Annotated in this window: 112 protein-coding genes, 2 tRNA genes, 1 pseudogene and 1 riboswitch (1 of these 116 cut by a window edge); of the genes and pseudogenes, 63 read left to right on the top strand and 52 right to left on the bottom strand. The window is 65.1% G+C overall.

Annotated elements, in window-relative coordinates:
* On the bottom strand, positions 1-281 hold the 5' portion of the coding sequence (locus VVR41_RS05290; RefSeq protein WP_321102061.1) for a DNA repair helicase XPB. Its footprint begins 1,354 nt before the window's first position; only the first 281 of its 1,635 coding nucleotides appear in the window; its start codon is at positions 279-281; its stop codon lies beyond the left edge, outside the window.
* Between the two features lie 20 nt (positions 282-301).
* On the bottom strand, positions 302-2,374 hold the full coding sequence (locus tag VVR41_RS05285) for a helicase-associated domain-containing protein (protein WP_368523888.1): 2,073 nt from the start codon (positions 2,372-2,374) through the stop codon (positions 302-304).
* 52 nt (positions 2,375-2,426) lie between these two features.
* Here VVR41_RS05285 and VVR41_RS05280 point away from each other — a divergent pair, with 52 nt between their 5' ends.
* The gene (locus VVR41_RS05280) at positions 2,427-2,621 is read left to right on the top strand and encodes a hypothetical protein (RefSeq protein WP_321102065.1); all 195 of its coding nucleotides are present in this window, start codon (positions 2,427-2,429) and stop codon (positions 2,619-2,621) included.
* 64 nt (positions 2,622-2,685) lie between these two features.
* Here VVR41_RS05280 and VVR41_RS05275 read toward each other — a convergent pair whose 3' ends face one another.
* Positions 2,686-3,318, bottom strand: a complete 633-nt coding sequence (locus VVR41_RS05275; RefSeq protein WP_368523887.1) for a resuscitation-promoting factor Rpf1 domain-containing protein — start codon at positions 3,316-3,318, stop codon at positions 2,686-2,688.
* 11 nt (positions 3,319-3,329) lie between these two features.
* A riboswitch (cyclic di-AMP (ydaO/yuaA leader) is annotated at positions 3,330-3,461 on the bottom strand.
* A 241-nt stretch (positions 3,462-3,702) separates the two neighbouring features.
* Here VVR41_RS05275 and VVR41_RS05270 point away from each other — a divergent pair.
* A complete protein-coding gene (locus tag VVR41_RS05270; RefSeq protein WP_321102067.1) occupies positions 3,703-4,086 on the top strand; it encodes a cold-shock protein in 384 nt (127 codons plus the stop codon).
* Between the two features lie 6 nt (positions 4,087-4,092).
* On the opposite strand, the gene VVR41_RS05265 is transcribed toward VVR41_RS05270, so the two are convergent.
* Positions 4,093-4,593 carry a DUF2771 family protein gene (locus tag VVR41_RS05265; protein WP_368523886.1) on the bottom strand — a complete coding sequence of 167 codons (501 nt, stop codon included), beginning with the start codon at positions 4,591-4,593 and terminating at the stop codon, positions 4,093-4,095.
* Positions 4,594-4,603: 10 nt separating this feature from the next.
* On the bottom strand, positions 4,604-5,407 hold the full coding sequence (locus VVR41_RS05260; protein WP_368523885.1) for a glutaminyl-peptide cyclotransferase: 804 nt from the start codon (positions 5,405-5,407) through the stop codon (positions 4,604-4,606).
* A gap of 10 nt (positions 5,408-5,417) precedes the next feature.
* Between VVR41_RS05260 and VVR41_RS05255 the strand changes: the two genes are divergently transcribed.
* Complete coding sequence (locus VVR41_RS05255) at positions 5,418-6,164, top strand: DUF3027 domain-containing protein (RefSeq protein WP_368523884.1); 747 nt, start codon at positions 5,418-5,420, stop codon at positions 6,162-6,164.
* Here VVR41_RS05255 and VVR41_RS05250 read toward each other — a convergent pair.
* Positions 6,161-6,856: a hypothetical protein gene (locus VVR41_RS05250; RefSeq protein ID WP_368523883.1), complete on the bottom strand. Its 696-nt coding sequence runs from the start codon at positions 6,854-6,856 to the stop codon at positions 6,161-6,163. The genes VVR41_RS05255 and VVR41_RS05250 overlap by 4 nt on opposite strands.
* 91 nt (positions 6,857-6,947) lie before the next feature.
* Between VVR41_RS05250 and VVR41_RS05245 the strand changes: the two genes are divergently transcribed.
* On the top strand, positions 6,948-8,405 hold the full coding sequence (locus VVR41_RS05245) for an NCS2 family permease (RefSeq protein ID WP_368523882.1): 1,458 nt from the start codon (positions 6,948-6,950) through the stop codon (positions 8,403-8,405).
* Between the two features lies 1 nt (position 8,406).
* Positions 8,407-9,201, top strand: a complete 795-nt coding sequence (locus VVR41_RS05240; RefSeq protein ID WP_368523881.1) for a TrmH family RNA methyltransferase — start codon at positions 8,407-8,409, stop codon at positions 9,199-9,201.
* On the opposite strand, the gene VVR41_RS05235 is transcribed toward VVR41_RS05240, so the two are convergent.
* The 3 genes from VVR41_RS05235 to serC are packed head-to-tail and all read right to left on the bottom strand — an operon-like array spanning position 9,202 to position 12,032.
* Positions 9,202-10,047, bottom strand: coding sequence for a DUF6928 family protein (locus tag VVR41_RS05235; RefSeq protein ID WP_368523880.1), 846 nt, complete (start codon positions 10,045-10,047; stop codon positions 9,202-9,204).
* Between the two features lie 5 nt (positions 10,048-10,052).
* Positions 10,053-10,868 (bottom strand): septation protein SepH, encoded by an 816-nt coding sequence (gene sepH / locus VVR41_RS05230; RefSeq protein ID WP_368523879.1) that lies wholly within the window; start codon positions 10,866-10,868, stop codon positions 10,053-10,055.
* A 39-nt stretch (positions 10,869-10,907) separates the two neighbouring features.
* Positions 10,908-12,032, bottom strand: a complete 1,125-nt coding sequence (gene serC / locus VVR41_RS05225; protein WP_368523878.1) for a phosphoserine transaminase — start codon at positions 12,030-12,032, stop codon at positions 10,908-10,910.
* A gap of 144 nt (positions 12,033-12,176) precedes the next feature.
* Here serC and VVR41_RS05220 point away from each other — a divergent pair, with 144 nt between their 5' ends.
* From VVR41_RS05220 to VVR41_RS05200, 5 genes are all read left to right on the top strand, one after another.
* Positions 12,177-13,472 carry a citrate synthase gene (locus VVR41_RS05220; protein WP_368523877.1) on the top strand — a complete coding sequence of 432 codons (1,296 nt, stop codon included), beginning with the start codon at positions 12,177-12,179 and terminating at the stop codon, positions 13,470-13,472.
* Between the two features lie 77 nt (positions 13,473-13,549).
* Positions 13,550-13,909, top strand: a complete 360-nt coding sequence (locus VVR41_RS05215) for an FKBP-type peptidyl-prolyl cis-trans isomerase (protein WP_321102081.1) — start codon at positions 13,550-13,552, stop codon at positions 13,907-13,909.
* A 19-nt stretch (positions 13,910-13,928) separates the two neighbouring features.
* Positions 13,929-14,768 (top strand): aldo/keto reductase, encoded by an 840-nt coding sequence (locus tag VVR41_RS05210; protein WP_368523876.1) that lies wholly within the window; start codon positions 13,929-13,931, stop codon positions 14,766-14,768.
* Between the two features lie 227 nt (positions 14,769-14,995).
* Complete coding sequence (locus VVR41_RS05205) at positions 14,996-15,274, top strand: DUF485 domain-containing protein (protein ID WP_368523895.1); 279 nt, start codon at positions 14,996-14,998, stop codon at positions 15,272-15,274.
* A 3-nt stretch (positions 15,275-15,277) separates the two neighbouring features.
* The gene (locus VVR41_RS05200; RefSeq protein WP_321102085.1) at positions 15,278-16,933 is read left to right on the top strand and encodes a sodium:solute symporter family transporter; all 1,656 of its coding nucleotides are present in this window, start codon (positions 15,278-15,280) and stop codon (positions 16,931-16,933) included.
* Between the two features lie 60 nt (positions 16,934-16,993).
* Here VVR41_RS05200 and VVR41_RS05195 read toward each other — a convergent pair whose 3' ends face one another.
* Positions 16,994-17,869, bottom strand: a complete 876-nt coding sequence (locus tag VVR41_RS05195; protein ID WP_368523875.1) for a DUF1906 domain-containing protein — start codon at positions 17,867-17,869, stop codon at positions 16,994-16,996.
* A gap of 490 nt (positions 17,870-18,359) precedes the next feature.
* Positions 18,360-18,432 (bottom strand) — tRNA-Arg (locus VVR41_RS05190).
* A 101-nt stretch (positions 18,433-18,533) separates the two neighbouring features.
* Between VVR41_RS05190 and VVR41_RS05185 the strand changes: the two genes are divergently transcribed.
* Together VVR41_RS05185 and VVR41_RS05180 are read left to right on the top strand one after the other, a co-directional pair.
* Complete coding sequence (locus tag VVR41_RS05185; protein WP_368523874.1) at positions 18,534-18,764, top strand: hypothetical protein; 231 nt, start codon at positions 18,534-18,536, stop codon at positions 18,762-18,764.
* A 5-nt stretch (positions 18,765-18,769) separates the two neighbouring features.
* Positions 18,770-19,285, top strand: a complete 516-nt coding sequence (locus tag VVR41_RS05180; RefSeq protein WP_368523873.1) for a hypothetical protein — start codon at positions 18,770-18,772, stop codon at positions 19,283-19,285.
* Here VVR41_RS05180 and VVR41_RS05175 read toward each other — a convergent pair.
* From VVR41_RS05175 to VVR41_RS05160, 4 genes are read right to left on the bottom strand one after another with little or no spacing between them, the layout of a single operon-like run.
* Complete coding sequence (locus VVR41_RS05175) at positions 19,282-19,539, bottom strand: mycoredoxin (RefSeq protein WP_321101340.1); 258 nt, start codon at positions 19,537-19,539, stop codon at positions 19,282-19,284. The two genes, VVR41_RS05180 and VVR41_RS05175, sit on opposite strands and share 4 nt — an antisense overlap.
* Position 19,540: 1 nt before the next feature.
* Positions 19,541-20,011, bottom strand: coding sequence for a dihydrofolate reductase (locus tag VVR41_RS05170; protein ID WP_368523872.1), 471 nt, complete (start codon positions 20,009-20,011; stop codon positions 19,541-19,543).
* Positions 20,008-20,808 (bottom strand): thymidylate synthase, encoded by an 801-nt coding sequence (locus VVR41_RS05165; protein WP_368523871.1) that lies wholly within the window; start codon positions 20,806-20,808, stop codon positions 20,008-20,010. The genes VVR41_RS05170 and VVR41_RS05165 overlap by 4 nt, the downstream gene beginning before the upstream one ends.
* A 30-nt stretch (positions 20,809-20,838) precedes the next feature.
* Entirely contained in the window at positions 20,839-21,609 is a 771-nt protein-coding gene (locus VVR41_RS05160; protein WP_368523870.1) for a 3'(2'),5'-bisphosphate nucleotidase CysQ, read from the bottom strand.
* Between the two features lie 29 nt (positions 21,610-21,638).
* On the opposite strand from VVR41_RS05160, the gene VVR41_RS05155 reads away from it, so the two are divergent.
* Entirely contained in the window at positions 21,639-26,240 is a 4,602-nt protein-coding gene (locus VVR41_RS05155; RefSeq protein WP_368523869.1) for an ATP-dependent helicase, read from the top strand.
* Here the strand turns inward: VVR41_RS05155 and VVR41_RS05150 are convergent.
* Positions 26,237-27,667, bottom strand: a complete 1,431-nt coding sequence (locus VVR41_RS05150) for an HNH endonuclease signature motif containing protein (RefSeq protein WP_368523868.1) — start codon at positions 27,665-27,667, stop codon at positions 26,237-26,239. The two genes, VVR41_RS05155 and VVR41_RS05150, sit on opposite strands and share 4 nt — an antisense overlap.
* Positions 27,668-27,795: 128 nt before the next feature.
* Between VVR41_RS05150 and VVR41_RS05145 the strand changes: the two genes are divergently transcribed.
* Positions 27,796-28,602, top strand: coding sequence for a DNA-formamidopyrimidine glycosylase family protein (locus VVR41_RS05145; RefSeq protein WP_368523867.1), 807 nt, complete (start codon positions 27,796-27,798; stop codon positions 28,600-28,602).
* Here VVR41_RS05145 and VVR41_RS05140 read toward each other — a convergent pair.
* The 4 genes from VVR41_RS05140 to VVR41_RS05125 are packed head-to-tail and all read right to left on the bottom strand — an operon-like array spanning position 28,550 to position 32,664.
* Positions 28,550-29,185: a DedA family protein gene (locus VVR41_RS05140; RefSeq protein ID WP_321101754.1), complete on the bottom strand. Its 636-nt coding sequence runs from the start codon at positions 29,183-29,185 to the stop codon at positions 28,550-28,552. The genes VVR41_RS05145 and VVR41_RS05140 overlap by 53 nt on opposite strands.
* Positions 29,186-29,227: 42 nt before the next feature.
* Positions 29,228-30,715 carry a glutamate-cysteine ligase family protein gene (locus VVR41_RS05135; protein ID WP_368523866.1) on the bottom strand — a complete coding sequence of 496 codons (1,488 nt, stop codon included), beginning with the start codon at positions 30,713-30,715 and terminating at the stop codon, positions 29,228-29,230.
* Positions 30,716-32,353, bottom strand: coding sequence for a glucose-6-phosphate isomerase (gene pgi / locus VVR41_RS05130; protein ID WP_368523865.1), 1,638 nt, complete (start codon positions 32,351-32,353; stop codon positions 30,716-30,718).
* Between the two features lie 17 nt (positions 32,354-32,370).
* On the bottom strand, positions 32,371-32,664 hold the full coding sequence (locus VVR41_RS05125; protein ID WP_368523864.1) for a chorismate mutase: 294 nt from the start codon (positions 32,662-32,664) through the stop codon (positions 32,371-32,373).
* Between the two features lie 31 nt (positions 32,665-32,695).
* Here VVR41_RS05125 and pcrA point away from each other — a divergent pair, with 31 nt between their 5' ends.
* Positions 32,696-34,957 (top strand): DNA helicase PcrA, encoded by a 2,262-nt coding sequence (pcrA, locus tag VVR41_RS05120; RefSeq protein ID WP_368523863.1) that lies wholly within the window; start codon positions 32,696-32,698, stop codon positions 34,955-34,957.
* 4 nt (positions 34,958-34,961) lie between these two features.
* Here the strand turns inward: pcrA and VVR41_RS05115 are convergent, their stop codons facing one another.
* Together VVR41_RS05115 and VVR41_RS05110 are read right to left on the bottom strand one after the other, a co-directional pair.
* Entirely contained in the window at positions 34,962-35,642 is a 681-nt protein-coding gene (locus VVR41_RS05115; RefSeq protein WP_321100664.1) for a M23 family metallopeptidase, read from the bottom strand.
* Positions 35,643-35,798: 156 nt separating this feature from the next.
* Positions 35,799-36,521: a M23 family metallopeptidase gene (locus VVR41_RS05110; RefSeq protein WP_368523862.1), complete on the bottom strand. Its 723-nt coding sequence runs from the start codon at positions 36,519-36,521 to the stop codon at positions 35,799-35,801.
* A 197-nt stretch (positions 36,522-36,718) separates the two neighbouring features.
* Here VVR41_RS05110 and VVR41_RS05105 point away from each other — a divergent pair, with 197 nt between their 5' ends.
* The 5 genes from VVR41_RS05105 (at position 36,719) to VVR41_RS05085 (ending at position 41,474) form a co-directional block, all read left to right on the top strand.
* Complete coding sequence (locus VVR41_RS05105; RefSeq protein ID WP_368523861.1) at positions 36,719-37,924, top strand: DUF6350 family protein; 1,206 nt, start codon at positions 36,719-36,721, stop codon at positions 37,922-37,924.
* The gene (purN, locus tag VVR41_RS05100) at positions 37,917-38,504 is read left to right on the top strand and encodes a phosphoribosylglycinamide formyltransferase (RefSeq protein WP_321100667.1); all 588 of its coding nucleotides are present in this window, start codon (positions 37,917-37,919) and stop codon (positions 38,502-38,504) included. The genes VVR41_RS05105 and purN overlap by 8 nt, the downstream gene beginning before the upstream one ends.
* On the top strand, positions 38,501-40,027 hold the full coding sequence (purH, locus tag VVR41_RS05095) for a bifunctional phosphoribosylaminoimidazolecarboxamide formyltransferase/IMP cyclohydrolase (protein WP_368523860.1): 1,527 nt from the start codon (positions 38,501-38,503) through the stop codon (positions 40,025-40,027). Before purN ends, purH begins: the two co-directional genes overlap by 4 nt.
* A 77-nt stretch (positions 40,028-40,104) precedes the next feature.
* Positions 40,105-40,614 carry a hypothetical protein gene (locus tag VVR41_RS05090; protein WP_368523859.1) on the top strand — a complete coding sequence of 170 codons (510 nt, stop codon included), beginning with the start codon at positions 40,105-40,107 and terminating at the stop codon, positions 40,612-40,614.
* Entirely contained in the window at positions 40,614-41,474 is an 861-nt protein-coding gene (locus VVR41_RS05085) for a hypothetical protein (protein WP_368523858.1), read from the top strand. The genes VVR41_RS05090 and VVR41_RS05085 overlap by 1 nt, the downstream gene beginning before the upstream one ends.
* A 4-nt stretch (positions 41,475-41,478) precedes the next feature.
* Here VVR41_RS05085 and VVR41_RS05080 read toward each other — a convergent pair whose 3' ends face one another.
* From VVR41_RS05080 to rpmB, 5 genes are all read right to left on the bottom strand, one after another.
* Positions 41,479-42,156 carry a TetR/AcrR family transcriptional regulator gene (locus VVR41_RS05080; RefSeq protein WP_321100671.1) on the bottom strand — a complete coding sequence of 226 codons (678 nt, stop codon included), beginning with the start codon at positions 42,154-42,156 and terminating at the stop codon, positions 41,479-41,481.
* 109 nt (positions 42,157-42,265) lie between these two features.
* Positions 42,266-42,517, bottom strand: a complete 252-nt coding sequence (rpsR, locus tag VVR41_RS05075) for a 30S ribosomal protein S18 (RefSeq protein WP_115685054.1) — start codon at positions 42,515-42,517, stop codon at positions 42,266-42,268.
* A 16-nt stretch (positions 42,518-42,533) separates the two neighbouring features.
* Positions 42,534-42,839 (bottom strand): 30S ribosomal protein S14, encoded by a 306-nt coding sequence (rpsN, locus tag VVR41_RS05070; protein ID WP_321100672.1) that lies wholly within the window; start codon positions 42,837-42,839, stop codon positions 42,534-42,536.
* Between the two features lie 3 nt (positions 42,840-42,842).
* The gene (gene rpmG, locus VVR41_RS05065; protein ID WP_321100673.1) at positions 42,843-43,007 is read right to left on the bottom strand and encodes a 50S ribosomal protein L33; all 165 of its coding nucleotides are present in this window, start codon (positions 43,005-43,007) and stop codon (positions 42,843-42,845) included.
* Positions 43,007-43,243, bottom strand: coding sequence for a 50S ribosomal protein L28 (gene rpmB / locus VVR41_RS05060; RefSeq protein WP_321100674.1), 237 nt, complete (start codon positions 43,241-43,243; stop codon positions 43,007-43,009). Before rpmB ends, rpmG begins: the two co-directional genes overlap by 1 nt.
* Positions 43,244-43,440: 197 nt before the next feature.
* Between rpmB and VVR41_RS05055 the strand changes: the two genes are divergently transcribed.
* From VVR41_RS05055 to VVR41_RS05030, 6 genes are all read left to right on the top strand, one after another.
* Entirely contained in the window at positions 43,441-44,613 is a 1,173-nt protein-coding gene (locus tag VVR41_RS05055) for a DUF418 domain-containing protein (protein WP_368523857.1), read from the top strand.
* Between the two features lie 155 nt (positions 44,614-44,768).
* On the top strand, positions 44,769-45,041 hold the full coding sequence (locus VVR41_RS05050; RefSeq protein WP_321100676.1) for a type B 50S ribosomal protein L31: 273 nt from the start codon (positions 44,769-44,771) through the stop codon (positions 45,039-45,041).
* A 33-nt stretch (positions 45,042-45,074) separates the two neighbouring features.
* Positions 45,075-45,248, top strand: a complete 174-nt coding sequence (rpmF, locus tag VVR41_RS05045; RefSeq protein WP_321100677.1) for a 50S ribosomal protein L32 — start codon at positions 45,075-45,077, stop codon at positions 45,246-45,248.
* Between the two features lie 138 nt (positions 45,249-45,386).
* Entirely contained in the window at positions 45,387-46,505 is a 1,119-nt protein-coding gene (locus VVR41_RS05040; RefSeq protein WP_368523856.1) for a S1C family serine protease, read from the top strand.
* A gap of 40 nt (positions 46,506-46,545) precedes the next feature.
* Entirely contained in the window at positions 46,546-47,106 is a 561-nt protein-coding gene (locus VVR41_RS05035; RefSeq protein WP_321100680.1) for a MogA/MoaB family molybdenum cofactor biosynthesis protein, read from the top strand.
* Positions 47,103-47,309: a hypothetical protein gene (locus VVR41_RS05030; RefSeq protein WP_368523855.1), complete on the top strand. Its 207-nt coding sequence runs from the start codon at positions 47,103-47,105 to the stop codon at positions 47,307-47,309. Before VVR41_RS05035 ends, VVR41_RS05030 begins: the two co-directional genes overlap by 4 nt.
* 9 nt (positions 47,310-47,318) lie before the next feature.
* On the opposite strand, the gene mscL is transcribed toward VVR41_RS05030, so the two are convergent.
* From mscL to VVR41_RS05015, 3 genes are read right to left on the bottom strand one after another with little or no spacing between them, the layout of a single operon-like run.
* A complete protein-coding gene (gene mscL / locus VVR41_RS05025; protein ID WP_321100684.1) occupies positions 47,319-47,753 on the bottom strand; it encodes a large conductance mechanosensitive channel protein MscL in 435 nt (144 codons plus the stop codon).
* A 39-nt stretch (positions 47,754-47,792) separates the two neighbouring features.
* Positions 47,793-48,410, bottom strand: a complete 618-nt coding sequence (locus VVR41_RS05020; protein WP_368523854.1) for an SAF domain-containing protein — start codon at positions 48,408-48,410, stop codon at positions 47,793-47,795.
* A gap of 16 nt (positions 48,411-48,426) precedes the next feature.
* A complete protein-coding gene (locus VVR41_RS05015; protein ID WP_368523853.1) occupies positions 48,427-48,993 on the bottom strand; it encodes a 5-formyltetrahydrofolate cyclo-ligase in 567 nt (188 codons plus the stop codon).
* Positions 48,994-49,059: 66 nt separating this feature from the next.
* On the opposite strand from VVR41_RS05015, the gene VVR41_RS05010 reads away from it, so the two are divergent.
* The 6 genes from VVR41_RS05010 to VVR41_RS04985 all read left to right on the top strand — a co-directional run bounded on the left by VVR41_RS05010 (position 49,060) and on the right by VVR41_RS04985 (position 53,418).
* Positions 49,060-49,992 carry a UTP--glucose-1-phosphate uridylyltransferase gene (locus VVR41_RS05010; protein ID WP_321100690.1) on the top strand — a complete coding sequence of 311 codons (933 nt, stop codon included), beginning with the start codon at positions 49,060-49,062 and terminating at the stop codon, positions 49,990-49,992.
* Positions 49,993-50,004: 12 nt separating this feature from the next.
* Positions 50,005-51,261, top strand: coding sequence for a gephyrin-like molybdotransferase Glp (gene glp / locus VVR41_RS05005; protein WP_368523852.1), 1,257 nt, complete (start codon positions 50,005-50,007; stop codon positions 51,259-51,261).
* Between the two features lie 6 nt (positions 51,262-51,267).
* Positions 51,268-51,936: a GNAT family N-acetyltransferase gene (locus tag VVR41_RS05000; RefSeq protein ID WP_368523851.1), complete on the top strand. Its 669-nt coding sequence runs from the start codon at positions 51,268-51,270 to the stop codon at positions 51,934-51,936.
* Positions 51,937-52,012: 76 nt separating this feature from the next.
* Entirely contained in the window at positions 52,013-53,035 is a 1,023-nt protein-coding gene (gene glpR / locus VVR41_RS04995) for a gephyrin-like molybdotransferase receptor GlpR (protein ID WP_368523850.1), read from the top strand.
* 71 nt (positions 53,036-53,106) lie between these two features.
* Positions 53,107-53,179: transfer RNA gene (locus VVR41_RS04990), tRNA-Ala, on the top strand.
* 65 nt (positions 53,180-53,244) lie between these two features.
* The gene (locus VVR41_RS04985) at positions 53,245-53,418 is read left to right on the top strand and encodes a hypothetical protein (protein ID WP_368523849.1); all 174 of its coding nucleotides are present in this window, start codon (positions 53,245-53,247) and stop codon (positions 53,416-53,418) included.
* Positions 53,419-53,583: 165 nt separating this feature from the next.
* Here the strand turns inward: VVR41_RS04985 and VVR41_RS04980 are convergent, their stop codons facing one another.
* A complete protein-coding gene (locus tag VVR41_RS04980; RefSeq protein WP_368523848.1) occupies positions 53,584-54,366 on the bottom strand; it encodes a (S)-acetoin forming diacetyl reductase in 783 nt (260 codons plus the stop codon).
* Positions 54,367-54,689: 323 nt separating this feature from the next.
* On the opposite strand from VVR41_RS04980, the gene VVR41_RS04975 reads away from it, so the two are divergent.
* Complete coding sequence (locus tag VVR41_RS04975; protein WP_368523847.1) at positions 54,690-55,289, top strand: cation transporter; 600 nt, start codon at positions 54,690-54,692, stop codon at positions 55,287-55,289.
* Here the strand turns inward: VVR41_RS04975 and VVR41_RS04970 are convergent.
* Positions 55,286-55,891, bottom strand: a complete 606-nt coding sequence (locus VVR41_RS04970) for a DNA-3-methyladenine glycosylase I (protein ID WP_368523846.1) — start codon at positions 55,889-55,891, stop codon at positions 55,286-55,288. The two genes, VVR41_RS04975 and VVR41_RS04970, sit on opposite strands and share 4 nt — an antisense overlap.
* Before the next feature lie 66 nt (positions 55,892-55,957).
* On the opposite strand from VVR41_RS04970, the gene VVR41_RS04965 reads away from it, so the two are divergent.
* Positions 55,958-56,365, top strand: coding sequence for a DoxX family protein (locus VVR41_RS04965; protein ID WP_368523845.1), 408 nt, complete (start codon positions 55,958-55,960; stop codon positions 56,363-56,365).
* A complete protein-coding gene (locus tag VVR41_RS04960; protein ID WP_321103269.1) occupies positions 56,358-56,996 on the top strand; it encodes a zf-HC2 domain-containing protein in 639 nt (212 codons plus the stop codon). The genes VVR41_RS04965 and VVR41_RS04960 overlap by 8 nt, the downstream gene beginning before the upstream one ends.
* Here VVR41_RS04960 and VVR41_RS04955 read toward each other — a convergent pair.
* Positions 56,983-58,569, bottom strand: coding sequence for a dolichyl-phosphate-mannose--protein mannosyltransferase (locus VVR41_RS04955; RefSeq protein WP_409338276.1), 1,587 nt, complete (start codon positions 58,567-58,569; stop codon positions 56,983-56,985). The genes VVR41_RS04960 and VVR41_RS04955 overlap by 14 nt on opposite strands.
* 45 nt (positions 58,570-58,614) lie before the next feature.
* Here VVR41_RS04955 and rsmI point away from each other — a divergent pair, with 45 nt between their 5' ends.
* From rsmI to VVR41_RS04895, 12 genes and pseudogenes are all read left to right on the top strand, one after another.
* Entirely contained in the window at positions 58,615-59,454 is an 840-nt protein-coding gene (gene rsmI / locus VVR41_RS04950; RefSeq protein WP_368523844.1) for a 16S rRNA (cytidine(1402)-2'-O)-methyltransferase, read from the top strand.
* 117 nt (positions 59,455-59,571) lie between these two features.
* Positions 59,572-61,273: pseudogene (locus tag VVR41_RS04945) on the top strand (BCCT family transporter).
* Positions 61,274-61,301: 28 nt separating this feature from the next.
* Complete coding sequence (metG, locus tag VVR41_RS04940) at positions 61,302-63,155, top strand: methionine--tRNA ligase (RefSeq protein ID WP_368523843.1); 1,854 nt, start codon at positions 61,302-61,304, stop codon at positions 63,153-63,155.
* Complete coding sequence (locus tag VVR41_RS04935; RefSeq protein WP_368523842.1) at positions 63,156-64,325, top strand: MFS transporter; 1,170 nt, start codon at positions 63,156-63,158, stop codon at positions 64,323-64,325.
* 25 nt (positions 64,326-64,350) lie between these two features.
* On the top strand, positions 64,351-65,196 hold the full coding sequence (locus tag VVR41_RS04930; RefSeq protein ID WP_368523841.1) for a TatD family hydrolase: 846 nt from the start codon (positions 64,351-64,353) through the stop codon (positions 65,194-65,196).
* Positions 65,197-65,362: 166 nt separating this feature from the next.
* Positions 65,363-66,493, top strand: a complete 1,131-nt coding sequence (locus tag VVR41_RS04925) for a transglycosylase family protein (RefSeq protein ID WP_368523840.1) — start codon at positions 65,363-65,365, stop codon at positions 66,491-66,493.
* A gap of 22 nt (positions 66,494-66,515) precedes the next feature.
* Complete coding sequence (gene rsmA / locus VVR41_RS04920) at positions 66,516-67,370, top strand: 16S rRNA (adenine(1518)-N(6)/adenine(1519)-N(6))-dimethyltransferase RsmA (RefSeq protein WP_368523839.1); 855 nt, start codon at positions 66,516-66,518, stop codon at positions 67,368-67,370.
* Entirely contained in the window at positions 67,360-68,331 is a 972-nt protein-coding gene (locus VVR41_RS04915; protein ID WP_368523838.1) for a 4-(cytidine 5'-diphospho)-2-C-methyl-D-erythritol kinase, read from the top strand. The genes rsmA and VVR41_RS04915 overlap by 11 nt, the downstream gene beginning before the upstream one ends.
* A 50-nt stretch (positions 68,332-68,381) precedes the next feature.
* Positions 68,382-69,044: a 3'-5' exonuclease gene (locus tag VVR41_RS04910; RefSeq protein WP_368523837.1), complete on the top strand. Its 663-nt coding sequence runs from the start codon at positions 68,382-68,384 to the stop codon at positions 69,042-69,044.
* Positions 69,045-69,072: 28 nt separating this feature from the next.
* Positions 69,073-70,878, top strand: coding sequence for an ABC-F family ATP-binding cassette domain-containing protein (locus VVR41_RS04905; protein ID WP_368523836.1), 1,806 nt, complete (start codon positions 69,073-69,075; stop codon positions 70,876-70,878).
* Between the two features lie 349 nt (positions 70,879-71,227).
* Positions 71,228-72,370: an NRAMP family divalent metal transporter gene (locus VVR41_RS04900; RefSeq protein ID WP_321102134.1), complete on the top strand. Its 1,143-nt coding sequence runs from the start codon at positions 71,228-71,230 to the stop codon at positions 72,368-72,370.
* Between the two features lie 10 nt (positions 72,371-72,380).
* Positions 72,381-73,175 (top strand): putative hydro-lyase, encoded by a 795-nt coding sequence (locus VVR41_RS04895; protein ID WP_368523835.1) that lies wholly within the window; start codon positions 72,381-72,383, stop codon positions 73,173-73,175.
* Here VVR41_RS04895 and VVR41_RS04890 read toward each other — a convergent pair.
* Genes VVR41_RS04890 through VVR41_RS04875 form a run of 4 tightly spaced genes read right to left on the bottom strand, consistent with a single transcriptional unit; the run spans position 73,172 to position 77,874 of the window.
* Positions 73,172-73,813, bottom strand: coding sequence for a GntR family transcriptional regulator (locus VVR41_RS04890; RefSeq protein ID WP_368523834.1), 642 nt, complete (start codon positions 73,811-73,813; stop codon positions 73,172-73,174). The genes VVR41_RS04895 and VVR41_RS04890 overlap by 4 nt on opposite strands.
* A 10-nt stretch (positions 73,814-73,823) precedes the next feature.
* Positions 73,824-75,548: a biotin carboxylase N-terminal domain-containing protein gene (locus VVR41_RS04885; RefSeq protein WP_368523833.1), complete on the bottom strand. Its 1,725-nt coding sequence runs from the start codon at positions 75,546-75,548 to the stop codon at positions 73,824-73,826.
* A gap of 10 nt (positions 75,549-75,558) precedes the next feature.
* Positions 75,559-77,115, bottom strand: a complete 1,557-nt coding sequence (locus tag VVR41_RS04880; RefSeq protein ID WP_368523832.1) for a carboxyltransferase domain-containing protein — start codon at positions 77,113-77,115, stop codon at positions 75,559-75,561.
* Positions 77,116-77,874, bottom strand: a complete 759-nt coding sequence (locus VVR41_RS04875) for a LamB/YcsF family protein (protein WP_368523831.1) — start codon at positions 77,872-77,874, stop codon at positions 77,116-77,118.
* A gap of 108 nt (positions 77,875-77,982) precedes the next feature.
* Here VVR41_RS04875 and VVR41_RS04870 point away from each other — a divergent pair, with 108 nt between their 5' ends.
* Both VVR41_RS04870 and ppk2 read left to right on the top strand, forming a co-directional pair.
* Positions 77,983-78,306, top strand: a complete 324-nt coding sequence (locus tag VVR41_RS04870) for a putative quinol monooxygenase (RefSeq protein WP_368523830.1) — start codon at positions 77,983-77,985, stop codon at positions 78,304-78,306.
* A gap of 4 nt (positions 78,307-78,310) precedes the next feature.
* A complete protein-coding gene (ppk2, locus tag VVR41_RS04865) occupies positions 78,311-79,147 on the top strand; it encodes a polyphosphate kinase 2 (RefSeq protein WP_321102924.1) in 837 nt (278 codons plus the stop codon).
* Here ppk2 and VVR41_RS04860 read toward each other — a convergent pair.
* A complete protein-coding gene (locus tag VVR41_RS04860; RefSeq protein ID WP_368523829.1) occupies positions 79,144-79,710 on the bottom strand; it encodes a DNA-3-methyladenine glycosylase in 567 nt (188 codons plus the stop codon). The genes ppk2 and VVR41_RS04860 overlap by 4 nt on opposite strands.
* Before the next feature lie 46 nt (positions 79,711-79,756).
* On the opposite strand from VVR41_RS04860, the gene VVR41_RS04855 reads away from it, so the two are divergent.
* Positions 79,757-80,764 carry a 3-hydroxyisobutyryl-CoA hydrolase gene (locus tag VVR41_RS04855; RefSeq protein ID WP_368523828.1) on the top strand — a complete coding sequence of 336 codons (1,008 nt, stop codon included), beginning with the start codon at positions 79,757-79,759 and terminating at the stop codon, positions 80,762-80,764.
* A gap of 146 nt (positions 80,765-80,910) precedes the next feature.
* Entirely contained in the window at positions 80,911-82,311 is a 1,401-nt protein-coding gene (locus VVR41_RS04850; RefSeq protein ID WP_409338277.1) for a glyceraldehyde-3-phosphate dehydrogenase, read from the top strand.
* Positions 82,312-82,392: 81 nt separating this feature from the next.
* Here the strand turns inward: VVR41_RS04850 and VVR41_RS04845 are convergent, their stop codons facing one another.
* Positions 82,393-83,529: a glycosyltransferase family 4 protein gene (locus tag VVR41_RS04845; protein ID WP_368523826.1), complete on the bottom strand. Its 1,137-nt coding sequence runs from the start codon at positions 83,527-83,529 to the stop codon at positions 82,393-82,395.
* Positions 83,530-84,726, bottom strand: a complete 1,197-nt coding sequence (locus VVR41_RS04840; RefSeq protein ID WP_368523825.1) for an NAD-dependent epimerase/dehydratase family protein — start codon at positions 84,724-84,726, stop codon at positions 83,530-83,532.
* 123 nt (positions 84,727-84,849) lie between these two features.
* On the opposite strand from VVR41_RS04840, the gene VVR41_RS04835 reads away from it, so the two are divergent.
* The 3 genes from VVR41_RS04835 (at position 84,850) to VVR41_RS04825 (ending at position 88,511) form a co-directional block, all read left to right on the top strand.
* Positions 84,850-86,523, top strand: coding sequence for an FAD-binding dehydrogenase (locus tag VVR41_RS04835; RefSeq protein WP_368523824.1), 1,674 nt, complete (start codon positions 84,850-84,852; stop codon positions 86,521-86,523).
* A gap of 95 nt (positions 86,524-86,618) precedes the next feature.
* The gene (locus VVR41_RS04830) at positions 86,619-88,130 is read left to right on the top strand and encodes a DASS family sodium-coupled anion symporter (protein ID WP_368523823.1); all 1,512 of its coding nucleotides are present in this window, start codon (positions 86,619-86,621) and stop codon (positions 88,128-88,130) included.
* A 21-nt stretch (positions 88,131-88,151) separates the two neighbouring features.
* A complete protein-coding gene (locus VVR41_RS04825) occupies positions 88,152-88,511 on the top strand; it encodes a DUF2200 domain-containing protein (protein ID WP_368523822.1) in 360 nt (119 codons plus the stop codon).
* Positions 88,512-88,515: 4 nt separating this feature from the next.
* Here VVR41_RS04825 and VVR41_RS04820 read toward each other — a convergent pair whose 3' ends face one another.
* Complete coding sequence (locus VVR41_RS04820; protein WP_368523821.1) at positions 88,516-88,914, bottom strand: hypothetical protein; 399 nt, start codon at positions 88,912-88,914, stop codon at positions 88,516-88,518.
* A gap of 50 nt (positions 88,915-88,964) precedes the next feature.
* Here VVR41_RS04820 and VVR41_RS04815 point away from each other — a divergent pair, with 50 nt between their 5' ends.
* On the top strand, positions 88,965-90,095 hold the full coding sequence (locus VVR41_RS04815) for a YihY/virulence factor BrkB family protein (RefSeq protein ID WP_368523820.1): 1,131 nt from the start codon (positions 88,965-88,967) through the stop codon (positions 90,093-90,095).
* 55 nt (positions 90,096-90,150) lie between these two features.
* Entirely contained in the window at positions 90,151-91,038 is an 888-nt protein-coding gene (locus VVR41_RS04810; protein WP_368523819.1) for an SDR family oxidoreductase, read from the top strand.
* 553 nt (positions 91,039-91,591) lie between these two features.
* Here VVR41_RS04810 and VVR41_RS04805 read toward each other — a convergent pair.
* A complete protein-coding gene (locus VVR41_RS04805) occupies positions 91,592-91,867 on the bottom strand; it encodes a hypothetical protein (protein WP_368523818.1) in 276 nt (91 codons plus the stop codon).
* Between VVR41_RS04805 and VVR41_RS04800 the strand changes: the two genes are divergently transcribed.
* Positions 91,866-92,732 carry a patatin family protein gene (locus VVR41_RS04800; protein WP_368523817.1) on the top strand — a complete coding sequence of 289 codons (867 nt, stop codon included), beginning with the start codon at positions 91,866-91,868 and terminating at the stop codon, positions 92,730-92,732. The two genes, VVR41_RS04805 and VVR41_RS04800, sit on opposite strands and share 2 nt — an antisense overlap.
* Here VVR41_RS04800 and VVR41_RS04795 read toward each other — a convergent pair.
* Complete coding sequence (locus VVR41_RS04795) at positions 92,729-94,363, bottom strand: peptide chain release factor 3 (RefSeq protein ID WP_321102425.1); 1,635 nt, start codon at positions 94,361-94,363, stop codon at positions 92,729-92,731. The two genes, VVR41_RS04800 and VVR41_RS04795, sit on opposite strands and share 4 nt — an antisense overlap.
* Before the next feature lie 95 nt (positions 94,364-94,458).
* On the opposite strand from VVR41_RS04795, the gene VVR41_RS04790 reads away from it, so the two are divergent.
* Positions 94,459-95,004 (top strand): NADPH-dependent FMN reductase, encoded by a 546-nt coding sequence (locus VVR41_RS04790; protein WP_368523816.1) that lies wholly within the window; start codon positions 94,459-94,461, stop codon positions 95,002-95,004.
* Here the strand turns inward: VVR41_RS04790 and pth (VVR41_RS04785) are convergent.
* Positions 95,001-95,603, bottom strand: coding sequence for an aminoacyl-tRNA hydrolase (gene pth, locus VVR41_RS04785; RefSeq protein WP_368523815.1), 603 nt, complete (start codon positions 95,601-95,603; stop codon positions 95,001-95,003). The two genes, VVR41_RS04790 and pth (VVR41_RS04785), sit on opposite strands and share 4 nt — an antisense overlap.
* Before the next feature lie 18 nt (positions 95,604-95,621).
* Here pth (VVR41_RS04785) and VVR41_RS04780 point away from each other — a divergent pair, with 18 nt between their 5' ends.
* Entirely contained in the window at positions 95,622-96,524 is a 903-nt protein-coding gene (locus tag VVR41_RS04780) for a nitronate monooxygenase (RefSeq protein WP_368523814.1), read from the top strand.
* Here VVR41_RS04780 and VVR41_RS04775 read toward each other — a convergent pair.
* The 3 genes from VVR41_RS04775 to VVR41_RS04765 form a co-directional block, all read right to left on the bottom strand.
* Positions 96,521-97,348, bottom strand: coding sequence for a fumarylacetoacetate hydrolase family protein (locus tag VVR41_RS04775; RefSeq protein WP_368523813.1), 828 nt, complete (start codon positions 97,346-97,348; stop codon positions 96,521-96,523). The genes VVR41_RS04780 and VVR41_RS04775 overlap by 4 nt on opposite strands.
* 18 nt (positions 97,349-97,366) lie before the next feature.
* Positions 97,367-97,942 (bottom strand): aminoacyl-tRNA hydrolase, encoded by a 576-nt coding sequence (gene pth, locus VVR41_RS04770; protein WP_368523812.1) that lies wholly within the window; start codon positions 97,940-97,942, stop codon positions 97,367-97,369.
* Positions 97,943-98,010: 68 nt separating this feature from the next.
* A complete protein-coding gene (locus tag VVR41_RS04765; protein WP_321101764.1) occupies positions 98,011-98,664 on the bottom strand; it encodes a 50S ribosomal protein L25/general stress protein Ctc in 654 nt (217 codons plus the stop codon).
* 258 nt (positions 98,665-98,922) lie between these two features.
* On the opposite strand from VVR41_RS04765, the gene VVR41_RS04760 reads away from it, so the two are divergent.
* Both VVR41_RS04760 and VVR41_RS04755 read left to right on the top strand, forming a co-directional pair.
* Positions 98,923-100,395, top strand: coding sequence for an NAD-dependent succinate-semialdehyde dehydrogenase (locus VVR41_RS04760; RefSeq protein WP_368523811.1), 1,473 nt, complete (start codon positions 98,923-98,925; stop codon positions 100,393-100,395).
* Positions 100,396-100,462: 67 nt separating this feature from the next.
* Entirely contained in the window at positions 100,463-101,884 is a 1,422-nt protein-coding gene (locus VVR41_RS04755) for an aldehyde dehydrogenase family protein (RefSeq protein WP_368523810.1), read from the top strand.
* Between the two features lie 5 nt (positions 101,885-101,889).
* On the opposite strand, the gene hisC is transcribed toward VVR41_RS04755, so the two are convergent.
* From hisC to VVR41_RS04730, 5 genes are all read right to left on the bottom strand, one after another.
* Positions 101,890-102,936, bottom strand: coding sequence for a histidinol-phosphate transaminase (hisC, locus tag VVR41_RS04750; RefSeq protein WP_368523809.1), 1,047 nt, complete (start codon positions 102,934-102,936; stop codon positions 101,890-101,892).
* 24 nt (positions 102,937-102,960) lie between these two features.
* Positions 102,961-104,634, bottom strand: a complete 1,674-nt coding sequence (locus tag VVR41_RS04745; protein ID WP_368523808.1) for an alpha-keto acid decarboxylase family protein — start codon at positions 104,632-104,634, stop codon at positions 102,961-102,963.
* 78 nt (positions 104,635-104,712) lie between these two features.
* Positions 104,713-105,690: a ribose-phosphate diphosphokinase gene (locus VVR41_RS04740; RefSeq protein ID WP_321102986.1), complete on the bottom strand. Its 978-nt coding sequence runs from the start codon at positions 105,688-105,690 to the stop codon at positions 104,713-104,715.
* Between the two features lie 8 nt (positions 105,691-105,698).
* On the bottom strand, positions 105,699-107,138 hold the full coding sequence (glmU, locus tag VVR41_RS04735) for a bifunctional UDP-N-acetylglucosamine diphosphorylase/glucosamine-1-phosphate N-acetyltransferase GlmU (protein ID WP_368523807.1): 1,440 nt from the start codon (positions 107,136-107,138) through the stop codon (positions 105,699-105,701).
* 65 nt (positions 107,139-107,203) lie between these two features.
* Entirely contained in the window at positions 107,204-108,451 is a 1,248-nt protein-coding gene (locus VVR41_RS04730; protein WP_368523806.1) for an MFS transporter, read from the bottom strand.
* A gap of 77 nt (positions 108,452-108,528) precedes the next feature.
* On the opposite strand from VVR41_RS04730, the gene VVR41_RS04725 reads away from it, so the two are divergent.
* Both VVR41_RS04725 and VVR41_RS04720 read left to right on the top strand, forming a co-directional pair.
* On the top strand, positions 108,529-110,022 hold the full coding sequence (locus VVR41_RS04725; protein WP_368523893.1) for a multicopper oxidase family protein: 1,494 nt from the start codon (positions 108,529-108,531) through the stop codon (positions 110,020-110,022).
* Between the two features lie 101 nt (positions 110,023-110,123).
* On the top strand, positions 110,124-110,825 hold the full coding sequence (locus VVR41_RS04720; RefSeq protein WP_368523805.1) for a DUF3800 domain-containing protein: 702 nt from the start codon (positions 110,124-110,126) through the stop codon (positions 110,823-110,825).
* The last annotated feature ends 287 nt before the right edge of the window (positions 110,826-111,112 follow it).

The raw sequence follows: 111,112 nt of genomic DNA, 5'->3' as shown, positions 1-111,112 counted from the left end.
CCGTAGCGCGCCATGGTCTCGGCGATGTCGATGAGCAGGGCCTGGGGGACGGGAAACCGCGAGTATCGCTCGAGCACGTCCACGGCGGTTTCCGCGTCGAATCCCGCGGCGCGTGCGTTCCACAGTGCGAGCGGGGTGATCCGGTAGGTGTGCACGTGTTCCGGGGCGCGCTCGAGCTCCGCAAACGGGGCGAGTGCCGCGCGGGCAAGACCCGCCTGCGGGTGCGCCGTCTCCAACAACACGGTCTTGTCTGATTGGACAATCAGCGGTCCGTCGAGCATGGGTTCCTTTCCCGAAACGGTTACGTGGCCGGCACGGCCTTGGTCACGCGCGGCAGCGCGATGCGCACCACTTTTCCGGTGGCCTCATCAACCACGTCAGCTTGGCCCGCGGTGACAGTCAGGGGCAGTACGGTCAGGGTACTGCCGCGTCCGTTCTTATCCACATAGCCCACTCTCACGCGGCGGCGGGCTCGTGCGGCGGCGCGCAGCGTGGAGGGGATGGAGGACTGCTCGGCAGCGCCTGCTCCCGCCTCTGTGTCGCCGCCCGAGCGCAATGCCGCGAGCACGGAATCGGCGTGCTCGGGTGGGACACTGCGCTCGCGCGGCAGCGTAGACGGCGTCGGCGGGGCGAGCACCGGCTCCGGGGCAGCACTGAGCAGTGCGCCGGAGGCATCCTCGGCACTCGGCTGCAGTCCCGCCGCGCGCAGCTGCGCGAGCAGCTGGTTCAGGGGCAGCTCGCTGACCGCGACGGTCGGGGCCACGACGCGTAGCTCAGACACGCGAAGCGCGGCCTCGGTCACGAGGGCGGGATCGGAACTGCGCACGAAGCTACCGACGGCGCCTGCGCGCAGCGCGCCGTGGTTCCGGGCGGCGTCCTCGATGACGAAGCTGAGCGCCTGGGGCACCTCGCCGAGGGCGTGCTCACGCAGCCAGGTCACGAGTTCCTCGGCGGTGCGCCCGGCATCGAGCGCGCGGCGCACCGACTGCTCACTCACGCGGTACACGCTGGCCAGACCCGGGGACTCCAGGTCGGCGAAGGACTCCACAACCGCTGCCATGGCAGGAGAGAGCGGGCCCGGTGCCAGGATGGTCATGTCGGCCTGCGCAATGACAGTGCTGACCTCGGCGGGGACGAGCTGTGCTGTCTCGGCGGCGACGTCCCCGCCCTCGAGCAAGACCTGGACCGGCGTGGCGAGGAACCCCAGTGCGCTCGCCCCGAGGAGGGCGGCTTCGGATCCGACAGCGTCGATGAGCCGGAGCGACATGCCGGAGGCGACAAGCGGCGACTCGAAGTGCAGGTTCGCCACGACATCGCCGCCGGTGGCGCGCAGAATGGCCGCGCGCGCCGTGCGCACATCCGGGGCATGCGTCTCGTCGGAGAGGAGACGCTGTTCCTCAGTCAGATCGGTGCGCCACGGGGACGCCGCCCAACCCGCGAGCAGGATCGCCCACTGGTCGGACTGGGACAGATCGAGCCAGTGCAGGCCGTCGCGGGTGGCGGCGAGAACGTCGCCGTCGTCTGTGACCCCGCGCCCGATCAGCCCGGCAGACTCGCCGACGGTCACGGCTAAGGCGGGGTCGAAACCGAGGGCTTTCTCCAGGCTCGCCCGCGCGCGTACGCCGACGCTGCCGTCGCGGTTCAGTGCGAGCGGGGAGGCGACAAGCAGTGTAAGCAGCTGGCGCTGCATCCTCACCGCGTCGAGTCCCTGAGCTGTCGCCGCGGTGTCCACGGCGACCTGGTCGGCCTCCCCGCGCTCGGGCGGGCGCAGCGGGTAGACCCGCGGGGACTGCCCGCGCAGCACCTCGCGCACCGGCCGCGGAAGGCGAACAGTCGACTCGTCAGCCCGCACGAGCAGGCCGAGGTCGACGAGATCCACGACGGGCCCGCTTCGTGCCGAGGTCACCCCGACGCCACCGGAGGCAGCGAGGGTGTCGAGGACCTTGCGCTGCGCGGGGGAGAGCGCGGCGATGGTCTCCTCGACACCGTCCGGGGCGTGGTCGAGGATGCGCCACCCCGGCGGCAGCGCGGCGGTCGCGCCCGGGGCGAGCCGCAGTGCCTCGTCGGGCCCGTACGCAAGACCGGCCGCGCGCAGCCGGGCTACGCTGCCAGCGACATCCAGTGGCAACTCGGCCAATTGTGTCAGTGGAACTGGGGAGAACTCCGCTCCCGCGTTGCCGGCCGTCTCGAGCACCGCGATATCGGCCGCGTTGAGGCGGCGCACCGCGCGGGCGAGGGACGCTGGCAGGGTCAGGCGCGTGGCGAAGGACGCCAGCGACGGGGGAGTGGGGAAGGTTGCGTCTGGGCGGGCGTCGATAAGCGTGCGAAGCTCATCGTCCGACATGGCGCCGAGCGCAGCAGAAAAGTCAGACATACGGGGGTAAGTTTACGTGCGTTTTCGCCACCGGCATGAAACAATGACGACTATGGCTAAAGACGTTGAGAACATCGGTCGCGCGAACCCGGCGTGGCCCACGCACACCCCCGCCCACGTGCACCCGGTAACCGAGGTCACCTCGACCCTCGCCGGAGCTTCGAGCCCCTTCGGTGACGAGCTCGTGCTCCCGCGTCCGGCCGAGGAGATCGGCTACGTGCACCCGACCACGCGCATCAACCGCTAAGGCGCTTCAACGACTTAAACCCCCGCTGGTGATCCAGCGGGGGTTTCGTCTGTGCGGCGGCTTCTTAGCGCACAGCGGTGAGAAGGGCGCCGACGTTGCCGGAGAGGGCGGCGTCGATAATCGCCTTGTTGGCCTGGTAGAACGTGTTGTAGCTGTGGCGGTTCGCGGCGTAAGAGTCGCGCACGGCGGCCGGGACCGGGATGTTGTAGGCCGCGAGCGTGGAGCTGAGCTGGTTGTAGGTGGCGTCAACTTCCGGGGAAGCCTGGACTGCCTGGACTGCAGGGGCTGCGTGAGCCGCAGGGGCCGGAGCAGCGGCGGGAACGTCGCGGTTGGTCGGCGCGGAGTTCAGACCGAGGCGGGCGGAGCAGGAGGGCCATGCGCCCCAACCCTGCTGGGCGAGGGTGCGCTCGGCGACGGCGATCTGCTGCTCGCGGGTGGCCAGGTTGGCGGTCGGGGCGTACTGGGTGCCGCCGAACGCGCGCCAGGTGGAGGCAGAGAACTGCAGTCCGCCGTGGTAGCCGTTGCCGGTGTTGATGGCCCAGTTGCCGCCGGATTCGCACTGTGCGAGTCGGTCCCAGTCGGAGTCCGGGGCGGCGGAGGCGGTCGGGGCGACAATGCCGGTGAGGGCTGCGGCCGCAGCGGTGCCGGCGAGTGCCTTGGTGGCAAAAGATGCGGTCTTCTTGGAGTGGCGTCCCATAGTGATTGTGTTCCTCTCTTCTTCAACGCCTGCGAGGTTAGCTGTCGGGTTCTGGCTGAGGCGCCAGGCCACGTGAGGTGGCTTCACCCCGTGGGGAGTGGGTCCCCCGCTTCTGTCGGTGCAGAATTCGGCGTTGCCCGGTTGGGCATGGGCGCAACTCTAGCGTTTTATAACGATTGAGTCACGCGACGGGAAAGCAGAGTTAACGGAGAGGGTGAACTGCCGCGTAGATGCGCAGCTCAGGGCGTTACGCGGCAATTGGGTGATCTGCATCACGGTGGCCTCATGGTGTCTCCGGCCGGCGCTAGGAATCCGCACCGGCGCGGAGTACCATTGTTGTTTTTGACAGACCCTATGAAAGCCCTATGAAAGCGAGGTTCACCGATGCCGATCGGAAAGGTGAAGTGGTTCGACGCGGACAAGGGGTTCGGTTTCGCCTCCAACCCCGGTGATGAGGACGTCTTTATCAGCAAGTCCGTTCTGCCCGACGGTGTTGACGAACTCGTGGCGGGCCAGCGCATCGAGTTCGATTTCGCAGCCGGACGCCGCGGCCCGCAGGCGCTGCGCGTGGCCGTCCTTGACACGCCGAAGCGCCGCGCCGTGCACCGCCGCGACCCGGAGCAGCTCGGCAGCATGCTTGCCGACGTCATGACGCTCATCGAAACCCAGGTCCAGCCCGCCCTGACGGCAGGGCGCTACCCGGAGCGCAAGGAGGCCCGCCAGGTCGCCGAGATTCTGCGCGCTGTGGCCAAGGAACTCGACGTTTAAGTCGTCTTACTCGAAGGCCACCGACCAGGTGGCAATGACGGGGATTTCCTCCCCGTCATTTTTTGTGTCGATCGCGAGCGCGGACACCTCCGCCACCACGAGGCGCGCGTCGCCGACGACGGCGTCGACCTCAGCGGTGGTGGACTCGCCAGACTGGAACACCTGCTCTGCGTTCGCCGCTGGGTCGTCGTAGACCGCGAGCAGCTTCCAGCTCGACGAGGAGATCTCGCGCGGCACGGTCACCGTGACCGCCGCGGTGTCATCGCGGGGCATCGACGGGGGCTGGCCGCCGTCGCACTGTGCGTCGAGCTCGCACACGGTGTAGACGGGGATGTCGCTTTCCGCAGCGCCGTTGACCACCTGCACGCTGACCTCGCGCACCGGGGCGACGGGTCGGTTTTTCTGCCACTCCAGGAAGAAGTACAGCACGGTGACGAGCACCGCGACTGCCGCGACTAACGCGGCGAGCAGCTTCCAGGCGGGGGTCTTCTGTGCGGGTGAACTCATGCGCGCGAGTCTATCCGGTGGGCTCGAACGTGACCCGGTAGAGGTCGGGCCAGCGCTTGCCGCTGAGATAGAACTCGTCGGTGCCCGGGATGTGGGCGATGCCGTTAAGCACGTGGTTCGGATCCGGCGTGGCGTTGTTGGGCAGCCCGGAGGCATCGATGACCGCGGTGACCTCGCCGGTGGCGGCGTCGATGCGGTAGATGTCCGTGGTGAGGAAGACGTTGGCGTAGACGTCGTCGCCGACGCACTCGAGTTCGTTCAGGCCCGTGACGGGCGAGCCGTCCAGGGTGACCTCGAAACGCTCGCGTTCGGCCAGGGTGTCGGGGTCCATCCGGCGCAGCTTGCTGGTGCCGTCGGAGAAGATGATTTCGTCCTGGCGCGAACACACGCCCCAGCCCTCGCCGTCGACGGTCACGCGGTCGAGCTCAGCCAGCGTCTCGGCGTCGCGCTTGATGGCCACACCGTCCTTCCATGTCAGCTGCCACAGGTGGTCGCCGGCGCGGGTGACACCCTCGCCGAAGAACGCCGGGTCGAGCGGTGCGTTCGCCAGTTCCTCCCCTGCGACGGTGCGGCGGTAAAGGCGCGATTCGCCGACCATCCCCGTCGCCACGTACATGCTGCCGTCGTCGGCGACTTCCAGGCCTTGGGTGAAGCTGGTCGGATCGAAGTCGAGGCGTTGCTGCACCACGGCCGTGAGTCGCTCCGGGGCTGCGTTAACGGTGTCGACAGGATCCGCGGCCGGGGCGCAGGACGCGAGGGAGGACAAGGTGGCGGCGGACAGAGGCACCGCGAGGACATGCACGTTAAGACCCATAGCCTCCATCATGCACGACGTCGCGCATAATAGGGGCGTGTCTGATAAGTCCCGTTCGTCCCGCACCAGCCCGTTGCTCGGCTCCCGCGCGGTCGCGATTGCCCGCGAAGCGCTCGAGGAGATCGCTGATGGCGAGATCGGGGAGCACATCGGCGTAGCGGGGGTGTCGCGCAATGTTGCAACGCACCGCTTCGCCGCGAGCGTGCCGGGCTACCCCGGGTGGGAATGGAACGCCGTCGTCGCCTGCGCCACGAATTCCACGTGGGTAACGGTCAACGAGGTGGCGCTCGTTCCTTCACCGACGGGTGATGCGCTCGAGGCTCCGGAATGGGTGCCCTACGCCGAGCGCCTGCGACCCGGGGACCTCGGCCCCGGGGATCTGATGGAGCCCGCGCCTGACGACGCCCGCCTGACCGACGACTCTTTCAGCCGCGACGCCGTCACCTTCCCGGGCCGCGACACTAAGAAGTTCCTCACCCGCCGCGGACTCGCGGACGCCGCCACCCGCTGGCGTACCGGTGACTACGGGCCCAACAGCGAGTTCGCCTCCCAGGCGGCGCTGCACTGCCGCAGCTGCGCTTTCTGGGTTCCCCTAGGCGAGCCTGTCGGCGACAACTTCGGCGTGTGCGTCAACGAGTTCTCCGCCGACGGCACCGTCGTCGCGGCGAGCTACGGCTGCGGCGCGCACTCGGATACAAAGGTCGCCACAGACATTGACAGCGGCGAAGCTTTCGACGACGAGAAGCCGCTGTATTAAATCGCCTGCGCCCGCGCCCAGCGCATCTTGTTGATCTCGCGGTGCGTGGGCAGGCCGCCACGATTCAAGGCGATTCGCCCGGGCACGTCCACGCCGTACTCGCGCCACGTCGTCACCAACCGCGCGCCGTGGACCGGGTCGATGAGCCACGTCTCCGCGTGCATCAGGTCGTACACGCGGAACCCCCGCGGCGCGTCTGTGACCACCGCGCCCGCTTCGCGCAGGACGTCCACGACACCGTCGAGGGCGATCGACGGCGTCGTCCGCGGGTGCCCGGAGACAGTGACCACTGGAGACTCTCCAGTGGAAATCGTGAGCAGCGGTGCGGCGATGGCCTGGGGGATGCGCGAGGAGGCGTCGATAAGCAGGCCCTCGTGGGTGCCCAGCGCGGCGAGACACGAGCGCTGCCACCCGAGGTCCGGGCCGCACACCTCGGGGTGGGTTCGTTGGTCGCGCACGGCGGTGGCGGAGAGAACCACTTCGTCGGGTAGGGGAGCCAGCGGGCGAAGCGTTAGCGAGACCACACCGTGCCCGACCTCCACAATCGCTTTGCGCGTCCCCGACACGACGGCGAGATCGACCCGCAGCCGGTTGAGATCCGCGCTCGACACCCCGAGCTCGCGCAATGCCCGCAGGTATGCAGGTGCGTCTACGACCGTGCCCTCTGAGACGGCAAAGGTGAAAACGTGCACGAAAGGTGACTCCTCCAAGTTTTGAAATTTGCCCTGTGCAGTGACACTCTGTTTCCTGACAATTTCAGACCTTGATAATAGGGAGTCGCAGGTGAGCACTACCCAATCCGCCCGACGAACCGCACCCGCGGGAGGGCTCGACCGATTTTTCCACATCACTGAGCGCGGTTCCACGGTGGCCACCGAGATCCGCGGCGGCGTGGTGACCTTCTTCGCGATGGCCTACATCGTGCTGCTCAACCCGCTCATCATCGGCACCAGCCCCGACCGCGAGGGCACCGTCCTGGGTATCCCGGAGGTGGCCGCGGTGACGGCGCTCGTCGCCGGCGTCATGAGCATCTTGTTCGGTGTCGTTGCCAAGTACCCCTTCGGTATCGCAACCGGCCTGGGCCTGAACACGCTCGTGGCCGTCACCCTTGTCGGTCAGCAGGGTTTGACCTGGCCTGAAGCCATGGGCCTGGTGGTCATCGACGGAATCATCATCTGCATCCTCGCGGTCTCCGGGTTCCGCACCGCAGTCTTCCGCGCCATCCCGGACTCGATGAAGGCCGCGATGTCGGTCGGTATCGGTATGTTCATCGCGCTCATCGGGCTTGTCGACGCCGGCTTTGTCCGCCGCATCCCCGACGCCGCCATGACCACCGTCCCGGTCCAGCTCGGCATTGGCGGATCGATCGCGTCCTGGCCGACTTTCGTCTTCATCATCGGCCTGATCATCTGTGGCTTCATGGTGGTCCGCCGCATCCCCGGCGGCCTGTTCATCGGCATCGTGGTCACCACGATCATCGCCCTGATCGTGGAGCGCATCGTCGGTGCCGGCTCGTCTGCCGACGCCCCCACCGGCTGGTCGCTGGCCGTCCCCTCCTTCCCGGATTCCCTGGGCTCGGCGCCTGACCTGTCCCTCGTTGGAAACGTCGACCTGTTCGGCGCGTTCATCCATGCGGGCGTGATCGCGTCCTCGCTGCTCGTGTTCACCCTCGTGCTGGCAAACTTCTTCGACGCGATGGGCACCATGACCGCACTCGGGCGCCAGGGCAACCTGACCGACGAGTCCGGCAACCTGCCGGGGCTCAAGCGCGCCCTGGTCGTCGAAGGTTTCGGCGCAGTGGTCGGCGGCGCGGCATCCGCGTCCTCCAATACTGTCTACGTCGACTCCTCCGCGGGCATCGCCGACGGAGCGCGCACCGGCTTGGCCAATGTGGTCACCGGCGTGCTCTTCCTGCTGGCCATGTTCTTCACCCCGCTCTACGAGATCGTTCCGATCGAGGCCGCGGCCCCGGTTCTCGTCGTCGTCGGTGCCCTGATGATGATGCAGGTCGGCGCAGTTGACTGGTCGAAGTTCTACATCGCGCTGCCGGCGTTTCTCACCATCGTGACCATGCCGTTTACCTACTCCATCGCTGACGGTATCGGAGTCGGTTTTATCTCCTTCACCCTGATGGCCGCGTTCGCAGGAAAGGCGAAGGACATCCACTGGATCATGTGGCTGATTTCCGCCCTGTTCGTCGTGTTCTTCGCGCACGGCCCGATCATGGCGGCGCTGGGCTAGTATGCGGCGCACGCTTATCGACGACCCCGCGGACCCCCGCCTCGACGACATCCGCGACCTGAAGACCTCCGACACAAAGAAGGACCTCGTCTTCGCGGAGGGCCCGCTGGTGTGTGGCCGCCTCGTCGAGTCGCGTTTCCCCGTCCGCAGCGTCATCGGCTTCGGCGGCAGGCTCGACTCCTTCCTCGCCGACTACGGCGATCAGTTCGACGCCCCCGTTTACGAAGTAACCCGGGAGATCCTCGGCGAGGTCGCGGGTTACGACATGCACCGCGGCCTGCTCGCGGTGGGGCAGCGGGTTCCGGAGCCGCCGGTGAGCGAGGTCATCTCGTCGGCGCGCACACTCGTCATCCTCGAGGGCGTGGGCGATCACGAAAACATCGGGTCGATCTTCCGCAACGCCGCCGGCATGAGTGTGGACGGCGTGCTCTTCGGTGCTGGAACCGCCGACCCGCTCTACCGTCGCAGCGTGCGCGTTTCGATGGGCCATGTCTTACGCACCCCGTTCGCCCACCTCGAGGGCACCTCTACGACGTGGCAGCGCTCTCTCGACGAGTTGAAGAAGGAAGGCTGGTGGCTGGTGGCGCTGACCCCGGCTGACGACGCCGCCCTGCTCAAAGACGCCGTGGCCGGCCACGACAAGGTCGCCTTCCTTGTCGGCGGCGAGGGGCCGGGCTTGACGCGCCACGCTATGGCCGCCACCGACGTGCGCGCCAAAATCCCGATGGCGGAGGGGACCGACTCGCTTAATGTGGCGACCTCCGCCGCCATCGCCTTCTACGAGCGGATGCGCTAACTAGCGGTCGAAGTGCCGGACGCGCTCGTTGACGCGGCGTGCCAGTGAGACAGCCCCACGTCGCACGGACCGCGCGACGCGGCGGGCTGCGGCCAAGCTGGCGTCGGCAAGCTGGGCGAACTCGTCGCCGCCTTCGTCGGAGGTCGAAAGCTCGTAATCGTCGTAGACCTTGTCCTGCTCGGCGAACTTCGCCGCGACCTCGGCCACCGATTTCGTCGCCGGGGCCTTCGCCTCGATCTTGGGCTCGGGTCTACCGTCGACGGCGTAGCCGACGACGTGGATGTCCGGTCCCTCCGGAGAAACGGGCACACCGATCCACGCCTCCTGCGCGGCCTGAGCGAGCTCACGCGGCACAAACGGAAGGGAGATCCCGCCGATCTGCTCCGCTTTCTCTCCAGACCAGTAGGGCAGCTCCACGGAATCGGGCAGGCCGATGTCCTCGATGACAGTCTCGCGAGTCCCCGCGAACGCGCGGCGCACGCCCGCGGCGGTGAAGTGGGCGAATCCAGCAAAGTCGCTCTCAGTCCCGATCGCGCACACATAAATATCTGGGGCGGGCAGGATGGCGCGCAGCTGCGGGGCGATCTCGGAGACCGCGTCGACGTCGTCGATAAGCGTTTGCACCACCGCGACCCCCGGATATCCCGCGATATAGAACTCGGCCTCGCCAGGTGCGGAGGAACGGTTGAGGGGGAACTCTCCGATAGGCGTGATTGGCCAGGTGGGGTTGAGCTGGGCGAGGAGCTTGCGGCCGAAGCCACGATCCGGTTTGGGCTCGGAGCGCAGCACGGCGGCGGGGTCGCCGTTGTCGACGAACCAGATGGTGACGACGGAAGCGTGCCCCATAGTGACTACTTCCGCGGGCGTTTCGTGTTGGTGCGTACCCCGAGCAGAACGTCCTCCCAGTGGGGGGTAACGGCGCGGCGGGCGCGCTTCTGGGGCTGGCCCTCCGGCGAAGGATGCTGCAAAAAGTCGCCCTCAGCGGACTCGGTTGCAGTCTCAGTCTCTTTCTCAACTTCCGGCTCGCCGGCAGGTTCCTCCGCGGCGGGCCGGCTGATCTGCTCGACCGCGGTGAGTGATCGCACCGGCTGAACAAAGTCCGGGTCGGTCAGGTCCGCGGCGACGGCATTGCGGGCCTCGGTGGTGGCGGCAGAGCCCATGGACTGCTTAAACGACCACAGCGCCTCGTTCTCGGACAAGCCCGTCTGCCAGCGCACGTGGACGGTCCAAGAGTCGCCGGGTTCGCGGGTGGCGTCCCACGTCGCCGCCGAGACCGAGTGACCACGCGCGGCAAAAGCGGTGGCGAGGATCTCGAACAGCGTTAGCTTCGCCGGGCCGTCTTCGCGCAGCGGGTGGGACTGCTTCGCAGCCTCCGAGATTTGCCCGCGCTCCAAGAGCACTGGGTGCGCATATGCCTCAAGACGAGCGGGGTCGACCCCCATTTCCTCGGCCAGCTCATCGACGGTGGCGCCAGCGCGGATGCGCGTCTGAATATCCTTCGGGCGCAGCGGCAGCGGTGCCGACGACACTGGGGGAGTAGGAGGAGCACTGGGGGCCGGGGCAGGAGCCAACTCCGTGCGTGCGAGCTGGTAACGGACCCCGTCCGCGTCCTTGAGGACGTGGAAGGTCTCCGTCGACTCGTCTTCGACGAGGTACAGCTCTCGCATGAATTCTCCTTTTTCAGCCCGGCTCAACGTTTTCTCAGCTTAACTGACGCCGACGCCCTTCCCGAGCAGGAAATCGATGGCAGCAGTGAGCTTTTCGACGTCCGCCGGCTCAATCGCCGGGAACATCCCGATACGCAGCTGGTTGCGGCCGAGCTTGCGGTAGGGCTCCGTGTCGACAATGCCGTTGCTGCGCAGGGCCTTGGCCAGCGCAGCGGCATCGACGGAATCATCGAAGTCGATTGTGCCGACGACGAGCGAGCGCGCCTGAACATCCTCGACATACGGGCTGGCGAGCTCGTGGTTCTCGGCCCAGGAGTACAGCGCAGAGGACGATGCCGTGGTGCGCTCCACCATGCCTTCCAAACCGCCGTTGGCGTTCATCCACTCGACCTGATCGGCGAGCATGAGCAGCGTGGCCACCGCAGGGGTGTTGTAGGTCTGGTTCTTCCGGGAGTTATCCACCGCCGTCTGCAAGTTGAGGAAGGCAGGGATGAAGCGATCCGAGGCAGCGATCTTTTCGATGCGCTCCAGGGCGGCCGGGCTCATTGCCGCGAGCCACAGGCCACCATCGGAGGCAAAGCACTTCTGTGGGGAGAAGTAATAGATGTCAGCCTGGGACATGTCGACGGGGAGGCCGCCGGCGCCCGAGGTGGCGTCGACAAGCACGAGCGAGGAAGAGTTCGGCCGCTCGACGGGCACCATGGCGCCTGTCGACGTCTCATTGTGCGCCCACGCGACCACGTCAGCGTCCGTATCAGCGAGTGCGGAGGGCGACGGCGCGGTGCCGGGAGCGGCCTCGACGATTTCGGGCGCGTCGATCCACGGAGCCTTCTTTGCGGCTGCCGCAAACTTGGACGAGAACTCGCCGAACGACAGGTGGGCGGACTTGTTCTCGATCACGCCGAACGTCGCAGCGTCCCAGAATGCCGTTGCCCCGCCCAGAGAAAGCACGATCTCATAGCCCTCAGGGAGCTGGAACAGGTCCGACAGCCCGGAGCGCACGCGCCCGACGACGTCCTTGACCGCCGCCTGGCGGTGGGAGGTACCGATGACGTCCTCGGCGGCGCGCACGATCGCGTCGATCTGGCCGGGGCGGACCTTCGACGGGCCGCAGCCGAAGCGACCGTCGCTGGGGAGCATTTCTTGGGGGAGGGAGACAGTCATGTCCCTAGGATAGCCGCGGCACGTAACCGGCCCGGGGAGGGCGCGATAAGTGTGGCGGGTCCCAAAAACTTTTTAAGTTGTCGCGCGTGTCACAAAACTTGCTAGGATAGGGGGCAGTATCAACGCGACGTAGAAAGGCTTCCAATGGCTACTAACACCAACGAGAAGGCCGTCCTTCAGTACCCCGGCGGCGAGTACGAGATGGACATCATCAAGGCAACCGAGGGCAACAGCGGTATCGTTCTGGGCAATCTCCTGGGCGAGACCGGAATGGTCACGTTCGACCCCGGCTACGTCTCCACCGGTTCCACCGAGTCGAAGATTACCTACATCGATGGCGACGAGGGCATCCTCCGCTACCGCGGGTACGACATTGCAGACTTGGCAAACAACGCCACCTTCAATGAGGTTTCCTATCTCCTCATCCGCGGCGAGCTGCCCACCCGCGAACAGCTCGAGTCGTTCAACATGGACATCCGCCGCCACACCCTTTTGGACGAGGACTTCAAGGCCGCATTCAACGTGTTCCCGCGCAACGCGCACCCGATGGCCGTTCTGGCCTCGTCGGTGAGCATTCTGTCCGCCTACTACCAGGACCAGCTCAACCCGCTCGACGAAAAGCAGCTGGAAAAGGCGACCGTCCGTCTCATGGCGAAGGTGCCCATGCTCGCCGCGTACGCCTACCGTGCATCGCAGGGTAAGCCGTACATGTACCCGGACAACTCCCTCAACCCGCGCGAAAACTTCATGCGCATGATGTTCGGTTACCCGACCGAGCCCTACGAGGTCGACCAGGTGCTGGTTAAGGCTCTCGATAAGCTCCTGATCCTGCACGCTGACCACGAGCAGAACTGCTCTACCTCGACCGTGCGCATGATCGGCTCCGCCCAGGCGAACATGTTCGTCTCCGTTGCCGGTGGCATCAACGCACTCGCTGGCCCGCTGCACGGCGGTGCCAACCAGGCAGTTCTTGAAATGCTCGAAGAAATCAAGAACAACCACGACGGCGACGCCACGGACTTCATGAACCGCGTGAAGAACAAGGAAAAGGGTGTCCGCCTCATGGGCTTCGGGCACCGCGTGTACAAGAACTACGACCCGCGCGCGGCGATTGTCAAGGACACCGCGCACGAGGTGCTCGAGCACCTCGGCGGCGACGAGTTGCTGGACCTGGCAATGAAGCTCGAAGAGATCGCGCTTAACGACGACTACTTCGTCTCGCGCAAGCTCTACCCGAACGTCGACTTCTACACCGGCCTGATCTACCGCGCGATGGGCTTCCCGACGGACTTCTTCACCGTCCTGTTCGCCATCGGCCGTCTCCCGGGCTGGATCGCTCACTACCGTGAGCAGCTGGAGATGAACTCCAAGATTAACCGCCCGCGCCAGGTGTACACCGGTTCCGCACACCGTCCCTTCGTGCCGCGTGACCAGCGCTAATTAGCGCACTAAACCGCCGAGACTATAATCGGGAAACCAGTCTCGGCGGTTTTTCAATTATTAAGGAGTTTCAGTTCATGGAAAAGCCAACCATTGAGGTCCCGCAAGAGCCGGCACCCGTTGATCTTGTCATTGAAGACATTGTTGTCGGCGACGGCGCCGAAGCCGTCGCGGGTGGATACGTCAACGTCCACTACTTGGGCGTGGATTACGAAACGGGCGAAGAGTTCGACTCATCCTGGGATCGTGGCGAAGCAGCACAGTTCCCGCTTGCGGGCCTTATCGAAGGCTGGCAAGAAGGCATTCCCGGCATGAAGGTCGGAGGCCGCCGCGAGCTGACGATTCCGCCGGAGAAAGCCTACGGCCCTGCAGGCGGCGGGCACCCCCTCGCCGGACGCACTTTGGTCTTCGTTATCGACCTGCTCGACGCCAAATAAAACTGGCACAATGGGTGGCATGAGCATTCCCGTGACCACCCTCAATGACGGCTCCGATCTGCCGCTTCTCGGACTGGGGACCTACAAGCTCACTGGCGAGGAAGTAGGCCCTGTTGTTCGAACGGCGATCGAGCTGGGATACCGGCACATTGATACCGCCTCCCTTTACGGCAACGAAGCTGAAGTGGGTAAGGCGATCAATGATGCGATTACCGCTGGAGATGTCACGCGCGAAGAGCTAGTTGTCACCACCAAGCTGTGGAATGACGACCAGCACCGCGCCGGAGAGGCTTTCCAGGAATCCCTTCAGCGCCTGGGCCTCGAATTCATTGACATCTACCTCGTGCACTGGCCGTGGCCCCAGCGGGGGCTATATGCGCAGGCATTCGAGTCAATAGTGAAGCTGCAGGGCACGGGGCAGCTGCGCTCCGTCGGTGTGGCGAACTTCTATGAGGCCGTTCTCGACGACATTCTTGACACAACTGGGGTTGTCCCGGTTCTTAACCAGATCGAGCTCCACGCCGGTTTCACACAGCCCGAGCTGCGCACTTACCACGCGGAGAAGGGGATCGTGACCGAGGCGTGGGCGCCACTAGCGCGAGGGGCGAGCTTCACCGCGCCCGAGATCGTTGCCGTGGCCGACAAACACGGCGCCACGCCGGCTCAGGTTGTGCTCGCATATCTCATGGCGCTTGGCTGCTCCGTCATTCCAAAGACAGCAAATCCGCAACGCCTCGTTGAAAACCTGGGTGCCGTGGACGTTGTGCTGGATCGCGACGACATTGCCACCCTTGACTCCGTAGCAGGTCACCGCATGTCGGGTGATCCCCGAGAGTTTCCGGGAAGCGACGCTTTGTAGATTTTCTCCCCTGAGTGGGGGTGTTTCAACACGTTTATGAGAAGCAGGTCACAAACTCACTGAAATGTGTCTGTGGTTTGGGTTACATTCAATCTGTGTAGTCGTGGAGGACACGTAACCTTCCGGCGGCATGTTCTATTACTTCGCACAGAAAGGATGAGGCCGTGTCTCAAGCATCGACCGCAATCCCAACCCGCCGGGAGCCATCTCCTGACGAGTTCGTGGCAATGCAGCGCAGCTCCGAGTTTCAAGACCTGCGCAAGGCTTACCGTGGATTCACATTCCCTGTTTCCGTCGCCTTTTTCCTCTGGTACGTGTTCTACGTCCTCGTCGCGACGTTCTACGCAGACGCCATGGCGACGCCGTTCCTCGGTCTGAATGTGGGCATTTGGCTGGGAATCCTTCAGTTTGTCACCACCTTCTTGATCACCTGGGTGTACGTGAAGTACGCCAACAAGAATATTGAGCCGCGCGCGGCGCACATCCGTGAAGTGATGGAGGGATAGAACATGAACGTAGCTTTCCTAGCTCAAGACGCCGCACAGCCCGAGGGCGTAGGCAACCCCATCCTTAACATCGCGATTTTCGCGATCTTTATCGTCGTCACCCTGATCATCGTGACCCGGGCTGGTAAGACCACGAGCGAGTCTGCGGACTTCTACACCGGTGGCGCATCCTTCTCCGGTACCCAGAACGGTCTTGCCATCGCAGGTGACTATCTCTCCGCCGCGTCCTTCCTGGGTATCGTCGGCTCCATCGCCCTCACCGGTTACGACGGGTTCCTGTATTCCATCGGATTCTTCGTCGCGTGGCTGGTGGCCCTGCTGCTCGTCGCCGAGCCACTGCGCAACGTCGGTCGATTCACCATGGCGGATGTGCTTTCGTTCCGCCTCCGCCAAAAGCCGGTCCGTGTGGCAGCTGCCTTCGGAACCTTGTTTGTGTCGCTGTTCTACCTCATCGCACAGATGGCCGGTGCCGGCTCTCTCGTGTCGGTGCTTCTGAACCTGCACTCGTTCTCCGCACAAGCGATCTGTGTCGTCGTGGTCGGCATCGTCATGATCGCCTACGTTCTTATCGGAGGCATGAAGGGTACGACCTACGTGCAGATGATTAAGGCCGTTCTGCTCATTGGTGGTGTGTCCATCATGACTGTGTTGGTCTTCATTGCAGTCAGGGGTGGATTCAACACTCTGTTTACTGACGCGGTCAACATGCACGCCGGTTCTCAGTACATCCAGAATCAGGGCTACGAGGCTTCCGAGATCCTCAAGCCCGGCCTGAAGTACGGCGAAACCTTGGTCCACCAGATTGACTTCATTTCCTTGGGCCTGTCCCTGGTTCTTGGTACCGCGGGTCTGCCGCACGTGCTCATGCGTTTCTACACCGTCCCAACGGCTAAGGAAGCCCGCAAGTCCGTGACCTGGGCAATTGTTCTCATCGGCGCCTTCTACCTGCTGACCCTGGTTTTGGGCTACGGTGCCGCCGCTCTGGTCGGCCCAGATCGCATCCTCGCAGCTCCGGGTGGCGCGAACTCCGCGGCCCCGCTGCTCGCATTCGAGCTCGGCGGTTCTATCTTCATGGCGCTGATCTCCGCGGTCGCGTTCGCCACCGTCCTCGCCGTGGTTGCAGGCCTGGCTATTACCGCCTCCGCATCGATCGCGCACGATGTATACAACGCGGTGCTGCGCGACAACCAGGCAACCGAAGACGAGCAGGTCCGCGTTTCCCGCGTTACCGTGGTGGTCATCGGCATCGTAGCCATCGTCTTGGGCATCCTCGCGATGCAGCAGAACGTGGCCTTCCTGGTGTCCCTCGCGTTCGCCATCGCCGCATCCGCCAACTTGCCGACGATCCTCTACTCCCTGTACTGGAAGCGATTCAACACCACTGGTGCGGTGGCTTCGATCTACACGGGTCTTGTCACCGCCCTGGTGCTGATCTTCCTCTCCCCGGCGGTCTCTGGATCCCCGACCGCGATGTTCTCCGGCGCGGACTGGTCGATCTTCCCGCTGACCAGCCCGGGTATCGTATCGATCCCGCTGGCCTTCCTTGCCGGCATCATCGGTACTTACCTTGGTAAGCCCGACAACTTCGACGAACTACAGGCCGAGATGGAGGTCCGCTCGCTCACAGGTGTGGGCGTCGAGGCTCCCGTGGACCACTAGTTCTGTACACACAAAAGAGACTGCGCACCGTGTGCAGTCTCTTTTGTGTGTGGAGTTCTCTTAACGGCCGAGGAACGCGCGTGCTGCGTTAATCGCTTGGTCAACCGGCAGCTGGGACGACGCCTGGCTGGAGAGCATTGTCGCCTCCTGGATCATTTCAGGTGACACGGGGACCGGAGCTGCCGGGGCGGGGGCGGGAATGGCGACAACAGGAGCCTGGCCCGGGGCCCATTGGCCCCAGTCGGCTGCGTAGATGTTGTTGACGTCGCACTCCACACCGTCGATCCGCGTGGTTCGGCGTGCGGGCTGGTGGATCTGGGCGCGCGGGTGGATGCGACCGCCGGATCCCCAATCGTGCATCCAGAAGTAGGTGCCGATGCCGTCCTCCACGCACCACTGGATAACGTTGTAGTTGCCGTAGACCCCGGTCTGGTAACCCGCGGCAGTCAAAGCGGCGCTAAACGCGCGCAGGTAGGGGCGGATCTGGTTGTCGTACTGGGCGCGGGTGGGGTTGTCGTCGATAGCAATATAGATCGGACGGCCAACCGGGCCGCCTGCGGCGCGGTGGAGGGCGATAGCCTGGGGTGCGTGGGTTGCTGCCGCGCCGGCGCCGCCCAGCCAGTCGGCGGTCTCGGCGCGGCCGAACTGATACACCGAGGCTGTAGCGAGCCCGTTGGCCTTGAAGTCTTCCGTCTCCGCCCTTTGGACCGGCTTGCCTACCATCCAGTCGGCGCCGGGGCGGCGCTGAGACACGTAGCGTACGGCGCCGAGGTGTCCTGCGGCCTTGACGGAGCGTCCGGAGGGGACTCCGGCGGAGTAGTCGAGGACGGTGCCGAGAATGCGGTTCTGTGCGGCGGCGCGTGGGGCTACGGCCAATCCCGCCACAGCGGTGAGGCCGGCCGCCTGCAGGAAGCGGCGTCGGTTGATGGATGTCATCGGAGAACTCCTGGTGTCTGAAGGGCGACAGAAAACAACTGTAACAATTGCAACATCAGCCACATTAGTCCACTGGAGGTGTGCCTGGGGTTTCAGTCATGACGGGTGACAGGTCAGTCGCGACATCGTTGACACCGTGAACAGTCCTAACCGCAGCCTCGCGATCGTCAAAGCCGTCCGCGAACAACACCAGCTGCCGTATTTGCCGAGAACGGCGCGTACACAACGACGTAGTCGCGCCTGACAGGAGAAACGGCATCCGCTAAGCCGGAAAGCACTACTGCATGGATATCGGCGGGACCTTCACCAGGAGGGGGAGCCTGGCCACTTTGTCGGCGGGAACAGCCTCGCAGCGGCACATCCCGCAACTACCAAAAACCAAATTGGCGAAAAGGCGACCCACCCCTGCAACAAAAACAAAACCGGCGCCCCCGGAAAATCAAAACCCGAGGCGCCGGTTTGTCAACCATGTCGCGACTGATGACAAAAGCGCCCCAGAGAGGAATCGAACCTCCGACACCGGCTTTAGGAGAGCCGTGCTCTATCCACTGAGCTACTAGGGCAGTGGCAACAGGTTACCGCATTCCGAATTGCACCCGTAAATCAACAACCGAGGCGCAAGTCAAACTTGCCAGACGCGCAATGCGCAAGTTAAACTTGCCCCATGGCAATCGAATCCAAGATCAAGAGAAACCGTCAGCTTCTACTCCTCGCGTTCATTGCCGTTGTCGTTCTGGCCTTCGTCGGAATCTTCGTCAGCTTCGCCATTCCGCTCGCCGTGGTCTACTTCGCAGTGGGAATCGCTCTGTTCTACGCCATCTTCAAATGGCTCGATGAAGTCATCAAACGGGGCAGCTTCCACGCCGAGCCCTGGCGCCCGGCCGACGAGCAGTAACCGGCATGCAGGACAACGACGCCCGCCTCGCTGTGGACATCACCGAGCTCGCCACGCGTATCGACACCCCCACCACCGACGTCCCCGACTCCCTGAAAGACGCCAACCGGTTCGCCCGTATCGCCCGAGTCGCCACCGAACTGGAGGTGCAGGCATTGCTGGCTGCCCACAACGATGGTGTGTCGTGGTCGCGCATCGGCAAGCATCTCGGGGTTTCACGCCAGGCTGTGCAGCAGCGCGTCGACCCGAACTACCGCGCCGCGCCAGAGCTGCCGCCCACGTCCAGAGTCCTTGGCCCGGTGGACCGCAACGACGAGGTGGAGCAACTCAACGCTGCCGGACGGCAGGGGTGGAAACCCGTGAAATCCGAAAATGGCCGCCACGTCATGGTCAAGACCGATGCGAAGTGGGAGATCCAACGCGTTTCGATGGCTCGGTTATCCGCCATGCCTCAAGGCGAGGACGGATGGGAGGCCGTAACCGTGCGGTTTCCCGACTGTTTCTACGCTCGGAAGATCTAAGAATTCAGCTCGCGGTATTTCGCCGCCACAGCGTCCACCGGGGGGTTCGTGGCGTGGGTGCCGTCGGAGTAGCGCACCGTGGGCACGATCCGGTTGCCACCGTTGACAGATGCGACCCAATCCGAGTGCTCGCGATTCTGGGGGTCGTCGACGTCGACAACCTCGTAATCCACATCGGTGCGCTTCAGTGCGCCGAGCAGGTTGCGGCAAAACGGGCACCAGTCCGTAGCAAATACGGTGACGGGAGCAGGCATGTCAGTTCCTTTCGAAGCGCTGGAATTTGTAGCGCAGGCCGGTTGTGGACTCCTGCCACTCACCGTCGTGGACGAGGGTGAAGGAGTCGTCGATGTGGGGCGCGAGTACTGGGGTGGGCAGGGTGTAGTGGGCGTCGATAAGCGTGCGTTCGATGACGTCGACCTTGCCGATGGTGGCCTCGTAGAGTTGAGCCCCTCCGATGATCCACGCGTCCGTCTCGATATCTGGGAGGTCCGTCGAAACGAGTGCACCCTCGGACCAGCGCCCCGGCGCCTTGGATGAGATGACGTGGTTGACGCGGCCCGGCAACGGTTTGATGGGCAGCGACTCCCACGTGCGGCGACCCATGATGGCGGGTGTGCCCATGGTGATGGCCTTGAAGTGCTTGAGATCCTCGGGGAGGTGCCACGGCATGTCGTCGCCGGTGCCAATGACTCCGTTGAGGGACTGCGCCCAAATCGCGCCGATCATACGGATACCTGTGCCTTGATGGTCGGGTGGGGGTCGTATCCGTCCACGGCGATGTCGTCAAAGGTGTAGTCGAAAAGCGAGGCCGCCTTGTTCAGCTTCAGCTGGGGGTAGGGGCGGGCATCGCGCGCGAGCTGCTCACGTACCTGGTCGAGGTGGTCGTTGTAGATGTGGCAGTCGCCGCCAGTCCAGATGAGCTCTCCGACGCCGAGACCAGCCTGCTGCGCGAACATGTGGGCCAAAAGCGCGTAGGAGGCGATGTTGAAAGGCACACCGAGGAACAGGTCGGCGGAGCGCTGGTAGACCTGCAGCGACAACTTCCCGTCCGCAACGTAGAGCTGGAACAGCAGGTGGCACGGCATGAGCGCCATCTTGTCTAGCTCCGAGACGTTCCACGCGGACACAAGATTGCGCCGCGAGTCAGGGTTGTCACGCAGGGTGTCGAGCGCGGCCTGGATTTGGTCGATGTGCTCTCCGTCTGGCGTGGGCCAGGAGCGCCACTGCACGCCGTAAACGGGGCCGAGCTCGCCGTCGTCGTCGGCCCACTCGTTCCAGATGCGGATGTCATTGTCCTGGAGCCACCGCACGTTGGACTCGCCGCGCAGGAACCAGAGCAATTCGCCCACCACACCTTTGAAATACACCCGCTTGGTGGTCAATAGCGGGAAGGAGTCGGACAGGTCGTAGCGGATCTGGCGGCCGAACACGCTGCGGGTGCCGGTACCTGTGCGGTCTTGCTTGATGGTTCCGTTGTCGAGGACGTCGCGAAGCAAATCTTCGTAGGGCGTGGGCACAGACATGGTTTAGATACTAGTTATTACACACCGTTGCTAGATCTCACCCTCGAAGGAACCATGATCCGTGATGAAGTCCGCGCAGATAGAGAGGATCTCGTCGGCGAGCTCAGGGCGGCAGATGAGCAGATCCGGGATGTAGGTGTCGGCGTTGTTGTAGCTCAGCTTTGAGCCGTCGAGACGCGAACAGTGCAGGCCCGCAGCCAGGGAGACACCCACCGGCGCCGCCTGGTCCCACTCGTACTGCCCGCCGGCATGAACGTAGGCGTCGTAATCGCCCAAGAGCACGTGCATGGCTTTCGCACCGGCAGACCCGACCCCAACGGCATCGAAGCCGAGCTTGTCGGCCACCGCGTGTGCGACCGCGGGCGGGCGAGTGCGCGACAATGCGATCCGGCGCGCGAACGGCCCGCCGACGTGGCGCACATCAGACGACTTGAACACAACACCGAGGTCCGGCAGGCCCACGGCGGCATGGGTCGGAAGGCCGTTCTCCACGAGCGCAACGTGGACGGCCCAGTCCTGGCGGCCGGTGGCGAACTCCTTCGTGCCGTCGAGTGGATCGACGATCCACACGCGGTCCTTGCCCAGTCGCTCTGGGTTGTCGGCGGCTTCCTCCGACAAGACTCCGTCGTCGGGGCGGTGTTGGGCCAGCACGCGGGCGATCCAGCTTTGGGCGAGGTCGTCACCAGCCTCGCCCAACTCGCGGCCGCGGAGCAGACCCACGCCACGGATCCCCTTGAGGATCTCACCTGTGCCCTGAGCAATCAGATTGGTCAGGCGGGAGTCTGAATAGGTGGCGGTCATGGGCTCAACCCTACCGTAGAGTGACTGTCATGCCCGAGGAGATTTTGCAGCGCTTTCATCCCCAGGTGGCCACCTGGTTCAGCGAGGTCTTCGCGGCACCGACGCGCGTCCAGGCTGAGGCGTGGGCGTCGATCTCCCAGGGCGAGAACTCGCTCGTCGTTGCTCCCACGGGCTCAGGCAAGACTCTCGCCGCGTTCCTCTGGTCCCTCAATAGCCTTGTCGAACGCGCCGGGCAGCAGGCTTTGCCTATCGACGGCTCCGAGACCTCCTCCCACGGCGGCGTGCGCGTTCTCTACATTTCCCCGCTCAAGGCGCTGGGCGTCGACGTAGAGAACAACTTGCGCGCCCCGTTGAGCGGGATTGCACGCGTCGCCCAGCGGATGGGCCGCGATATGCCGGACATCTCGGTGGCGGTGCGTTCTGGTGATACCCCGCAGGCGGAGCGCAACCGTCAGGTGCGCCGCCCGCCGGATATCCTTATCACCACGCCCGAATCGCTCTACCTCATGCTCACGTCCAAGGCGGGGGCGATTCTGGAGACCGTCGATACCGTCATCGTTGACGAAATCCACGCGCTCGCGGGCACGAAGCGCGGCGTGCATCTTGCTCTGTCGCTGGAACGCCTTGCTATGGTCGCCGGTTCTTTCCAGCGCATCGGCCTGTCGGCGACGGTGCGCCCGCTCAGTTCCGTGGCAAACTTCCTCGGCCCGCGCACGACCATCATCAACCCGCCAGGGGAGAAGCAGTGGGGACTCGACGTGGTCGTGCCCGTCGAGGACATGAGTGATCTTCCCGTGCCCGAGGAGGCCTCCACCATCGGCGAGGCCGTGCTTGACGACGCCCTCGAGCCCACCCCCGCCGCATCATCCATCTGGCCCCACATCGAGCGCGCCGTCTACGACCAGGTGATGCAGCACCGCTCGACGATCGTCTTCGTCAACTCCCGGCGCTCGGCTGAGCGGCTGACCAGCCAAATCAACGAGCTGTGGGCTAAGGAGCACGATCCGGACAGCCTCAGCCCGGCGCTTCGACGCCCGCCCGCGCAACTGATGAAGGCGGTCGACACCGCGGGCCACGCCGCGCCCGTCATCGCCCGCGCCCACCACGGCAGCGTGTCCAAGGACGAGCGCCACATGACGGAGACGATGCTCAAGGAAGGCTCGCTCCGGACGGTTATCTCCACGTCCTCGCTGGAGCTCGGCATCGACATGGGCGCGGTGGACCTAGTCATCCAGGTCGAGTCCCCGCCGTCGGTGGCATCTGGCCTGCAGCGCGTCGGACGCGCCGGGCACTCCGTTGGGGCGGTGTCGCAGGGCACGTTCTATCCCAAGCACCGCTCGGACCTGGTGCAGACCGCGGTGACGGTGCCGCGCATGCGCGCCGGGCTGATCGAGGAGCTGCACACCCCTGTCTCGCCACTCGACGTGCTCACCCAGCAGACCATCGCCGCCGTTTCCATCGCGGACCTCGACGTCGACGAGTGGTACGAGACCGTGCGCCGCGCCTGGCCGTACCGCGACCTCGACCGCGACGTCTTCGATGCCGTGATCGACCTGATCGTGGGCGTGTACCCGTCGACTGATTTCGCGGAACTGCGCCCGCGCGCGGTGCTCGAGGGCACGACGCTCACCGCCCGCCCCGGTGCGCAGCGCGTCGCCGTGACCAGCGGCGGCACGATTCCCGACCGCGGCATGTTCGGTGTGTTCCTCGTCGGCGGGGAGGACTCCGCTCCGCGGCGCGTCGGCGAGCTGGATGAGGAGATGGTCTACGAGTCGCGCGTCGGCGACGTTTTCACCCTCGGCGCGTCGAGCTGGCGGATAGAGAACATCACGCGCGACCAGGTCCAAGTCAGCCCCGCCCCCGGCCACACGGGTCGGCTGCCCTTCTGGACGGGCGACGGGCTGGGCAGGCCGTACGAGTTGGGCGTGGCGCTGGGGGAGTTTCGTCGAGAAGCGAAAGACGGCGAGAACATCGACCCCTCGCTCGACGACTTCGCCCGCGGCAACCTCGTGCGCTACCTGCAAGAACAGGAAGAGGCGACGGGGATCCTGCCGGATGACACCACGCTCGTCATCGAGCGCTTCACCGACGAGCTGGGGGACTGGCGCGTCGTGCTGCACACCCCGTTCGGCAAAGGCGTCAACGCCGCGTGGGCGCTCGCCACGGGGTGGCGGGTCGCGCAGGAAACCGGCATGGACGCCCAAGCCGTTGCGGGTGACGACGGCATCGTGCTGCGCCTGCCGCAGGGGGAGAAGGAACCCGACGCGTCGATCTTCACCTTCGACGCCGACGAGATCGCCGACATCGTGACCGAGCAGGTGGGCAACTCCGCGCTGTTCGCCTCGCGCTTCCGCGAGTGCGCCGCCCGCGCCCTGCTTCTGCCGCGGCGCAACCCGGGCAAGCGCGCTCCACTGTGGCAGCAGCGCCAGCGCGCCGAGCAGCTTCTCGACGTCGCCCGGAACTACCCTTCGTTTCCCATCATCCTCGAGACCGTCCGCGAGTGCCTCCAAGACGTCTATGACCTGCCGGCCTTGCACAAGGTCATGCGCGAGATCGGCACGCGGCGCATCCGCATCGCCGAGGTCACCACCGACCAGCCGAGCCCCTTCGCGTCGTCGCTGCTGTTCAATTACACGGGCGGGTTCATGTACGAAGGCGACACCCCGCTAGCGGAGAAGCGCGCCGCCGCGCTCTCGCTCGACCCGTCGCTGTTGGCAAAGCTCCTCGGCACGGTCGAACTCCGCGACCTTCTCGACCCCGAGATCATCGCCGAGGTCGACGCGTCGCTTCGCCGCCTCGGCCGCGCCGACACCTCCGAGCAGTTCGCCGACACCCTGCGCATGATCGGGCCCGTGCCCATCGATGAGCTCGCGGCCTACACCGGGGTGCCGCTCGCCTCGCTCGAGGCCTCGCTCGGGCCCCGCGTGATGCGGGTGCGCATCAGCGGGCGCGACCACATCGCCCAAGCTCTCGACGCCCCATTGCTTCGCGACGCCCTCGGCATCCCCGTCCCGCCCGGCATCCCCGCCCAGGTCGCCACCATCCCCGACGCCCTGGCCCAGTTGGTCAGCCGGTGGGTGCGTACCCGCGGGCCGTTCACCCTGCGCGACCTCGCCGACAGTTTCGGGCTCGCCATCGGTGCGGCCTTCTCCGCACTCCAGCCGCTTGTCGATTCCGGCAAGGCCATCGAGGGCCGCTACCGGCAAGGCGTGGAGGAACAGGAGTACGTGGCCGCCGAGGTCTTGCGCGTCATCCGCAGCCGCTCGCTTGCCGCCGCGCGCGCCCAGACTCGCCCCGTGTCCCAGTCGAGCTACGGGCGTTTCCTACCGCAGTGGCTCAACGTCGCGCCAGTGGGGGTCCGGCCCGCCCTGCGCGGCGTGGACGGCGTCTTCACTGTCCTCGAGCAGCTGGCCGGGGTGCGCCTGCCCGCCTCCGCCTGGGAATCATGGATCCTGCCGTCGCGCGTGGGGGACTACCACCCAACGATGCTCGACGAGCTCACCTCCGGCGGCGAGATCGTCATCGTCGGGGCGGGCAAGGCCGGCGCCCGCGACCCGTGGATCATGCTCCTGCCCGCCGACTACGCCTCCCAGCTCATGCCGCAGACCGAGGAGCCCGTCTACTCGCTGACGCAGTCCCAGATTATGGAGAAGGTCCGCGCCGGCGGCGGGTTCCTGTTCACGGACCTGCTCACGCCGTCCACCACTGTGGAGGAGCTGCGCGAATCGCTCTGGGGGCTTGTCGAGGCAGGAATGCTCTCTCCCGACTCCTTCGCCCCCATCCGCGCCCGGCTTGCGGGCGGCAAGACGGCGCACCGCGCCAAGCGTCGCCCCTCCCGGTCCCGCGTCCGTTCGGGGCGGACCTCCTTCGCGTCGGTGACGCCGCCGGACATGGTGGGCCGGTGGGCCGCGACCCCGGTGGCGGACACCGATGCCACCCGGCGCAGCGTCGCCCTCGGCGAGGCCTGGCTCGACCGCTACGGCGTGGTGACCCGCGGCGGGGTTGTTGCCGAGGACGTCCTCGGCGGCTTCGCGCTGGCGTACAAGGTGCTCAGCGGGTTCGAGGAGTCCGGTAAGGCGATGCGTGGCTACCTCATCGACGGCCTCGGCGCGGCGCAATTCTCCACTCCCGCCACCATTGACCGGCTGCGCGGCCACCAGGACACCGACGACATCGTCGGCTGGCCCTCGGGCGCGCGCGAGCCGCTGGTCCATGTCATGGCGGCGACCGACCCCGCAAACCCGTATGGCGCCGCACTCGCCTGGCCCGACCAGGGACCTACTCGAAGTGCGGGCGCGATCGTCGTGCTTATCGACGGCCTCCTCGCCGCCCACGTCACCCGCGGCGGAAAAACCATGACGACCTTCTTCGACCATTTCCCTGACGATGTGGGCGACCCTTTGAACAGGGTTGTCGCCGCGCTTGCCGACGCCGTCGCGCTCGGCAGGATGCGTCCGTTGAACGTCGAAAAGCTTGACGGTGGTGCTGCATTCCGGCTGCGCGAGTACGGGGCGGCCGTGACCCACAAGGGCGTGAAGATCGGTGGTACGGCTGCCGCACCCCCGAAGCGTCGTGGACGTTCCGTGGCGGAAGCCCTCGAGGACTTGGGGGAGGTCAGCTTCGACGATTAGGCGATGCGCAGGCAGAACTGCGCTGGTTCGGCGTCGTCGTAGGGGTCGGGGAAGGGTGGCTCCTCGAGATCTGGCTCGGGCGGAATCCAGGAGAGGTCTTCTGGGGCCGGGGTGCATTCAAACGTCAGCTCGAACTCCTGCTCCAGCTTCCGGATCCCGGCGATGCACTTCTCGTAGTCGCCGTCGTGCTCGTAGGCGTCGCACAGCGCGTGACACATCGCGTTGAACCGGGCGGTTGCCGCAATGCTGCGGTGGTTGTTCTCTACGGTTGTTGCCCACCGGGGAGATTCCGGGGTGATCTGGTCGCGGAGGATGCCGTTGCTAGACGCTGTCAGCCACGTGCCGTTAGCGAAGAGCCAGATCACGTCACCCGTAGCGGGGTCGGGCACGTAGAAGGCGCGCTTGTCTGTCTTGATGTTGTGGTGGTGCTGGCACAGGCAGAAGAGGTTGTCGGGAGTGGTCGGTCCGCCCTCGTCGTAGGGGATGCGATGGTCGAGCTGACAGTTGTCGGCCACGCGGTGGCAGCCCGGGTAGACGCATGTGCCGTCGCGGGTGCGCACGTACATGGCCATTTTCGGGGTGGGGCAATAGCCGTCGACACGCGAGGCGCGGATGTCGTCGAGGTTGACGATGTCCGGCGGGTTCTGCTCGAAAAGCCGCTCGAGGTGGTCGCGCTCCTCGGCGCCGGTCCAACCGAAGCCCGGGAGGTAGGCGGGGCCGGCGGGCCCATTCGGAGTGAAGACATTGAGGACCATCGGGGCTGACGGGGTAAGGGATCCTGTCAGAAGCTGGATGATGGCGTCAGCGAGGCTGATCTTGTTTTCGCGGGCGGTGGATTTCAGCGAGGCATCTATGTTCGCCATCGTCACCTTGTCGGCAACGAGGGCCAAACCATCGCGAGCCACGCCGTTTTCTTCGGCGGGGAAGAAATACGCGGAAGGGGCGGTGGAGGTCTCGCGGCGCTTGCGTTTGCGCGGGCTGAAGTTGACCGATGAGTCGATGCTGGCAATCAGTTGGCGCAGGCGACTGGTGATCCGGTGGATGCTCGGGAGTTCCTGGCCTGGTCGGGTCAGGGTGAACATTGCTGTGAGGGTGTCGTCGATAAGCTCCCACGACTCGGCGGGGAGGGAAGGAGGAAGCACCATGAGGGTGCGGTTGATGGCGCTGAGCCGGGGGACGTCGAGAAGCTTGTGCTCGGACTGGAGGGCGCGGACGCGGGGAAGGTCGCGGAGGCGGGCGTAGCCGAAGATGCCGCCTTCGACAAACGTTTTGCCACGCCGAGTCAGCGCCATCGTCTCTGTGATGGCTTCGTCCAAGTCGCCTTCTAGTATGTCGTCCGAAGGGTCGGCGTAGCGGCCGAAGATAAGGTACTCGCCCTCGATCATGATGTTTGCGCCGATAGCGCGGTAGTCGTTGCGCTCTTCCATGAAATCCCCCTTTCACTACCGCTAGTATTATCGAATGTACGTACTATCCGCAAGGGGTAGACCAAAATAAACTTTTGAAACGTAGATAACATGTGCGAACCCGAGAAGTGGTGCGCTAATCTACTCACATGCCAGAAGGAGATTCCGTCTATCAGCTCTCCAAACGCCTGCAGTTCATGCAGGGCAGGGAAGTGACGCGGTGCAGCATCCGGGTGCCGCGCTACGCCACGGTCGACGTGTCGGGCCTGACCTGCGAAAGAGTGTGGCCCTACGGCAAGCACCTCTTCATGCAGTTCGGCCCCGAGGTTGTGCACACCCACCTGAAGATGGAGGGCACGTGGGCGAAACACCGCGCGGGAGCGCGATGGAAGAAGCCGGGGCACACCGCACGCATCGTGCTGCAGCTCAAAGACCCCGCCGGCGACATCGAAATCGTCGGCCACGAACTCGGACTCGTCGAAGTGTTTCCGGCCCGCGAATACGCAGAGCGCATGAGTTACCTCGGACCGGACATGCTGGCAGAAGACTTCGACCACGATGAGGTGGTCAGGCGCATCGAGGCTTCCCCGCGCCTCGAGATTGGCCGCGCGTTGCTCGACCAGAAGAATGCCGCCGGGATCGGCAACGAGTACCGCGCGGAGATCAACTTCCTCGCCGGGACCCACCCCGCGGAACTCGTCGGAGACGTCGACGTCGATGCGCACGTGCGGATCGCCCGCCGCCTGATGTGGGCAAATAAAGACTCCCCAGTCCGTGTGACCACCGGGGTCAGACGAGCAGGGGAGACAAGTTACGTGTTTGGCCGGAACAACAAGCCGTGCCGGAGGTGCGCCACCCTGATCAAGAAGGGATTTCTTGGAGGTAGCGGCGACTTGGAGCGCGTTATTTGGTGGTGTCCGCGGTGCCAGCCCGCTCCACATAAGCGCGCCGGATGAAGTAGAACAGCGCTCCCAGCAGGATAAGGGCGATGATGGCGTAGACGACGTTGGAGTAGGTGTTGACGTAGTCCTCCACGACGTGCCAGTTCTCACCGAGGTAAAACCCGAGGGTGATCAACAGGGCGTTCCAAAGTGCGGAGCCGAAGGTCGTCCACAAACCGAAGGTGATCAGGTTCATTCGGTCGAGGCCGGCCGGGATCGAAATCAGCGAGCGCACTCCCGGAATGAGGCGGCCGAAGAAGACAGAAACCTTGCCGTACTCGTGGAAGAAAGCGAGGGTGTTGTCCACGTCGGACGCCTTGACCAGCCACATCCAGTCGGCAATGCGGCGCAGGCGGTCAGCGCCCAGCCAGACGCCGGCACCGTAAAGCATGTACGCGCCCACGACGGAGCCGAGCACCGACCAAATGAACACGGACAGGAAGTTGAGCGAGCCCTGCGAGACCGTGAAACCGGCCAAGGGGAGGACGACCTCTGACGGAATCGGCGGGAAGAGGTTTTCCAGCAAAATGGCGATGCCGACGCCGGGGGCGCCGAGCAACTCCATGAGGTGCACGACCCAGTCGATGATCGATTGCATTCACAACTCCTTCATGTGGGGTAATCAGCCCCACATTCTGCCTTACTCGACCTTGGTCGACCAAGTGTGCACGGGAGCGCCGGTGGCCTGGTTCGCCAGATACTGGCGCAAGACCCGGGCGAGAGCCTCGGCGCGCTCCGGGGTGCCGGGGCGGGTGCCCGGTCCGGCTTCCATGAGCGCGGCGAGTTGCCAGGACGCGCCGTTTTGGCGTCGGCAAGCGCGGCCCTCGATGATGCCCATGTATTCGTCGATGAGCTCCTCGTTGACTTTGAGACTGCGCAAACCCTCGCGCGCCTGGGGGAGGAGGTGCTCGGTCACGAGCTCGGAGACCTCGATCACGCCGAGCGTGGGCCACTTCATCCGCGCAGTGAGGCCGTCACGGGCACCGGCCTCGAAGTTCTCGGCGGCCCGCTCGAAGCTCAACCGCGACCACACGGGGCGGGTCTGCTCGCCGAGGTACTTGACCATGCCGTAGTAGAACGCGGCGTCGGCCATGATGTCCTTGACGGTCGGGCCGGCCGGGAGGAGGCGATTCTCCACACGGATGTGCGACAGCTCGCCGTTCGGATCGTAAATCGGACGGTTCCAGCGCCATACCGTGCCGTTGTGCAGGTTGAGGTAGTGCAACCCCGGGCTGTCGCCGAGCATGATCGGCTTGCCGGCGGAGACGCGGCCCTCGGGCAGAAGCGGCGAAAAGTAGCGGACGTTCTCCTCGAACAGGTCGAACACCGAGGTGATCCAGCGCTCGCCGAACCACACACGGGGCCGCACGCCTTGGTGGATGAGCTCCTTTGTGCGTGTGTCGATGGCCTGCTGGAAGACCGGGATACGCGATTCGTGCCAGAGTCGGTGGCCCATGAACAGCGGAGAGTTTGCGCTGAGCGCCGCTTGGACACCCGCGATGGCCTGGGAGGCGTTCCACGCCTCGGCGAAGCGGTTCGGCGCGACCTGGAGGTGGAGCTGCATGGAAGTGCAGGTGGACTCTGTCGAGATGTCCTCGAACTCGTGGTAGTAGCTCTCCACTCGGCTCAGCGCCATCTGGAGCAGCTCACCGCGCGACTCCATGACAGAGTTGCTCAGCCCGCGGTAGCGGTGCTCGTTGGTGATCCACCCCGGATCCTCCAGGAACTCGTTGGTCATGGTGGGCAGGGTGCCGATCATCGCCAGCTGCGCGCCTTCAGCCTGAGCAGCCTCGCGGACGAGGCTAAGGCGCTTCTCCAGCTCGTTTTCCAGCGCCGTCAGTCCTGCGCCGTCGATGCTCTGCGGCGGGAGGTTGAGCTCGACGTTGTAGGAGCCGATCTCGGATTGGAAATCGTCGCTAAGCCGGTCGAGGACCTCCTTGTTTTTCGGCGCGGGGGCCATGGTGTCGTCGACAAGATTGAGCTCAAGCTCAAGCCCGATCGTGCCCTGGCTAACGAAGTCCGCGCACTGTAGGTGGCGGTCGAACACCTCGAGCTCGTCTTCCAACCGCTTGCGGTAGGCGGAGCGCTGTTTCGGGGTGTAGGTGTCTGTGCTGATTGCATCGCCCATTTACTGTGCGCTCCTGTACCAAGAGATGAGGGCGTCCGTGGAGGAATCGCCGGTGGATGGTTCTGCCGCGCCGGACACCGCGTCGGCGAGATCGCTCGCTTGCTGCTTGCCCAATTCCACGCCCCACTGGTCGAAGGCGTTGATGCCCCAGATAACGGATTGCGTGAACACGATGTGCTCGTACAGCGCGATGAGTGCTCCCAGCACAGCCGGGGTGAGGCGCTCGGCCAGGATGGTTGTCGTCGGGCGGTTGCCGGGCATGACCTTGTGTGGGGCCAGTTGCTTATCGACGCCCTCCCGCTCCAGCTCCTCGAGATCCTTACCAAAGGCAAGGACCTTGGTCTGCGCGAAGAAGTTGGACATCAAAAGGTTGTGCATCGAGCCGGTGCCGTCGGCGGCAGGCAGGTCCTGAGCCGGTGTGGCGAAGCCGATGAAATCCGCCGGGACCATCGTCGTGCCCTGGTGGAGCAACTGGAAGAAGGCGTGCTGGCCGTTCGTGCCCGGCTCGCCCCAGAAGACCTCTCCGGTGTCGTAGTTGACCAAGGACCCGTTGGCGGTGACGGACTTGCCGTTCGATTCCATGGTGAGCTGCTGCAGGTAGGCGGGGAAGCGCGCCAGGTCCTCGGAGTACGGCAGCACGGCGTGGGACTGCGCGCCGTGGAAGTTGCGGTACCAGACGTTGAGCAGGCCCATCAGCGCGGGGATGTTACGGCGCAGCTCGGTGCCGCGGAAGTGCTCGTCCATGGCGTGGAAACCCTCGAGGAAGCGCATGAAGTCTGCAGGGCCGATGACGGCCATGAGCGACAGGCCGATTGCGGAGTCGACGGAGTAGCGCCCGCCGACCCAGTCCCAGAACGGGAACATGTTGGCGGTGTCGATACCGAACTCGGCGACCTTCTCCGCGTTCGTCGACACGGCGACGAAGTGCTTGGCCACAGCCGCTTCATCCCCGTCGAACTTCTCCACGAGCCAGCGCTTCGCGGCGTGCGCGTTCGCCAACGTCTCCTGGGTGGTGAACGTCTTGGAAGCGACGATGAACAGCGTCTCCTCGGGGTTCGCGGTGGCGAGGACGCTGACCATGTCGGCTGGGTCGACGTTGGAGACGAACTCCGCGGTGATGCCGGCGGTGGCGTAGGCGCGCAACGCCCGGGTAGCCATTGCGGGGCCGAGGTCGGACCCGCCGATGCCGATGTTGACCACCTTTGTGATGCGCCGGCCGGTGTGACCGAGCCACTCGCCGGTGCGCAGGGCGGTTGCGAAGTCGCGCATCTGGCCGAGGACCGCGTGCACGTCGGCGGTGACGTCCTGTCCGTCAACGCGCAGCGATTCTTCAGCGGGCAAACGCAGGGCGGTGTGGAGGACGGAGCGGTTCTCCGTGGAGTTGATGCGCTCGCCGTTAAACATCGCCTCGATACGCTCGGAGAGCTTCGCTTCTTCCGCGAGGGCAACGAGGGCGTCGAGGACCTCGTCGTCCACCAAGTTCTTGGACAGGTCCACGTGGAGGCCGGCGGCGTCGAAGGTCCAGTCGGCGGCGCGGGTGGGGGAGGCGTCGAAAAGCTCGCGCAGGGTGGAAGAAGTCTTCTCGGTGCGGAGGGCGTCGAGACGCGCCCAGGCGGAGGAGGAGGTCACAGAATTCATGACCTCCACGCTAGTGCTTAGCCGAGCTTCCCGCGTCCAAGGCGCAAGAGAATGGTGGCCAGAGCTGGTCCTTCCTCACCCAACTCGTCGCGGAACTGGTTGATGATGGCCACCTCGCGGGTGTGCACCAACTTCGTGCCGCCCGAACCCATGCGCGTGCGGCCGATGGCCTGGGAGACCTCGGAACGGCGCTTGACGGCGTCGAGGATGACGCGGTCGAGGCGGTCGATCTCCTTGCGGTACTGCTGAATCTCGCTATCAGAAAGCGGGTCGTCGGTGCCTGTCGGCATTCGAACAGCAAACTCGTTCATGTCCGGTGATTATGCCACCATGTAAATCATCATGACTGACGATCTCGTACTAGGGCTCAACCCGCAGCAAGAAGCCGCCGTGACGCACTCCGGCGGGCCGCTCCTCATCGTGGCCGGCGCCGGATCCGGCAAAACGGCCGTGCTCACGCGCCGCGTGGCGTACCTCATGCAGCAGCGCGGAGTCGCGCCGTGGCAGATCCTCGCTATCACCTTCACCAACAAGGCCGCCGCCGAGATGCGCGAGCGCGTCTCCCAGCTCGTGGGGCCTGAGTCGGAGCGGATGTGGGTGGCCACGTTCCACTCGGTGTGTGTGCGCATCCTGCGCCAGCAGGCGCAGCTCGTGCCGGGGCTGAACACGAACTTCACCATCTACGACGCCGACGATTCCCGCCGGCTGCTCGGCATGATCGCGAAGGACCTCAACCTCGACCTGAAGAAGTTTTCCGCCCGCACGCTGTCGAACGCGATCTCGAACCTCAAAAACGAGCTCATCGGTCCGGAGCGCGCGCTGGAAGACGCAACCCGGACCCACAACCCCTTCGAAACCACCGTCGCGCAGGTGTACGGCGAGTACCAGCGGCGCCTGCGCCAGTCGAACTCCCTCGACTTCGATGACCTGATCGGAGAGGTCGTGCGGATCTTTTCCGAGCACCCGCAGGTCACGGAGTACTATCGCCGCCGCTTCCGCCACGTGCTTGTCGACGAATACCAGGACACCAACCACGCCCAGTACGTGCTCGTGCGCACCCTCGTCGGTGACGGCCCGGATGCCCCCGAGCTCGCCGTCGTGGGCGATTCCGACCAATCCATCTACGCCTTCCGCGGCGCCACGATCCGCAACATCGAGGAGTTCGAGCGTGACTACCCGGACGCCACGACCATCATGCTCGAGCAGAACTACCGCTCGACGCAGACGATCCTCAGCGCCGCCAACGCCGTCATCGCGCAGAACGAGGGGCGCCGCCCGAAAAAGCTGTGGACCGACCACGGGGCCGGCGATAAGATCGTCGGCTACGTCGCCGACAACGAGCACGACGAGGCCCGGTTCATCGCCAGCGAGATCGATACGCTTTCCGACGCCGGAGTGGCCTACTCCGACATCGCCGTGATGTACCGGACGAACAACGCCTCCCGCGCGCTGGAAGACGTTTTCATCCGCTCGGGTATCCCGTACAAGGTTGTGGGAGGGACGCGCTTCTACGAGCGCCGCGAAGTGCGCGACATCGTCGCCTACATGAAGGCCGTGGTCAACCCCGACGACACGGTTGCCCTGCGCCGGATCATCAACGTGCCGAAGCGCGCGATCGGCGACAAGGCGCAGGCCATGGTCGCGCTTCATGCTGAGAACCACGGCATCAGCTTTGGCAAGGCACTCGAGGCCGCCGCCAGGGGAGAGGTCGACATGCTGGCCACGCGCGCGCGCAACGCGATCGCCGGGTTCGTGGAAATGATGCAGACGCTGCGCGCGGAAGAAGGCGACCTCGGCCAGCTGATCACCCGGATCCTGGAGCTGACCGGCTACCGCGCCGAGCTGGAGGCCTCCAACGACCCGCAGGACGGTGCCCGCCTGGACAACCTCAACGAGCTCGTCTCCGTCGCCCGCGAGTTCAGCTCGGAGGCGCAGCTGCAGATGGCGTACATGAGCCAGGACGAGCTCGACGCCATTCTTGGCGACGGCGAGCCGATGCCCGGCAGCCTCGAGGCGTTTCTGGAGAAGGTCTCGCTTGTCGCCGACGCCGACCAGATCCCGGACAATGAGCAGGGCGTGGTCACACTGATGACCCTGCACACAGCGAAGGGGCTCGAGTTCCCCTACGTCTTCGTCACCGGTTGGGAGGACGGGCAGTTCCCGCACCTGCGCGCACTCGGCGATCCGGACGAGCTCGCAGAAGAGCGCCGCTTGGCATATGTCGGCATCACCCGCGCAAAGCGCAGACTCTACCTCACGCGCTCAGTCGTGCGTGCGTCGTGGGGCAACCCCGTGACGAACCCTGCCAGCCGCTTCCTCACGGAGGTCCCGGACGACCTCGTTGACTGGCGCCGGGTCGAACCTGCCCGCAGCGAGACGACATCGGCGTGGGCCCCGCCGCGCCGGGCGCGGCCTGCGGCGCGAACGGTGAACAAGAATCTGCAGCTGCTCGTGGGCGACCGGGTCAATCACGCAAAATACGGCCTCGGCACCGTTCTGACCGTAGAGGGCAGTGGGGTGCGCGAGACCGTGACGATCGACTTCGGTTCCTCCGGGACCGTCCGCCTGATGCTCATCGGCGGGGTTCCCATGGAGAAGCTGTAGAAGACTAGATGATGATGCCCTGCTGACGCAGCCACTCCTGCGGGTCGACGGGGGTGGAACCGTCCGGCTTGATCTCGAAGTGCAGGTGCGGGCCGGTGGATTGGCCCTCGCTGCCGATCGTTGCGATCTGGTCGCCCGCGGCGACGCGCTGGCCGACGGAAACGCTGTAGGTCGCCATGTGGCCGTAGACGGACTCCTCACCGTTGTCGTGGCGGATGACTACCCAGTTGCCGTAGCCCTGCGCGGGGCCGGCGTTGACGACGGTGCCGTCCATCACGGCGTAGATCGGGGTGCCGAAGTCGTTGGCGATGTCGATGCCTTGGTGCATGCGGCCCCAGCGGGGGCCGAAGCCGGAGCTGATGCGGCCGGAGGCCGGGGTGACCACGGTGCGCCCGTCGGCAGTCTGGCCGCGCTGGATGAGGACCGGGGCGATCGGTTCGGGGGAAGCCACGCCGTGCTCCTGGTCGAGGACGCGCGGGTCGAAGACGACCGAGTAGTCACCGGCGGTGAGCGTTGCACCGTTGACGTTGATGGTGGTGACGGCCTTTACCAGTGCGGAGACGATGTCGTGGTCGCTGGCGACGGGCTGCCCGCCCACAGTGACTGTGAGGGCGGAGGCTGGTGTTGCCGTGGAGGCGAGGGTGATGGCGGTTGCCGCAGCGATGGTGATCACGTGGGTCTTCATGCGTGGTGTGAGCCTTTTCGGTTTGAGGGGCTTTCTACTCGCTAAGAATCTAGGGAAGTGAAAGATGTTTCGCAAGTGAAAGAAGTGATTAAAGAGGTTAAAAAAGTTCCCCGTCGCTCTCGCGGCGGGGAGAAGAAGAGGGTGCTTCGTGAAAAATTAGAGGATGATGCCTCGGGCGGCGAGCCAGATGGCGGGGTCGACCGGGGTCACGCCATCCGGGTGGATCTCGAAGTGAAGGTGCGAACCGGTGGAGAAGCCCTCGCTACCCATGCCGGCAATCTGCTGGCCGGCGGTGACCTGCTGGCCGACTGTGACGCCGATCGTGGACATGTGGCCGTACACGGATACTGCGCCGTCCTCGTGGAGGATACGGACCCAGTTGCCGTAGCCTTGTGCCGGGCCGGCGTCCAGGACGGTGCCGTTGGCGACGGCCAAGATCGGGGTGCCGATGGCGTTGGCGATGTCGACACCGTTGTGCATCGAGCCCCAGCGCGGGCCGAAACCGGAGGTGAAAGCGCCCTCGGCCGGACGGAAGTTGAGCGGAGCGCGTGCAGCCTCGTCAAGCTTGGCCACGATGTCGGAGTGCTGGACAGCCTTGTCGAGCTGCTCAGCCAGGTTCTCCACCGGCTTGTACTCGGCAATCGCCAGGATCTGCGGGGCGGAGTCGGCCCCAGAGGAAGCCTCCACGACGTTGCTGTCGGCGGCGAGCTGGATGTCAATCGACTCGGAGCTGTTGTGCAGACCAGCGGCGGCCGCGCCGGAAACACCGGCGGTGGAGACGGCGCCGGTGGCGACGGCGACGAGGGCGACGCGTCCCTTGTTGGGGGAGTGCTTGCGGTGCTTGCCGCCCTTGCGTGCCGTGGAAGTCGAAATGGTCATTGAAGCCTCTTCAGATCCGAGTCGGTGGATTTGTAACCGTACTGTTATCTACGAAGGGTCACTGTAACGAATCGGTTTCATGGTGGCAAGCCAAACGTCGAAAAGCTAAGGCAAGTCCTTCGCTTGCCCCGGCGAAAGCGTTACATCGGGTGTCCCTGGGGCTCATGAGGTTGGCTCGATGGCAAAGTGGGAAAGCGATGAGCAACAAGTCCAGCCCCCGTCCGCCGCAGAAGCGGACCCGCCCCACGCGCGGGCGCAGCACCATGGCCTCTACCAACGCGGAGAGGAAGAAGACTCCCGAGGTCCCCGAGACCTGGGAACAGCGCCTGCGCCATTACCTACCGTTTGTTGCGGTCCCGTTCCTCGTGGTCGTCTTGGGTCTCGTGGTCATTTGCCTGGCCTCTATCCTTCTGACCGGCTCGCGCCTGGGCTACCTTCCGGGCACCATTGGGGCCGCATGGCTCGCCTCGCACGGCGCACCCGTGCGTTTCGACGGCGTGACCATCGCCGTGCTCCCCATCGTTCCGGTGGTTGCGGTGGCCGCCCTACTGGCCTCGCGCATCCGCGCCGCAACCGCGAAGCGCGTCAGCGTCGCCGACCTATTGGCGTTGTTGGTCCTCACCGCCGCGGTGAGCTTGACGCTGTCGGCGGTCGCGCTCTTTATGGTCGGCGACGCCTCAACTGTCTACCCGATTGAGGTGCCGCCGCCGGCGCTCGCGCTCATCTTCCCGCTGTTGACCAACCTGCTGGGATTCGCGGCGGGGATCAGCCCCACCTTGTGGAGAGCGTTAGCGCGCCGCTATGGCGTGCCGGAGGTGGTCGTCGACAGTGCTTTCACTGCGATCCGCACCCTCGGACTGCTTCTCGCGGCTGGGCTCGTGGTGTACCTCGGGTTGCTCGCCGCGGGGTACCCGCGCATTCGCGAGCTTATCGACGCCTTCCCGGTCCTCAGCTCAGGCGGCGGCGTCATCCTGACACTCCTTAGCGTTGCGTACCTGCCGAACGCTGCCGTCGAGACGCTCGGCGTCCTGCTCGGCGGCAGCTTCCACATCGCAGATGGTGCCGCGTCCCTCTTCGCCGTCGACACCGTGGCCCTGCCGCCGCTGCCGTTGTTTGCCGCGATTCCGGGCGCGGTCGCGCCGTGGGCTCCGGTGCTCGCGCTCGTGCCGGCGACTGTGGTGATTTTCTCCCTGCGCCGCACGCCGACCCTGCTCCACGCCGCCGCCACCTCAACCGCGATGGGTGTTCTCGCGCTTGTCGCCGCCCTCTACGCCGGCGGGACAGCGGGTGCTTACGGCTACCTGGGCGTGAACCCCCTCGTCATTGGTGGGCTCACCGTCGCGTGGGCCTTCGTGGTGTCAGGAATCGCGGTGTTGGTGGTTAAACTAATTCACCGTGACTAACAGCCCCGCCGTTTCTGTTGCCGTCCTCGTTTCTGGTTCGGGAACTCTCCTACAAGCCATCCTGGATAACCAGGGCAGTGACTACCGCGTCGACCTCGTCGTCGCGGATCAGGACTGCCCCGCACTTGACCGCGCCGCCGCCGCCGGTGTCACCACCCAGACGGTGCCTCTCGAGGGCGACCGCGCCGAGTGGAACGAGCGGATGCGCGACACCGTCGCCGCCGCCGCTCCCGATGTCGTCGTCTCCGCCGGTTTCATGCGCATTCTGGGTCACGCGTTCCTGGAGAAGTTCGAGGGCATGCTCATCAACACCCATCCCGCGCTGCTGCCGTCCTTCCCGGGCGCCCACGCCGTGCGTGATGCACTGGCGTACGGAGTGAAGGTCACCGGCACCACCGTCCACTACATTGACGAGGGTGTGGACACGGGTCGCATCATTGCCCAGCGGGCCGTTGCCGTCCGGGACGGGGAATCCGAGGCGGAACTGCACGAACGAATCAAGCAAGAAGAGCGGGCGCTCATCGTCGATGTGCTGCGCCGCACGACGCACGACAACAACGGAAAGGTGACCTTCCCATGACGAACAACCGCATTGCGATCAAGCGCGCGCTCATCAGCGTCTACGACAAGACCGGTCTCGAAGACCTGGCCCGCACCCTGGCCGAGGCCGGAGTTGAGATCGTCTCCACGGGATCGACCGCGAAGCGAATCGCTGAGGCGGGCGTGTCGGTGACCGAGGTCGCCGAGCTCACCGGGTTCCCGGAGGTCCTCGAGGGCCGCGTGAAGACCCTCCACCCGCGCGTCCACGCCGGCATTCTTGCCGACCTGCGCAAGGACGACCACGCGCAACAGCTGCGCGACCTCGAGATCGAGCCGTTCCAGCTGGTCGTGGTCAATCTGTACCCGTTCGAGGAGACGGTCGCCTCTGGCGCTGGCTTCGACGACTGCGTCGAGCAGATCGACATCGGGGGTCCCTCGATGGTCCGCGCCGCTGCGAAGAACCACCCCTCGGTCGCTGTCGTGACCTCGCCGGAGCAGTACGAGGACCTGGCCCGCGCAATCGGCGAGGGCGGGTTCGACCTCGAGGAGCGTCGCCGCCTGGCCGCTGCCGCCTTCTCCCACACCGCGGACTACGACGCGGCTGTCTCCGACTGGATGGATGAGCAACTCGAGTCCGAGGACACCGGTGCTCTGCGCTACGGCGAGAACCCGCACCAGGCGGCACGCCTTGTCAACGAGGGCTGGGGGCTTGCCGACGCCATCCAGCACGGCGGCAAAGAGATGAGCTACAACAACTACCAGGACGCCGACGCCGCGTGGCGCGCCGCCTGGGACCACGATCGCGCCTGCGTGGCCATCATCAAGCACGCCAACCCGTGTGGCGTGGCTGTCTCCGACACGTCCATCGCCGACGCGCACAAGAAGGCCCATGCCTGCGACCCCGTCTCCGCCTACGGCGGCGTGATCGCCTGCAACCGCGAGGTCACCGTTGAGCTGGCGGAGCAGGTCAAGCCGATCTTCACCGAGGTCATCCTCGCCCCGTCCTACGCTCCGGAGGCCCTCGAGGTGCTCAAGGAGAAGAAGAACCTGCGCATCCTCGAAGTCGAGCCCGAGACGATTGACGAGGAGATCCGCCAGATCTCCGGAGGTTTCCTGATCCAGGAGCGCGACACTTACCAGGCCGAGGGCGATGACCCGGAGAACTGGACCCTGGCAGCGGGCGAGGCCGCCTCGCCTGAGCAGCTCGCCGAGCTCGAGTTCGCGTGGCGCGCCGTGCGCTGCGTGAAGTCGAACGCCATCCTCATCGCGGCAGACAACGCCTCGGTCGGCATCGGTATGGGCCAGGTCAACCGCGTGGACTCCGCGAAGCTTGCGGTCGAGCGCGCTAACACTCTCGACGAGGGGCGCAACCGCACCAACGGTGCCGTTGCTGCGTCGGACGCGTTCTTCCCCTTCGCGGACGGTTTCCAGGTGCTGGCTGACGCAGGTGTGACCGCCGTCGTCCAGCCGGGCGGTTCCATCCGCGACGAGGAAGTTGTCGCGGCGGCCAAGGAGGCGGGGGTGACGATGTACTTCACCGGTACCCGCCACTTCAGCCACTAGGGAGCAAAAACACAGCCTTTGGTCAGGTAAAGTGTTATAAATCAGTCGATACGTATTTCTCTGAAAGGCACACCTTAATGCAGGGCAACCCCTACCAATTTGGGGAGCAGCAGTACCAGTCTGCTCCCTACTACGCCCCTCAACCGTCGAACGGTAATAGGGGACTGATCATCGCGCTGGTTGCCGGGTTGGTGACCCTGCTTCTCTTGCTCGTGGGCACGCTCGCGTTCTTAACCGGCTCGAATGGCCTAAGCTTCACCTCTGGCAATGGCGACGACACCCCGGTGACGGTGGTGGAGACCCAGACCATGACGCGGTCGAACCAGCCCGAGGCCGCCCAGCCGGTACCTGTAGCGAATCAGGGCTGCCCGTACTCCAACTACGCCCCGGCGACGAGCAAGACCTCTGGCCCCTTTGCTGCGAACGTTTACTCTGCGTTCCGTGACGCTTGCGCCAACACGGGCGGGCCGAACGTAAACATCAACGTCTACAGCCCGGTGACCGGTAGCACCTACAGCATGAGCTGCAGTGGCACCGGGACGGTGTACTGCCGCGGCGGCAACAACGCCGTCGTCAGCATCTGGTAATGCGCCGCCGCATCGTCAGCTCCGTCTGCGCGGTCGCGGTGCTCTCCGCCTGCGCCCCCGCAGAGAACCCGGACGATCCCTTCACGCGGCCCGTAGTGACGTCTACAACCACGACGATGGTCGATCCCGCGCCTGCCACCGGCCCCGTCACCGACAGCCCGGAACCCGAGGTCAACCCGCTGCAGGCGCTCGCCGATTCCGTGGCGAACACGTACGGGGGATCGGTCGGCGTGGCAGTGGCTGGGGATGACGTGTCCCTCGTAGGAGGCGACGATGGCGCATACCCGGTATGGTCGACAATCAAGGTGCCCATCGCCATCGCTGCGGCGCGCACTGCGCCGGTGGAAGCGGAGATCTTCACCCCAGCGGCGATCCAGTCGTCCGACAATATGGCTGCCGAAAGCCTTTGGAACGCGGTCTCGCCGGGGGACGTGAACCAGGTCCTCGCAGACGCGGGCGTCGCTGCAGCGGTCAACACTGAGAAGACGCGGCAGGAATTCTCTGTCTTCGGGCAGACCCTGCTCACCGCGAGCCAGGAGGCACAGCTTGCGTCAGGGATCGGCTGCATCGCCGGCGCCCTGCCGGTTGTCGAGCTAATGGGGGCGATCAACCCCGACCAAGCCTATGGGCTCGGTCAGCTGCCGGGAGCGCGTCTTAAAGGCGGATGGGGCCCCTCACCGAGCGGCGGCTACCACGTGCGACAGCTCGCGCGGGTGACCAACAGCCGCGGCGAGATCATCGCGCTCGGCCTGACGGTCATCCCTGCTTCGGGGGATTACGCCACCGCGCAAACGATGGCGACGGCGGTCGCCGAGGGCTTGCGTCCGCTTCTCGACGACCTGCCGACCACGACCTGTTAGACCCCTACGAGGGGGTATCGAGCGCCTTCGACACGAGTTCGAGTGTGCGCACTCCGCGACACGACGGAAGCCTGGCGTGGAGGACGTCGAGGACCGCGTCCGCGATCATGACCGCGGGGGCGGGGAGGGCGTCGTCGACAAGCGGGTAAGGCGCAACACCCGTATTGTCGCGCATCTCGATGCACGCCAACGTCATGTGGAACGGTAGCTCGATGCGCGGGTCGTCGTCGCCGACGATTTGCGCGGCGAGGTCGCGGAAGATGTCCTCCAGTGCGGCGCGAGCCGCGTGGTAGTCCGCGAAGTCCTCGGACGTGGCGACCGGGAGCTGGTAGAGGCGGCCGATGTTCCAGTTGGAGGACATCAAGATGCGCGTCTCGGCGGCGACGAGCGCCCACAGCTTCAGCTCGGGCGACGCGTCGGAGCTCGCGAGCTCGGAGGCGAGGTCGAGAGACGGCTGGACAGTTCCCATCAGCAAGGTAAGGAAGATGTCTGCCTTGGAGGGGAAGTGGTAGTAGAGAGATGCCTGCCGGATTCCCACCGCCTCGGCGATTTGGTGGGTAGATGTCATCGCGAAACCCTGCGTGGTGAAAAGCTCAGACGACGCGTCGAGGATCTCGTCGCGTGCTGTCTTGCCTTCACGGCGCGGCCTGAGTTTGCGAGGACGTCCGGCAGTTTTCGCCATGTCTCTACTCTCCCATAGATGTGGATCTACTAACCAAAAGTTACACCCGCCCTCGATAGCTCGGGGCGGGTGTGTCGGAAGACTCTACGCTGTTATCGTCAACCGGTTTCTAGCGGCTGGTGAACGGCAGAAGAGCCATCTCGCGAGCGTTCTTCACGGCGGTCGCGACCTGACGCTGCTGCTGCGGGGTCAGGCCGGTCACGCGGCGGGAACGGATCTTGTGACGATCGGAGATGAAGAGACGCAGGGTCTCGATGTCCTTGTAGTCAACCTGCTCGATGCCCTTGGCCTTGAGCGGGTTCTTCTTCGGGCGGCGGGACTGCTCCATGCGCGCCTTGCGGTGGTTGTTATTGCGCTTCATAGTTTCAGGCTCCTCCTTACCACGAAGACTTGCGGATGCCCGGCAGCTCACCGCGGTGAGCCATCTCGCGCATGCGGACACGGGACAGGCCGAACTTGCGGAGGTAGCCGCGGGGGCGACCGTCGTGGGAATCGCGGTTGCGCACGCGGGCCGGGGAGGCGTCGCGCGGCTGGCGGTTCAGCTCGAACTGTGCATCGAGACGGTCCTCGTCGGAGGTCTCGGGGTTGCGGATGATCGCCTTGAGCTCAGCGCGACGCTCCGCGTAGCGAGCGACGATCTCCTTGCGCTTCTCGTTCTTGGCGATCTTTGACTTCTTAGCCATAAATTATCGCTCCTCGCGGAATTCGACGTGCTTGCGAACGATCGGGTCGTACTTCATCAAGGTGATGCGATCCGGATTGTTGCGCTTGTTCTTGCGGGTCACGTAGGTGTAACCGGTGCCCTCAGTGCTCTTGAGCTTGATGATCGGGCGGATATCGTTGCGTGCCATTAGATCTTCTCACCTCGAGCGCGGATAGCGGCGACGACAGACTCGATGCCGTCGCGGTCGATGATCTTCAGACCCTTGGTCGAGACCGTCAGGGTAATGGTGCGGCCCTCAGAGGGCAGGAAAAACCGGCGCTTCTGCACGTTGGGGTTCCAACGGCGCGAGTGGCGGCGGTGCGAGTGCGAGACGGTCTTGCCGAAGCTCGGCTTCCGTCCCGTGACCTGGCAATGTGCCGACATGGGTTAGCTTCTTTCTCTATCTGCCGCCCACGCGTGGATTGCCGGTGAGGGATGACACCGCACCCGGTATGTGAGGAGCCGGGGGTGCCGAAAGCAATCGGTTGACGCAGGCGTGTACGTGTACTTCGACAACAGCGAAAGTAAACACTACAGGTTCGCCACCCTAATTCCTAATCCGAGTTTGGTACTTTTCGGTCATGCACACAACGAGCGCTGAGCGCAGTCGAATCGTTGCTCTCGACGTCGCCCGCGGCATTGCCATTCTGGGAACGCTGGCCACCAACATCTGGATCTTCGCGGGCGTCTCGTCTGCGTCGTTAGACGCTCTGTTCAGTTCGGGCGGCTTCACTTTGGCTGGTGAGGTTGCGGCGGGGACACCGGGTGCGGTGGTGGATACAGTGCTCCACCTCGTTACGGATGGGAAGTTCCTCGGCTTGCTTACCATCATGTTTGGTATCGGCATGGAGATCCAGCGGCAGTCGGCGCTGCGGCATGGCAAGCGGTGGCCGGGCGGATACTACTGGCGTGCCGCGCTGCTGGCGATTGAGGGGTTGCTCAATTACATTTTCGTCTTCGAGTTCGATGTCCTTATGGCGTACGGGCTCACCGCCCTCGCCATTGCTCCGGTCGTGGCGCGCAGCGAACGGGTGCAAAAGGTGCTTATGTGGGTCGCCCTCGTCGTCCACGTCGCGGTTATCGCGCTTCTCGACACCTTCCTGGCGCTCGCCTTCCACCTCGCCACCGAGGAGGAGCTCGCGGAGATGGCTGACTCCTTGCAGTTCTATGAGTCCACGGATAGTTACGCCGCGATGGTGCGCACGCGCCTGACTGACTTCGTTGATGGCCGCATGGAGATGCCCGTGCTGATCACGATGGGCCTGGCTATGTTCCTCGTCGGGGCGAGGTTGTATCGCGCGGGGCTGTTTCACGCTGAGCGGGCGCGGTTGCGTCGCAAAGTTCTTGTAGTGGGGCTCGTTGTTGGTCTGCCGTTGGATTGGGGATTGCGGCTTTTTGCCACCTCATCCGTGGCGATGACGACGCGCTACGTCACATCCGCTGTCGTGGCGTTCGGCATTCTTGCCCTCATCGCCGAGTACTACGTGCGGCGGGGCAACCGGCTCGGCGGGGTAGGCCGCGCTTTAAGCGCGGTGGGCAGAATGGCGCTGACGTGCTACATCCTGCAAAACCTCCTGGCGTCCGTGCTGTTCTATGACTTCGGGTTCGGGTTGGCTCGCAGAATCGACGGGACGGTTGGAGTCTTCGTTGTGTATCTGCTGATCTGCGCGGTGATGATCGCATTCAGTAGGGTGTGGCTGCGACGATTCGCTCGTGGGCCCGTCGAATCGGTCATGCATCGGCTGCACTCCTAAGTAAGTGCGAGATTAGGTATCTGACCACGTCACCTGTACCATATTGCAGGTTGTCTGGCATACGCCAGGCGAGAGACCATTTTCGCACCCAACTCAGGCACGATCCCCGTGTAGGGAACCGACCTGAAGTTCAATCCTGAGGGAGACGAATCAGCATGAAGAATGAGATCCACCCGGATTACCACCCGGTGATCATTCAGGACGGTAACACGGGACACAAGTTCCTCACCCGCTCCACCATGACCTCCGACCGTACGGACACCTGGGAAGACGGCAACGAGTACCCGCTCGTGGTTGTCGACGTGACATCTGAGTCGCACCCGTTCTGGACCGGCGCGCAGCGTCTCATGGACACCGCCGGCCGCGTTGAGAAGTTCAACCAGCGCTTCGGTGGCATGGCCCGCCGCAAGAAGAAGTCCGCAAACTAAGAATTCATACAGGTCGAAGGAGGATAGACAGACATGGCAACCCCGAAGTTCCGTAAGTCCCGCGCGAACACGCACTCCCGCCGTTCGCAGTGGAAGGCTGACAACCCCGAGCTGCAGACCGTCAAGATTGACGGCCAGGAGGTGCGCATCCCGCGCCGCCTGATCAAGGCCGCTCAGGCTGGTCTGATCGACGTCGAGCAGTTCTAAGGACTCGCTCCCGACCGGGCACTCCCTTCATGGGGTGCCCGGTTTTTTTCATGCATACAGCAAACGTTCAGGAATCGTTACGATGAGTGGTCCCGCGCCGCAAGTCACGCACCAGCTGGGTCGAGCACAATAGTGGCTATGAACAATGAGTATCCTGTTGCCCCGGTTGCCGCGCCCGCGCAGCCAAAGCGCGGCGGCACCGGCACCGCCGTGGCCGCCGCGATCGTCACCTCCCTCATCGCCGGCGGCGGGGCCGGGTACCTCGCAGGGTCAGCCGGGTCTGCCGTCTCGTCGCAGGAGCAGGCGTACAACGCTCTGGAGCAACCGAGCGTGAGCGGTGCCGACCCGGCTCCGTCGGGCTCGGTGGAAAGCGTGGCCGCGGCGGTCCTGCCGGCGGTCGTCTCTATCGATGTACAGACGCTGTCGGGCCGATCCGAGGGATCCGGCTCGATCATTTCCTCCGACGGCTACATCCTCACCAACCACCACGTCATCGCCGAGGCCGCCAACGGCGGCGCAGAGATCGCCGTCACGCTAAACGACGACACCCGTCACCCCGCGCGCTTCGTCGCCTCCGACGTCAACACCGACGTCGGCGTACTGAAGATCGATGACGCCGCGAACCTTCCCGTGATCAACTTCGGCAACTCCGATGAGATCCAGGTCGGCCAGGACGTCGTAGCCGTCGGCTCGCCGCTCGGCTTGTCGGCGACAGTGACCAGCGGCATCGTCTCCGCCCTCAATCGACCGGTGCGCGCCGCGCAAGGCGGAGGGGACAGCTCCCTGATGGACGGAATCCAGACCGATGCAGCCATCAACCCGGGTAACTCTGGTGGCCCGCTCGTGGATATGGATGGCAACCTCATCGGCATGAACTCGGTCATCGCCAGCCTCTCGTCCGGAACAGGATCGATCGGACTTGGGTTCGCAATCCCGTCAAACTTTGCCAAGCGCGTTGCGCAACAGCTTATCGAGACCGGACGTGCGACCCAGCCGATGCTGGGCGTACAGGTGGATATCCGCTCGACCGAGGCAGGGGCCCGTGTCGCCGCCGTGGAGCCGGGCAGCCCCGCAGAGCAGGCCGGGTTGCGGCCCGGTGACCTCATTACCCAACTGGGGGACCGTCGCATTGATTCCGCCGACACGCTGATTGCTGCGACGCGTACCCGGGACTTCGGCGAAACCGTCACACTGCAGGTCCTCAGCGGTGAAAACGATGCTCCGAGAACAGTGGAGGTCACGCTCAGTTCCGAGTAAGTTATTTGCGGAGAACGCATATTTGACTAAGGAGATCGCCATGCCCCATACGCTCGATACTCTCGATCTCAACGAACCGGATGAGTCGGTTCTCCTCGCCGCCGAGCGTGAGGTCCAGGCGGTGCGCCCGCGAGCGCTGGTGGTGTTAGCTTCCGACCACCGCTTCAAGGCGGAGGATGACGACACCGACAGGCTAGTTTGTGAGCTGCTCGCCGAGTTCGGCTACACCGTCGACGGAGTTGTTCGGGTGAAGCTGAAGAAGTCGGATATCCGCAAAGCGATTGAGACCGCAGTTGTCGGCGGCGTCGATCTCGTGCTGACCCTCGGAGGTACCGGTGTGGGGCCGCGCGACAAAACCCCGGAGGCGACGCGGGCTGTTATTGACAAAATGGTTCCCGGCGTCGCCCAGGCGATCCGCGCTTCGGGGCAGGCATGCGGTGCGGTCGACGCCTGTACCTCGCGTGGTATTTGCGGTGTATCTGGATCGACCGTCGTTGTTAACCTCGCGCCCTCGCGCCAGGCGATCCGCGACGGTGTATCCACGTTCGCTCCGCTGGTTTCCCACCTCATCTCCGAGCTGAATAGGTACAGCGTGGCGTGACGGGAACGATGCAACCGAGGAAGCGCCGGCGGGCGCGCCGCGAAGCGGAGGTGGACTACGACCGCTTTGCCGACACCCCGGTGACCAGAGGTCGAGTCGGCGATGGGGCGCGCCGAGTCATCCTCGATGATGACGAGGCCCCACCGTTGGACGATCTGGAGTACCTAGAAAACGAAAAGCCCCCGCATTACGGGGGCGAGTAGCGCGCGAGCCTAGAGGTTCTTCGGCGGGAGGGCGGTGCCGGCCTGGCCGGGAGCCTGTCCGGCGAGCAGGTCGCGAATCTCGGTGAGCAGCTCGGTGTCGGTCGGCGCGGGCTCATCCTCGTCGATGCCGCGGCGGCGCTTCTGAATCTCATCGAGCTTGTTCATAGGCGCAACGATGAAGAAGTAGACCACGGCGGCGATCAGCAGGAAGTTGATCAGCGCGGTGATGAGCATGCCGAAGTCGAGGGCGGTGTCGTCGCGGCCCGGCAGGATCGGGAGGCGCAGACCGCCGACCTCGGCACCGCCGAAGACGTTGAGCAGCGGGTTGATGATCGCCTCCGAGAACGCGGTCACGATAGCAGTGAACGCCGAACCGATGACGACACCCACGGCGAGGTCGATGACGTTGCCGCGCAGAATGAAGTTTTTGAAGCCCTGAAGCATGGTTCTCCTTAGATTAGTGGTGAGTTTCCTCGGGAGACTTTAGCCTGTCGCCTCCAAAACGACAGTGAGGGGAGCGGAAAGTGACGCGGCCGCAACTTCGGCGGCCGCGTGCCGAGGCAAAAGAAGCAGGACCGTTTCGTCCGGTTGACCTGCTACGACCACACGCGCGCCTGTGGCGATGGTACGTGGGGCACCGGTGTCCTCAACAGAAATCACGCTAACTGCGGCGCCATGGTGCAAAACGGGGACGATGTCGGGTTCGGCGAGTGCCACGGGAACGAGGGTGACATCCTCGACCGCGCCCGAGGCAACGAGTGAGCGGGTCAGATCGGGGCCCACCAGCCGCGTGGTCGTGACGATCTCTCCGGCGGCCGCACCCGCTGCGAGGATGGCGTCCTCGGCCTCGCTCGTGGAGGTCAGGGCGCGCTCAGGCACAGCCTTGGCGGGGAGGCGGCGCAGGGCGACGTCCTCCGGCGCGATGACGGCGCCGGCTGCGACATCACGGACGAAGACTACTACTTCCGGCTCTCGGTTCCGCGAGGTTACTGCGCTGAAAACCGCGGTTGCGAGGAGACATACCGCGACGAATCTGCGAATTAGGACGCTGCGTCGGTAGCCCGGCGTCCGCGCCGCAGCGATAAGGCGCTTGACTGTCATGCACCTCTTAGACTGCTCACCCGAGCCGGAGGTTCCCCGATGGGGTGATCACGCCGCTGACGGGGACATCGTGAGGGTCATGCGGAACCGCGTCGAGCACCTCGTCGTCGTAGACCACAGCGTAAACAGGAGTGCTCACCCCGGACAATGCGCGGTCGTAGTAACCCGCGCCCTTTCCCAGCCGCATGCCGCGCTTGTCCACGGCCAGCGCCGGCGCGAGCACGACGTCGCAGGAATCTAGCACGCCCGAGGTGAATCGGGCGCCGGTCGGCTCGGAGACGCCGAGTGCGCCAGGGAGGGAGTCAGGAGAGTGGACAGCCCAGGCTAGGACACCGCCCGGCTGTGAGATTGGGAGGAAAAGGGTGCGGCAGGATGCTGCGAGGGCGTCGAGAAGGTGCGGTCCACCCGGCTCGGACGGCAAGGGGGAGTAGGCGGCGATGTTGCCGTGGTAGCCGGATTTGTCCAGGAAGGAGAGGATATTGCGGACAATTGCGTCGTCGAGGGCGCGCTTGTGGGGTGCGGTGGTGCGAAGGTGGCGTCGATAAGCGATGCGCTCTGCGCGTACCTGCTGCTTAGTGGCCATGTGCATATCCTGACACACTCATGTCAAAGCGGGGCGGGCGCGTGTGCGCGGGTAAGCTCGGGCATTATGCAGAATTCCACCCCGTGTGCGGTAAAGACCGTCGTTGTGCCTGCTGCCGGTATGGGAACGAGGTTCCTCCCGGCGACGAAGACGGTGCCGAAGGAACTGTTGCCGGTTGTCGATACCCCGGGTATCGAGCTGATTGCCGAGGAAGCCGCCCACCTCGGCGCGGAGCAATTGGTTATTGTGACCGCTCCGGACAAGCAGGAGATCATGCGCCACTTTGGTCCGTTTGATCAGCTGTGCGCGACGCTCGCGGCACGCGGCAAAGACCAGCAGGTGGCAAAGGTTGCCCGTGCGGCGGGCCTGATTGAGGCCGTGGCTGTCGAGCAGGACAAGCCGCTGGGCCTGGGGCACGCGGTGGGTTGCGCGGAGTCGGCGATCGGCCCCGACGAAGATGTCGTGGCTGTGATGCTTCCGGACGACCTGGTTCTGCCAGCCGGGGTGATGGAGAAGATGGTCCAGGTGCGCGAGCGCCTTGGCGGATCGGTGCTGTGCGGGTTCAACGTCACGCGCGATGAGGTCGTCAACTACGGCGTGTTCGATATCGAGGACGTCCAAGGTGGAGAGTTCGACGGCTTCGCGGTGAAGCGGGTGCGTGGAATGGTGGAGAAGCCGTCGGCGGCGGAGGCGCCGTCGACGCTGGTGGCCACCGGGCGTTACCTGCTCGACCGCGGCGTTTTCGACGCGCTGCGCCGGATTCAGCCGGGCAAGGGCGGCGAGCTGCAGCTGACGGACGCGATTGAGTTGATGATCAGCGAGGGCCACCCGGTGCACGTTGTGGTGCACGAGGGCAAGCGCCATGATTTGGGCAACCCGGGTGGCTACATTCCCGCGAATGTTGATTTCGGGCTGCGCCACCCGCAGTACGGGCCGGCGTTGTATGCCTCGTTGAAGAAGATTCTGAGTGATTTCGAGGCCGAAAACCCCCAGGTGTAAGAGGTAGGCGATATGCGTAGCGTTGAAGACCAGCTTGCGATGGTGGTGGATGCCGCCCCCGCACCGGAGCCCATCCGCGTGCGCATCAGCGACGCCCTCGGTCTCATGTGCGCCGAGGAAGTCACCGCGACGCGCTCGCTGCCCGGCTTCGCGCAGGCGGCTGTCGACGGCTACGCAGTCCGCGCCGTCGACGTCGGCGGCGGCGTTGCGCTAGGAGCGCGCCCCGACGCAGAGCCCGCCACCTCACTTCCCGTGGTCGGTGAGGTCGCGGCAGGATCCCAAAAGCCGCTGCGCCTCCAGCCGCGCCAAGCCGTGCGCGTTGCCACCGGCGCACCGCTTCCCACGCTTGCCGACGCCGTCCTGCCACTCGAATGGACCGATCGCGGCCGCCGCCGGGTTACCGCGCAGCGCCCCGTGTACTCCGGCGACTTCGTGCGCCGCGCCGGCGACGACATCCAGCCCGGCGACCTCGCCGTCCGCGCAGGTGCAGTGCTTGGTCCTGCCCACATCGGTTTGCTCGCCGCGACCGGCCGCGACCAGGTGCTCGTCTCGCCGCGCCCGCGCGTGGCCGTGATGTCCTACGGTCTCGAGCTCGTCGACATCGGCCGCGACCCCGGCCTCGGCCACGTCTTCGACGTCACCTCCTACGCGCTTGCCGCTGCGGCGCGCGACGCGGGGGCGGACGTCCAACGCGTGGGCATCATCAACGCCGAGCCGCGCAGGTTGAAGGAGACGATTGCCAACCACGTCGCGCGCAGCGAGATGATCATCATCGCTGGTGCAGTCGGCGGCAGTGGGGCACAGGCTGTGCAGGAAGCGCTCGCGGAGCTGGGGGAGATCGACACCAGCCGCGTCGCCATGCACCCCGGCTCCGTTCAGGGGTTCGGGTTGCTTGGCGAGGAACGCATCCCCGCATTCCTCCTGCCCTCCAACCCGGCGGCGGCGCTGGTCATCTTCGAGACGATCGTCCGCCCGGCTATCCGCCGCTCCCTGGGCAAACAGGAGCCGAAACGCCGCGCCGTCCAAGCCCGCTCGCTTGGGCCGGTCGACTCGATCCCGGGCCGACGCGGCTTCGTCCGTGCCCGTCTGATGCGCGATGCCGACACCGGCGACTACCTCGTGCAAGGCCTCGGCGGGGCGGAGGGAGTTCCCTCCCACCTTTTGGCCGGCTTCGCCGACGCGAACGCGATCATTGAGCTGCCGGAGGAGGTCACGACCGTGCGCCCCGGCGATATCGTCGACGTGGTCTTCCTGCAGCAGCGCTCGTAGGCCACTGTGTTCTGGCGGTTCTTCCAGCCCGACAGTGCCCCCGGTTGGCCGGAAACGACGCCCGCGCTTTCGCTTCTCGACGGCAGGGTTCTCAAACTTCGCCCACTGCGTGCCTCTGACGGGCGCACGTGGTCGAAGCTGCGCATCGACGACGCGGCCTGGCTCCAGCCCGTCGAGCCGACCGTTCCCGGAACCTGGGCTGGCGCCCACAGCCCCGCGGCGTGGCGCACCAACTGGACCAACCTGCGCTCGTTGGCGGCGGACGGCATCGTCGTGCCCTTCGTCATCGAGATCGACGGTAAGTTCGCAGGCCAGGTGACGCTGGGCAACATCCAGCACGGCGTGGTGAGCGAATGCTGGATCGGCTACTGGGTCCATTCGGCCTACATGGGACGCGGCGTCGCGACGGCAGCCTGCGCGCTGGGCACCGACCACGCCCTGGCACGTATCGGGCTGCACCGGGTCACGGCGACCTACCTGCCGCACAACCCGGCGTCGGGAAAGGTGCTGGCCGCCAACGGCTACCGCGAGGAGGGCTTTATGCGCCGCAATTTGCATATCGACGGCCGGTGGCAGGACCACCACTTTGTGGCGATCACACGGGAGGACTATCCGACGAGCGCCGTCGAGAGGCTCATCGCCGCGGGGAAGGTCCGCACCCACCGGCGTGGCTAGCCGTCGTCAGGCATGGCGGCCGATAGCCTGAGTGACTGAATCCTCCGGTAGTCCAGCTCAGAAAGGTGGCCGGCCCATGGGCAGCCTCAGCTTGATCATTGTCCTAATCGTCGTCGTGTGGGTGATCGTGCTTGCGCCGATGGTGATGGGCAACAACAAGCCCATTCGCCGTTCCGGGGACGGCTACGAGGAAACCCGCGTGCTGCACTCCGGTGGAAGCGCGCCGGTGCCCGGGCGCCGCCGCCCGAAGCTGACCCGCGCGGACGTCCACCGCTTCGACAACGACGGTGAGCGCTACGAGGTGGTCGAGCCGGAAAACGTCGACGAGCACGAGGTGAGCACCCTCGTGGAGCCGGAGCTGGTCGAGGCCGACACCACCATCGAAGGCGAGGTCGTCGAGCCCGCCACCGGCGGCTCCACCGCGCTGTCTGTGCTGGAGAGCGAGCAGGAGCAGGCGGAGGAGGTCGCTGAGGATGCGGCCGAGGATGTGGCCGAGGAGCCGTACCCGCTCGAGGAGACCTACGTGTCCCCGGGCGACTTCGTCGCCTACGCCGAGCCCGCGAGCGAGTCGGATCCGGAGCCGGCCGCCGCGGAACAGGTCGAAGAGCGGATCGAGGAGCAGGGTGAGCCGCTTACCGACGAAGAGCTGGACTTCGCCCGGGCCCGCCGCGGTCGCGGTGGCTGGGACCCCGAGCGCGACCAGGCCGCGAAGCAGGACCGCTTCATGCGCCGCCAGCGTACGCTTCTCGCACTCATCGTCGCGGACGTGGTGACGTTCGTGGCCGCATTCGTCGCCGGCGGCTGGGTGTGGGTGCTTCCCGCCCTGACAATCGGCTTGACTGTCTGGTTCATGGTCGTACTGCGCGGCGTGGTCCGCCAGGAGCGCGCGCTGCACCAGCGCCGTATCCGCCAACTGCGCCGCGCCCGCATGGGCGTGGTCTCTGGCGAGACCACGGCACCGGTCCCGAGTTTCCGCCGCCGCCCGGGTGCGGTCGTCGTCGACATGGACGACGAGTCACCGGATTTCGATGAACTGCCCCGAGGTCGCTACGAGCCGGTCGACACCGCGCCCGTCGCAGTCGCCGCCCGCGCCAGTTAGGAGGCGGCAGAAAGCCGGTTTGACCTCGCGGTTTCCGAGTTTGTCGATGGAGGAGTAACGTCATCGGCATTGGGGCTATAGCTCAGTTGGTAGAGCGTCGCGTTCGCAATGCGAAGGTCAGGGGTTCGATTCCCCTTAGCTCCACGTAGAGCTGCTTTAGGAAGCGGCATGGGTACTCGGTACCTCAGTATGCACAGCGGAACTGATGGGTGCTTCAGCTTTCGTGGTGCTATGTGGGGCAGTTGATCTTTTATGAGTTCGATTACTGGTTCGCAGCCATCAAAGCTGCGGTGCTCACTTTCTTCTCGATCAGCGGCATGCCAATGGCTGCTGGCCTTGGCTCGGTGTTGTTTATTTCGTTTCTGCTCCGGATTCGTCGCTAAGCGCAGCTAGTTCTGGGGCTGAGTAAATCTGTTGTTCAAACGCCGCGGGTGTCATTAGCGCCAAGATGCGCAGTGGTATCCCTTACCCGGAAGCTCCTATTTTCAGGTAACACGGACAAAAAATGGGGTGGAGACCATAATCTCCACCCCATTTTCAGATGTTGTTTAACGGAAGACCATACCGCCGTCAATCAACAGGGACTGACCCGTCATGTAGTCAGAGTCGGGGCCTGCAAGGTAAGAAACGCAAGCTGCAACCTCTTCGGAGGTGGACAGACGACCCAAGGCAATATTCTTGGCGAAGGTCTGCATGCCCCACTCGAAGGACTCGCCGTTCTCGTCTGCTACCTGCTGTGCGATTCCGCGCATCATCGGGGTGTCAACGATACCCGGGCAGAAGCCGTTAACAGTGATGCCACGGTCTGCGAGGTCGCGTGCAGCGGTCTGGGTGATGCCGCGAACAGCGAACTTGGAGCCGCCGTAGACTGCAAGACCAGGGTTACCAATCTGGCCAGCCTGGGAACAAGCGTTGATGATCTTGCCGCCGTGGCCCTTGGCCTCGAATGCTTCCATAGCAGCCTGGATGCCCCACAGGACACCACCGACGTTGACGTTGAATACCTTGTTGAAGATCTCCGGGGTGATGGTCTCCAAAGGAGTCTGCGGACCCAAGCCAGCGTTGTTGATAACAACGTTCATGTCACCGAGTTCTTCGGTGGACTTGCGGACAGCTGCAAATACGGAGTCGCGGTCAGATACGTCAACCTGAACTGCGAGAGCTTCGCCACCCTTGGCGTTGATCTCATCAGCGGTCTCCTGAGCGCCTTCGAGGTTGAAGTCTGCAACTGCGACAGCGAAGCCGTCTTCGACCAGGCGCTCTGCAATTGCCTTACCAATGCCCTGTGCAGCACCGGTAATAAACGCGACTTTGCGGTTATTTTCCGTCATAGCTTGAGAAGTCTCCTTCGTAAACGTACAGCGAATGATCCTCGCCGTTTGTACCGTTCCCATGGTACTCCGCATACCGCCTATTGCTTTCATAAAATGGAGAAAATAAATGTGACAAAGAACGCGGTTTTAGTTTCGCTCGGAAGGATCAGCCTCCTTGGCGGTCCAAGCGGTGTGACACGGGAATGTGGTGAAGTAGCCCGTACGTGGGGATGCTGGAAGGTATGCCTGGTTTCGTGGGTGCTCGAGCCACGTGAGACTCTGCGTTTAGGCTGTACACGCATTAGAGACACCGTGTATCGAGAAGGAAGCTTTACGGAACAATGAACACTATTCGCCGAGCTGTGCTTGTAGTAGCGCTGCTCAACCTCACGTACTTCTTCGTCGAGTTTGCGGCGGCGGTGGCGATTGGATCTGCTGCCCTGTTCGCGGACTCGGCGGACTTCCTCGAGGACACCGCAATCAACCTGCTCGTCTTCTTCGCCGTGGCGATGTCCGCCCGCGGCCGCCGCGTGATGGGGGCGGTGCTGGCTTTCCTCATTCTGATCCCGGCGATTGCTGCGCTGGTGACTGTCGCAGGCAAGATCGCAAATCCTGTCCCACCCGAGCCGGGATCGCTAACCCTCGTTGCTATTGGCGCACTTGTGGTCAATGTCGTGTGCGCTTTAATTCTTCTGCGTGTGCGCAATGCTGGTACGTCGTTGGCGACGGGGGCGTGGTTGGCGGCGCGCAACGACGCGCTCGCCAACGTGTTGATTATCGTCGCGGGACTCCTCACCTTTGCTTGGCCGACGGCCTGGTTCGACATCGTGGCGGGACTCATCATCGCTGCGATCAATATCGGAGCGTTCATCGAGGTGTGGCGCGAGTCCCGTGAAGAGCACGACTCCGTCGAGGAAGCGTTCGCGGAGATGGACGACTAGCTCCATACCCCTGACGCCTCGCGCCGCCAGGTCCCGACGAGGTTGGTGTCGAGGATCCCGGTCGATTCCATGAGCGCGTACATGGTCACTGGGCCGACGAAGGTGAAGCCGCGGCGCTTGAGTTCGCGGGCCAGCGCGGCCGATTCCTCCGACTGTGTGGGGACGTCCTCCGCGACTGTCGGCGCCGGTGTTTCAGCGGGTTGGAAGGACCAAACCAACTCACCGAGGTGCGTGCCCTCCTCGCGCAGCGCGAGTGTGGCGCGGGCGTTGGTGACTACGGCGGAGAGTTTGCGGTGGTTGCGGATCAAGGTGGCGTCGTCAAGCAAATGCTCGATGCCCTCCATCGCGGCGACTTTGTCGGGGTCGAAACCATGAAAAGCTGCGCGCAGCGCCTTGCGCTTGGACAGGATGAGCCGCCACGACAGCCCGACCTGGAAGCCCTCGAGGCAGAGGCGTTCGTACATGCCGCGCTCGTCGCGAACCGGCATGCCCCACTCGGTGTCGTAGTAGTCGCGCAGCAACGGGTCGTGTGCAGCCCACGGCGGGCGAGCCTTGCCGTCGTCTCCCATGATGGGGCCGGTGCCCGGGAATTCGGTGTCCATACCTCCATTAGACCTGCATTCGACCGGTGTGGTTCCCGGGCGCGGTGTTTCTGTAGTCTTTGAGCCATGAACAGGCCTGCGGTACGAGATTTCGCGCTCCTTCTGGTGCGACTCATCGCAGGCGCCGTGTTTGTCGCGCGCGGGTACCGCAGCTGGTTCCAGGAAGGGATCGCGCGCACGGCAGAAGAGCTGGGCAAGGCGGGGGTTCCGCAGCCGAAGCTGTCGGCGTACCTCTCGTCCACCGTGGAGCTCATCGGCGGGTCGCTGCTCATCATTGGCCTGCTCACCACCCTTGTTGCGGGGCTGCTCATGCTGGTCGTGCTCGCCGCGGCGTACTTCGTGCACCTCAATCAGGGGTTCTTCGTGGAGACCGGCGGCATCGAGTACCCGCTCGTGCTCGCCGTGGTGCTTTTCGTCATCGTCGTCTTCGGCTCCGGCCGCGCCAGCCTGGATAGGGCTTTGACCAGTGCTTAGCCATTCGGATGTGCAGGCCGCGCTGTCCGCCCGGCTCGACGGGGAAAAGCCGCTGCTTGACGACGAAGTCGTGGACGCCCATCTCGAACAGTGCGCGCAGTGCCGCGCTTACTGGGATCGCCTGCTTGCCCTGTCGAACAACCTCCGCTTCGCCGCGCCGGCAGGCGGCATGGCGCCGCCCGAGGATCTCTCCGAGGTCATCCTCGCCGGTGTGGAAGGGCAGTGGCACCGCTTCGCCCAGCGCCGAGCTGTGGCGCTCGCGCTCAGCCGCGTGTTCTTGGTTTCCATGGCGCTGATCTGGGCGGCGTGGGCCGTGCGCCTCGTCATTCAGGACGCTGGTGCCTCGCCGGATCAGGCAGCCGTGCGCCTCGGCGTGGCCAGCGCTTTAGCGTTTACCGCGTGGAAGCCGGGCCAAATCCCGGGCGTGGTGCTCATCGTGGGCACGATGTTCACCTTCACCCTCGGGTTCGCGGTGCGCGACATCCTCCTCTATGCCCCGGCGGGTGTGGGCGGAACGATGGCGGTGCTGTTCTTTACCCTCGTCGCCCTTGTAGTGACCTGGGTGGTCGAGCGCGGCGCCGACCTGCGGCGTGGGTGGCGCATGCTCAGCGCTGAGCCTACTTCCAGCTAGGCAGCCACATCATCGATTGATACAGCCCCTCTGGGATGCGCATGCCGTAGAGGATTGGGGAGAAGTAGACGAACATCCCGACCACCACGGCCAGGTACGCGAGCACAGCCACCTGGCCTACCGTGATGTCGAAGCCAGCAAGTCTGCGCAGCTGCGGGTGGGCCGGCGTACGCCAGGTCTGCAGGACGTAGCCCAATGCGATGGCGATGAGCACGATGGTAAACGGCACCATCGCCGTGGCATAGAAGAAGTACATCTGGCGGTCGAAGGCAGCTAGCCACGGCACAAAACCGGCGGCGAAAGCGATCACAGGGACGATGACGCGGGTGTCGCGGCGCGTCAGCCAGACCCACGCTGCCCACAACAGGATCGGAACGGTGAGCCACCAAATCGCCGGCGTGCCGAACAGGTAGATCATTTCGCGGCACGTCATGGGCCCGCACTCGATGTCGGTGGAAGAGTAGTAGAGGATCGGACGCGCGGCGACGAGCCAGGCCCACGGCTTCGAGTCCCAGGGGTGGGAGCTTCCGCCTGAGGACGTCAACGAGCCGTGGAACTCAAGAACCGACAGGTGGTAGTACAGCCAGCCCGCGAGGGCGTCGGGAAGCGAGGCCAGCTCGGGCCAGTCGCTCCCGGCGATCGTCCCGTCAACCGCAGAGTGGCGGTACACGGAGGTTTCGGACGCGAACCAGGCGCGCCAGGACCAGACATAGAGCGCAATCGGGATGAGGACGAGGGAGGCGAGGGCCGCGGGGACGTCGCGAAGCAACGTGCCCACGACGGGCATCTTCACCCGGTAGCGCGAGCGCAGCCACAGGTCCCAGAAAGCGCTGAGCAGGCCGAAGAAGGCGATGTAGTACAGCCCCGACCACTTCACCGACAGACTCAACCCGAGCAACACGCCGGTGGCGAAGCGCCACCAGCGGAAGCCGAGGCGTGGCCCGAGCGCGCCGGCGGGATCGATCAGGCCGGCGAGGTAGGCGGTGTGCATCCGCTGGTGGACCTGGCGCATATCCCCGGTGAGGGTCCACGAAGCCGCGACGATGAACGTCACCTGGAAGATGTCCAGCATGCCGAACTTCGCGGCGACGAGGAGCACCCCGTCGCACACCGCGATGATGCCGGCCAGGGTGGCCAGGGTGGTCGACTGCGTCAGGCGGCGGCACAGCAGCCAGATGAATGCGACAACCGCGGTGCCGAACAGCGCCGTCATGACGCGCCACCCGAGCGGGGTGTAGCCGAAGACAGACTCGCCGAGGGCGAGGAGCTGCTTGCCCAGCGGCGGGTGGACCACGAGGCCGTAGGCCGGGTTGGACTCAATGCCGCCGAGGACGGGGTTGATGTGGGAACGGACCATGTCCCACCCCTGCGGCACGTAGTGCTTCTCATCGAAGATGGGCGTGCCTCCGGCCGTCGGCAGTGTCAGCCCGAAAAACCGTGTCAGCAGCGCGGCGAGGACGACAGTGGAGAGAGCCTGCGTGTCCCGGCGCGTCCACGCGGCCCAGCGGGGGGCCTTCGGGGCGGGCGGCCGACCCGCGCGGGGCAGCTGGGGGCGGGGAGCAATCGTAGTCACCACTGGGATACTACTGGGATAGCAGTTGTGCCATGCTTGGTGTCCATGAGTGGAATCGTGGTGGCGGCAACCCCCTTGGGCAACATCGGCGACGCATCTGATCGGCTCAGAGAGGCGCTGGCGACCGCGGACATCGTCGCTGCGGAAGACACCCGCCGGGTGCGCAGCTTGGCGTCGGCCCTCGGCGTGGAGATTCGGGGCAGGGTGGTGTCCAACTTCGACCACAATGAGGACGGCCGCGTCGCAGAACTCATCGCGGCCGCGCGTACGGGCACGGTTCTGCTTGTCTCCGACGCCGGCATGCCGGTGGTATCTGACCCTGGCCACGCCGTGGTCACCGCGGCGCACGAGGCGGGGGTCCCTTTGACCTGCATTCCAGGCCCCTCGGCGGTGACCACGGCACTGGCCCTGTCGGGGCTCAACACCGGTCACTTCATTTTCGACGGGTTCGCTCCGCGCAAAGCCGGCCCGCGCCGGGCCTGGCTGGAGTCGCTTGTCGACCAACCGCGCGCCGTGTGCTTCTTCGAGTCGCCGCACCGTATTGCTGCCACCTTGTCCGATGCCGCCGAGATCCTCGGCGCCGATCGTCTCGCCGCAGTCTGCCGCGAGCTGACAAAGACGTACGAGGAGGTCAAGCGCGCCGGGCTGGGGGAGTTGGCGCAGTGGGCCGCCGACGGCGTGAAAGGCGAGATCACTGTGGTCATCGAAGGTGGTCGGCGAGCGGCCGCAGACCCGGAAGAGCTTGTGGCTGTCGTGCTAGAGCGCGTTGAGCGCGGCGAGCGCCTCAAGGACGCGGTGAAGGATATTGCCCGTGCACATGGAGTGAAAACGGGCGATCTCTACGACCTTGCGCTCGCCGCGCGCGACGGCTCCGGTTCGAAATAGGCTGCGAAGTGCGTTAGCCTCCACCTGGCTCACTGTCATATAGATTTGCGCTTATTTGGCACTTATTGTCAGTTGCCTCGAAGAAACCCAGAACCCAACTAAAAGGAGTGGTTTGGCGTGGCGCACACAAGCGCAGCCGACGAGCTTGCAGAGCTCATTGAAACCAAAGATCAGCACACCCCCGAGGAAAGGGGAGACGAAACGATCGTGTCGGAAGCGGACGATGACAACGCCCGCGTCGACTGGACGATCATCGTGCCGCTCGTTGCCGTGGTCGCGGCAGTGGTGCTCTGGGGCCTCGTCGGAGCGGACAGCTTCGGCGCGTTTTCCACGGCTTCCTTCAACTGGGTGATCACCAACCTGGGTTGGGCATTCGTCCTATTCGGGACCGTGTTCGTTTTCTTCGTCCTCGCTGTCGCGTTCTCGCCGTTCGGTTCGATCCGCCTCGGCGGGGTCAACGAAGCACCGGAGTTCCGCACGGCATCCTGGATTGCCATGATGTTTGCCGCCGGCATGGGCATCGGCCTGATGTTCTACGGAGCCTCCGAACCGCTGGCCATGTACCGCGACGGCGTTCCCGGACGCGAACCCCAAGAGGTGGGCACGGCCATGGCGCAGACCATGTTCCACTGGACGCTGCACCCGTGGGCCATCTACGCCATCATCGGCTTGGCCATCGCGTACTCGACGTTCCGCCGCGGCCGCAAGCAGCTGCTGTCCAGCGCCTTCGTCCCTCTCATCGGGGAGAAGGCTGCATCCGGCCCGCTGGGCAAGGTCATCGACGGCTTCGCTATCTTTGCCACGATCTTCGGCACCGCCTGCTCCCTGGGCCTCGGCGCACTCCAGATCTCCTCCGGCCTGCAGGCCTCCGGTTTTGTGGATTCGCCGTCGACGCAGCTGACCGTCGGCATCATCGCGGTTTTGACGTTGGCCTTCCTCCTGTCGGCGATGTCCGGAGTAGGCCGTGGCATCCAGTGGCTGTCCAACTTCAACATGGTCATCGCCGCGATTCTTGCCATTTTCGTCTTCGTCGTCGGCCCCACGGTCAACCTGCTCAACATGCTGCCGACGTCTATTGGGTCCTACCTTGACCAGTTCTTCATGATGGCCGGGCGCACCGCCTCCAGCGCCGACGGCACTGCGGGCGACTTCCTGTCTTCCTGGACGATCTTCTACTGGGCATGGTGGATCTCCTGGTCCCCGTTCGTCGGCATGTTCCTCGCCCGTATTTCCCGCGGACGCACCATCCGCGAGTTCTGCCTCGGCGTCATGCTGGTCCCGACGCTGCTGTCCACCGTGTGGTTCGCCATTTTCGGTGGTTCTGCAATCAGCCTCGAGCAGGCGGGCGAGTCGATCTACGGCGAAGGCAACGCGGAGGAGCAGCTGTTCAACCTGCTGCACACCTTCCCGGGCGGCTTCCTCGCCGGTGTCTTCGCGGTCATTTTGCTGGGCACGTTCTTCATCACCTCGGCGGACTCCGCCTCCACCGTGATGGCGTCGATGTCCCAGAACGGCAAGTCAAATGCCTCGCCGTGGCTGGCCGGCATCTGGGGCCTGGGGACCGCGTTCGTCGGTCTGACGTTGCTGGTCGTCGGCGGCGAGGACGCGCTCGACTCCCTGCAGTCGGTCACCATCGTGGCGGCGACCCCGTTCCTGTTCATCCTCATCGCTCTCATGTTCGCCGTAGTCAAGGACGTTTCCAACGACGTGATCTACCTTGACCGCAAGGAATCGAAGCGGTTCGACCACCGGGCTGGCCATCGAGAGGCGCCACAACAGGGAGCGCAAGGCCCGCGAAGCACGACGCAGTGCGAATTAGAAAGCGGCCATAGCTTATGCTGGAGACCATGAATTCACCAGAGACAGCTCAGCCGGGACAAAACATCCTGGTGTGCGTGGCCTGGCCCTACGCCAACGGACCGCGCCACATCGGCCACGTTGCAGGATTCGGCGTTCCGTCGGACGTCTTCGCCCGCTACCAGCGCATGGCTGGCAACAACGTCCTCATGGTCTCCGGCACCGACGAGCACGGCACGCCCCTGCTCGTGCAGGCAGACAAAGAAGGCGTGACCGTCAAGGAGCTCGCCGACCGCTACAACCGCCAGATCGTCACCGACTTGGCTGGTCTGGGGTTGTCCTACGACCTGTTCACCCGCACGACCACCCGGACCCACTACGGGGTCGTGCAGGAGCTGTTCAAGGGGCTGTACGCCAACGGTTACATGGTGAAGGAGACGACGCAGGGCGCGATTTCCCCGTCAACGGGCCGCACCCTGCCGGACCGTTACATCGAGGGCACCTGTCCCATCTGCGGTGCGACTGATGCCCGCGGCGACCAGTGTGACACCTGCGGCAACCAGCTCGATCCCGCTGACCTGATCAACCCGGTCTCTAAGATCAATGGTGAGACGCCGGAGTTCGTCGAGACCGAGCACTTCATGCTTGACTTGCCTGCGCTTCACGACGCCCTCAAGGCGTGGCTCGAAACCCGTGAGGACTGGCGCCCGAACGTATTGAAGTTCTCCCTCAACCTCCTCGAGGACATGCGCCCGCGCGCGATGACCCGCGACATCGACTGGGGCATCCCCATCCCGGTGGAGGGGTGGGAGGACAACCCCTCGAAGAAGCTCTACGTGTGGTTCGACGCTGTCGTCGGCTACCTCTCTGCTTCCATCGAGTGGGCACGCCGCAGCGGCGACTCGGACGCGTGGAAGGATTTCTGGCAGGACCCCGCCACGCGCGGCTACTACTTCATGGGCAAGGACAACATCACCTTCCACTCCCAGATTTGGCCTGCGGAGCTGCTCGGCTACGCGGGCAAGGGTGCTAAGGGTGGCAACGAGCACGCCTTTGGGGAGCTCAACCTGCCCACCGAGGTCGTCTCGTCGGAGTTCCTCACCATGTCCGGCTCGAAGTTTTCTTCGTCGAAGGGCGTGGTCATCTACGTTAAGGACTTCCTCGCCGAGTTCGGCGCGGACCCGCTGCGCTACTTCATCGCGGTTGCGGGGCCGGAGAACAACGACACCGATTTCACGTGGGACGAGTTTGTTCGCCGCGTGAACAATGAGCTGGCTAACGGCTGGGGCAACCTGGTCAACCGCACCGTGTCGATGGCGCACAAGAACTTCGGCCAGGTCCCGGCTCCGGCCGATCTTGCCGAGGCTGACCGGGCGATCCTCGATCTGGCGGAGTCGACGTTCGCGGCCGCCGGTGACGAGCTTTCCCGCGCCAAATTCAAGAACGCGGTCACCAAGATCATGCACGTTGTCGGCGAGGCTAACGCGTACATCGCGGATCAGGAGCCGTGGAAGCTGGCCAAGGACAGCGCGCAGCGCGAGCGCTTGGCCACTGTGCTGTGGACGGCGCTGCAGGTCGTTGCCGACTGCAACGCCATGCTCACTCCGTTCCTGCCGCACATTGCGCAGCAGGTCCACGAGACCCTGGGCCGCAGCGGCGTATGGGCGGCTGTCCCGCGCATCGAGGACGTCACCGACGACTTCGACGGCGAGCTGGTGGGCGTGAACCTGCCGGAGAAGGGGCAGACTTACCCGGTCATTGTCGGTGACTACGCTTCTCAGCAGGCAGTGTGGAAGCGCACCCCGGTGGTCCCGGGCACGACACTGGAGAAGCCAAAGCCGCTGGTGGCCAAGCTCGACCCCGAGCTAGGCGAAACCGGGCCCGAGTGGGCTCGGGTCCAGTAAGTGGTAGCGCTCCTTCTCTTCGCCGCCGTCATCACGGTGGCGATCAACCTCCGGGCGGGGTTGGCGTCCGTGGGGCCGGTGCTTGACGACGTCATCACGGCCTACGACGCACCCGCGTCCGTCGGCGGCATCATTACAGCGCTGCCAGCGCTTCTGTTCTGCATTGTCGGGCTGACCGCGGTGCCGGCGGCGCGCCGCGTGGGCCTGACACCTGCGCTCAGCGGCGCCGCGCTCGTGATGACGATGGGCCTGGCGCTGCGCCCGTTCGCACCGACGATTACCGCGTTCGTCGTCGCGACGTTTGCGGTGGCAGCGGGTATCGCTGTGGGAAACGTGCTGGGACCGGCGTGGATCAAGAAATACGCTGGCCGCTACATGGTTCCCCTGACCACGGTGTACTCGGTTTTCGTGTGCCTGTCCGCGTCGATCGGCCCGTTGTCGGCGTTGATCACCGACTCCTGGCAGGTGTCGTTGGGTGTGTGGGCGATCGCCGGCGCGATCCAACTTATCGTCTGGCTGATCGTTCTGATTCGGGTGGGCTTCGACACTCCCCGCGTTGTCACCCCCGTCGACTCGGCGCCCGAATTGTCGATCTACCGCTCGCGCACTGCCGTCGCGCTCATGCTCTTTTTCGGACTGCAGTCGATGAACGCCTACGTTCAGTTGGGGTGGCTGCCGTCCATTTTGGGTGAGCAGGGCGTGTCCGACTCCGTGGCCACTATCGGCCTCGCATGCATCGGGCTGCTTGCCGCCTTGGGTGGTCTGACTCTGCCTACCGTGGTTGAACGCTTTTACAGCCTGACGCCGCTGGTCCTTCTTTTCGGCACTCTGACCGCGGCGGGGTATGTGGGTATCCTCGTGGCTCCCGCAGCCGCGCCGATTCTGTGGTGCTGCCTGCTCGGTCTCGGCGGATGGTGCTTCCCGCTTTCGATTGCGCTGATCCCGTCGCGGACCCGCAACGCGCTGACCACGGCGCGCCTGGCCGGGTTCGTGCAGCCGTTCGGGTCTGCGATTGCGGCCGCCGGACCTCTTCTGGTGGGTGTGGTGCACGGCATCGTGCAGTCGTACACCCCGATTCTCATTGCGCTGATCGTTTTGGCGATCATCATGGGCTTGCTGGGTGTTGTCGCCTCGCGCCGCCTGTACATCGAGGACGAGCTGGCGGGGTAGGCAGGCGCACATATGCTGGGGAGTCATGTCAAAGAAGAAGCCTCGCCCCACCCCAGTTCCCGCTGCCCGCATTCCCGGGCTTGTCGACGCCCACACGCACCTCGCCTCGGCCGGCGCGCGCACAGCAGATGAAATTGATGCCGCCGTCGCACGCGCTCTCGACGCCGGTGTTGAGCGGATCTGCACCGTCGGTGACGGCCTGGAGGAGGCGGAGCTCGCGCTCGCGGCAGCACAGCACCATGAAAGGGTGTTTGCCGCGTGTGCGATCCACCCGACTCGCGCCCACGAGCTCGACGACTCGGCTCGGCAGCGGCTTTCGGAGATGGCCCATGATCCGAACTGCGTGGCCATTGGAGAGACGGGAATTGACACCTATTGGCTGACGCACGATCCCGAATCCACCGCGCCACTGGACGTTCAGGAGGAGGCGTTGCGCTGGCACATCGACCTCGCGGTGGAGTCAGACAGAGCGTTGATGATCCACAACCGCGAAGGTGATGCTGAGCTTCTGCGCATCCTCGCGGACGCGCCGCGCCCGCGCGAGGTCATGCTGCACTGTTTCTCCTCGCCGCTTGACGTTGCCCGGGAGGCGATTGAGCGCGGATACGTTCTCTCGTTCGCCGGGAACGTGACCTTCAAGCGCAACGACGAGTTGCGGGAGGCGGCGCGGCTGGCGCCGGCGGGCCAGCTCCTCATCGAGACGGATGCCCCGTACATGACTCCGGAGCCCTTCCGCGGCGCGTGCAACGAGCCCGCTCTTATCGGGCACACTGCGGCAGTTGTGGCAGAGGCGCGCGGCGTCGACGTGGAAACCTTGGCGCGCGAGGTGGGGGAGACGTTCTCCCGCGTGTTCGCTGTCAAGGAAATGTGACGCAGGCTACAGGCGCGTTAGTGCAGGTGTCGAGGGAGGGGAGTTGACGCACGTTTCAAATGTGATTTCTGTGGCGCTTTGTGGTGTGGCGAACTAGCCCGACGTGCGCTTTTGGCGTAGCCTTAACCCAATCGTGATGAAACCGAGACTTTTTAGGAAGTAACGAATGTCCGCTCAGCGCATCAACAACACCTCCTCCACCGCCAAGCGCCTTGCTGCTGGTGGTCTCGCAGGTGCGGTCATCGTCGGTGGCGCTGCCACGGCTGCCGCGACCTCCAAGAACGTCACTGTCGATGTCAACGGTGAAGCCGCCACCGTGCGCACCTTCTCCGCTGACGTCGAGGGTGCTCTCAAGGCCGCGGGCGTCGAGGTAGGTGCGAAGGACCTTGTCTATCCGGCGCTCGGTGAGACGGTGGCAAGCGGCGACCTCGTCACTGTGCGTACCGCTAAGCCCGTTGCTTTGGTTGTCGACGGCGCTGAGCAGCAGCTCAGCTCCACCGCGGCCACCGTTGCGGATCTCATCGGCGAAGCTGGTGTCAGCGCGGCCGCTGCCGCTGATGTCGATCTTGACCAGCCGGTCACTGACGGCATGACAGTCGATATCACGACGCCGAAGATCGTCGCGATTAACGATGGTGGCAACATCGTCTACACGGCGGCGGCGAAGAAGACCGTCGGTGAGCTGCTCGCCTCCCGCGGAATCGCGGTAGACACCAACGACCGCGTGAGCCTGCCGCTCGACGCGCCGATGGCGGAGAACTTGGAGATCCGCATCGACCGTGTCGAGGAGATCAACACCACCGAGACCGTTGAATTCGACGCTCCCGCCACCTACATTGATGACGCCTCCCTCGAGCAGGGCGTCGAAGAGGTCCGCACCCCCGGCACTCCAGGTGAACGTGCGCAGACCACACGAACGATTGTGGTGAACGGCCAGGTTGAGTCTGTTGAGCAGCTCGAAGCGGAGGAGACCCGCCCGGCCGTGCCCGCGACGATCGTGCGTGGCACCAAGCCCGGCACGGCGGCAGCATCCGCTCCTGCCGTCGCTGGTGGGTCCGTGTGGGATGCCATCGCCGCGTGTGAGTCCGGTGGAAACTGGGCGATCAATACCGGCAATGGGTATCACGGTGGCCTGCAATTCAATCCGCAGACCTGGGCCGCGTACGGCGGCACCGCGTACGCCCCGACCGCCGACCAAGCCACCCGCGAGCAGCAGATCGCCATCGCACAAAAGACTCAGGCGGCACAGGGCTGGGGCGCGTGGCCGGCCTGCACCGCCAAGCTGGGACTGCGCTAAAGCCCTGCTAACGTAGGCGGACATGACTGGTGTTCACCTCCTCGGGCCTGCGGAGATCCGCGAGCTCGCTGGCGAGCTTGACGTGGTGCCCACAAAGAAGCTCGGCCAAAACTTTGTCCACGACCCGAACACGGTGCGCCGCATCGTCGGCGAAGCCAAGCTTTCCGCCGACGACATCGTCGTCGAGGTCGGTCCGGGACTGGGCTCGCTGACTCTCGGGCTTGTTGAGCAGGCGCAGCGAGTCGTCGCTCTCGAGATCGACTCCCGCCTCGCCGGGCGCCTCACGCAGACGGTGGGGGAGCGGGCGCCGCAGGAGACCGCGGACAGGCTGACGGTCATCAACACTGACGCGCTCAAGGTCGTCCGAGCCGATCTGGATGTCGAACCCACTGCGCTCGTGGCCAACCTGCCGTACAACGTGTCGGTGCCGGTTCTGCTGCACCTGCTGGAGGAGTTTCCGTCGATAAGCTCGGTGCTCGTCATGGTGCAAAATGAGGTCGCGGACCGCCTCGCCGCGAAGCCGGGAAGCAAGATTTACGGCGTGCCGAGCGTGAAGGCGTCGTTCTACGGGTTGGTGTCGTTTGCCGGATTGATCGGCAAAAACGTCTTCTGGCCGGCCCCCAACATCGAGAGCGGGTTGGTGCGCATTGAGGCGTTCCGCCCGTACCCGGCCGAACTGCGCGAGGTGGTTTTCCCGCTTATCGACGCCGCCTTCGCCCAGCGCCGCAAAACCCTGCGCTCGACACTGGCAGGTGTGTACGGCTCTCCCGCCGCAGCCGAGGAGGCCCTGCGCGCAGCCGAGATCGATCCAGGCCTGCGCGGCGAGAAGCTCTCTGTCGACGACTTCGTACGATTGGGGCGCGCCCGTGTCTCATGAGTTTGCCGCCACCGCTCCCAGCAAGGTCAACCTCCACTTGGGTGTGGGGGAGGCGCGTAGCGACGGCTACCACGACCTAGTCACCGTGTTCCAGGCTGTGGACCGCCGCGAGACGGTGCGCCTGCTGGTGAACCCGGAGATGCGCTCTGTGGTCAGCGGTTCGGTTGTCACGGGCATGTCCACGTTCTTCGAGGTAGAAGAACCGCACGAGGACATCAACCACGCGTGCAACCTGGCGTGGCGCGCCGTCGACGCGGTGGTGGAGGAGTACCGCCGCCAGTACCCCCACGCGGACGTCGCGCTGCCCGCGGTGAAGATTGTGGTGGAGAAGCCCGTGTTTGTCGCCGGTGGCATGGCGGGCGGGTCCGCGGATGCGGCGGCGGCGCTCGTCGCGGCGAACGCCTACATCGCCCACTTCGGCAACGCGCCGCTCGAGCATGCTGCCATCGAGCGAATTGCCGGCCAGCTCGGCGCAGACGTGCCGTTTTGCCTGATGGGTGGTGTCGCGCTCGGCACCGGCCGCGGCGATGAGCTCGTGGAGCTTATGGCCCGCGGAAGCTACCACTGGGTCTTCATCAACCCCCGCCTCGGCCTGCCAACGGGAAAGGCGTTTTCGCTTCTCGACGACCTTCGGCACAACTCCGCCTCCCTCGTCCCGCACCTCGACACTTCTGCTTTGTCGCAGGCGCTGCTAACGGGTGACCCGGCCGCGGTCGCCCCTGTGCTGCACAACGATTTGGAGGCGGCGGCGGTGCGGATGCGCCCGCAGCTGCGCCAGCTCGTCGTGGTGGCCGGGGAGGCCGGTCTGCGCGCGATTGTTTCTGGTTCTGGCCCCACCGTTGCGGTGCTGTGCGAGGACGAGCGCCACGCGGACGCGGTGTTGCGCGAGCTCAGCGTAGCTTTCCCGAACTACGAGGCGTTCGCCGCTGCCGGCCCGTCTCCCGGAGCCGCCCTCCTCTAATTCGAACAGACGTTGCATCTGGTGTCGGGGTTGGCGAATACATTGACGGCATGAACATCACCGGTGCCTTGCGCAGTCTCCTCGACGGCGCCCCAGTTGTGGGCTCCGCCGACGTCATCCCTGCCCCCACGCGGTCGCGTACTAGACCAGCATCGGTCTACATCCCCACACGTGCGGCGTTGCTGAGCGACACGTTCGTCGCGGTCGATTTCGAGACCGCGAACCGGATCGGTGGGGCGTCCGCGTGCCAGGTCGGCCTGGTCAAAATCTCAGGCGGGGAGGTCGTGGATACTTTCTGCACGTACTTGCGCCCGCCGGAGGAGCACATCGCTTTCGAGTTCTCCCACATCCACGGCATTTACCGGGGTGATGTGGAAAACGCACCAACCTGGTTCGACATTGCGGATCGCGTGTGGGAGTTCGTGCAGGGGGTGCCGGTGTGGGCCCACAACGCGACCTTCGACGCGTCCGTGTGGCGCGGGCTGGACCGCTACTACTCCACGGGTACGTTCCCGGAGGAGTTCTACTGCACGTGCCGCACAGCCCGCAGGCTGATTCCGGAGCTGCCAAACCACAGGTTGCCCACCGTCGCGTCCTACTGCGCCCCGGGCTTTTCTTTCGAGCACCACCGCGCGGATTCCGACGCGCTGGCGTGCGCGCATATTGTCGCGATGCTGCAACGCAGCTCTTCGCGTAACTGCCTGCTGGCGTGAGCGCATAAGGCAATAGGATGGGAGGCCTATGGCTAACTTGATCAATCTCGAAAACGTCTCGAAGACCTGGGGGCTGAAAACGCTTCTCGACGGCGTCTCGCTCGGCGTCCAGACGGGACAGCGCATCGGCATCGTCGGCGTCAACGGCGGCGGCAAGACGACCCTGCTCGAGGTCCTTACCGGTATTGAGGAACCCGGCTCTGGCCGCGTGTCCCACGCCTCGGGGCTGCGCATGGCGGTGGTGACCCAGCGCTTCGACCTCGACGAGGCGTTGACGGTGGGCCAGGCGGTCGTGGAACCGCTTGGACTACAGACGTTCGAGTGGGCCTCGAACGCCAAGGTCCGCGAGGTGCTGCAGGGAACGGGTGTGGTCGACTTGGGCCTGGATACCCCGGTGGGCAACCTCTCCGGCGGCGAGCGGCGCAGGGTCAACCTCGCCGCCGCCTTGGTTCAAGACTTGGACCTCGTGGTGCTCGACGAGCCGACCAACCACCTCGATGTCGAGGGCGTGCAGTGGCTGGCGGACCACCTGATGAGCAGAAAGCTCGCCGTCGTCGTGGTCACGCACGACAGGTGGTTCCTTGACACGGTGGCAGGGCTGACGTGGGAGGTTCACGACGGTGTCGTGGACGTCTACGAGGGCGGCTACAACGACTGGACCTTCGCCCGTGCCGAGCGTGCCCGCCAGGCCGACGCGATGGAGCAGCGCCGCCAGAACCTGGCCCGCAAGGAACTCGCGTGGCTGCGCCGCGGCGCCCCGGCTCGCACGTCGAAGCCGCGCTACCGCATCGAGGCAGCCGAGGCGCTCATCGCCAACGTGCCCGCCCCGCGCGACAAGGTCAAGCTGATGTCGTTCTCCCGGCAGCGCCAGGGCAAGGTCGTCATCGAGCTCGAAGACGCGCGCATCGACGCACCGGACGGGCGCACCCTCGTCGAGCACTTGACATGGCGCCTCGCGCCGGGCGAGCGCATCGGCTTGGTGGGAGTGAACGGCTCCGGAAAGACGACGCTGCTGCGTACACTCGCAGGCGAGTACCCGCTTACTGCCGGAAAAAGGATCGAGGGGCAGACGACCCGCATCGGGTGGCTGCGCCAGGAGCTCGACGACCTGGACCCGGAGCGCAGCGTCCTCGACGCAGTGGAGGACGTGGCCAACTACGTGCAGTTGGGCAACCGCGACATCTCGGCCGCACAGCTCGCCGAGCGGTTGGGGTTTTCGCCGAAGCGGCAGCGCACCCCGATCAAGGATCTCTCGGGAGGGGAGCGGCGCCGCCTCCAGCTCACGCGCGTGCTGATGTCCGAGCCGAACGTGCTGCTGCTTGATGAGCCGACCAACGACCTCGACATTGACACGCTCCAGGAACTCGAGGACCTCCTGGACAACTGGCCGGGCACGCTCGTGGTCATCTCCCACGACCGCTACCTCATCGAGCGCATCGCGGATACCACCTACGCGTTGTTCGGCGACGGCACGCTGACCAACCTTCCTGGAGGAATCCAGCAGTACATCGAGCGCCGGGCGGCGGCAGCCGCCACGGGCGGCACGCTCGATCTTGGTCAGGCGCGGGAGAAGGTGGGCGTCGATAAGCAATCGGGCTTGAGCTCCCAGGAAGAGCGAGAGATCCGCAAGAAGATGAACGCGCTCGAGCGCCGCATCGCCCGCGCTGAGGAGCAGGCGGAGGCGAAGGAGGCCACCATCGCGGAGATGTCGGGACAGCCGGCCCCGGATTTCGAAGCGATCGCTGCCGCGACGCGCGAGCTCGGCGGGATCAGGGAGCAGCGCGACGAGTGGGAGATGGAGTGGCTCGAGCTTGGTGAGGCTCTCGAGTCGTAGCGTCTACCCCCGAGGGGACGTGGCAGTTGAACGGTGTGATTATGCGGTAGCGCGCAAGAAACGTCGCTTTTGTGCGCGGAAGCACCTCCTGGATGCGCATAAAAGTGTTCCTTATTGTTGAACGATCGCGGGGGTAAATCGTGGCGCGATCTAGTGGTGATTCACACCCTGTGGCCTAATATTTCTCCCATCACGTTCAACAATTCATGAAAGGGGCGTCACAGTGAGTGCTTTCACGACTCCCGACGGCGGATCCACCAAGGTCACCGCCGGCGCCGACACCACCGACAACTCCTCCGCTCCTGCCATCTCCCGCGGAATCGGGCCGGCCGTCGGCGCCGTCTTCCTGATGGCCACGTCCTCGATCGGACCGGGCTTCCTCACCCAGACCTCCGTGTTTACGGTCCAGCTGGGTGCCGCGTTCGCGTTTGCGATCCTCCTGTCGATCCTCGTCGACATCGCCATTCAGCTCAACGTCTGGCGCGTCCTCGGCATCTCCGGGCTGCGCGCCAACGAGCTGGGCAACCGCGTGCTCCCGGGACTAGGTTGGTTCCTCGCGGTGCTTGTCTTCATCGGTGGCGTCGTCTTCAACATCGGTAACATTGCCGGCACCGGCCTCGGCTTCAACGCGATGTTCGGCCTCGATCCGAAGATCGGCGGTGCCATCTCGGCAGCCATCGCCATCTTCGTCTTCCTGTCCAAGCGCGCAGGCGTGGCGCTTGACCGCATTGTCGTCGCCCTCGGCGCGATCATGATCCTGCTGATGCTCTACGTCGCCATCGTCTCCCAGCCCCCGGTGGGCGAGGCGCTGAAGCAGACCGTGCTTCCGGCAGAGGTCGACTTCCTCGTCATCACCACCCTGATCGGCGGCACCGTCGGCGGCTACATCACCTTCGCCGGTGTCCACCGCCTCATCGACTCCGGCAACTCTGGCGTGGCCAACCTGAAGTCAATCAGCAACTCCTCGATCATGGGCATCGTGGTCATCGGCATCATGCGCGTGCTGCTCTTCCTCGCCGTCCTCGGCGTGGTGTCCACGGGCGTGGCGCTGTCGCAGGACAACACCGCGGCGGACGCCTTCTACCAGGCAGCCGGCGAGTTCGGCCTCCGCGCCTTCGGCCTCGTGCTGTGGGCGGCCGGCCTGTCGTCCGTGATCGGCGCGTCTTACACCTCGGTGTCGTTCATCACCACCCAGCAGACCCCGGCTCGAACCCGCAACCTGCTGACCGTGGCCTTCATCGCGGTCTGCACGGTGCTTTACCTCCTGCTGGGTCAGGCGCCGCAGACCCTGCTCATCTTCGCCGGCGCCTTCAACGGCCTCATCCTGCCTATCGGCTTCGCCGTCGTGCTGTGGGCCGCATGGCGCCGCCCGGACCTCCTCCACGGCTACAAGTACCCCACCTGGCTTATCGTGATCGGCGCCATTGTCTTGCTGATCACCATCTACATGGGTGCGAGGTCGCTCACCGGCCTGGCACAGCTCTGGGCGTAGTCTCGGGGGCATGAGCCCCACAGTTGAGCCTCGCTCGATGAGCCCCGCGCAAGCCCGCGCGTTGTTTCGCGACACGTCTGTTGCGACAACAGCGGGCTTTTCGCTTGGGTACGCCCAGGCGAACCTCATCGCCCTGGACAAAAAGTACGCCTTCGATTTCCTCCTGTTCGCGCAGCGCAACCCCAAACCTTGTCCGGTCCTCGGGGTGCTCGAATCGGGACAGCTATCCTCAGAGCTCCTTCCCGGCGGGGACATTCGCACCGACATTCCGTCCTACCGGATCTTTCGCCACGGCAAGCTTGTCGACGAAACCCCGGACGCCACCGCCTATTGGACCGACGACACCGTCGCCTTCCTCATCGGCTGCTCCTTCACTTTCGAGCAGGCGCTCCTCCAAGCTGGCGTGCCCGTCGCCCACATCGCGCAGGGCCGCAACGTCCCGATGTACCGCACGAACATCCCGTGCGCACCAGCAGGGGTGTTCTCCGGACCGATGGTTGTGTCCATGCGCCCGATCCCGGCGGCTAAGGTCGCTGACGCCGTGCGGGTCACATCGCGCTACCCGGCGGTGCATGGCGCACCGGTCCACGTCGGGGACCCGGCCGCGATCGGCATCACCGATCTGGACAATCCTGACTTCGGGGAGGCCGTCGACATCGCTCCTGGCGAGATTCCCGTGTTCTGGGCGTGCGGAGTCACCCCGCAGTCGGTGGTGATGGACTCCACACCGGATCTGGCCATCTGCCATTCCCCGGGCAAGATGCTCGTCACCGACATCCGGGACAGTTTTTACCAGGTGCCCTAAGACAGGTAGGCGGGGTCGTGTTCGCGCAGCAGGGCGTCGACCTCGTCGAAGGTGTGCAGCATCTGCCCGTGGAGCAGGTGGGCGGCGTCCTCGCGGCCATTGTCGCGCAGCGCCGCCACGACGGCAGCGTTGTTGTCGATGTAGGGCGCGTGGAAGTCCGGCACGTGCTTGATCACGGTGAGGAAGGACAGCCGCATGTAGGCGGCGATGCGCGACATGGTGGACTCCAAGGTGGAGGACCCGGTGGCGGCGACGATGCGCAGGTGGAACTTCTGGTTCAGCCGGCCGACGTCGCCCAGCTCGCCGGCATCCAGTGCCGCGCGGGCGGCGCGGACGTTGTCCTCGAGGGCATCGACGGGGAGGTCCTCGCCCCACAGGATGGCAGCGGGTTCAATGGCGGCGCGGGCGCGGAAGACGTCGCCAAGCGTGGCGGCAGACGGCGTGGCAAGGAATACCCCGCGGTTGGGGATGCGCTCGCACAACCCGTCGGAGACCAGCAGCGAGAGAGACTCGCGCAGCGTGTTGCGCGAGACGGCTAGCTCCGCCGCCAAGCGCACCTCGTTGAAGCGTTGCCCAGGCTCGTACTCCCCGTCGGAGATGGCTTGACGCAGCTGGTCAGCGACGGTGAGAGGGAGCATAGAAACCTTTCTAGGCGATGGTCGCAATCGTCGCGTTCGCCGTGACGCGTTCGCCCTGAGCGGCGGCGAGAGAGATCGTGCCGCCGCGCGGGGCCGTGATGGTGGATTCCATCTTCATTGCCTCGATAGTAGCGATCGCGTCTCCCGCGGCAACTTTGTCCCCGTCAGAGACCAGCCACTCAACAATCGTCGCTTCGTATTTCGATGTCACCGCGTTCGCGGAATCGGTTCCGGCAGCGGGGGAGTCAGCAGGCGCGGCAGGCCCACCTGAGTTGAGCAACGCCACCGGGATGCCGATGGTGTGGAGCTTGCCGTCGATCTCGATGACGATGGAGGCGCGCTCGTCGTAGATGTGCCCAATATCCTCGACCTGCTGGCGCGCCGACGGCGTGTAGTTATGGTCCACCCAGTCGGTGTAGACCTCGAGGGAATCGCCGGTGAGCTCCGGTGCGGTGACCATGTCGCGGTGGAACGGCAGCACGGAACGCACGCCCTCGATAGCGAACTCGGCGAGTGCCTGCTGCGCGCGGCGCAGCGCGGTATCCCGGTCCGGGCCCCAGACGACGAGCTTGCCCATGAGCGAGTCGTAGTAGGCCGGGATGGTGGTGCCGGTGCGCACGCCGGTGTCGATGCGCACCCCCGGACCTGTGGGGACGTCGAAACGCGTGATGGTGCCGGGGGAGGGGGCGAAGCCGTTGGTGACGTCTTCGGCGTTGATGCGGAACTCAAAGGCGTGGCCGGAGATCTCCGGGTCGGTCCCGGCGAAGGAGAGCTTTTCGCCCGCGGCGACGCGGAACTGCTCGGCGATGATGTCCACGCCGGTCACGGCCTCTGTCACCGGGTGCTCCACCTGGACGCGGGTGTTGACCTCGAGGAAGGAGACGGTGCCGTCCTCGGAAACGATGTACTCCACGGTTCCTGCGGAGACGTAGCCCGCCTTCTCGCAGATGGCGCGGGCGCCCTCCTCGATGCTGCGGCGCTGCTCGTCGGTGAGGAACGGTGCCGGGGCCTCTTCGATAAGCTTCTGGAAGCGGCGTTGCGTGGAGCAATCGCGGGTGCCCAACACCGCGACGTTGCCGTGGGTGTCGGCGATGACCTGCGCCTCGACGTGGCGCGGGTGCGTGAGGAACTTCTCCACGTAGCACTCGCCGCGGCCGAAGGCCTCGCGCGCCTCGCGGCCGGCCGAGTTGAACCCTTCCTCGATGTCGGCTTCGTCGAAGACGACCTTCAGTCCCCGTCCGCCGCCGCCGAAAGCGGCCTTGATCGCGATGGGCATTCCGTGCTCGGCGGCGAAGTCGCGGGCCTGCTCCCACGTCTCCAACGGCTCGGAGGTGCCGGGTGCGAGCGGGGCTCCCACCTCGACGGCGACGCTGCGGGCGGCGAGCTTGTCGCCGAGCAGCTCGATCGACTCAGGCGCTGGGCCGATCCACGTCAGACCGGCGTCCTGGACGGTGCGGGCGAAGTCGGCGTTCTCGGAGAGGAAGCCGTATCCCGGGTGCAGGCAGTCGGCGCCGGCGCGGTGCGCGATGTCGATCAGGGCAGGGATGTTCATGTACGTCTCCGCGGACGTTTTGCCAGGCAGGAGGTACGCCTCGTCGGCGATCTGCGTGTGCAGTGCGCCGGTGTCGGGTTCGGAGTATACGGCGATGGAACGGATGCCGAGGTCGCGGGCGGTGCGGGCGATGCGCACGGCGATTTCGCCGCGGTTGGCGATCAGTACTGCTTTGAGTTTCATGGGGAGGTCCTTACAGGGAGTAGAGCTCGAAGCGGATCGTGCCGCCGGGTGGGAGTTGGGCTGCGATGTCGACGTCTTCGCTGATCACGGTCGCGATCACGGGGTAGCCGCCGGTCACGGCGTGGTCGCGGAGGAAAAGGACGGGTTGGCCGGATGGTGGGATCTGCACCGACCCGGCCACCATGCCTTCCGACGGCAGTTCCCCGACGTGCTCGCGCTCAAGGGGCGTGTCGGATTCCAGGCGCAGGCCGATGCGATTCGCCCGTGCCGTAACCGTAAACGTCGTGGAGAGGAAGCGCTCGACCTCCTCGCGGGAGAACCAGTCGTCGCGGGGGCCGAGCACGCAGCGCACGACGCCGACGGTGTCCACGCCCTCGCGGGTGACGCGCAACGGGTTGGTTAGCCCAGCGTTCGTGGATTGCGGCCGGGTCAGTGACAGTGCGACGGTGTCGCCGGCCTGAAGGGGCGCGGGGCCGAGTCCGGAGAGCATGTCGGCGGAGGTGGAGCCCAGCTCAGTGTCGGCGACGAGGCCGCCGCGCACCGCGATGTAGTTGCGCATGCCTATCGACGGCGGCCGGATGACCACCTCCGCACCAGCCGGGACAATAACCGGCGTGGCCAGCAGGGCGGGGCGCCCGTCCACGGTGACCTCGGCATCGGCGCCGGTGACACAGATGACGGCTTCCGCGAGCGCGGTCAACCTCGCCCCGCCGATGTTCTCCAGCACAGTGGCAGTGCGAGTGTTGCCCACCGCAGCGTTCGCGGTGGCGGACGAGGCGCGGTCGGCGCAGCCCGAGGGGGTCACGCCGAGGTTGCCGTTGCCTGGACGCCCGAGGTCCTGGTAGAGCGTCTGCAGGCCAGGATCGTCGATGGTGAGGATCGGACGTCGCGGCGGCCGGTCGCGCTGGCGGCGCTTAGAGGACTCGCTCGGTGCCAGGGCATCGACGGCGACGTAGTGTACGCGGTCGCCCGGGGCCACGAGCGCGGGAGGCGTGGCCTCCGAGTCCCACATTGGGGTGCGCGTCGTGCCGATGAGCTGCCAGCCGCCCGGGGACACGCGCGGATAGACGGCGGAGAAGTCTCCCGCCAGCGCGACCGCACCAGCCGGGACCTCCGTGCGCGGCGAGGAGCGCCGCGGGATGTCGAGGGCGCGCGAGGAATCCTCGGGAACGCAGTAGGTAAACCCCGGGGCGAAGCCGCCGAAGGCGGCGACCCACGTGGTGGAGGTGTGCCACTCGATCAGCTCGGCCCGGCTCATGCTGAGCGACGCCGCGAGCTCCTCGACATCCGCCCCGTCGTAGAGCACCTCAATCTCGATGTCGCGCGGGGTGGCGCGCTCGGCGCGCCCCGGCTGGAACGAGCGCAGCCGGTCGGCGGCCCGCGTCGCGGCGGTAGGGGAGTCGAAGGTGACCAGTACGGTGCGGGCCGCGGCGACAACGTCGGTCTGGTGCTCGAGCGGGTCGCTGGACAACGCGGAATGCCAATCCATCACGGCATCCAGGTCCGGTAGATCCACGATGAGCGCGCGCGTGCCGACGCGCTTGATCTCGGCAGAAGGGTAAGTCATTTACAGGACGCTCCTGATCTCGATGCCCTCTTCGGCAAGGCGGGCGACGATGCTGCGGGTCAGCTCGACGGAGCCGGGGGAGTCGCCGTGGACGCAGACGGACTCTGCCGCGACCTTGAGCTCGGAGCCGTCGATAGCTGTCACCGAGCCAGTGGCCGCGACCTGGAGGACGCGCTCGGCCACCTGGGCGGGATCGTGGAGGATAGCGTTCGGCTCGCGGCGCGACACCAGGGTGCCGTCGGGGTTGTAGCCGCGATCCGCAAACGCCTCGCGGATGACGCGCAGGCCGGCCTTTTCTGCGATGTCCACGGCGACGCCACCCGGCAGGAGCATCACAGGCAGATCGCCGAATGCCTTGATGGCGTCGATGACGGCCTGGGCGTGCGCGGGGTGGTGGACGATGGTGTTGTAGAGCGCGCCGTGCGGCTTGACGTAGCTGACCTTCGTTCCCTGGGCGCGCGCGAGGGCGTCGAGGGCGCCGATTTGGTAGAGCACTTCGTCGGCAAGCTCGGCGGGGGCGTAGTCCACGAAGCGGCGGCCGAAGGCAACGGGGTCGTTGTAGGCGGGGTGGGCGCCGACGACGACGCCGGCGCGGGCGGCGTCGCCAAGCGTGCCCGCAATGGAGTGGGGGTCGCCCGCGTGGAAGCCGGTGGCCACGTTGGCGCTGGAGACCATAGTCAGCATGGCGGCGTCATCGGCGACGGGGTTTCCCGCGGTGGTCTCTCCGAGGTCAGCGTTGAGGTCGATGGTTGTGCTCATAGTGATGCAGCCTCTCTTTCCACGAGTTGTGGCCCCAACCACAATATTGTTCAACATCCATTTATACATCCCGCCCCGCTGAAATCGGAGCCTAGTACCGTGGGATGCATGATCCTGATCAACGTGAGATTCACCCCGAAGCCCGAGTACACGGAGAACTTCCGCGAGCTTGTCGACGAGTTCACGCAGGCAACCCGCGCCGAAGACGGCTGCCTGTTCTTCGAGTGGTACCGCAACGAGGACAACCCCGGCGAATACATCCTCGTCGAGGGGTTCAAAGACGATGCCGCCGAGGCACACGTCAACTCCGCGCACTTTGAGAAGGCGACGGAGCTGTTCCCCACGCTGCTCCAGGCGACCCCCGAGATCATCAACACCGTCATCGAGGGCAAGACCGAGTGGGATGCCATGGCGGAGTTCAAGGTAGATTAACCCTATGAGCAGCAGCAAGAGACCGCCGAAACTGTCGAAGAAGGCGTACGAGAAGGAATTGCTGCGCCTGCAAGCTGAGCTGGTGGAGATGCAGCAGTGGGTCGTCGAGACAGGTGCGCGCATCGTCATCGTCATGGAAGGCCGCGACGCCGCGGGCAAGGGCTCGGCAATCAAGCGCATCACTCAGTACCTCAACCCGCGCACGTGTCGCATCGAAGCGTTGCCCGCACCCACCGAGCGGGAGAAGACACAGTGGTACTTCGCCCGCTACATCGAGCGCCTGCCGGCGGCCGGAGAGATCGTCATCTTCGACCGCTCGTGGTACAACCGCGCCGGCGTGGAGCGCGTCATGGGGTTCTGCACCTCGCAGGAGTACCGCCGCTTCCTCCACCAGGCGCCCATCGTGGAGCGCCTGCTGGTCGAAGACGGCATCATGCTGCGCAAGTATTGGTTCTCCGTCTCCGACGAGGAGCAGTATCGCCGCTTCCAGTCGCGCCGGGAGGACCCGCTGCGCCGGTGGAAGCTTTCCCCGATGGATCTCGAGTCCATCAGCCGCTGGGAGGAGTACTCCCGCGCGAAAGACGAGATGTTTGTCCACACCGATATCCCGTCTGCGCCGTGGTTCACAGTGGAGAGCGAGGACAAGAAGCGCTCGCGCATCAACGTCATCTCACACCTGCTCTCGACGATCCCGTACGAGCACGTGGAAAACGACTTGCCCGTGATCCCCGAGCGCCCCAAGGGCGACGATTACAAGCGTCCGCCGCGCAACGAATTCAACTACGTGCCCGATGTGGCCGCGAAGCTGGAGCGGAAAAAGAAGAAGGACAAGAAGTCCTAACGGGGCCGGCCCCGCGGGGTCGACACCGTCGGGTCGCCCGGAATCCAAAACCGCAGCGGCGCAGACGCGTTCTTGCTGATGCCGATGCGCGGCCCGGCGACCCAGTCCGGTTCCGCCGCCCGCCCGCGCAAGCGGACATCGGCGCCGTTGTCCGTCAGTGCCAGACCAAGGGCTTGCCCGAGATTGCCTGGGCCGCGGGCGAGATTGTGGAACTCGATCGGCGCCCGCTCCGGGCGTTGGCGACGCTGCCTGGCCACCGCTTCTCCTGAGATGACCTCACCGCCCCGCAGCAAGCACCCCTGGCCGATGCCGTCCGGGGCGCAGACGATGTTGGCGTTGTAGTGAATGCCGTAGGAGAGGTAGACGTAGAACTTCCCCGGTGGGCCGAACATCGCCGCGTTGCGGGCGGTCTTGCCGTTGAACGTGTGCGACGCGGCGTCGTCCGCGCCCAAGTACGCCTCCACCTCCGTGATCCGGACGGCAACCCCGCCGTGGCTGACGACGCAGCCGAGAAGCTGCGGGGCGACGACGTCGGCGGGCTGGGAGAAATCGATCGAAGACATATCTATTTTCGTGGTGGGCGAGGCGGTGTTGTGGGACGCTGGGTGCATGAGTGAACCCGTCCAGACCAAGGTAGTCAACACCACAGGCATCATCACCCTCGATCGGCCAAAGGCCCTGAACTCCCTGAACCGGGAGATGGTCACGCTGATCGGCGAAGCTCTCGACGCGTGGCGCAAAGACGACGCCATCACCCAGGTTGTCATCCAGTCGTCGGGCAAGCACTTCTGCGCCGGGGGTGACGTGCGCTCCGCACGGGAAGGCATCCTCGCCGGCAACGGCGAGGAGGTCGACGCGTTTTTCGCGCAGGAGTACGCGATGAACCTGGATATCGCGAACTACCCCAAGCCCTACATCGCACTGCTCAAGGGCGTCACCATGGGCGGGGGTCTAGGTGTGTCCGCCCACGGCTCCCACGTCGTGGTTGCCGAGGGTGCTTTTGCCTCCATGCCGGAGATGAACATCGGCTACATCACGGACGTTGGCATGAGCTGGCACCTGCAGAACCTTCCCGGGCACCCTTCCCAGGGCCTGGGCACCTTCCTGGCCTTGACCGGCTACCGGCTCACCCCGGACGACATGCTTGCCACCGGGTTCGCCACCCACAAAACCGCCAGCGTCGACGGACTGGCAGAGCGCATCGCGGAAGAGGGGCTCGGCGTGCTTGATTCCGCCGAATTCACCACCGAAGCGCAGCAGTCCGAGCTCGCGCGGTGGTTCGAGGAGGTCGACGAAGTGTTCATCGGATCGTGGCGGCAGATCCGCGCCGCGCTCGACGCGCACCCCCAGTTGCGCGAGCTTACCGACGAGCTGACACAGCAGGCTTCTCCGTCGGCGTTGGTCGCGGCCGCCGAGCTGATGCAGGCCAACGCGTCGGTTGACCTGGCTACGGCGCTCGAAAATGAGCGCGTCTTAGGTGCGATGGTCTCGCGCGAGCCGGACTTCGCGGAAGGCGTGCGTGCGGTGCTCGTGGACAAAACCCAGGATGCTCAGTTCGCCCCCGAGGCGGACCCGGCTGGGTATCGCGCGGTGCTGACTACCCCCGAAACGATGTAAACGGGCGTCGAAAAGTGCCCGAATCGGCGCTCCCGCTAAACTCGAGAGCGCTTGCGTACCCCCGATCGCACCAGAAAAGGACGACTGTGACTGACACAACGACTCACCCCCGCAACTGGAACCACAACCTGACGCTGGCTCAGGAGATGGTTCCGCTGATTAGCCACCTGCACCGCGAGAACAGCGTCGCCACCTCTATCTACGGTCGTCTTCTGGTGGGCGTGACAGACGTCGATGTCATCAAGGCGCACCGCTACGGGCGCCGCATCGTCGAGCGCGAGCTGCCTCTCGACGACACGCTTCCCATCCTCAAGGAGCTCACTGAGCTCAACCTCGGCACCGCATCGATCGACCTCGGCCGTCTAGCCGAGGGCTTCTCCCGTACCGAGGGTAAGGACCTGCGCTCCTACCTCGAGGAGGAGCTCAAGGACGTGATCGGCGGAGCCAGCCAGGTCGAGCCTCGCGACGTCGTGCTCTACGGCTTCGGTCGCATCGGCCGTCTGCTCGCACGCATCCTCGTCGCTCACGAAGGCGTGTTCGGCGGCGTGCGCCTGCGCGCCGTGGTTGTGCGCAAGAAGGGCGACGACGACATCCACAAGCGCGCCTCGCTGCTGCAGCGCGACTCCGTCCACGGTTCCTTCCACGGCACGATCTCCGTCGAAGACGACAAGGAAATCATCTGGGCCAACGGCACCCCGATCCAGATGATCTACTCGGATGACCCGACCACCATCGACTACACCTCGTACGGCATCAACGACGCCATCTTGGTGGACAACACCGGTCGTTGGCGCGACCGTGCGGGCCTGTCCCAGCACCTCGAGGCCGAGGGCATTGCCCGCGTAGTGCTCACCGCGCCGGGCAAGGGCGATGTGCGCAACATCGTCTACGGCGTCAACCACTCCGACATCACGACCGACGAGTCTGACCACGTCATCTCCGCAGCATCCTGCACCACCAACGGCATCACCCCGGTGCTCAAGGTGATCAACGACCGCTACGGTGTCAAGCACGGACACGTCGAGACCGTCCACGCCTACACCAACGACCAAAACTTGGCCGATAACTACCACAAGGGCCCGCGCCGTGGCCGCGCCGCCGCCCTCAACATGGTTCTGACCGAGACAGGTGCGGCCAAGGCCGTGTCCAAGGCTCTCCCGGAGTTCGAGGGCAAGCTCACCGGCAACGCCATCCGCGTGCCCACGCCGGACGTCTCCATGGCCGTGCTCAACCTCGACCTGGAGACCGAGGTGGAGAAGGACGAGGTCAACGAGTTCCTCCGCCGCGTGGCCACAGAGTCGAACCTGCGCCAGCAGATCGACTACGTCAACTCCCCGGACATCGTGTCCACCGACCTGCTCGGGTCGACCCACGCTGGTGTGGTCGATGGTCTGGCCACGATCGCTTCCGGCAACCACCTCGTGCTCTATGTCTGGTACGACAACGAGTACGGCTACTCCCACCAGGTGGTTCGCATCGTTGAGGACATCGCGGGAGTGCGCCCGGACATCTACCCGGAGCGCACGGCACCGCAGGACATCCGCTAGCTCACGCTTGGCGACACCACCGGTGGGTGCGAGGAGGGCAACCTCCCCGCACCCACCGGTTCTTAGTTGGAGTAGGCGGCGCTACTGTTTCGCGGCCTGCGCCTGTTCGTAGAGCTCAACTAGGCGCTGCGTTGCTGCGCGCCACGTCCACGCGCAGGCCTCGCTGCGTGCCGCGCGGGACATCTCATCCCGCCGTCGCGGATCGGTCAGCACACTCTCCAGTGGATCAACCCACGCGGTGTCGGGCAGGTCCGGGTCCACCAGGTAGCCGGTTTCGCCGTCCTCGATGACGTATGGCAGCCCGCCGGCGCGGGCGGCCACGACCGGGACCCCGGAGGCGAAGGCCTCCAGCGCCGCGAACCCCAGGGTCTCGGTTGTGGAGGGAAACAGTAAAGCATCTCCGGAGGCGTAGGCCGCATGAAGCTGCTCGCCGGAAAGATAGCCCGTGAACGTGATCCAGTCGCGGTCCATTGTCCTGCGCAGCTCCTCACCCTGCGGGCCGTCGCCGACCAGCGCGAGGCGCGCATCGGGGACGCGCTCGCGCAGCGCCTCCATGATCCCGAGGGTGCGGGCTGTGGATTTCTCCGCGGAGAGGCGGCCGACGAAGAGGACCAGTGGTGCGTCCGGGTGGTCGTCGCTAAGCATTGCCCTGGTCTCACGGGAGCGCTTGGCGGGGTGGAAGCCGACGGTGTCGACGGCCTTCGGCCAGATCTGCACGTTCGGGATCCCGTACTCTCTCGCCTTGTCCAGCATGGGCGCGGAGGTAACCAAATTGACCTGGGCTTGGCCGTGGAACAGGCGGATGCCGAACCTGGAGGGCTTTTCCAGCCAGCGCGCGCCCAACCGCACCGTGTACTCGGGCACATCGGTGTGGAAAGAAGCGAGAATCGGCAGGCCCATCCGATTCGCCACGATGGAGGCGAAGCCCGCCATCCACATCGGGTTGACCGCGTGGACCACGTCCGGCCGGAAAGACCTGATCGCGCGGAACAGGCCGGGAGTGATCAGCCCGGCCCCGATCTCCGGGTAGATCGGCCAGAAGGGAACGGAGGGCACCCTCACCACGTCAAAGCCGGCGTAGGTTGGCGGGGGAGAGCCCGGGGCGACAATGAGTACCTCGTGGCCCATCTCTGCCAGCTGGTCCAAGGTGCGGGTGACGCGGGTGACCACACCGTCAATCTTCGGCAGGAAAACCTCCGTGATGACGACGATGCGCATCTACTTCTCGCCGGCGGGGACGCCCTCCGCCTGCTGCGCAGTCCACAGGGAGCGCGCGGGGATCTTGGAGCGGTCCGCACGGTCGGCGTACTTCTTCGCCACGTCCTCGACCTCGAGCAGGAGACCCTCGGCCAGGTGCGTCGGCTCCAGGCCGAGATCGAGGAAGGTGTCGTTGGACACGTGCAGCTCGTTCTCCGCCGACTCCTTACGCGGATTCGGCACCTGGGCAACCTCCGCGCCGGAGATGCGCGCCACCAGGTCGGCGAGGTCGCGCACCCGGTGTGTCTCGGTCATCTGGTTGAAGATCTTCATGCGTTCGCCGCGGGCCGGCGGGTTCTCCACGGCGATCTGGATACACTTCGCCATGTCGCGGATGTGGATGAAGGCGCGGGTCTGCCCGCCGGTGCCGTGGACAGTGAGCGGGTAGCCCACGGCTGCCTGCATGAGGAAGCGGTTGAGCACGGTGCCGTAGTCGCCGTCGTAGTCGAAGCGGTTGATCAGGCGCTCGTCGCGCTGCGTCTGCGGGGTGTGCGTGCCCCAGATGATGCCCTGGTGGAGGTCGGTGATGCGCAGCTCGTCGTTCTTCGCGTAGAACGCGAACAGGTTCTGGTCGAGCACCTTGGTCATGTGGTACACGGAACCGGGGTTGGAAGGATAAAGGATCTGCTGGTTTACGGTCTCGCCGGACTCGGTGGTCACCGAGACGTCGAGGTAGCCCTCGGGAATGGTCATTCCGGCGGTGCCGTAGCCGTACACGCCCATCGTTCCCAGGTGAACGACGTGGACGTCGAGGCCCGACTCGACGATGGCGACGAGGAGATTGTGCGTGGCGTTGACGTTGTTGTCCACCGTGTAGCGCTTCGTCCGGTTGTTCTTCATCGAGTACGGTGCCGCGCGCTGCTCGGCGAAGTGGATGACAGCATCCGGGCGGAATTCCTGGATGAAGTCCAGCAGTCCCTCGAAGTCCTGGGCGACGTCAATGTTGCGGAACTCGATGTCCTTGCCGGAGACTTCCTTCCACGCGGCGAGGCGCTCATTGATCGTCGCGATCGGAGTCAGCGATTCCGCACCGAGCTCCTCGTCGATCTTCCGGCGCGACAGGTTGTCGACGATGGCCACCTCGTGGCCGATGTCTGACAGGTGCAAAGAGGCCGGCCAGCCACAAAACCCATCGCCACCGAGAACTGCAATCCTCACGAAATCCTCTTTTCCACTGAATAATCGTTGCATAATCGCCCCACCTCAAAACAGTGAGAGCCTCCCGAATACGTTACCGCTGAATGCCTAAACGTGCTGGCCAACGCGCGGTATCCTGTCGCCATGGAAGCAAACCCCAACACTAAAGATGTGGTCACAGATGTAATTGTCGTCGGCTCGGGCCTGTCGGGCCTCGTTGCCGGGTACGAGGCGGTCAAGGCGGGGCGGCGGGTGGTGTTCGTCGACCAGGAAAACCGGGCCAACCTGGGTGGCCAGGCGTTTTGGTCGCTCGGCGGGCTGTTTATGGTGGGCTCTCCCGAGCAGTCGCTGATGCGCGTCACCGACACCGAGGAACTGGCGTGGGCTGACTGGGAGAACTCCGCCGACTACGACGACGCCGAACATGACGAGTGGCCGCGCAAGTGGGGCCGCGAATACGTGCGCTTCGCCGCGAATGAAATGCACGACTATCTGCACGATCTCGGACTGCGCATCCTGCCGACGATCGGCTGGGCGGAGCGCGGCTCCGGAGACGCCTCCGGGCATGGCAACTCGGTGCCGCGCTTCCACGTGACGTGGGGGACAGGCCCCGAGGTCGTGCGGGTGTTCCAGGAGCCCGTGGAGCGCGCGGAGCACGACGGCTTGGTGGAGTTCCGCTTCCGCCACCGCGTGGACGAGATCATTGTCGAAGGCGGCCGGGCGGTCGGCGTGCGGGGAGTGCGCCTTGCGGAGGACGATGGGGCGCGCGGGGAGGCGTCGACAAGCGAGGAGCTTGAGCCCTTCGAGCTTCGCGGCGCCGCTGTCGTCATCGCCACCGGCGGCATCGGCGGCAACTTGGAGAAGGTCCGCAGGACCTGGCCCGCGGATCGTTGGGGACCGTGCCCCGACAACCTGGTTACGGGTGTGCCTGAGTTCGTCGACGGGCGCGGCATCGACATCGCGTCCGAGGCAGGCGCGCGCCTGGTCAACACCGACCGGATGTGGCACTACCCGGAGGGCATGATCAACTGGAACCCGATCTGGCCGGGCCACGGCATCCGCATCATCCCAGGACCGAGCGCGATGTGGCTCGACGCCACCGGCAAGCGCCTGCCCGCAAACCTGTTCCCGGGATCGGACAACCTCGCCGCGCTTGCCCACATCGGAAAGACGGGCCACGGGTATTCCTGGTTCGTGCTCAACCAAGCGATCGCGGACAAGGAATTCATCTTCTCCGGATCGGAGCAGAACCCGGATCTCACGGACAAATCCCTGAAGAAGCTCGCGGGCAAGCTGACCTCCGGCACCCCGGGGCCGATTAAGGCGTTCGAGGACAACGGCGTCGACTGGGTCGTCGCGGACACGATCGAGGAGCTCGTCGCGGGCATGAACGAGCTTGGCGACGTCCCCGTCGACGGCGATCTTGTGCGCCGCCAGATCATCGAGCGCGATGCGCAGACGATGAATCCGTTCTCCAAGGATATCCAGGTCAACTACATCCGCATGGCCCGCGGCTTCCTCGGCGACAAGATCGTGCGCGTGCACCCGCCGCACAGGCTTCTCGACGAAACCAAGGGCCCGCTCATCGCCATCCGCCTGCACGTGCTGACCCGCAAGACGCTTGGCGGCATCGAGACCGACCTCGACGGCCGCGCGCTGCGCGGCGACGGCACACCGTTCGAGGGCCTCTACGCCTGCGGTGAGGCTTCCGGGTTTGGCGGCGGCGGAATGCACGGTAAGAACGCGCTTGAGGGCACGTTCCTGGGCGGGTGCATCCACTCCGGCAAGCGCGTCGGCGAGGCGCTGGGGCGGCGGTAGTGTCGCCTGTTTCACATGCCATTCGGATGCGGTTTTGACGTATCTCTCAGGTACTGTGAAAAGGCAAATCTATCTCTCTAAGAAGGGAAGTCAACGTGTCTACCACCAGCGTCCGTCGGACCGAGGCAGCGCCTGAGTCCGCATTGCCTGGGCCCATGGGACGGGGCAAACTCATTGCCTTCATTCTCGCCTTCGTGGCTCTCGGAGCAGTCCTTCTTCTCCCCATCGACGGGATCGGCTGGCAAGGCCAGATCGCGCTGGCGATGCTGGCGTTCGCCGTCATCATGTGGGTCACCGAGGCAGTCTCCTACCCGGTGAGCGCCGTGCTCATCATCGGGCTGATCTCGTTGCTGGCCGGCCTTTCGCCCGACCCGGAAAACCCGGGAGAGATCCTCGGCACCGGCGCGGCGCTTCGGACGGCGCTCGCCGGGTTCTCCACCTCCGCGGTGGCACTCGTCGCCGCCGCGCTTGCGCTGGCAACGGCGATGCAGGCCACCGGCCTGCACCGCAGGATCGCGCTGTATGTCCTGCGCTTCGCTGGTGAGAAGACGTCGAACATTGTGATCGGCGCCATCGTCATCTCAATCATCCTCGCCTTCTTCGTTCCTTCTGCAACAGCCCGCGCCGGCGCCGTTGTGCCGATTCTGCTCGGCATGGTCGCCGCGTTCGGCCTGTCCGTCCAGTCCAAGCTCGCTGCCCTCCTGGTCATCACAGCTACCCAGGCTGTGTCGATCTGGAACGTCGGTATCAAGACCGCCGCGGCGCAAAACCTCGTGGCCGTCGGCTTTATCGAGTCCGAGATGGGCCGCGGCGTGACCTGGGGCGAATGGTTCATGTGGGCAGCACCGTGGTCCGTGATCATGTCGGTCGTGCTCTTCTTTGTCATGCGGTGGGCGATCAAGCCTGAGGCAGAGCAGATCGAGGGCGGCCGCGAACTCGTCACTAAGCAACTTGCCGAGATGGGCCCGATGACCGCCGCCGAGAAGCGCCTGACCGCCATCGCGGTCGTCCTGCTCGGATTCTGGGCCACGGAGGGTGTGCTCCACCCGATTGATTCCTCCGTGATCACCCTCGCCGCCATCGGCCTGATGCTCCTGCCGGGCATCGGCGTGATGGACTTCAAGTACGCGCAGAACAACATCAACTGGGGCACACTGATCGTCTTCGCTGTCGGTATTTCCCTGGGTACCTTCTTGCTCAAGACCGGTGCGGCGACCTGGCTCTCCGAGACCACCTTCGGCGCCCTCGGCCTGGCCAGCCTGCCGCTGTTGGCCACCATCGCCTTGGTCTCGCTGTTCAACATCCTGATCCACCTCGGGTTCGCTTCCGCGACCTCGCTGTCGTCCGCGCTGATCCCGGTGTTCATCGCTCTTGCTGCGACCCTCGACGTTCCCGATGGCGGCATCGGATTCGTCATCATCCAGCAGTTCGTGATCTGCTTCGGTTTCCTGCTGCCGGTGTCTGCACCACAGAACATGCTGGCGTACGGTACCGGCGCGTTCACCACCCGCCAGTTCCTCAAGACGGGTATCCCGCTGACGATTATCGGCTACTTGCTCATCCTGCTGCTGTCCGCCACCTACTGGAACTGGATCGGTCTGGTCTAGCGCTGGTCTAGTCTGGTCTCCATGGCCAACTACGAGCGTGTGTACTCCTATCCTTTCGGCGACATCTACGCCAACTATGTGGCGAAAGCTAAGCGCAAAGGAAAGAGCACCGAAGAGCTCGACGATGTCCTCACCTGGCTGACCGGACACAGCACCGAGAGCCTCCACGCGGCGGCGCAGAGCGGCGAGGACCTCCGCGCGTTCTTTGCCAACGCGCCGCACCTGACCCCGCACACCAACCTGATCACAGGAGTGGTGTGCGGGGTTCGTGTTGAGGACATCGAGGACGAGCTGATGCAGAAGATCCGCTGGATGGACAAGCTTGTCGACGAACTCGCGCGCGGAAAGAAGCTCGAGTCGATCAAACGCTCCCCGAAGTAACTGGCTATTCCAGCACGATGCCGAGGTGAAGGCTGGATAGCTCGTGCTCGCCGGGGCCGGCCGGAAGGTCAGTTAGCTCGGCGATCGTCGCGCCGGTCACGCCGATGATCCAACCGAGGTTCGGGTCGAGTGCGGGGTCAACGGCGCGCTCGACCGGCACGAAAGTCACGGCTCGCGCGTCGGGGGCGGTGAGGCGCAAGGGGGCGTCGAGAAGCGAGAAAAGCTCGCGCGCCGTGTGGGGGAGCGTGACGATGACGAGGAGCTCGTCGGTGTCGGGGGAGAGGTTCGCCGTGTGTACGTGGAGTGAAGCGACGCGCTCGGTGCGAAACTGCTCCGGGTAATCGAGCAACCCGGAAGCGGCGTCGCCGGAAAGCAGCGCCCGCAGGCGGTCGAGAAGTCCCATGGGCGCAGTGTAGCGCGGCCTTTCTCCCACGACCGTTAGGCTTAAAAGCTATGAGCAAGAAGGAGTCGCCGGTGTCGTACCGGGCGGAAATGGTGCTGCCCTACGGCGAGCAGCCACTCGACGTGGTGACCCCACCAGGAGTGCTGCCCGACCCGTTGACGGCACCCGGCAACCGGCTGTCGCTGGCGGGGTGGACACTCGTGGCCAAGCGAGCCGTTACTGACTTCTCCGTCGACGCGCTCGTGGACCGCGCCGCCACCTTGACGTACTACGTCCTTCTCACCCTCGCTCCCGCGATCCTGGCGACGTACTCACTGGTACTGCTGATCCTGCCCAACACGGGAAACGACGTCCCGGAGCTCTTGCGCGAGCTCATCGGTCGCTACGTCCCCGACGAGCTGCACACGCAGGCGTTCTATCTCCTCGACGTCATCGTGGGCTCCCCATCCCAAAACACCGTCGCGCTCATCGCGTCCGTGGCAGTCTCGTTGTTGTCCGCGTCTGCCTACATCCGCTCATTCTCACGCAACGCCAACGTCATCTATGGCCGCTCGGAGGGGCGCAACCTCGTGGTCATCTGGGCAACCATGGGGTTGGCCACGGTCGTGCTCGAGGTCGGTGCGCTGTCAATTATCTTGGCGAGCCTCATGCGCGAGTCCATCATCATCGGGTTCTTCGCCCCTGTGGCCGAGCCGCTCAGCCTGACAGAGCAGCTGGAGTACCTCACCACGGTGTTCTTGCCGGTGTGGAGCTGGCTGCAGATTCCCTTCATCGCGGTCGTGGCGCTCGGGCTTATCTCCATGCTGTTCCACGTCGCCCCCAACGTCAACCGGGGCCGCTACCGGCCCATTACCGTGGGATCCGCCTTTGCTTTCGCGGTGATCCTGGCCATCTGGATCGGTTTCAGCATCTTTCTATCCACGGTGGGTGTGCGCTCCGCCTACGGTGCGTTCGGAACCGTGCTGACCGTGCTCGTCCTCGTCTGGCTGATGAACATGGTCCTGCTGCTGGGCGTCAAGGTCGACGCGGAGGTGCTCAGGGCCAAGGAACTGCAGCTGGGCTACGACTCCGAGCGGATGATCCAGGCGCCGCCGAAGTCGATGGAAGCGGTGCGATTCCGCATCCGGATCCGGCACTGGGTGGCCCGCACGGCCGAGCGAGTGAAAAACGCTCGCTCCTAATCGTCAGTAGGCTCGGAGCCAGTAAGTGCACGCTGAAATCTCATGGAGGAAGCCCATGTCGCACCTTATTGATCCGCGCTCAAAGTACCCTGTCATTTCCCCGCCGGACCAGCTCCAGCAGCACCCCGGCCTAGAGATCAAGGCGGACCCCGTTCCGGATCTCGGCATGGACACCTACACCGGCAGCGGAAAGCTGGAAGGACGCAAGGCTCTGATCACCGGCGGCGACTCCGGCATCGGCGCCGCAGCCGCCATCGCCTACGCCCGCGAGGGAGCCGACGTGGCGATCGCCTACCTGCCCGAGGAGCAGGAAGACGCGGACCGGATCATTGCCGCGATCGAGGACGCCGGCCGCACCGCCGTGGCTATCCCGGGTGACCTGCAGGACCTTCAGACCTGCATCGACACCGTCACCGCTGCGGTCGAGGGACTCGGCGGGCTAGACATCCTGGTCAACAACGCGTCGCGCCAGATCTGGCACGACGGCATCTTGGAGATCTCGGACGAGGACTTCGACGCGACCATGAAGACCAACATCTACTCCGCCTTCCGCGTGACCAAGGAGGCGGTCAAGCACATGCCGCCCGGATCCTCCATCATCTTCACGTCGTCGGTGCAGGCATACGATCCGTCGCCGACCCTGCTCGACTACGCCATGACCAAGTCCGCGATGAACAACCTAGCCAAGGGCCTGTCCATGGATCTGCTGGACAAGAAGGGCATCCGGGTCAACGCCGTCGCTCCAGGCCCGATCTGGACGGTGCTCCAGCCCAGCCACGGCCAGCCGCCAGAGAAGGTGCAGAAGTTCGGCCAGTCCTCGGAGATGGGCCGCGCCGGCCAGCCTGCCGAGCTCGCCGGAACGTATGTCTTCCTCGCTTCCGAGGACGCGTCCTACATCTCGGGCGCGACGTTCTCTGTCACCGGTGGTGCGCTCACGCCGTAAACCCACGCCCGCATGGCCTGCCTGCCGGCAGTAACTTGACAGGTGGGTCGTTCGTTCCCCATGTTCAAAAACTGTCTGTTACATTCCGGGCATGAGCATCCTTGAAATCTTTCTAATAACGTTTTCGCTCACGATCTCGCTGTTGTACTTGCGCCAAAGCAAACAGCTGAAGGAAGTCAGCCAGAAGCTGGAAGAGCAGCGCTAGAAGCGGGTCACGGATCAAAGCTGCCTGTGACTGGACCCCGACCTTTAAAAGGCCTGTTGGCGGGCACATACGTTTCTCGGAGAGGGAAGCCCATCAGCCGCATGGCCGTGGGCTACTCCAACCGCCTCAAGAAAGGCTCATTCAAAGTATTCCGCAGCTTTGCAACTCTTGGCACCCCTCCGTTATCAGAGATGCTCCTTGGGTCACGGACTAGAATGCTCCGGGGTACAACGCGATGTTGTTACGTCACGTTGCTTGGCGATGATTGGTAGGTGTCCGCAACAAACGTTCGATGTCCGAGCCGTGCTGATGCGCAACATTAGCTTTGCGCGTTTTGACAGTTACGGATTACCGAAATGCTTCGGCGTAGCGGCGACTCAAATGGTTATGTTCGAGCATGATGCACGTCGCGGATCCACCGTGAGTACTGGTTGCATCGACCAGTTTTGGTCCGCCGTGGTGATCAGACTTTACCCTTGCGATGCGAGAGGCTTTTCGAAGCATGCCGGTTCCAAAGAGGACGTGTCGACCTTCGGCCTTCCAGATGGAACGCCTTTCCTCAACAAGATCAATCCCACCACGCACCACGCCCCAGTCGCGCTCCCGCGCTACCATCGCAAGCATGATTGACACCCGGGAGACCGCCGTCATCTTCGAGGGCGGCGGGATGCGCAACTCCTATACCGCGGCGGCGGTGGTCACACTCATTGAGCAGGGCGTGCAGTTCGGCTGGGTCGGGGGAGTGTCAGCCGGATCGTCGCACACGGTGAACTATCTGTCGGGTGACGCGTGGCGCGCCAAGCAGTGTTTCGTCGACTTTGCCAACAACCCTAGCTTCGGCGGAGTGTCCTCGCTGCTGCGCGGCACCGGCTATTTCAATGCCGAGTTCATCTACGAGAATTCCGGCGAGGACCTGCCCTTCGACTACGACGCCTTTCGTGCCAACCCGGCGGCCATGAACCTGTCAGCAACACGCGCGGACATCGGCGAGCCCGTCTACTTCACCCGCGAGGACATCCGCGTGGAAAAGGACGTCAACACCTTCGTCCGCGCGTCCTCCACGTTGCCGCTCATCATGCCCACAGTGCTTATCGACGACATCCCCTACGTCGACGGAGCCCTCGGCGAGCACGGCGGCATCTCAATTAACCAAGCCGAAGCCGCCGGGTACGAGAAGTTCCTGTTCATCGGCACCAAGCCGCGCGATTACGTGCGCCCCGAGGTGTCGCGGCCGTCGGTGGTGCGCCGCCTGTTTCGCCGCACGCCCGCCGTCGCCGAGGCAATGATTGCCAGGCCCGGCCGCTACAACGCGTCGAAGCAGCGTCTGCTCGACCTTGAGGCGCAGGGCCGCGCCCAGCTGTTCTTCCCGGACGCGATGGGGGTCAGCTCCACCGAGCGCAACGTGGCGAAGCTGCGCGCCAACTTTGCGGCCGGCGAGAAGCAGGTCGCGGCCGAGTGGCCCGCGTGGGAGGAGTTCCTTGCGGGCTAGTCTGCCACCATCGGCTGGATGGTCAGGTGGGGTAGTTCCTTCTCCACGAAGGCGAGCTTCCACTTGTCGCCGAACAGGGCGATGAGTTCGCCGTCGGTGCGAGTGAAAATCTCCACACCGCGCTGGCGGCCCAGCTCGGGCGCGGATTCAGCGTCGGTGCGCCGCGCTACGGAGTAGGGCACCGGTTCGGTGACGGTTTCGACGTTGTACTCGTTTTCCATGCGCGCCTGCATGACCTCGAACTGCATCGGGCCGACCGCCGCCATGACCGGGGCGGCGTCGCCGCGCAGGTCGTTGCGCAGGATCTGCACCACGCCCTCGGCGTCGAGCTGGTCGAGCGCCTTGCGGAACTGCTTGTATTTGCCCAGGGATTTCGCGCGCAGGGTGCGGAAGTGCTCGGGCGCGAACTGCGGCATGGGCGGGAACTGCACCTTGCGGCCGGCGTAGATCGTGTCGCCTGGGGCGAGCGCGCCGGCGTTGACCAGGCCGATGATGTCGCCGGGGAAGGCGGTCTCCACAGTGTCGCGGGTGCGGCCGAACACCGTCAGGGCGTACTTGGTGGAGAAGCTGCGCCCGGACTGGGCGTGCGTGACCTGCATGCCGCGGTCGAACTCGCCGGAGACGACGCGCATGAAGGCGAGGGTGTCGCGGTGGTTCTTGTCCATGCCGGCCTGCACCTTGAACACGACGCCGGAGAAGTCGTCCTCCAGCTCGCGGCGGGCATCCATCGCGCTTGTCGAGGCTTCCACGGCCGCCGGATCAGACGAGCGGCCCTCGGGCGCCGGGGCGATGGCGCACAGGGTGTCGAGGATCTGGTGGACGCCGAAGTTGAGCATCGCGGAGGCGAAGATGACCGGGGAGGTGATGCACTGCTCGAACAGCTCCTGGTTGTGGACTGCGCCGTCGGCGGCGAGCAGCTCGGCCTCCTCCACGGCGGTTTCCCACGCGCCGTTTTCGCGCGCGGCGGCGTCGTCAGGCGAGAAGTGCTCCTCGGGGGCGATGGTGGAGCCGCCGGCGGTGCGGATGAAGTGGATGTAGCTGTCGGCCTCGCCGTCGTCGTTGATATGCGCGAGGCCCCGGAAGTCGCCGGCCTCGCCGACGGGCCAGTACAGCGGGGTGGGCTGGAGATCGATCTCGGTGACGATTTCGTCGACAAGCTCGAGCGGCTCGCGGCCCACCCGGTCCCACTTGTTGATCACGGTGACGATCGGAAGCCCGCGCGCCTTGCACACCCGGAAGAGCTTGAGGGTCTGGGGCTCGAGGCCCTTGGCGGCGTCGATAAGCATGACGGCGGCGTCGACCGCGGAGAGCACGCGGTAGGTGTCCTCTGAGAAGTCGGCGTGACCCGGGGTGTCGACGAGGTTGATCACGTACGGCTCCGATGCCTCGGCGCCCTCGGGGAGGTACTCGAACTGCAGCGCCGAGGACGCGATCGAGATGCCGCGGTCTTTTTCCATCTCCATCCAGTCGGAGACGGTGGCCTTGCGGTTGCCCTTGCCGTGGACCGCGCCCGCCTCGGAGATGACGTGGGCGTGCAGCGCCAGCGCCTCGGTCAGCGTGGACTTACCGGCGTCGGGGTGGGCGATGACGGCGAAGGTGCGGCGGCGCGCGGCCTCGGAAAGGGTGCTCATGGGCGTCAACCTTAGTCGCCACCGGAGACGCGCCGGAATCGGTGCTTATACTGGCCCCGTACGTAAATGATGTGTCAACGAAAGTGCTGCAAAACATGGCGAAAATTGGTGTCATTCTCGGATCCATCAGGCAAGGCCGGGTCGGCGAACACGTGGCTCAATGGGTGATGGAAACCGCGCGCGGCCGCGACGGCGCCGACTACGAGCTGCTCGACCTCACCGAGTTCAATGTCCCGCTGCTTACCGCACCCACCCCGCCCGCGATGGCCGCGAAGAACTACGACGACGCGGCTGTTACCGCCTGGTCGAAGGCCGTCGACGCGTGCGACGGGTTCATCTTCGTCACCGCGGAGTTCAACCACTCGGTTCCGGGTGCGTTCAAAAACGCTGTCGACAGCCTGGGACCGGAATGGACCCGCAAGCCGGTGGCTTTCGTCGGATACGGCGCCGAAGGAGCGTCGCGCGCAGTCGAACACTGGCGCCAGATCATCGCCAACTTCTCCATGTTCGGCGTGCGCAACCAGGTTTCGCTCTCTTTTGCCGGGGACTTCTCGGCCGACGGCTTCACCCCGCGCGAGGTGAAGAACAGTGACCTCGAGCGCGTTTTGGGCGACATTGAACTCGAGGTCGCGTCGCGCTAGCGGGAGTGGATGCGGTTCTGCGCCTGGCTGATCCCCTCAGCGACGATGAGGCGCACCGCCTCGGCGGCGAGCTCGACCTGCGCGGTGACGTCGCCGTCGACCGGGGCAAGCACCCAATCCGGCACGGGTGTGCCCTTCGGCGGGCGGCCGATGCCGATGCGCGCCCGCACGTAGTCGCGCGTGCCCAGGTGCTCGCTGATCGACTTCAACCCGTTGTGCCCGTTCTCGCTGCCGCCGATGCGCACGCGCACCTTGCCAGGCGGCAGATCCAGCTCGTCGTGGAGCACGATGATTCGCTCCGGCGGGATGCCGAGCTCACGCGCCAGGGGTGCCACCGCCTCACCACTGAGATTCATGTGGGTCGTCGGGCGGGCGTAGGCGACGGCGTCGACAGCTGAGGCCGTCACTTTTATACCGTTGACCGCCGGAAGCGGGGCAGGGTGGAGGACGTCCAAGGCCATGTAGCCGATGTTGTGGCGCGTGGCCGCGTACTTCGCACCCGGGTTGCCCAGGCCGACGACGAGCCACTGAGCGCTCAGCGCGGGCCGGGGCGGGTGTGAGGAGCGGGGGCGCGAAAACCAGGAGAGGAAACCAAACACACCACCTACGATAGGGGCATGCAGTTTCCTCCGGTCGTCGCCGCCCCCATGGCGGGCGGGCCCAGCACCCCTGATCTTGTCAACGCGGTGAGCTTCGGGTTCCTCGCCCTCGGTACCTGCTCAGCGGACAGCGCCCGCGAGCAGCTCGGCGCAGTCGCCGGCGCGTACGGGGTCAACCTGTTCTACCCGCAGGACGAGCCCGATCCCGCTGCTGTCCGCCGCACGGCCGAGCGTCTCGGCGCGCGCGTGCCGCAGGCCGATGTGACCAGCGGTTTCGCGGAGAAGTTCGAGATCGTGCTCGAGGCAGCTCCCACGGTCGTCTCCTCCACATTCGGCTGCTTCACCACAGACGAGATCGCCCGGCTCCACGAGCGGGGCAGCGAAGCGTGGGTGACGGTGACCAGCCTCGACGAGGCGCGCCGGGCGGCCCAGCGCGGGGTCGACGGCGTCATCGCGCAAGGCCCGCTCGCCGGCGGGCACCGCGGCACGTGGGACCAGCGCGATGATCCGGACTCCCGCCCGCTTGAGGATCTCCTGGTTCAGATCACCCGCGCCGTTGACGTGCCCGTCATCGCTGCCGGGGGAGTGCGCGACGCGGACACGACGGCCGCTCTGCTCGACCTCGGCGCGGTGGCGGTCGCGTGCGGCAGCGCGTTCTTGCTTGCCGACGAAGCAGGCACCAGCAAACCCAACCGCGCCCTGCTTCGCGCCGGCGGGCGCAGCGTGTCCACGCGCGCCTTCTCCGGGCGCTGGGCGCGTGGTGTCGAATCCGAGTTCACCCGCTCGCACACCGACATCCCGCCGATCTACCCGTACCTGAAGCCAATGGTGGCGGACAACCCGTACTGCCTGGTGGGGGCGGATTTTGCGGGCCTGATCGAGGGGCCGGCCGCCGAGATCGAGGCGACGCTGACCCCCTAGTGGGCTTCGACCACGCGGGTGGTGTTCTCAATGTGCCCGAGTCCCTCGATGGACACGCGCACCGTGTCGCCGTCGCCTAGGTAGCGGCGCGGCGAGCGGGCGTGGCCGACACCTTCGGGGGTTCCGGTGGCGATGACGTCGCCAGGGTTGAGCGGGTAGATGTGCGAGACGAACTCGATCAACGCGGCCGGATCGAACACGAGGTCGTCCGTGGGCGCCGTCTGGACCGTTTCGCCGTTGAGCTGCGTTTCCAGCTGCGGTCCGGGCTGCCACTCGGTGTCCAGCCACGGGCCGAATCCCGCCGTCGCCTCGAGGGACTTGCCCTGGTGCCACTGCTGGGTGCGGTACTGGAAGGTGCGCTGCGTGTAGTCGTTGATGATGGCGTACCCGGCGATGTAGCTGGGCGCGTCCTGGCGCGTCACGTGGCGCGCACGCTTGCCGACGACCACCGCCAACTCACCTTCGTAATCGAGCGTTTCCGCGTTGAAGGACGGCACCACGGCGTCGTCGTAGGGGCCGATGAGCGCGTCGGCGAACTTCACAAACAAGGTGGGCACATCTGGGCGGTCGTGGCCCATCTCCTCGATGTGCTTGGCGTAGTTGAGGCCGACGCAGATGATCTTGCCCGGAGAGGGGACGACGGGGCCGAGGGCGTCCGGGGTGACGTCGATGGCCGGGCCGTCGTGCTGGGCTGCGTCGCGCCAGGCGGGGTCGGCGAGCAGGTTGCCGACATCTGAGTAGCCGGGCAGCACGACCGCCTGTGAATCTGAGGTCAGGCGAGCCGCCGCAGTGGAACCGTTGGTGCGCAGGGTCACAAGTCTCATGCCCCCTTACGCTACCTGCTAACGCTTCTGCGCGGACGCCCGAATGATCTCATCGGCCGCGTCGGCGGCGGCGATGGCCAGGTCCGTTTCCTCCGCGCGGGTAAACGGCTTGAGCACGTAGTCCGCCGGGGCCATGCGGCCGGGCGGGCGGCCGATGCCCACGGCGAGCTTGACGTACTCGCGCGAGCCCAGCGAGGCGGTCAGCGAGCGCAGCCCGTTATGGCCGTGGTCGCCGCCGACGCGCAGCTTGACTTCGCCGAGCTCGAGGTCCATGTCGTCGTAGATGGCCCAAATATCGCCGAGCGTGACCCCGAAGTAGGCGGCGAGAGCCTTGACCGGCCCACCGGAGACGTTCATGAAGCTGCGCGTGCGCGCCAGGATTACCCGGCGATCAGGCAGCAGCCTGCCGGCGGAAATCTCGGCGATCTCAGTGTTGGTGCGTTTGTGCACCGCCAGCTGCGCAGGCACCGGGCTGACCCGGTCCAGCAACTCGTCGAGCACATGCACGCCCGCGTTGTGGCGGGTGGAGGCGTACTGGGGGCCGGGGTTTCCCAGACCGACGATCAAAAGGGGAGAGTCAGACACGAGCCCCATCGTACGAAACCCCCGCACCTTCTCCGGAAAGGAGGGTGCGGGGGTGCGTGCGGTTAAGCGAGTGGTGCTTACTGGGAAGCGCCCTCGTCGCCCTCGCCGCCGTCGGCGATCTCGACGTCGTGGGCGTTGTCCGGGTTCTCCTCGTTCGCGGCTGCAGCAGCCTCGAGCTCAGCGTCCTCCTGGAAGAAGGTGACGTTGATGACGAGAGCCTCGGGGTCGGTGATGAGGGTGGCACCGGACGGCAGGGTGATGTCGGCGGCGGTGATGGTGTCGCCGATCTCCTTGCCCTCGATGGAGACGGTGATCTCTTCCGGAATGTGCAGGGCGTCGACCTCGATCTCGATGACGTCGGCCTCCTGGAGGACCACGGCGTCGGGGGCAGCCTCGCCCTCGGTGACGACCGGGACCTCGACGGTGACCTTCTCGCCGCGCTTGACGCCGAGGAGGTCAATGTGGTCGATGTCGAGGGTCAGAACGTTTTGGTCGACGTGCTTGACCATGCAGAGCAGCTTCTCGCCCTCGAGGTCGAGCTCGAGCACGGCGTTGGTGCCCTCGTTGCGCACGAGTGCGGTGAACTCGATGCGGTCCACGGAGAAGTGGTGGTTGTCGGCGCCAGCTTCGTACATGACGCCCGGGATCTGGCCGGCGCGGCGCAGGCGGCGTGCCGAGCCCTTACCGAACTCCTCGCGCTTGGTTGCCTTGATTACCTGAGGTGCGGACATGTCTGCTCCTTCAATCTTGTGAGTGAGGTTCAGGCCACAGGAAAAGCCTGCGACCACTTAACGGTGCAAATCTCGTCGAGTGATCGCAGGCTTAGAAAAATAAGTCTGGATTCGCATCGCGTCGATAACGGCCCCAAATGTAAGGCCCTCGCCGAGACCCCTACACAATAGCAGGGTGTAGTGGCCGGCCCAAACCAAAGCCGCCGGTGGTAGACCGGTGACCAATCAGCCCTTTCAACACAGGTGAGGAGCACCGCGATGGTGGATATCAAAGACCTGCTCGGCACGGTGGAAAAGCGTCTCTACATTGGCGGCGAGTGGCGCGACGGTTCAGCCGGGGAGACGTACGACGTGGTCAATCCGGCCACGGAAGAGGTCCTCGCCACCATGGCCTCGGGCACACGCGAGGACGCGCTAGCGGCTCTCGACGCAGCCCACGCGGTCCGCGGTGAATGGGAGCGCACCAACCCGCGCACTCGCGCGGAGATCCTGCGCAGGGGATACGACCTCGTCATCGAGCGCACCGAGGAGTTCGCCGCATTGATGACCCTGGAGATGGGCAAGTCCTTGGCCGAGGCGAGAGGCGAGGTCGCCTACGGAGCCGACTACCTGCTGTGGTTCTCGGAGGAGGCGAACCACTTTTTCGGCTCCACGAACTACTATCCGGCGAAGGGCGCGCGCATGCTTACCGTGCACAAGCCGGTTGGTCCGTGTTTGTTGATCACACCGTGGAACTTCCCGTTGTCCATGGCCACCCGCAAGATTGCCCCGGCGCTCGCCGCCGGTAACACCGTGATTATCAAACCGGCCAAGCTCACTCCGCTGACTATGCAGTACTTCGTGCAGACCATGATCGAGGCGGGCGTTCCCGCCGGCGTGATCAACATTGTCTCTGCGCAGTCAGCCTCAGATGTCTCGGAGCCGGTCATGGCGGATCGCCGCCTGCGCAAGATGTCGTTTACCGGTTCTACCCCGGTGGGCTCAACACTTATGGAGCTTGCGGCGCAGAACTTGCTGCGGGTCTCGCTGGAACTGGGCGGCAATGCCCCAGCCATCGTCTTCCCGGACGCGGATATCGACGCTGCGGTCGAGGGCGTCAAGGCGGCGAAGATGCGCAACATCGGCGAGGCGTGCACCGCGGCGAATCGCATCCTCGTCCACGAGGAGGTAGCCGAGGAATTTACGGAGAAGTTCGTGGCGGCGATCTCCGCGCTGACGGTGGGCAACGGCATGGACGAGGGCGTCGACGTCGGCCCGCTCGTTGAGGCCGCGGCGGTTGAGCGTATGGCCGATCTTGTCAGCGACGCCGTCGCCCACGGCGGCACCATCCGCTGCGGTGGAAAGGCCGTCGACGGCCCGGGTTTCTTCTTCGAACCGACGGTCATTACAGGTGCGTCTACCGATGCCAGGGTGTTCCGTGAGGAGATCTTCGGCCCCATCGCGCCGATTTTCACCTTCTCCACCGAAGCCGAGGCGTGGGAGATGGCCAACGACACCGAGTACGGCCTGGCCTCCTACGTGTTTTCGGAGAATCCCGATTTGCTGTTCCGTGCCTCCGACAACCTGGAGTTTGGCATTGTCGGCTTCAATTCCGGCGTGGTTTCGGACGCGTCGATCCCGTTCGGCGGTGTGAAAGCCTCCGGCATGGGCAGGGAGGGCTCCCGGGAAGGCATGCTTGAGTACACCGAGGTGCAGCACATCGGTGTGCGCGACCCCTACGAGCGCACCTAGTGGGACTGCGCTGCATCTTGTGTAACGATGGAGCGCACACTCTTTCCGTTATCAAGGAGAAAACTGTATGGCCCACCCCGTCTACTCTTCCTACGCCGAGCTTCTTGCCGCGGTTGACGCCGGCGAGGGCGGCCGCGAGATTCTCGATCCGGCCACAGGGGAGCGCGTTGGTTTTGCGGACAATCACACGGTAGGCGACCTCAACGCCGTGCTTGCGCGCTCCAGTGAGGCGTTCGCGTCTTTCCGCACCACCTCCCACGAACAGCGCAGCGCGATGCTTATGGCCGCGGCCGACGCCCTCGAAGACAATGCTGAGTACCTGGCGCAGCTGCTCTCGCGTGAGCAGGGAAAGCCGCTCAACGGTCCCAACGCGCGCTTCGAGGTCGGCGCCTGCGTCGCGTGGCTGCGCGCCACCGCGTCGCTTCAGCTCGAGCCGGAGGTGCTTGTCGACGACGGCACGACCTACTCCACCCTGACCTACCGCCCGCTCGGCGTGGTCGCGGCGATCGGCCCGTGGAACTGGCCGATGATGATTACGGTGTGGCAGATTGCGCCGGCTCTGCGTATGGGCAACACGGTCGTGGTGAAGCCGAGTGGCTACACCCCGCTGTCGGTCAAGGCCCTCGTGCAGCTCATCGCTTCGGCCTTCCCCGAGGGCGTTGTGTCCTACCTTTCCGGCTCCCGCGAGGTCAGCACCGGGCTGACCACGCACGAGGACGTCGCGAAGATCATGTTCACCGGCTCGAACCCCACCGGCCAGAAGATCATCGAGGCCTCCGCGCCCACCTATAAGCGCCTTACGCTGGAGCTCGGCGGCAACGACGCGGGCATCGTGCTTGACGACGTCGACCCGAAGGCCGTCGCCGAGGACATCTTCTGGGGCGCGTTCATCAACACCGGCCAGACCTGTGCTGCGCTCAAGCGCCTCTATGTGCCGGAGTCGATCTACGACGATGTTGTAGATGCTCTTGCAGACGTCGCCCGCGAGGTCCCGATGGGACCGGGCATGGACGAGGCCAACCTGCTCGGCCCGCTGCAGAACAAATCCCAGTACGACATCGTTGCCGACCTGGTGCAAAAGGCCAAGGACTCCGGTGCCCGCGTCGTCCTCGGCGGCAACCCGGATGCCGAGCAGACCGGGTACTTCTACCCGACGACCCTGGTTGCCGACATCGACCCGGACAACCCGCTCGTCGTCGAGGAGCAGTTCGGCCCGGCGCTGCCAATCGTGCGCTACTCCACCGTCGAGGAGGCCATCGAGATGGCCAACTCCCTCGACGTTGGACTGGGCTCCTCGGTGTGGTCGTCCGATCGCGACCGCGCCCTCTCAGTCGCTGAGCGCCTCGTCGCGGGTACGACGTGGATCAACTCCCACGGCGGCGTCGACCCGCGCATCCCGTTCGGTGGTGCGAAGCACTCCGGCTACGGCGTGGAATTTGGCGTGGAGGGCCTGAAGGGACTCGGCCAGCCCCACGTCATCACCATCTAGCGCGCTTAGGACCGCACGGCCTCCCAGGCGCGGAGGAAGGCGTCGGTCTCCTCCGCGTTGGTCACGGTCACGCGCACTCCCTCGGGGAAGGCGCGGACCAAAAGGTCGTTGTCCGCCAGCTTTTCGGCGAGCTCCTGCGGGGAGGAGTCGAGCGACTCAGCCGGGATCCACACGAAGTTGGTCTGCGACTCCGGCGAGCCCATTGGCGCGAGCACCTCATGCACCCGGGTGCGTTGGGTGGCAGTGGTGTCCACACGCTGCTGGAGCTCCTCCGTGAGCTCGAGCGACGCGAGGGCGCCCGTTTGCGCCACCGAGCTGACGCTGAACGGGACAGCGACCTTGTTCAGTGCCTCGATAATCTCCGCGGCGCCGAAGGCGTAGCCGACGCGCGCACCGGCCAGGCCGTACGCCTTGGAGAAGGTGCGCAGCCCCACGACGTTGGGGTGGGAGACGATCTCCTCCGTGGCTACCGGTGAGGTACCGGAGAGGTTGTACTCGAAGTATGCCTCGTCCAGCACCACGATGATGTCCTCGGGCACCGAGTCGATGAACCGGTTCCACTCCTCGGTCGTGATCGTCGTCGCGGTGGGGTTGTTCGGGTTGCAGACGAAGATGAGCTTGGTGCGCTCCGTCACGGCAGCCGCCAGCCCATCTAGGTCGACGCGGTGGTCCGCCGTCAGCGGCACGGCAACAGGGTTGGCCCCGGCGATGCGGGCGAAGATGGGGTAGGCCTCAAATGAGCGCCACGGAAAAATGATGTCGTCGCCCGGCTGCGCGACGATGGTGACCAGCTGCTGGCACAGGGCGGATGAGCCGGTGCCCACGGCAACCTGCTCGAGCCCCACCCCGAGGTGGCCCGCCAGCGCAGTGCGCAGGTCGAGCGCGCCCATATCTGGGTAGCGGTTGATCGTGTCGAGCGAGTCGGCCATTGCGGCCTTTACCGACGGCAGGGGGCCCTCGGCGATCTCGTTCGAGGACAGCTTCACCGCAGTCTCCTTGCGCGCGCCCGGCACGTAGGCGGGCAGCTGGGACAGGTCGGGGCGGATCTTCATGCGTAGGCTCCTTTGCAGTGGTAGTTAGGGGTTGCGCGGGCCGCGGGGGCCGTAGTCGAAGTCGGCGGTGGCGGGGCCGAAGGCCTTGAGCGCTGCGGGGGCGTCGTACGGGTCGAGGTGCAGCTCGATGAATGCCCCGTAGTCAGCGTCCGCGACCTCAGCCAGGACGGCCTCGAGTTCGCCCTCGGTGTGCACCTGATACGTCGTCATGGTCGTGTCGGCCTTGAATACACGCGGTAGCTCGCCGAACTGCCAATTCTGGATGTCGTTGTACTCCTGGTCCATGCCGAGGATGTAGCGCTCGATGGTGTAGCCACGGTTGTTCACCAAGAAAATGAGCGGCTTCAGGTCCTCGCGCACGATAGTGGACAGCTCCTGGGCGGTGAGCTGGAATGATCCGTCGCCGATAAACAACATGTGCCGGCGGTCGGGCGCGGCGAGCATAGCTCCCATCAGAGCCGGGAGAGTGAATCCGATCGAGCCCCAGATGGGCGAGTTGATGTAGGTGACCCCATCCGGCAGGCGCTGCGGGCCAAGCCCGATGTTGGAGGTGCCAGCCTCGGCCACGACCACGTCGCCTTCTCGGATGAAGTTGGCCAGGCGCGGCCACAGGCGCGCCTGGGTCAGGTTGGCGGAGTCCTCGACGCTGTACTCCGGGGCCGGGTGGGGTTGCGCGAGCTCCCCGTCGGCCTCCGGAATCTGGGCAGCGATGTCTTCGAGCACTTCGAGGGAGGTGATACCCACGATGAACTCGCCACCGAGCACCATGTGCTGGTCGCCGAAGTTCACCACGCCGGATTCCGGCAGGTCGTGGGTGAAGCTGCCGGAGTTGACCTCGATGAACCGCGGGTTGGTGGTGACCAGGAAGTCCGAGGACTCCACCGCCTCTTGCACCCCGGGGGCGGAGGCGGCGCCGTTGTAGGTGCCTAGGCACAGCGGGTGGCGCTCGCTGAGCTGCGCCTTGCCCGAGGTCATGTGGGCGTACGGGATGTGGGCGCGCTCGATGATGCGGCGGAACACATCGGTGAAACCATGCCGGTCGGTGTCTTGGTCGATGAGGAAGACCGGGTTCGTGGCGGCAGCAAACGCCGTCAAGAACTTCTCGACGGCCGTCGCACGGCGCTCAGCATCACTCGGCGGCAGCTCGACGTTAAACGGCGCATCCGGCACCTCGACCTCGAGGTGGGTGATGTCAGAGGGGATCTGAATGTGCACGGGTCGCTTTTCGCGCACGCAGGTGCGCAGCGCGCGGTCGACGTCCTCGACCACATTGATGGGGGAGACACGGATGGCCACCTCGGTGAAGGGGCGGAACGCGTCGAGCATGTTGTCGTAGTCGCCGTCGGCAAGCGTGTGGTGCAGGTTCCAGCGGTACTCGGTGGCGTACAGCGGTGGTGCGCCCGCGATCGAGATGACGGGGACGTGCTCGGCGCGCGCGCCGGCAATTCCGTTGAGCGCGGAGAGCTCACCCACGCCGTAGGTGGTCAACAGCGCGCCGACGCCGTGGAGGCGGGCGTAGCCGTCAGCGGCGTAGGCCGCGTTGAGCTCGTTGCACGTGCCGACGAACCGCAAGGTCTCGGACGCGTCGATCTGTTCCAGAAAGCTCAGGTTGAAGTCGCCCGGGACACCGACGATCTCGGTGATGCCGAGCGCGGTAAGGCGGCTGATGATGAAGTCGCCGATCGTCATCGTAGCCATGATGATCTCCTTGTTTGGGGTAGAGAAAAAGGGGCCGGGCTGGATCAGCCGGCCCCTTCGTGATGGTGCGGGGTGGTACTACGCCTGGCCCTCGAACAGCGTGGTGACGGAGCCGTTCTCGAAGATCTCGCGGATCGTGCGGGCAACCAGCGGCGCAATCGAGAGAACGGTGAGGTTGTCCCAGCCTTCCGTGGACTGCGGCAGAGTATCGGTCGCGATGACCTCCTCGGCGCCGCACTTGCTCAGACGCTCGCGGGCCGGGCCGGAGAACACGCCGTGGGTGGTGGCGATGAGCACGGACTTCGCGCCGGCGTCCTTGAGTACGCCGACGGCGCCGGCGATGGTTCCGCCGGTGTCGATCATGTCGTCCATGAGGATGCAGTCCTTGCCCGCGACGTCACCGACGACACGGTTGGACACGACCTGGTTCGCAGCGTCGATGTCGCGGGTCTTGTGGACGAAGGCCATGGGGGCGTCGCCAAGCGTGTTGGCCCACTTCTCGGCGCTCTTGACGCGGCCGGCGTCCGGAGAGACAACGCAGAGGTTGTCCAGGGGGTACTTGGACTTGATGTAGTCCGTGAGGATCGGCATCGCGTGCATGTGGTCGACCGGGCCGTCGAAGAAGCCCTGGATTTGGTCGGTGTGCAGATCGACGGAGACAATGCGGTCCGCACCGGCAGCGGTGAGCAGGTCGGCGACGAGGCGAGCAGAGATCGGCTCGCGGCCGCGGTGCTTCTTGTCCTGGCGCGCGTAGGGGTAGAACGGCAGGATCGCGGTGATGCGCTTGGCAGAGCCGCGCTTGAGGGCGTCGATCATGATCAGCTGTTCCATCAGCCACTGGTTCAGCGGCTGGGTGTGCGACTGCATGACGAAACAGTCGGCGCCGCGAACGGACTCCTCAAAGCGGATGAAGATCTCGCCGTTGGCGAAGTCGCGCGCGGTGGTGGGAACGAGGTCGATACCCAGCTCCTTGGCCACAGCCTCAGCGAGTTCGGGGTGGGCGCGCCCGGTAAATACCTTCAGGTTCTTCTGGTTCTCGGTGGAATAACCGGTCATCGTGTTCCTTACTTCTCGCGTGCGTTCTTCGCGGCGTTGGCCGCATCGGTGCCGGGGCGGTTTTTCTCCACCCACCCCTCGATGATGCGCTGGCGGCCCTCCTTTAAGGCGAGCGCGCCTGCGGGCACATCGTCGGTCACTACTGTACCTGCGCCGGTGTAGGCGCCGTCACCGATGGTCACGGGTGCGACGAATATCGTGTCGGAGCCGGTGCGGCAGTAGTCACCGATGGTGGTGTGGTGCTTGTTCACCCCGTCGTAATTGGCAAAAACGCTGGATGCGCCGACGTTGGAGCCGCGGCCCACGGTGGCGTCGCCGATGTAGGTCAGGTGCGGGACCTTGGACTCGGGGCCGATCTTCGCGTTCTTCGCTTCGACGAAGCCGCCGAGCTTGCCGCCCTCGCCCAGCTCAGTGCCGGGGCGGATGTAGGTGAACGGGCCGACGGACGCGCCGGCGCCGACGACGCCGAGCTCGCCCTGGGTGCGCACAACCTTCGCGCCCGCGCCGATCTCCATGTCGGTCAGCGTGGTGTCGGGACCGATCTCGGCGCGATCGCCGATGGTGGTGGAGCCCCACAGCTGTGTGTTCGGGTGGATGACCACGTCGCGGCCGATTTCGACCTCGACGCCGATCCAGGTGGTGGCCGGGTCGATCACGGTCGCACCCTCGCGCATTGCGCGCTCGACGGTGCGGCGGTTGAGCTCCTTGCCGGCTTCGGCGAGCTGGACGCGGTCGTTGACGCCGGCGAGCTCGCGGGCGTCGGGAGCCGTGAAGGCTGTCACGGTCTTGCCGTCGCCGCGGGCGATGCCGAGGACGTCGGTGATGTAAAGCTCACCCTGGGCGTTGTTGGAGTCGATCCGGGTCAGCGCGTCGCGCAGGGTGGCGGCGTCGAAGGCGAACACACCGGAGTTGACCTCGTGGACGCGCTTCTGCTCGTCGTTGGCGTCTTTTTCCTCAACGATGGCTTCCACCTCGCCCGCGGAGTTGCGAATGATGCGCCCGTAGCCGGTGGGGTTGTCGAACTCGAGGGACAGGACGGTGACGGCTGCTGCGGCGCTGCGGTGGGCGTCGACAAGCTTCTGCAGCGTCTCACCGGTCAATAGAGGAACGTCGCCGTTGGTGACCACGACGGTGCCGGTGAAATCCGGAAGCGCGCCAAGGCCGACCTGGACCGCGTGGCCCGTGCCGTTCTGCTCCTCCTGCACCGCCTGGGCGATGTCGATGCCCATCTGCTCAGCGATCGAGTCAACGGCGGGGGAGACCTGGTCGCGCTGGTGGCCCACAACGGCGACAACGTGTGCCGGGGAGATGGACGCAGCTGCGTGCAGGGAGTGGGACAGGAGGCTGCGGCCCCCGATCTCGTGCAGCGTCTTCTGTGTTGCGGACTTCATGCGGGTTCCCGCACCCGCGGCGAGGACAACAACTGCACACTCGGAGTGGGTAGTCACTCGGAAATTCTCCTTTGGTGGGGGTGATGAAAGATTCACCACAGCATAACGCTTAGCCCCCGCATCTAGCCCCCGCGATGAGAGACGTCTTTGAGCCTGCCCGCGCCGACCACACCCACGACGCCGACCACGGCGAGGAAAAGCAGGACCGCTTCCGGGCCGAGAACCGCAATAAGCGAGGACACCGCGCCCATTACAAGCAGCACGACACCCATGACGGTGTTCGACGCCCCCGTAATCATGGTGCGGCGTGCACCGTCGGCCATGTCGACGAGGTAGGTCTTGCGCGCCACCCGCACCGTCGTGTGCGCGAGGTTAACCAGGAAGTATCCGGCGGGCATCACCCACGCATTCACGCTTGGCGACGCCCACTGTGCGCACGCCACGAGCACCACGAGGACGGCTGCGGCCACGCCCGCACCCACCCCCATCGCGTTCTTGGAGGAGCGATCCGACCAGACACCGGAGATACGCCCGCCGATCAGCGCCGCGCCGCCAGAGGCGATAACGAAGGCTCCCAGGCCGGTAAGATCCTGGCCTTCTTGCCGCGCGAGCACCACGATGAACGGGGCGGACAGGGACGTGACCAGCATCAACGAGCGGACGATGAGGAACTGGCGCAGCTCCTTGTCGTCGCGGACGAGGTCGATTGTCGCGCGCAGCCATCCCGCGTCGAAGGTTTCGACCGTGTGCCCACCGGGCGGTTCCTGGATGCGCGCGAACACGGCCGTGGCGACGAACCATGTCGCCGCACCCCCGGCAAGCAGCGCCACGATCGCCCAGTGAGGCAGCTGTGCAGGAAGGAAGCTCAACCCCAGCCCGATTGCCAGGGTGAAGAAACCCGACAGTGCGGTTGCCCGGCCCGTGATGAGGCCGCGCTGGCCCTTTCGGATTGTCCGGCCCTGAACGTCTTTGCCGGTGATCGAGCAGACGGCGCGGAAGACGGAAAGCAGTGCAAGCAGGAAAACAACGGCAACGCCGAGTGTGACGCCGGTCAGCCACGCTGCGGCGAGGGCGATGCCTGCGGCTGAGATGCCCTGGCCGATGGAGCCGAGCAGCCAGATGCGTTTGCGGTTGGCGTGCGCGCTGATCCGGGGGCTCAGCGCCGCCTGCGGCAGCATCGATCCCGACTCACGGATGGGCACGAGGAAAGCGGTAAACGCCGCCGGGACGCCGGCTGCGGTGAACAGCCACGGCAGCACGGACTTCGCCGCGACGATCTGGTCGCCAATGCCTTGCATGCCGTTTGACCAGATGAAACGGCGTGCGTTGGCGTCTTGGTGGGGAAGAGGTGGCGGATGGGGGTCACTCATGGATGCACATAGTAGGGTCGAAATTGGAATAAATCAGATAAGTACAGGCTAAGAACGCGAGGAGAGTCGCCGTGGAAATGTCGCGCCGGATGTTCTTCAAGGGAATCGTCATCGCTACGGCGGGTGTCGCCGCCGCGTGCGCGCCCGGAAACGGGCCGATCCGTGGACAGGAGACACCGCAGGGTGCTGACGCCGAACCGCGCCCGCTGCCCATCCCGCCGCTGTACACAGGCGAGCTTGACGGCGACACTCGCAGCTTCGAGCTGACGGCTCAGAAGGGCCAGTTCGAGATCCTCCCCGGTACTACCACCGACACCTGGGGCTTCAACGGCGCCTGGCTCGGCCCGACGCTGTATATGCGCCGCGGCGAGAAGATCAACATGACCGTCCACAACGAGGTCGATGAGCCCACGGTGGTGCACTGGCACGGCGTGCACCTTCCGGCCGCGGCCGACGGCGGCCCCGCGCTCGCGTTTAACCCCGGTGAGAGCTGGAACCCAACCTGGACCGTGGACCAGCCCGCCTCGACCTGCTGGTACCACCCGCACACCCACGGCGTGTCCGCGTTGCACGCCTACCGTGGGCTGGCCGGCGGCCTCGTCATCGCCGACGAGGCCGCGGACAACGCCGGACTGCCGAGCGACTACGGGGTCGACGACATCCCCGTGATCATCACCGACGCCAAGTTCGATGGCGACAACCTCGACGAGACCATCGATCCGACCTACGGCCTGCTGGGCAACACCCCGGTCATCAACGGCATCACCAAGCCCTTCTTCCAAGCCGAGCGCAACGTCGTGCGCCTGCGCATCGTCAACGGCGCCACCATGCGTCTGCACAACCTCAGCCTGGGAATCCCCATGCACGTGGTGGGCACGGACCAGGGGCTTCTCGACGCCCCCATCGAAGTCGACTCCATCCTCTTGACCCCCGGCGAGCGCGTCGAGGTGCTCGTGGACCTTGCGGCCAACGAGACCTTTACGCTGCGCTCCATCGGCGTGCCCAACAACGGCGGGCTGCAGGAGGGCGAGATTGCCGACGGCTTCGGTCTGAACGAGCGATTCGACCTGCTCGAGCTGCGCGGTCCGGCCGAAGTGACGGACCCGTCGGGCATCACGGTCAACCAGCTAGTGGCGATGGACACGCTCGACCCCGCAGGAGCAGTCGAGCGCGAGTTCCGCCTCAACGGTTTCCAGATCAACGAACAGTCGATGGACTTAAACCGCGTCGACTTCGTGGTGGAGAAGCCGGGGCCGGAGGTGTGGACAGTGACGAACGAGAACGCCGACTGGCCGCACAACTTCCACATCCACAACGCCCGGTTCCAGGTCCTCGGCATCGACGGCGGTGAACTGGCATTCACCGCCGGCTGGCACGACACCATCGACATCCCGCCGCTGTCCACCGTGAAACTGCTCGTGGACATCGGCTTCTACCCCGACCCCACGCACGCCTACATGTACCACTGCCACATGCTGTTCCACGAGGACAGCGGAATGATGGGGCAGTACGTCGTGGCGGAGCCGGGGCAGACTGTCGAGCTGAAGCAGCCTGGGGAGCACGGGCACTAGAGTTGGAACGTGCGCGTCGCGATCGCTGGATCGGCCGAAAGTGATCCAGCAATCGACGGCACGTGAGCAGTTGACCGGCGACCCTACATCGGGAGTTTCGCATGTTCCGGCTCTACGTAGATGAGTCTTATCAGCACGATCACTACTACGTCGCGGGTGTTCTCGTCGATGAGAAACAAGGAAACATCCTTGCGTCGAGGCTTGATGAGCTAGCTGAGAGCACCCGAGTGCGCAGCGGATGGTCCTCGCCTCCGGAGTTTCACGGCCACGCATTGATGAATGGGCTCGATGATTGGGCCGCTCTACACGGCAAATTCGGTGCTTGCGTCTCGATTTATCAGAAGGTAATGCACGCTATCCAGAATTGCGGCGCCAGAATCTACCTCGAGGGGGTCGACGTAAGGCGACTCAATGCGCGCTACAAATATCCCGATAGTCCGCACGAGGTAGCTCTCCGGCACCTGCTGGAGCGAGTTAATGAATACTGCGCACGAAACGGTGAGATGTGCGAGATCATTGCGGACACCGTGCCGCACCAGGACGAATTCAACGAAGCGATTCAGAGCTTCGTGAGAGTCTCAACGCCGGGTTATCGCAGCCAGAGGCTGCTCTGCATCAATGGAGACATCGAATTCGTGGACTCCCGAAATAGCAGAGGCGTGCAGGCTGCCGATATGGCTGCCTACATCCTGCGTCGAGACCGTGAGGAGAAAACAGCGAGTAAGTCGGCGCGTCGGGCTACGGCAAGACTGGTGAAAGCATTGGGGCCATCTGTGGTCCATCAGCGAAAATGGATGCCCTAGGCCAAAAAGCGGGCTAAGGGCCAAAAAGCTCTGGAGCCTACGCGGCTCCAGGCGACAACGTTCCGGTAACCGGCTCGTCGTGGTTCCACTGTATCCCGCCTCCTGAGCGGGGGTCAATATTTCAGCGCGGCGAGTGTGGAGTCCAACTCTGCACGAACCGGCTAGGTCGCGATCCTGCCTTCACGCCGGGAACCGAGAGGATTGGCTGAGAATTCCTTGGATATGTCGCGAAGCTGTGGCATACGCAGACCAATCGTTAAGAACTCCAGCCCGCGTTCCCCAATTTC

The sequence above is a fragment of the Corynebacterium sp. LK2510 genome (assembly GCF_040946405.1).
In the GTDB taxonomy this organism is placed as follows: Bacteria; Actinomycetota; Actinomycetes; order Mycobacteriales; family Mycobacteriaceae; genus Corynebacterium.
Note: the sequence above shows the minus strand (reverse complement) of the source record. Positions and strands in the feature narration are given on the sequence as shown.

Excerpts from the sequence above, each read along its gene's own strand:
- VVR41_RS05175 (WP_321101340.1), bottom strand. The coding sequence starts at position 19,539 with ATGCCTGCTCCCGTCACCGTATTTGCTACGGACTGGTGCCCGTTTTGC.
- rpmB (WP_321100674.1), bottom strand. The coding sequence starts at position 43,243 with ATGTCGGCACATTGCCAGGTCACGGGACGGAAGCCGAGCTTCGGCAAG.
- VVR41_RS04740 (WP_321102986.1), bottom strand. The coding sequence starts at position 105,690 with ATGACCGGTTATTCCACCGAGAACCAGAAGAACCTGAAGGTATTTACC.
- VVR41_RS05105 (WP_368523861.1), top strand. The coding sequence starts at position 36,719 with ATGAGCAACAAGTCCAGCCCCCGTCCGCCGCAGAAGCGGACCCGCCCC.
- VVR41_RS05205 (WP_368523895.1), top strand. The coding sequence starts at position 14,996 with ATGCAGCGCAGCTCCGAGTTTCAAGACCTGCGCAAGGCTTACCGTGGA.
- VVR41_RS04790 (WP_368523816.1), top strand. The coding sequence starts at position 94,459 with ATGGCGAAAATTGGTGTCATTCTCGGATCCATCAGGCAAGGCCGGGTC.
- VVR41_RS05265 (WP_368523886.1), bottom strand. The coding sequence starts at position 4,593 with ATGAGTTCACCCGCACAGAAGACCCCCGCCTGGAAGCTGCTCGCCGCG.
- VVR41_RS04725 (WP_368523893.1), top strand. The coding sequence starts at position 108,529 with ATGTCGCGCCGGATGTTCTTCAAGGGAATCGTCATCGCTACGGCGGGT.
- VVR41_RS05015 (WP_368523853.1), bottom strand. The coding sequence starts at position 48,993 with ATGGCCACTAAGCAGCAGGTACGCGCAGAGCGCATCGCTTATCGACGC.
- VVR41_RS05080 (WP_321100671.1), bottom strand. The coding sequence starts at position 42,156 with ATGGCGAAAACTGCCGGACGTCCTCGCAAACTCAGGCCGCGCCGTGAA.
- VVR41_RS04885 (WP_368523833.1), bottom strand. The coding sequence starts at position 75,548 with ATGAAACTCAAAGCAGTACTGATCGCCAACCGCGGCGAAATCGCCGTG.
- serC (WP_368523878.1), bottom strand. The coding sequence starts at position 12,032 with ATGACTGTCTCCCTCCCCCAAGAAATGCTCCCCAGCGACGGTCGCTTC.
- VVR41_RS05170 (WP_368523872.1), bottom strand. The coding sequence starts at position 20,011 with ATGATCGGCGCGATTTGGGCGCAGTCCCTCAACGGAGTCATTGGCACC.
- VVR41_RS05145 (WP_368523867.1), top strand. The coding sequence starts at position 27,796 with ATGCCAGAAGGAGATTCCGTCTATCAGCTCTCCAAACGCCTGCAGTTC.
- VVR41_RS04870 (WP_368523830.1), top strand. The coding sequence starts at position 77,983 with ATGATCCTGATCAACGTGAGATTCACCCCGAAGCCCGAGTACACGGAG.
- VVR41_RS04810 (WP_368523819.1), top strand. The coding sequence starts at position 90,151 with ATGTCGCACCTTATTGATCCGCGCTCAAAGTACCCTGTCATTTCCCCG.
- VVR41_RS05285 (WP_368523888.1), bottom strand. The coding sequence starts at position 2,374 with ATGTCTGACTTTTCTGCTGCGCTCGGCGCCATGTCGGACGATGAGCTT.
- mscL (WP_321100684.1), bottom strand. The coding sequence starts at position 47,753 with ATGCTTCAGGGCTTCAAAAACTTCATTCTGCGCGGCAACGTCATCGAC.
- VVR41_RS04980 (WP_368523848.1), bottom strand. The coding sequence starts at position 54,366 with ATGACGGAAAATAACCGCAAAGTCGCGTTTATTACCGGTGCTGCACAG.
- VVR41_RS05165 (WP_368523871.1), bottom strand. The coding sequence starts at position 20,808 with ATGTCTGTGCCCACGCCCTACGAAGATTTGCTTCGCGACGTCCTCGAC.
- VVR41_RS04970 (WP_368523846.1), bottom strand. The coding sequence starts at position 55,891 with ATGGACACCGAATTCCCGGGCACCGGCCCCATCATGGGAGACGACGGC.
- metG (WP_368523843.1), top strand. The coding sequence starts at position 61,302 with ATGAATTCACCAGAGACAGCTCAGCCGGGACAAAACATCCTGGTGTGC.
- VVR41_RS05155 (WP_368523869.1), top strand. The coding sequence starts at position 21,639 with ATGCCCGAGGAGATTTTGCAGCGCTTTCATCCCCAGGTGGCCACCTGG.
- VVR41_RS04805 (WP_368523818.1), bottom strand. The coding sequence starts at position 91,867 with ATGCTTGCGATGGTAGCGCGGGAGCGCGACTGGGGCGTGGTGCGTGGT.
- hisC (WP_368523809.1), bottom strand. The coding sequence starts at position 102,936 with ATGAAGATCCGCCCCGACCTGTCCCAGCTGCCCGCCTACGTGCCGGGC.
- rsmI (WP_368523844.1), top strand. The coding sequence starts at position 58,615 with ATGAGTGGAATCGTGGTGGCGGCAACCCCCTTGGGCAACATCGGCGAC.
- sepH (WP_368523879.1), bottom strand. The coding sequence starts at position 10,868 with ATGCGAGAGCTGTACCTCGTCGAAGACGAGTCGACGGAGACCTTCCAC.
- VVR41_RS05215 (WP_321102081.1), top strand. The coding sequence starts at position 13,550 with ATGGAAAAGCCAACCATTGAGGTCCCGCAAGAGCCGGCACCCGTTGAT.
- VVR41_RS05040 (WP_368523856.1), top strand. The coding sequence starts at position 45,387 with ATGAACAATGAGTATCCTGTTGCCCCGGTTGCCGCGCCCGCGCAGCCA.
- VVR41_RS05275 (WP_368523887.1), bottom strand. The coding sequence starts at position 3,318 with ATGGGACGCCACTCCAAGAAGACCGCATCTTTTGCCACCAAGGCACTC.
- VVR41_RS05010 (WP_321100690.1), top strand. The coding sequence starts at position 49,060 with ATGCAGAATTCCACCCCGTGTGCGGTAAAGACCGTCGTTGTGCCTGCT.
- pgi (WP_368523865.1), bottom strand. The coding sequence starts at position 32,353 with ATGAATTCTGTGACCTCCTCCTCCGCCTGGGCGCGTCTCGACGCCCTC.
- VVR41_RS05110 (WP_368523862.1), bottom strand. The coding sequence starts at position 36,521 with ATGACCATTTCGACTTCCACGGCACGCAAGGGCGGCAAGCACCGCAAG.
- VVR41_RS04965 (WP_368523845.1), top strand. The coding sequence starts at position 55,958 with ATGAACAGGCCTGCGGTACGAGATTTCGCGCTCCTTCTGGTGCGACTC.
- VVR41_RS05255 (WP_368523884.1), top strand. The coding sequence starts at position 5,418 with ATGCACGACGTCGCGCATAATAGGGGCGTGTCTGATAAGTCCCGTTCG.
- VVR41_RS04820 (WP_368523821.1), bottom strand. The coding sequence starts at position 88,914 with ATGGGACTTCTCGACCGCCTGCGGGCGCTGCTTTCCGGCGACGCCGCT.
- rpsR (WP_115685054.1), bottom strand. The coding sequence starts at position 42,517 with ATGAAGCGCAATAACAACCACCGCAAGGCGCGCATGGAGCAGTCCCGC.
- VVR41_RS05210 (WP_368523876.1), top strand. The coding sequence starts at position 13,929 with ATGAGCATTCCCGTGACCACCCTCAATGACGGCTCCGATCTGCCGCTT.
- VVR41_RS04800 (WP_368523817.1), top strand. The coding sequence starts at position 91,866 with ATGATTGACACCCGGGAGACCGCCGTCATCTTCGAGGGCGGCGGGATG.
- VVR41_RS05140 (WP_321101754.1), bottom strand. The coding sequence starts at position 29,185 with ATGCAATCGATCATCGACTGGGTCGTGCACCTCATGGAGTTGCTCGGC.
- VVR41_RS05280 (WP_321102065.1), top strand. The coding sequence starts at position 2,427 with ATGGCTAAAGACGTTGAGAACATCGGTCGCGCGAACCCGGCGTGGCCC.
- ppk2 (WP_321102924.1), top strand. The coding sequence starts at position 78,311 with ATGAGCAGCAGCAAGAGACCGCCGAAACTGTCGAAGAAGGCGTACGAG.
- VVR41_RS04975 (WP_368523847.1), top strand. The coding sequence starts at position 54,690 with ATGAACACTATTCGCCGAGCTGTGCTTGTAGTAGCGCTGCTCAACCTC.
- purH (WP_368523860.1), top strand. The coding sequence starts at position 38,501 with ATGACGAACAACCGCATTGCGATCAAGCGCGCGCTCATCAGCGTCTAC.
- rpmG (WP_321100673.1), bottom strand. The coding sequence starts at position 43,007 with ATGGCACGCAACGATATCCGCCCGATCATCAAGCTCAAGAGCACTGAG.
- VVR41_RS05135 (WP_368523866.1), bottom strand. The coding sequence starts at position 30,715 with ATGGGCGATGCAATCAGCACAGACACCTACACCCCGAAACAGCGCTCC.
- VVR41_RS05090 (WP_368523859.1), top strand. The coding sequence starts at position 40,105 with ATGCAGGGCAACCCCTACCAATTTGGGGAGCAGCAGTACCAGTCTGCT.
- VVR41_RS04850 (WP_409338277.1), top strand. The coding sequence starts at position 80,911 with ATGGTTCCGCTGATTAGCCACCTGCACCGCGAGAACAGCGTCGCCACC.
- VVR41_RS05085 (WP_368523858.1), top strand. The coding sequence starts at position 40,614 with ATGCGCCGCCGCATCGTCAGCTCCGTCTGCGCGGTCGCGGTGCTCTCC.
- VVR41_RS04730 (WP_368523806.1), bottom strand. The coding sequence starts at position 108,451 with ATGAGTGACCCCCATCCGCCACCTCTTCCCCACCAAGACGCCAACGCA.
- VVR41_RS04930 (WP_368523841.1), top strand. The coding sequence starts at position 64,351 with ATGTCAAAGAAGAAGCCTCGCCCCACCCCAGTTCCCGCTGCCCGCATT.
- VVR41_RS04925 (WP_368523840.1), top strand. The coding sequence starts at position 65,363 with ATGTCCGCTCAGCGCATCAACAACACCTCCTCCACCGCCAAGCGCCTT.
- VVR41_RS05125 (WP_368523864.1), bottom strand. The coding sequence starts at position 32,664 with ATGAACGAGTTTGCTGTTCGAATGCCGACAGGCACCGACGACCCGCTT.
- VVR41_RS04860 (WP_368523829.1), bottom strand. The coding sequence starts at position 79,710 with ATGTCTTCGATCGATTTCTCCCAGCCCGCCGACGTCGTCGCCCCGCAG.
- VVR41_RS05160 (WP_368523870.1), bottom strand. The coding sequence starts at position 21,609 with ATGACCGCCACCTATTCAGACTCCCGCCTGACCAATCTGATTGCTCAG.
- VVR41_RS05195 (WP_368523875.1), bottom strand. The coding sequence starts at position 17,869 with ATGACATCCATCAACCGACGCCGCTTCCTGCAGGCGGCCGGCCTCACC.
- VVR41_RS04780 (WP_368523814.1), top strand. The coding sequence starts at position 95,622 with ATGCAGTTTCCTCCGGTCGTCGCCGCCCCCATGGCGGGCGGGCCCAGC.
- VVR41_RS05150 (WP_368523868.1), bottom strand. The coding sequence starts at position 27,667 with ATGGAAGAGCGCAACGACTACCGCGCTATCGGCGCAAACATCATGATC.
- VVR41_RS05180 (WP_368523873.1), top strand. The coding sequence starts at position 18,770 with ATGCAGGACAACGACGCCCGCCTCGCTGTGGACATCACCGAGCTCGCC.
- VVR41_RS05240 (WP_368523881.1), top strand. The coding sequence starts at position 8,407 with ATGCGGCGCACGCTTATCGACGACCCCGCGGACCCCCGCCTCGACGAC.
- rpmF (WP_321100677.1), top strand. The coding sequence starts at position 45,075 with ATGGCAACCCCGAAGTTCCGTAAGTCCCGCGCGAACACGCACTCCCGC.
- VVR41_RS04765 (WP_321101764.1), bottom strand. The coding sequence starts at position 98,664 with ATGTCCGCACCTCAGGTAATCAAGGCAACCAAGCGCGAGGAGTTCGGT.
- pth (WP_368523812.1), bottom strand. The coding sequence starts at position 97,942 with ATGGGGCTCGTGTCTGACTCTCCCCTTTTGATCGTCGGTCTGGGAAAC.
- VVR41_RS04795 (WP_321102425.1), bottom strand. The coding sequence starts at position 94,363 with ATGAGCACCCTTTCCGAGGCCGCGCGCCGCCGCACCTTCGCCGTCATC.
- VVR41_RS04745 (WP_368523808.1), bottom strand. The coding sequence starts at position 104,634 with ATGGCTACGATGACGATCGGCGACTTCATCATCAGCCGCCTTACCGCG.
- rsmA (WP_368523839.1), top strand. The coding sequence starts at position 66,516 with ATGACTGGTGTTCACCTCCTCGGGCCTGCGGAGATCCGCGAGCTCGCT.
- VVR41_RS04755 (WP_368523810.1), top strand. The coding sequence starts at position 100,463 with ATGGCCCACCCCGTCTACTCTTCCTACGCCGAGCTTCTTGCCGCGGTT.
- VVR41_RS05055 (WP_368523857.1), top strand. The coding sequence starts at position 43,441 with ATGCACACAACGAGCGCTGAGCGCAGTCGAATCGTTGCTCTCGACGTC.
- VVR41_RS04760 (WP_368523811.1), top strand. The coding sequence starts at position 98,923 with ATGGTGGATATCAAAGACCTGCTCGGCACGGTGGAAAAGCGTCTCTAC.
- VVR41_RS05200 (WP_321102085.1), top strand. The coding sequence starts at position 15,278 with ATGAACGTAGCTTTCCTAGCTCAAGACGCCGCACAGCCCGAGGGCGTA.
- VVR41_RS05185 (WP_368523874.1), top strand. The coding sequence starts at position 18,534 with ATGGCAATCGAATCCAAGATCAAGAGAAACCGTCAGCTTCTACTCCTC.
- VVR41_RS04855 (WP_368523828.1), top strand. The coding sequence starts at position 79,757 with ATGAGTGAACCCGTCCAGACCAAGGTAGTCAACACCACAGGCATCATC.
- VVR41_RS04845 (WP_368523826.1), bottom strand. The coding sequence starts at position 83,529 with ATGCGCATCGTCGTCATCACGGAGGTTTTCCTGCCGAAGATTGACGGT.
- VVR41_RS05115 (WP_321100664.1), bottom strand. The coding sequence starts at position 35,642 with ATGAAGACCCACGTGATCACCATCGCTGCGGCAACCGCCATCACCCTC.
- VVR41_RS05035 (WP_321100680.1), top strand. The coding sequence starts at position 46,546 with ATGCCCCATACGCTCGATACTCTCGATCTCAACGAACCGGATGAGTCG.
- VVR41_RS04825 (WP_368523822.1), top strand. The coding sequence starts at position 88,152 with ATGGCCAACTACGAGCGTGTGTACTCCTATCCTTTCGGCGACATCTAC.
- VVR41_RS05235 (WP_368523880.1), bottom strand. The coding sequence starts at position 10,047 with ATGGGGCACGCTTCCGTCGTCACCATCTGGTTCGTCGACAACGGCGAC.
- VVR41_RS05050 (WP_321100676.1), top strand. The coding sequence starts at position 44,769 with ATGAAGAATGAGATCCACCCGGATTACCACCCGGTGATCATTCAGGAC.
- VVR41_RS04905 (WP_368523836.1), top strand. The coding sequence starts at position 69,073 with ATGGCTAACTTGATCAATCTCGAAAACGTCTCGAAGACCTGGGGGCTG.
- VVR41_RS04815 (WP_368523820.1), top strand. The coding sequence starts at position 88,965 with ATGAGCAAGAAGGAGTCGCCGGTGTCGTACCGGGCGGAAATGGTGCTG.
- glp (WP_368523852.1), top strand. The coding sequence starts at position 50,005 with ATGCGTAGCGTTGAAGACCAGCTTGCGATGGTGGTGGATGCCGCCCCC.
- VVR41_RS04720 (WP_368523805.1), top strand. The coding sequence starts at position 110,124 with ATGTTCCGGCTCTACGTAGATGAGTCTTATCAGCACGATCACTACTAC.
- VVR41_RS05020 (WP_368523854.1), bottom strand. The coding sequence starts at position 48,410 with ATGACAGTCAAGCGCCTTATCGCTGCGGCGCGGACGCCGGGCTACCGA.
- VVR41_RS04890 (WP_368523834.1), bottom strand. The coding sequence starts at position 73,813 with ATGCTCCCTCTCACCGTCGCTGACCAGCTGCGTCAAGCCATCTCCGAC.
- VVR41_RS04880 (WP_368523832.1), bottom strand. The coding sequence starts at position 77,115 with ATGACTTACCCTTCTGCCGAGATCAAGCGCGTCGGCACGCGCGCGCTC.
- VVR41_RS05260 (WP_368523885.1), bottom strand. The coding sequence starts at position 5,407 with ATGGGTCTTAACGTGCATGTCCTCGCGGTGCCTCTGTCCGCCGCCACC.
- VVR41_RS04900 (WP_321102134.1), top strand. The coding sequence starts at position 71,228 with ATGGCCACGTCCTCGATCGGACCGGGCTTCCTCACCCAGACCTCCGTG.
- VVR41_RS04895 (WP_368523835.1), top strand. The coding sequence starts at position 72,381 with ATGAGCCCCACAGTTGAGCCTCGCTCGATGAGCCCCGCGCAAGCCCGC.
- VVR41_RS04775 (WP_368523813.1), bottom strand. The coding sequence starts at position 97,348 with ATGAGACTTGTGACCCTGCGCACCAACGGTTCCACTGCGGCGGCTCGC.
- VVR41_RS05220 (WP_368523877.1), top strand. The coding sequence starts at position 12,177 with ATGGCTACTAACACCAACGAGAAGGCCGTCCTTCAGTACCCCGGCGGC.
- pcrA (WP_368523863.1), top strand. The coding sequence starts at position 32,696 with ATGACTGACGATCTCGTACTAGGGCTCAACCCGCAGCAAGAAGCCGCC.
- VVR41_RS05270 (WP_321102067.1), top strand. The coding sequence starts at position 3,703 with ATGCCGATCGGAAAGGTGAAGTGGTTCGACGCGGACAAGGGGTTCGGT.
- rpsN (WP_321100672.1), bottom strand. The coding sequence starts at position 42,839 with ATGGCTAAGAAGTCAAAGATCGCCAAGAACGAGAAGCGCAAGGAGATC.
- glpR (WP_368523850.1), top strand. The coding sequence starts at position 52,013 with ATGGGCAGCCTCAGCTTGATCATTGTCCTAATCGTCGTCGTGTGGGTG.
- VVR41_RS04875 (WP_368523831.1), bottom strand. The coding sequence starts at position 77,874 with ATGAGCACAACCATCGACCTCAACGCTGACCTCGGAGAGACCACCGCG.
- VVR41_RS04910 (WP_368523837.1), top strand. The coding sequence starts at position 68,382 with ATGAACATCACCGGTGCCTTGCGCAGTCTCCTCGACGGCGCCCCAGTT.
- VVR41_RS04835 (WP_368523824.1), top strand. The coding sequence starts at position 84,850 with ATGGAAGCAAACCCCAACACTAAAGATGTGGTCACAGATGTAATTGTC.